Consider the following 109,523-nt stretch of genomic DNA (forward strand, 5'->3'; position numbering starts at 1 on the left):
TAAGCCCGGCCGCATCATGTTTGAGATTGACGGTGTGCCGGATGCGGTTGCGCGCGAAGCGCTGCGCCTTGGCGCCGCGAAGCTGCCGATCAAGACCCGTGTCGTAACCCGTCCGGGCGAGCAGGGAGCTGAGTAGCGCGATGGAAATGCAAGACGTACGCGCCATGACCGATGACCAGCTCCAGGACAACCTCCTGAAGCTGAAGAAAGAACAGTTTAACCTGCGCTTCCAGCAGGCCACGGGCCAGCTGGAAAACACGGCGCGGTTCTCCAAGGTGCGCAAGGATATTGCTCGCCTGAAGACCGACATGCGCCGGCGCCAGATCGAAAAGCAAGGGAGCTAGGCGATGCCGAAGCGCGTATTGCAAGGCGTCGTGGTCAGCGACAAGCAGGCCAAGACCGTTGTTGTGAAGGTGGAGCGCACATTCCTGCACCCGCTTCTTCGCAAGACGGTTCGGCGTTCGAAAAATTATCATGCCCATGACGAGGCCAACGCCAAGAAAGTCGGCGACACAGTCCAGATCCAGGAATGTGCGCCCAAATCGAAGCTGAAGCGGTGGGAGGTCGTCTCCGACCAGGCGTAAGCCGGGTTTGGAGAAGGTCGTTTCCTAGTTCTAACGGAGGATCACGATGATCCAGATGCAATCCAATCTGGACGTGGCCGACAATTCCGGGGCCCGCCGCGTGCAGTGCATCAAGGTGCTGGGCGGAGCCAAGCGCCGTTATGCCGGCGTAGGCGACATCATTGTCGTCTCGGTCAAGGAAGCCACGCCCAAGGGACGGGTGAAAAAAGGTGACGTGCGCAAGGCTGTCGTCGTGCGCACCGCGCGCGACATCAAGCGCCGCGACGGCTCCGTCATCCGTTTCGACACGAATGCCGCTGTGCTCCTGAACAATAACATGGAGCCGCTCGGCACGCGTATCTTCGGCCCGGTTCCGCGCGAGCTGCGGGCGAAGAACCACATGAAGATCATCTCGCTGGCGCCGGAGGTGCTGTAGTCATGGCTGCGAAGATCAAGAAGGGCGACAAGGTCGTCATCCTGGCTGGCCGCGACAAGGGCAAGACCGGGGAAGTGACAAAAGTGGTCCCGTCAGAGAACCGCGTGTTCGTGGGCGGCGTGAATATGGTCAAGCGCCATAACCGCCCGACCCAGACCACGCTTGGCGGTATCGAGGAAAAGGAAGCCCCGATCCACGTTTCCAACGTGGCTCTGGCCGACCCCAAATCCGGCGAAGCGACACGTGTCGGCTTCGAGGTGCGGGACGGCAAGAAGGTCCGGGTCGCGAAAAAATCTGGTGAGGTCATCAATGGCTGAGACCGCGACATATGAGCCGCGCCTGAAGACGCGCTATCGCGAAGAGATTCGCGCGCGTTTGAAGGAGAAGTTCGGCTACACGAACGACATGCAGATACCCCGTATTGACAAGATTGTCATCAATATGGGCGTCGGCGAGGCTGCACAGGACTCCAAGAAGCTCCAGGGAGCTCTGGCTGACCTGGAAGCGATTGCCGGTCAGAAGCCGGTCGCCACGCGTGCCACGAAGTCCATCGCGGGCTTCAAGCTGCGTGAAGGCCAGCTGATCGGCGCGAAGGTGACTTTGCGCCAGGACCGCATGTACGAGTTTCTCGACCGCCTGGTCACCATCGCCCTGCCGCGCGTCCGCGACTTCCGCGGGCTCAATGGCAAGAGCTTTGATGGCAACGGCAATTACGCGATGGGCATGAAAGAGCACATCGTGTTTCCCGAGATCGACTACGACAAGGTCGAAAAAGTGCGTGGCATGGACATCGTCGTGTGCACCACCGCGCGTAACAATGAAGAAGCGAAGGCCCTGCTGGCCGAGTTCGACTTTCCGTTCGCGAACTGACGCAGCAGGAACGCAGGCCCATCCCGGGTCCGCACGCAGGAGATGAATTGAATGGCAAAGAAGAGCGCAACCGAGCGTAATGCCCGTGTCCAGCGTCTGGCCAAGCGGTATCTGGCCAAGCGTCAGGCACTGAAGGCTGTCGCGCGCGACACGTCGCTGCCCGTCGAAGAGCGGTTTGCAGCCCAGCTGAAGCTGGCTGCCCTTCCGCGCAACTCGGCCCCGACCCGCATCCGCAACCGGTGCAAGGTTTCGGGCCGTCCGCGCGGTTACTACCGCAAGCTGAAAATGTCCCGTATCGCGCTTCGCGAGCTGGGTAGCCACGGCCTGATCCCAGGCCTGGTCAAGTCGAGCTGGTAGGGAGGGCAAGCCAATGTCGATGATCGATCCGCTCGGTGACATGCTCACCCGCATCCGTAACGCGCTCATGCGCCGGCGCACCAATGTGGTGACGCCCGCATCGAAGCTGCGCCAGCGTGTGCTCGATGTCCTGCTCGAAGAAGGTTATATCCGCGGCTATTCAGAGTCGCTGGATGCTGACGGCTTCAAGCAGTTTGAAATCGAACTGAAATATTATGAAGGCGCGCCTGTGATCTCCGAGATCAAGCGCGTTTCCAAGCCGGGCCGCCGGGAATACTCCAAGGCCAGGGATCTTCCGCTCGTTCAGAACGGGCTCGGGATTGCCATCGTTTCCACGCCGCGCGGTGTGATGAGCGATGCGTCAGCCCGCGCCCAGAATGTCGGCGGCGAGATTCTCTGCCACGTCAGCTAAGGGAGGCATGATCCATGTCACGTCTGGGCAAATTGCCGGTCGGCCTTCCTAGCGGAGTGAGCGCGACCATTGCCAACGATACGGTGAAGGTAAAGGGTCCCAAGGGCGAGTTGTCGCTCATTGTGTCCAACCTGGTCACCATTACTGAAGCCGAGGACAAGTCGCTGGTTGTGAAGCCGGCTGATGAGTCGACCCGTGCCCGCGCCATGTGGGGCACGACGCGCGCCAACATCGCCAGCATGGTGAAAGGCGTGTCGGAAGGTTTCGAGCAGAATCTCGAACTGGTCGGCGTCGGTTACCGCGCTGCGTCGCAGGGCCGCGATCTCAAGCTGTCGCTTGGCTTCAGCCACGAAGTGATCTACACGCCGCGTCCCGGCATCACGATTACTGCTCCCAAGCCCACCGAGATCAAGATCGAAGGGGCTAACAAGCAGGAAGTCGGCCAGACTGCGGCCGAGATCCGCAAGTATCGTCCGCCGGAGCCCTACAAGGGCAAAGGCATCCGTCTTGCCGGCGAATATGTCCGCCGGAAAGAAGGCAAGAAGAAGTAGGGAACCGTCAGGTCATGAAATCGTCTCGCGAAAAGATGCAACGCCGCGCGCAGCGTACGCGCTCGCGGCTTGCCAAGTTCTCGGGCGGCCGTCCGCGCCTGTCGGTCTTCCGCTCGTCCAAGCATATCTACGCCCAGATCATCGACGATGCGAACGGCGCCACGCTCGCCGCGGCTTCGACCCTCGAAGCCGATGTGCGCGGCGGCAAGCCGGCTGGCGCCAATGTCGAGGCGGCTGCCGCTGTCGGCAAGCTCGTCGCCGAGCGCGCCAAGGCCAAGGGCCTTACCGATGTCGTGTTTGATCGCGGCGGTTACATTTATCATGGGCGCATCAAGGCGCTCGCAGATGCTGCCCGCGAGGGCGGCCTGAACTTCTAGGAGAGCGCCATGGCTCGGGAAGACCAACGCGAAGGCCGGGGCGGGCGCGACCGCCGCCGCCGCGACGAGGAGCCGGAAAGCGAACTCGTCGACAAGCTCGTCCACATCAACCGCGTTGCCAAGACGGTGAAGGGCGGCCGGAACTTCCAGTTCGCCGCTCTCGCAGTTGTTGGCGACCAAAAGGGCCGTGTCGGCTTCGGACAGGGCAAGGCGCGCGAAGTGCCGGAAGCCATCCGCAAGGCGACCGAAGAGGCCAAGAAGACCATGGTGCGCATTCCGCTGCGCGAAGGCCGGACGCTGCATCACGATGCAAACGGCCGCTGGGGCGCTGGCAAGGTCACGCTGCGTGCGGCGCCTCCGGGCACCGGCATCATCGCAGGCGGCCCGATGCGCGCCGTGCTGGAAAGCCTGGGTGTTCAGGACGTGGTGGCCAAGTCGGTCGGCTCGTCCAACCCCTACAACATGATCCGCGCCACGTTCGACGCGCTCAAGGGGCAGAACAGCCCGCGCACGGTTGCGTCCAAGCGCGGCCTGAAAGTGGCCGATATTGTCAATCGCCGGAATGACGGTGCCAGCGCACCTGAAGCCGTCGACAGCCAGAGCTAGGAATACCGGCCATGGCCAAGAAAACAGTCATCGTGCGTCAGACGGGCAGCCATATCCGCCGCCCCAAAGACCAGCTGCAGACGCTGACCGGGCTCGGCCTGGGGCGTATCGGCAAACAGCGCGAGCTTGAGGATACGCCGTCTGTGCGCGGCATGATCGCCAAGGTCGCCCACCTGGTAGAAATCGTCGAGGAGCGCGGCTAGGGCCGCGCCATCCTTGATAAGGAGAATAGTCATGCGTCTGAACGAACTGCGGGATAATCCCGGCGCGGTGAAAGAACGCACCCGCGTGGGTCGCGGCATCGGCTCGGGCAAGGGCAAGACCGGCGGCCGTGGCGTCAAGGGTCAGAAATCGCGCTCTGGCGTTGCCATCAAGGGCTTTGAGGGCGGCCAGATGCCGCTTCACCAGCGCCTGCCCAAGCGCGGCTTCACCAAGCCGAACCGTGCAAAGTTTGCCGAAGTCACGCTCGGCCGCCTGCAAAAGGCGATTGATGCGGGCAAGCTGGACGCGAAAGCGGCTGTCGATGCCGACGCGCTGATCAGGGCCGGCGTTATCCGCCGCGCCAAGGACGGCGTACGCATTATCGGCGGCGGCGAGTTCAAGGCCAAGCTTTCCATCACGGCGGCTGGCGCGTCGAAGCCTGCCATCGCTGCGGTGGAAAAAGCTGGCGGGTCGATCACCCTGCCGGCCCCCAAAGACAGCGAAGCCTGATGCGGTTTACTGGACGGCTCCCCAGATGGGTTGAGCCGTCCAATTCCGTCCTGGCCTAACCGGGACCGCAAGGGAGCGAGACCAGCCCATGGCATCTGCCGCAGAACAACTTGCCGCTAACATGAATTTCGGCGCGTTTGCCCGCGCCAAGGAGCTGCAAAAGCGGCTCCTCTTCACGTTGTTCGTGCTGATCATCTACCGCGTGGGCACCTATATCCCCATGCCGGGCATTGATCCGGACGTGTTTGCCGGTGCCTTCCAGCAGCAGCAGCAAGGCATTCTGGGCGTCTTCAACATGTTTTCCGGCGGCGCCGTTGAGCGTATGGCGATCTTCGCCCTCAACGTGATGCCGTATATCTCTGCCTCGATCATCATGCAGCTCATGGCCGCCACCGTGCCGAGCCTGGAGCGCATGAAGAAGGAAGGCGGCGAGCAGGGCCGCAAGCAGATCAACCAGTATTCGCGTTATCTGACGGTCGTTCTCGCGATGCTGCAGGCCTTTGCCATCGCCGTGTCGATGGAAAACCCCGATCCGACGACGGGTGCCACCATCGCGATCGATCCGGGCTGGTTCTTCCGCATTACGGCTGTTGTCTCGCTGGTTGGCGGCACGATGATGCTGCTCTGGCTGGGTGAGCAGATTACGGCGCGGGGCGTGGGTAACGGCATCTCGCTGATCATCTTCGCCGGCATTATTGCAGAAATGCCGCGTGCGCTCTTCCAGACGCTGGAGCAGGGCCGTACGGGCAACCTTTCTGCAGGGCTCATCATCGCGATGATCCTTGGCATCATTGCCGTGCTGGTGTTTGTCGTCTTCATGGAGCGTTCGCAGCGGCGATTGCTCGTGCAGTATCCCAAGCGCCAGGTCGGCAACCGCATGATGGGCGGTGAGTCCAGCTTCCTGCCGCTCAAGCTGAACACGGCGGGCGTGATCCCGGCGATCTTCGCCTCCTCGCTCCTGCTGCTGCCGGCGACGATTGCGGGCTTCTCCGCCGACACCGGGCCTGACTGGCTGCGCACGGTGACGGCGCTGCTTGGCCCGGGCCAGCCGCTCTTCATCATCTTCTATGCGTCGATGATCATCTTCTTCACCTTCTTCTACACCTCCATCGTCTTCAATCCGGAAGACACGGCGGACAATCTGAAGAAGTATGGCGGCTTCCTGCCCGGCATCCGTCCCGGCAAGCGCACCGCCGAGTATATCGACTTCGTGCTGACGCGCCTGACCGTTATCGGGGCGGCCTATCTGACCTTCGTGTGTGTGCTGCCTGAAGTGCTGCGTGCGGAGCTGGACATCCCCTTCTATATCGGCGGCACGGCCCTGCTCATTGTCGTGTCGGTGACCCTCGACACCGTCTCCCAGATCCAGTCCCACCTGCTGGCACACCAGTATGAGGGCCTGATCAAGAAGACGAAGCTGAGGGGCCGCAAGCGATGAACATCATCCTGTTCGGACCACCCGGCGCGGGCAAGGGAACCCAGTCCAAGCGCCTGGTCCAGTCACGCGGCTGGGTCCAGCTTTCCACCGGCGACATGCTGCGCGATGCGCGCAAGGCCGGTACTGAGCTGGGTAACCGTGTGGCCGGGATCATGGATCGCGGCGAGCTGGTGTCCGACGAGATTGTCATCGCCCTGATCAATGAGCGTCTGCCTGAGGCAGACGCCGCCGGGGGTGCCATATTCGACGGCTTCCCGCGCACGGTTCCCCAGGCTGAAGCGCTCGACAGGCTGCTGGCGGAACGCAGCAGCCCGATCGCAAAAGTTGTCCGCCTTGTGGTTGACCAGGACGAGCTGGTCGCACGGGTGGAAAAGCGCGCTGCCGAGGAAGGCCGCGCGGATGACACGGTTGATGCCTTCAAGGTCCGCCTGAAGGCCTATAACGATCAGACGGCCCCTCTGATTCCTTTCTACACCGGCCAGAACAAGCTGGTGGATGTGGACGGGATGGGCTCGATGGACGAGGTTTCCGCCCGCATCAATGCGGCGTTGGATGCATAAGGCCCGTGCGCACGCTGCAAGGCATGTGTGCGGGGGAGTGAGTTTTGTGGAGTGGCGGCGCTAAAGCCCGGTTGACGGGTATGGCATCGGCACTATAAGAAGCGCCCTTCGCTCTGAGGGGCCGGCCACGAGGCAAGGCGCGCGCAATGTGTGTCGCGCCCTGTACGTGTCGGTTTCTTTTGCGCGCGGCATATTGAACAGGGAGTAGCGTTGTGGCCCGCATAGCTGGCGTCAACATTCCGACGAACAAGCGCGTAACGATCGCGCTTCGCTATATTCACGGTATCGGCCCGGCCATGGCGCGGGAGATCTGTGAGAAGGTAGGCATTCCGTCTGAAAAACGGGTTAACCAGCTTACCGATGCTGAAGTGCTTCAGATCCGCGAAACGATCGATGCTGGCTATATGGTCGAAGGTGACCTGCGCCGCGACACGGCCGTGAACGTCAAGCGTCTCATGGACCTTGGCTGCTATCGCGGCCTGCGCCATCGCCGCGGCCTGCCCGTGCGCGGTCAGCGTACCCACACCAATGCCAGGACCCGTAAAGGTCCGGCCAAGCCGATTGCCGGCAAGAAGAAGTAAGGACCAGGCGCAATGGCCAAGGAACCGACACGCGTACGCCGCCGCGAGCGCAAGAATATCACCTCCGGCGTGGCGCATGTGAATGCCAGCTTCAACAACACGATGATCACCATCGCCGATGCCCAGGGCAACGCGATTTCCTGGTCGTCGGCCGGCACGATGGGCTTTAAAGGGTCGCGCAAATCGACCCCTTATGCCGCCCAGATGGCCGCTGAAGATGCGGGCCGCAAGGCGCAGGAACACGGCGTGAAGACCCTTGAAGTCAAGGTGTCGGGCCCCGGTTCGGGCCGCGAGTCGGCTCTGCGTGCCCTGCAGTCTGTCGGGTTCACGATCACGACGATCCATGACGTGACGCCGATCCCGCACAATGGCTGCCGTCCGCCGAAGCGCCGCCGCGTCTAGTTTATCCCGGAGCCGCGCGTCACTCGCCGCGGCTCCGGTACAGTTTAATGTGTCGCGCGCTGGCATCGGGCAAATCGGCCTGATACCGGGCGCGCCTTTCGCTTGAAGGGACGTTCCGTGATCGAGAAGAACTGGCAGGAACTAATCCGTCCGATGAAGCCCGTCGTTCAGGCTGGCCATGATGCTGCGCGCAACGCCAAGATCGTTGCCGAGCCGCTTGAGCGCGGTTTCGGCATGACGCTCGGCAATGCGCTGCGCCGCGTGCTGCTGTCCTCGCTCCAGGGTGCGGCGGTGACTGCTGTCCAGATCGACGGCGTGCTCCACGAGTTCTCGTCGATCCCCGGTGTGCGTGAAGATGTCACCGACATCGTGCTGAACCTGAAACAGGTTGCCCTGCGCATGCATGGCGAAGGCCCGCGCCGCGTCGTGCTGCGCAAGAGCGGCCCCGGCGAGGTGACGGCTGGTGATATCGAGGAAACGGCAGACATCGAGGTCATCAATCGTGACCACGTCATCTGCACCCTCGACGAAGGCGCGAGCCTGCGCTTCGTGCTGACGGTCAATACCGGCAAGGGCTACGTGCCCGCCGAGCGTAACCGCCCGGAAGACGCGCCCATCGGCTATATCGCCATCGACGCGCTCTACAGCCCGGTCAAGCGCGTGGCCTACCGCGTGGAAAACACCCGCGAAGGCCAGGTGCTGGACTATGACAAGCTCATTCTCGACATCGAGACCAATGGCGCTGTGACGCCGGAAGACGCCGTGGCCTATGCTGCGCGTATCCTGCAGGACCAGTTCCAGATCTTCGTGAACTTCGAGGAGCCTTCCGAGGCCCGTGGTCCGGAAGACGATGCGCCGTCGCTCGACTTCAATCCGGCCCTCCTCAAGAAGGTGGACGAGCTGGAGCTGTCTGTGCGCTCGGCCAACTGCCTGAAGAACGACAATATCGTCTACATTGGCGACCTCATCCAGAAGTCGGAATCGGAAATGCTCCGCACGCCGAACTTCGGCCGCAAGTCGCTCAATGAGATCAAGGAAGTGCTGGCCCAGATGGGGCTGCACCTCGGTATGGAGGCGCCCAACTGGCCGCCGGAAAATATCGAGGACCTGGCAAAGAAATTCGAGGATCAGATCTAGGCAGGCCGCCGCGAGGCGCCTTGCCCGGAGTGAAGGAGACATCCCATGCGTCACGGGAATGGATATCGCAAGCTCAACCGCACCGCGTCCCACCGGCGCGCCATGTTCGCCAATATGGCGGCTTCGCTGATTGAGCACGAGCAGATCGTTACGACCCTGCCGAAAGCCAAAGAGCTGAAGCCCATCATGGACAAGCTCATTACGCTGGCCAAGAAGGGTGATCTGCACGCCCGCCGTCAGGCAATCGCGCAGATCCGCAACAAGGATCAGGTGTCCAAGCTGTTTGCCACGCTCGGCCCGCGCTATGGCGAGCGCAATGGCGGCTATACCCGCGTTCTCAAAGCCGGCTTCCGCCATGGCGACAACGCGCCGATGGCTGTCATCGAGCTGGTTGACCGCGATGTGGACGCCAAGGGCGCTGTCGACCGCGCCCGCGCCGAAGAGTTCGCTGGCGAGGAATAGGCTTCACGCCAGACCAGACCATAAAAGCCCCGGTGGAAACACCGGGGCTTTTTGTTGTTTGCGAGGTTAGCCCTCGTCCTTCGAGACGCTCGGTTCGCTCGCCCTCAGGATGAGGGCTTCCAGCTATCGCGCCCCTCATGCTGGGGAGGCTTCGTAGAAGCCGTCTCGAAGCACGGGGGGCTCCCCCTTACCGCACTTGTAACCTTCAGCCTCTGTTCAGCCGCATTCGCACACCTTAAATCGGTCGGGAGAGAAGTGTGAGGGAGCACGCATCCATGAACTGGAAACTGCCAGCCATTTGTGTGGCGCTGATCGCCGGGTTTGGTCTTGCTGCCATGGCGGTCAATCCGGCCAATGGTCAGGAAGAGACCCTGGCAGGCGCAGGCAGCCCGGAGCGCACGCTGCCACTATCACGCGCCGACCTGCAGCTTTCGTTTGCCCCTGTGGTGCGCAGCGCAGCACCGGCGGTGGTGAATGTGTATTCGCGCCGCGTGGTGGCCGATCAGAACCCGTTCGCTGGCGATCCGATGTTTGAACGCTTTTTTGGTCGTCAGGCGCCGCGTCAGCGCGAGGTGCAATCGCTTGGCTCAGGCGTGATCGTGGACGGGGCAGGCCTTATCGTCACCAATAACCACGTGGTTGCTGGCGCGCAGGAATTGCGCGTGGTTCTTTATGACCGGCGCGAGCTGGAGGCGGAAATCCTGCTGGCCGACGAGCGCACAGACCTGGCTGTGCTGCGTGTTGTCACCGACGAGCCGCTGCCTGTCCTGCCTTTCGATCTGTCCGGTTCGGCGGAAGTGGGTGATCTGGTCCTCGCCATCGGCAATCCGTTCGGCGTCGGTCAGACCGTGACCTCCGGCATCGTGTCGGCGCTGGCCCGTACCGATGTCGGGATCACCGACTATGCCTTTTTCATCCAGACCGATGCGGCCATCAATCCGGGTAATTCCGGCGGGGCGCTGGTCAACATGAATGGCGAGCTGCTGGGCATCAACACGGCGATATTCTCGCGCTCTGGCGGGTCGCAGGGCATCGGTTTTGCCATTCCTGCAGAGATGGTGCGCAGCGTGGTTCAGGCCGCGACGCAAGGCGGAGAGCTGGTGCGCCCCTGGCTGGGCGCGCGCCTGCAGCCGGTGACCAGCGACATCGCGCTTTCCATGGGTTTTGATCGCCCGCGCGGCGCGCTGGTGGCCGATGTCTATCCGGGCGGGCCAGCCGACCGGGCACGGTTGCGTCAGGGTGATGTGATCCTCTCGGTGGACGGCGCAGAAGTGAATAACGAAGCGGCGGTCCGCTTCCGCTTTGCTACGCGGGCCATTGGTGACGAGGCCGTTGTGCGCGTCATGCGCAATGGCGAGGAGCGCAACCTCACCGTCACCGCGGCAGCGCCTCCCGGTGACCGCGAGGGCGAACGCGTGGTGCTGGAGGGGCGCAATCCCTTCCAGGGCGCCGAGGTGGTGGAGCTGTCTCCAGCCTTCAATGAAGCCAACGGGATGGATCCGTTCACCGATGGGCTGATCGTCACGCGCGTCCAGCGGCGCTCTGCGGCCGAGTTTTTCGGCTTCCGGCCCGGTGACCGTGTCCTCAGCGTCAATCAGCGCGCTGTGAGCAGTCTTCGCGAAATCCAGCGCGAGCTGGCGCGCAACGATGATGCACGTGAATGGCCGGTGGAGATCGAACGGCGCGGGGAACGTTTCGCACGTACATTGCGCCTCTAGCGTATCCCAGCAACATGCTTCGGCGGAGCGGTGTCCTCCCCCGTTTACGGGGGAGGTGTCAGCGAAGCTGACGGAGGGGGGAGCTTTTATTGAACAATCCCCCCCTCGGCCCTTCGGGCGTTCGAAGCTTCGCTTCTCACCCCGCCCGTAAACGGGGGGAGACATCGCAGCGACTCTGACCGGCGCGATTGCGCGCGGGCCTGGCGAGCGCCACACTTGCGTCCATGTCAGACCTTTTCCAATCCGCCGGCCTTGAAAGCGACGCCCCGCGTCCGCTGGCCGACCGTCTGCGTCCGCAATCGCTCGATGAGGTGGTGGGGCAGGATCATGTGCTGGGGCCTGACAGCCCGCTGGGGCGCATGCTGGCGCAGGGGCGGCTCTCCTCGATCATTCTCTGGGGCCCGCCGGGCGTCGGCAAGACCACTATTGCCCGCCTGCTGGCCGAGGCATCGGGGCTGGAGTTTCACCCGCTCTCTGCGGTGTTCTCCGGCGTTGCGGATCTGAAAAAGGCCTTCGAGCACGCGCGTGGCCGCCGCGCGGCGGGCAAGGGCACGCTGCTGTTCGTCGATGAGATACACCGCTTCAACCGCGCGCAGCAGGATGGCTTCCTGCCCGTGGTGGAGGAGGGGGTGGTGACGCTTGTCGGCGCGACCACCGAAAATCCCAGCTTTGAGCTGAATGCGGCGCTTCTGTCGCGCTGCCAGGTTCTGGTGCTGAAACGCCTGGATGAGGGCGCGCTGGAGCTGCTCTTGCAGCGGGCGGAAGCGGCAGAGGGTCATGAACTGCCGCTGTTAGCCGACGCCCGCGAGGCGTTGATAGCGATGGCGGACGGGGATGGGCGCTATCTGCTGAACCTCGCCGAGGAAGTGCTGCGGCTGGAGCCTGAAGCCCCGTTGTCCACGCCGGAGCTCGGTAAATTCCTGCAGCGCCGCGCGCCCGTCTATGACAAGGACCGCGAGGAGCACTACAATCTCATCTCCGCCCTGCACAAATCGGTGCGCGGCTCAGACCCCGATGCGGCGCTCTACTGGCTGGCGCGCATGCTGGGGGCTGGCGAGGATCCGCTGTTTCTGGCCCGGCGCATCGTGCGCATGGCCAATGAGGATATCGGCCTTGCCGACCCGACCGCCATTCACGCCGCGCTGGCGGCCAAGGAAACCTATGATTTCCTCGGCAGCCCGGAAGGCGAGCTGGCGCTGGCGCAGGCGGTGGTGCATCTCGCCTGCGCGCCCAAGTCCAATGCCGTCTACGTGGCATGGAAGGCCGCCCAGCGCCTTGCGGGAGAGACCGGCTCGCTGATGCCGCCAGCGCACATCCTCAACGCGCCAACCCGCCTGATGAAGGATCAGGGCTACGGCAAGGGCTATGAATACGATCACGATGCGCCCGGCGGCGTGTCGGGTCAGGACTATTTCCCGGACGCCATGAAAGACCGCCCGCGCCTGTATGAACCGAAGGACACAGGGCGCGAAGCCGCCATTGCCGAGCGGCTGGCGCGCTGGAGGGCGTTGCGGGAGAAGAGGCGGGGCTAGTATTGCGCCCTTGTTCTCTTCATACCGCCCAACCCGGCGCAGTATCGAAGCATTTATGGATGATAGGACGGTGCCTTAAATTACAATAATTCAATATATTTCTGAAACTTAACTTTTTATTGCGTTGGATGTTTGGCAGTAGCGGCCTTCAGTAAAACGGGGGTTTGCCGTGAAAAACATCTTACTTCTCCTGGGTGCCGGATCTGTTCTTCTTGCGAGTGCTGCCGCGACGGCCCGTCCTGCAGAGCAGTCGGAGCTGGATCTGGATTCTGCTGTGGCTCCCTATTCTGATACTGGCGAGTTCAGCGGAGTGGTCATGCTGGGTCGGGGTGGCCGCGAGATATGGAGCGGCGCCTATGGCATGGCGAGTGTTGAGCTCTCTGTGCCGAGCCAGCCGCAGCTGCGCTACAAGCTGCATAGCAGCTCGAAGTCCATTCTCGCGGTGGCGGTGATGCGTGCCGTGGATCAAGGCCGGCTGGATATTGACGCCCCGCTCTGCATCTATCTTGATCCGTGCGCGCAGACTTGGGGGGCGATCACGCTGCGGCATCTGCTGAGCCACACTTCCGGGATCGCAGACATCACCAATGACATGGTCGACGGCTGGAGAGGCGATATCGCCAGCACGATCGCAGCCCTCTATGACGACCTTTCAGCGCGACCGCTGGAGTCTGTGCCGGGTGAGGTGTTCAGCTATTCCAATTTCGGCTTCACGCTCATCTCGCTGGTGCTGGAGCAGCAGTACGACATGCCCATCCATGACGTACTGCGCGTAGAGGTCTTCGAGCCGGCAGGCATGGTATCGGCCAGTCTTGAAAGCCCGCCTGAGACGGGTCTGATGTATGATGGCCACCGCATAGAGCCTTTGGCCGTGCCTGGTTATAACGGACGCCCGGACCACCTGCAGCAAGCCTACTCCAAGATGTATGTCATTCCCGGAGCCGGCGGCGTTGTGGCCAGTGCGCAAGACTGCATCAGCTTCCTGCATGCAGTGTTCGAGGGCGATCTGATAAGCGAGGCTGCCCTGGCGGACATGCTGACGGTTCCTTTCCCGGATGCATCCGATGTCTATGCGCTGGGCTGGGTTGTCGGTGAAGCCCGGGGGGAGCCGGCCTACGGTCACAGTGGCGGCAATAATGGTTTCATTGCCTATCTTCAGTATCGGCAGACCGACGGTCTGGCACTTGTACTGCTGTCCAATCGTGGCTTTACGCCACTACGTGACATGTTGAGCGACATCCGGATTGCATTGGACGAATGATGACCGGCCGCGAAAGCTCTTGCGAACTCCCCTGTTTCTGAAATGAGACCTCCTGCTTTTCATTTCACGGGGAGGGCAGTGGAATGAAAGGCGAAAAGCTCCATATCGTTATTGGTCTTGTCTATGCGCTCGCGGGCATGGCGCTCGGCATGGTGATGGCCGAACCGGCCGTTTAGCCGCATAGGGATACGCAAAAGGGCAAGGCCGCCAGACCCGGCGGCCTTGCCAGCGCGTATTCGCGAGCCTAACCACTAACCCATGCAACACCTCCTTCTCATCGCTGCGGGCGGCGCGCTTGGGGCGCTCGGACGTTACGCGCTGGCGGCCTTTGTCGACGGGCGTCTGGGCGGCAGGTTTCCGTGGGGTACGCTGGCGGTCAATTTCACAGGCGCTGCCCTGATCGGCCTGCTGGCCGGGCTATGGTTGTCAGAAGGCGGTGCGGCGGGCACGGCCTGGATATTTCTCGTGATCGGTGTGCTGGGCAGCTACACGACCGTGTCGTCCTTTTCCTTGCAGGCGCTGGAGCTGTTTCAGGCGGGCCGCATCGTGGCGGCTGGCGCGCTGGCCCTCCTGTCGCTTGCGGGCTGTCTGATGCTGGCAGCAGGCGGGTTTGCTCTTGTGACGGGGCTGGCAGGCGCATGAAGGCGCGCCCTTCCATCCTGCTGGCAGTGGCCGCGGGTGGCGCGCTCGGCGCACTCACCCGCTACGCAGTTGCGCTGGCGCTCGCGGGTGGTGATTTGCCGTGGGGAACGCTGGCAGCCAACGCGTGTGGTTCCCTGCTGATCGGCCTCTATGCCGGCGCGATGGTGTGCGGGCGGATTAAGCCCGGCCTGGTGCAGCGGCATTTCGTGGTGACGGGATTTTGCGGCGGGTTCACCACTTTTTCCATCTTCAGTCTTGAGATTGTTCTGCTTGCCCAGGCGGGTGAGGCGGGTCCGGCCCTTCTCTACCTCGTCCTGTCGATCGTGCTGTGGCTTGCTGGCGTGGCTGCGGGCTGGAAGCTGGCCGGTGCGCGGTTGCGTCCGGTCCGTCCCTGAGCGCCGTCAGCAGAGCGTCCGTCTTGCAGGCGGGCCTGCGCGGCACTATCCCTTCGCGCCATGAGCAAGGTTGAAATCCGCACCGTGGCCCCCGATGAGGCCGACATTCGCCTCGACCGCTGGTTCAGGCGTCATTTCCCCCATGTCACGCATGGCGCGCTGGAAAAGCTGCTGCGCACCGGGCAGGTGCGTGTTGATGGCGGACGGGTGAAGGGTAATCACCGGCTGGAGGCGGGTCAGGAAATCCGCATTCCGCCGCTGCCTGCGCCGGGTGAGGCTGCGCCGCCCAAGACCATCAGCGCCGAGGACAAGGCGTTCGCACGCTCCATGGTGCTCTATGAGGATGATACGCTCATCGCGCTGAACAAGCCGCCGGGCCTGCCCGTGCAGGGGGGCTCTAAAGTGGTGCGCCATTTGGACGGCCTGCTGGACGCGTTCGGCACTGGCGACAGGCGCCCGCGCCTCGTCCACCGGCTCGACAAGGATACGTCCGGCGTGATCGTGGTGGCCAAGGGCGCATCACATGCGGCTACGCTGGCGGCCCTGTTCAAGGGACGTGATCTTGAAAAGACCTATTGGGCGATCGCTCTGGGCATCATGATGCCGCGCGCGGGCGAGATCACCGGCTATATGAAGAAGACGGCTTCCACACAGGGCGACCGCGAGCTGATGGTCGCTGCCCGCCATGGCGAGGAAGGCGCGCAATACGCGCTTACCCGCTATGCCACCGCAGATGAGGCGGGCCGCCGGGCAAGCTGGGTGGTGCTGCGCCCCGAGACGGGCCGGACCCACCAGCTGCGCGTGCATCTGGCCGCTGCCGGTCACGCCATTCAGGGCGACGGGAAATATGTGTGTGACGTGCCGCCGCTCGGCGGGGTGTCGCAAAAGCTGCACCTGCATGCGCGCAAACTGGTTATCCCGCGCGAAGGCAAGAAGCCGCTCGTGCTCGAGGCGCCGCTACCCAAACACATGGCTGACACGTTTGAGGCGCTGGGCTTTGATGCCGGGATGGATATGCGCGCGATAGAGGCCCAGCTGGCATGAGTGTAACGCTGCAAACCATCTTTGCTGCATACACGGCCCGCAACTATGCGGCTGCCCAAGGCATGATGAACAGCTACCGTGCGGCAAACCCTGAGACGGCCCAGTCTGCTCATTTGCAAGGGCTAATCTCCCGCCGTCTCGGAGATATTGACGGTGCTCTGGGGTGGATGCGCCACTCACTGCGTCTCGATCCCGGCAATCATGAGTATCTCAACAATTATGCCGGGTGCCTGCTTGCCGCGGGGCGGTCGGCCGAGGCAGCAGATGCTTGGAAGCAAGCTGCCAAAGCCCGCCCCGCTGAGGCGGTTTATGCTGAGGGGCTGGTGAGTGCCCTAAGTGCCAGCGGAGATCACCAGGCCGCCGAGCGCGCTGCGCGAGCGCTGACGGCCGGATCAGGTGCGTCACGCTCCAATAGCTGGGTAGCGGCAGCAAAAGCGTACTATGCGGCCGGCATGTACCTGGAAGCAATATCGGCTTTTGAAAAGGCGGCCGATCTTGGCGGCGATCCAGCGTCCTGCCTGGCAGGACGGATCGACGCCCTGGCTCTGATGGACAGGACGGACGAACTTGCCGCGATGCTGGACGAACAGCCGGCATCGCTTCGCGGCCATGTCTCTGTGCAGTCGGCTTGCGCCCGTGCGACATTCCTTGCCGGCAAGCCGAGCGACGCTGTCCGGATGTTTCAAGATATCTGGTCGCGCCAGGCAACCATCAGTACTTTCCGCGATCTCGCGCAGGCCTTGTGGACGGCTGGCAAGACAGAAGAGTTTGAAGCCCTCATTGAGTCCGTCGCGAGAACCGGGGATCCCGCTTTCGTAGCGGTAGCTGCTGACTGCCTTTACCAGATCGATCGTCATGCCGACGCGCTTGCGCTGCTGGCGCGATTACCCGAGGCATCGCTGGCGAGTCCCCAGATCGCCGGCCTGAGGGCTATTGTGCTTCAGGGCATGGGTGAGGGCGAACAGTCGCTTGAACTTGCGCGTATCGACTATGCGGCCCGGCCGCACGATAGCGGCTGCGCGACAAATCTTGTTGTTTCACTGCTGATGACCGGGGCCTACGGCGAGGCCGATGAGCTTATATCGAAGTTCCGCTCACGCTACCCGCTGGACCAAGGCTGGCTGGCCTATCAGGCAACGCTATGGCGTCTGACTGACAATCCGCAATATCGCAAGCTCTACGACTATGAGCGGTTTGTGAGAGCTTACCACCTGCCGGGCTGCGACGGTTATCCCGATGGCGAAAGCCTGAACTCGGCATTGAAAAGCGTGCTTGAGGCACGTCACGTCCTGGCCCGCAGCCCATTCAACCAGTCTCTTCGCAACGGGATACAGACACCGCGAAGCCTCTTGTGTGATCCGTCTCCGGCTGTCAGGGCCTACCTCTCCGCTCTTAGAGGGCCCATCTCCCAGTATCTGAACGAGATCGGACGTGACAAAAACCATGAATTGACCTGCCGCAATACCGGCAAGTTCCGCCTGTCAGGGTGCTGGTCTGTCAGGTTGTATGGCGGTGGCCGCCATGTGAACCATTTTCATCCGGCAGGCTGGATCAGCTCGGCCTATTATGTCGATGTCCCAAGCAGCACGGTCAGTGGTGATCGCAAGGAGGGCTGCATCAAGTTTGGAGAACCGTCGTTCAAAACGGCGCGGCCGGCACCCGCTGAACACTGGGTGAGGCCCTCTCCCGGATTGGTGGTGCTGTTCCCGTCGTATATGTGGCACGGCACCGAGCCAATTCTTGCAGGCGAGAGCCGCATGACCGCCCCGTTTGATGTTGTACCCGAATGAATACCCTGAAACTTGCCGTGTTCGATGTCGATGGCACGCTCATAGACAGCCGGGAGATCATCCACCGGGCGATGGACCGTGCCTTCACGCGCGCCGGACTTGGCGAGATGCCCTATGACCGGGTGCGCACCATTGTAGGCCTTGAGCTGTCAGAGGCCATTGGCCGTCTCGCACCGGCGGACATTGGCCATGAGCGCCTCTTGCTCCTGTGCAATTACTACAAGGAAGCCTTTGTCGAGCAGCGCGCTGATCCCGGCTTTGAGGAGCCGCTTTATGCGGGCGCGCTGGAGACGCTGGAGCGTCTGAGCGATGAGGGCTGGCTGCTGGGCGTCGCCACCGGCAAGGCGCGCAGAGGGCTCGACATCGTATTTGGCCATCATGGCCTGCATCGCTATTTCCAGACCCTGCAGACCGTCGATCACGGCGTCGGCAAGCCCAATCCGCGCATGGTGCTCGACGCGATGGCCGAAACTGGCGCGCGCCCGGAAGAAACGGTTGTGATCGGCGATACGAGCTTTGACATGCTCATGGCCCGTTCTGCGGGCACGACTGCCCTTGGGGTAAGCTGGGGCTTTCATACAGCAGATGAAATTGCCTCTGGCGGTGCCCATGAGATTCACGACAGCTACGACACGCTCAATGGCGCATTGAGCCGGTTTGTGCCGGCGGGGGAAGAGGTTTCACGATGAGCATGTCCAAGGCGAAGGCGGAAAACCGCCCTTTGCCCAAGCGTTTCTATTCCGAGGCCAGCGCGGGGCCTTCGGGCGATGGCTGGGCCATACTTCTTGACGGCCGCCCGGTGAAAACGCCTGAGCGCCATGTGCTGGCAGCTCCTTGCGAGACGCTGGCCGTGGAGATGGCGGCTGAGTGGGATGCGCAAGCCAAACATATTGATCCTTTCACCATGCCGCTGACCCGGCTGGCTCATGTGGCTATTGACCGTATGGAAGCGGCGCGCGCGGCCGCGGCAGAGGAAATTGTCCGGTTTGCGGGAACAGACCTCTTGTCCCATCGCAGTGACGATCCTGAGCTTGCTGCCCGCCAGGCCGCTGGCTGGGACCCGCTGCTGGAATGGTCTGCAAAGGCGCTGGAAGCCCCGCTGAAGAGCGCGGCGACACTGTTGGCACTAGAGCAGCCGGAGGCCTCTCTGGCCGCTCTGCGGGCCCGTGCGGGCGCGCTGGACAACTGGCGGCTGACGGCACTGACCAGCGCTGTCCCCCTTCTGGGGTCTGCCGTGCTCGGTTTTGCGCTGCTCGAAGCCGAGATCGATGGCGAGCTGGCTTACATGCTTTCGCGGCTGGATGAGGACTATCAGGCCGAGCGCTGGGGCGAGGACAGCGAAGCCGCCGAGGCCGCCGCCAACCGCAAGCGTGACCTTCTTGCCTGCGAGCGCGTGTTCCGCCTGCTGGATGAAGCAGACGTTTAGACTTCCTTCATCGGCCGCAACGATGCTTGGCGCAGATTTGCACCGGGATAATGGCCATGAAGCCTGTTCAGCTCTTTCTTGCGAGCCTTCTCGCGCTGACCGCCGCTGCCGTGGCGCAGGCCCAGTCGCGCGGGTTTGAGGTGCCAGCCGACCATACCGCGCTGATTCGCCTGCCGGGCGATGCCGCCGCCATTGTAATTGGTAATCCCAATATAGCCGACGCGACGCTCTATGATGCGCGTACCATCTTCGTGACGGGCCGTGTGTTCGGCCGAACCAACATGATCGCGCTCGATGATAATGGCCGGGTGCTCTACACCTCGGACCTGCTGGTCACCCAGTCGGGCCGGGGCAGCGTCCAGGTTTTCCGCAATACCGAACGCCACAGTTATGTGTGTGCGCCGGAATGCCAGGCCGTGCCAGTGATCGGGGATGCATCGGACTGGTTCTCCGGCGTGTCGGGCCAGCAGGCCAACCGTACGGCGGTTGGTGGCGGGCGTTAGGGCCTGTACTCATAAAGGTTTCGGGCCCCGGAGCGAACTTTGGTTCGCTCCGACTCTTTGCTAAGTGAGGCAAGCGGCTTGCAGTCGCTTGCCGGGGCGTAGCGGATTTGGTGCCTGACAAGGAGAGACGGCCGCCGTGGAGCACTCCTCCACAAGGCCGGCTCGACGCCGTCAGGGAGAAAATCCGCCGCGCTCGATAAGAGTATGGCGAAAATCGCCCACTATTACGTCGCAGCCCCTCGAAAGGGGGATGCCCTTCCTTGGGGCCTGCTCCTGATATTGAACGATTTTCGCGCATATCACGCTCCAAACCCTTTGTGAGGACAGGCCCTCGACATCACGCTTTCTTAACCAGGTTTTTTCACCGCGAATTAAGCGCGCTGCGCGATACTGCCGCCAGTGCAGTCTTGCGGGGAGATCGCAGCGTGTTTCTGAAGAGTCCGGTTAAGCGCCTCGCCAGGCGGATGGCAGACGACAAGAAGGGCGCGACGGCCGTCGAGTTCGCAATGGTTGCGCTGCCATTCCTTGTTCTGCTGGGCGCCATTATCGAAACCGCCCTCATCTTTTTTGCCGGCATGATGATGGAGCACGGGCTGTCGCAATCGGCCCGCGAGATACGCACCGGACAGCTCCAGCTGGCAGGCGGCTCGCCAGAGGCGTTCAGAAACTCTGTCTGCAGCCGCTCGGCGGGTTTGCTGCGGTGTGAGCGTTTACGCATTGATGTGCGCACGCTGGAAAGCTTTGGCGGCGCGACCTCCCTGCCAGTCGACGAAAACGGGATGGTCGATGTCGGCGAGATCAGCTTCCTGCCCGGTAATCCGGGCGAGATAGTGCTGGTGCGGGCCTATTATGACTGGCCGCTTATCGTCCCCAATCTGGGGCTGGGGCTTGCGAACATGGCGGGCAATCGCCGGCTTCTGACGGCGACCGCCGCGTTCCGCAACGAGCCGTTCCAGGAGGCGCTGCAATGATGGCCTTCAAGCTGATTTCAACACTTGCTGCGGACCGCCGGGGTGTGTCGGCAGTGGAGTTTGCGTTGATAGCGCCATTGCTGATCACGCTCTATGTGGGGATCGTCCAGCTTACGCTCGGCCTGTCTGCTGACCGCAAGCTGACAGCGGCTGCGAGCACGATTGCGGACCTGGTCGCCCAATCTGACATTGTGAACGATGTGGCGTTCGGCGACATCCTGGCTGCGGGGGAGGCTGTCATGCAGCCTTATTCGACGGCCAACCTGGTTGTGCGCGTCTCATCGCTGAGCGCCGATGCGCAGGGCAACCCGTCACTTGAATGGAGCCAGGGCAGGGGCACCAATCCACGCGCCGCCGGTGATCTGCCGCCTTTGCCAGCTGGCGTGCTGTTGCCCGGTGGCGGCGTTGTCGTCGTGGAAGCCGACTACACCTATCACACACCGCTGTCGGGAAGCGGGCTTGGCCAGTTCAATCTGACCGAAACCGTCTATATGCGGCCCCGCCGCGTCGGGTTCGTCAGTGGCGAGTGGCAACCTGATGAACCGCAGGATCCGGGAAGTGGCGGCGGATCGGGCACTGGAAGTGACTCAGGCGGCGGCAATGATTCCACACCGTCCCCTGAGCCAGACCCTGCTCCTGCTCCAGAGCCAGAGCCAGAGCCGGCCCCCAATCAGTGCCGCTATACCGGCATTCTCGCTATCTTGTTCTGCCGTTAACATAGCGGGCGAGGGCATCGGCCCGGCGCGCCATGCACCCAATCTTAAGCCTGTTATGATGGTCTGGCCGTCTCAGGAACTGAAGATGTGCCGGGCGTGATGCTGATCTATTTTTGCGTGAGTGCTGCAATTCTGCTCACCCTTCTGGCCGCGCTGGAAGACGTGCGGCGCTTCACAATCTCCAACTGGATACCCGGCGCACTGATTGTTCTCTGGCTGGTGTATGTGCCCTTCTCCGGGCTCAGCTGGCAGGGCGCTGGCCTTAACCTGCTCACAGGGGTTGGCGTGCTGGCGCTGATGATGGCGCTGTGGATGCCGGGCTGGCTCGGCGGCGGTGACGCCAAGCTGATTGCCGCGCTCGCCCTCTGGTTTGGCTGGCCGTCCGTTCTCACCTTCCTGCTTCTGGCGATGATCTGCGGCGGCGTTCTGGCGGCGGCATTGCTGGCCGCGCGCCGCTTCGCGCCGGCGCTGCCCATGTCGCCTGAGCGCCTTGCCGCCAGCCCGCTGGCGCATGGGGCGCCTGTACCCTATGGCGTGGCCATAGCGGGCGGGATGCTCTGGGCGTTGCCGCATTCCCCGCTGATGGCGGCGTTTGCCGGTTAACGTCTCAGTGACCGAACTGGCACATTCCCTGCGCGGGACATATCCCATCGCCGATAATTAACGCGGCCTTGAGGTTTTGCCGGTGAAATCAGGCACAACTGCCTTTTCGCGCCGAGGGATCCGCGAGCTGCCATGAACGCCACCCGTATAGCCATTCTCGTCGCTGCCGGTCTGGCCGCAATCGTTGCGGCCTTCTTCGTGCGTAACGCCATGCAGCCGCAGGTGATCGAGCGCACGGTAACAGAAGCCCCTGTGGCGGAAGCACCTGCCGTCAGGGTGCTGGCAGCGCGCTCTGATCTGGCCATGGGCCGGCGCGTGGCGCCCGGCGACCTCTACTGGCAGCCCTGGCCCGAAGAGGCCATCTCGCCCACCTATATCCGCGAATCAGCTGACCGCGAGGCAGTGAACAGGCTCGCAGGTTCGGTTGTGCGCGCTGCCATCGCGCAAGGAGAGCCGATAACAGAGCGCCGGCTGGTGGCGCCCGGCTCCAGTGGCTTCATGGCTGCGGTAATTTCGCCCGGCATGCGCGCGATTGCCGTGCCGACATCGGCTCGCGCCGGCGCTGGCGGCTTCATCCTGCCCAATGACCGGGTTGACCTGATTGTGACGACGCAGGGCGAGCACAACAGCTTTTCCGCGCAAACCCTGCTGGAAAACGTACGTGTTCTGGCGATTGACCAGTCCTTCTCCGAGGATGGTTCGGGCGCGGTGGTTGGCTCCACCGCCACGCTGGAAGTGACACCCGCTCAGGCGCGCGTGGCCGCTCAGGCTATCGCGGGCGGAACGCTCACGCTCTCGCTGCGCAGCCTTTCCGATGCAGACGAACCATCTGCCGAAGCGGGGGAAGTCACCGAAGGCGGGCAGCGCGTGGTGCGCGTTTTCCGTTACGGGCGTGAGGAGCGTGTAGCGCTCAGCGCGCGGGGAGGGGAATGATGGCAGCGAGATTTCTGGCCACGCTGGCGGCGCTTGCGCCGTTATTGCTGTGTGCCCCGGCCTATTCGCAAGGCGCAGGTGTGGAGCGGACCAACACGCTTCAGGTGACGATCCGCCAGCCCGGCGAGGGTCCGGTGTCAGAGCGCATTACACTGCCCCTCGGACAGGCCGCCGTGATCCATCTGCCCGTTGACGCCGCCGACGTGATGGTCGCCAACCCGGCTGTTGCTGACGCCGTGGTGCGCACGCCCACCCGCGCTGTATTGCTGGGTCAGGGTGTCGGGCGCACCAATGTTTTCTTTTTTGATGGTGATGGCGCGCTGATCCTTGATCTGGCGGTGCGTGTCGAGCGCGATATGGACGGGTTGAGCGATGCGCTGCGGCGCTTCGTGCCCGATGGCCGTATCGCCGCTGAATCGATGAACGCCAATATCGTCCTGTCCGGAACGGTGCCCTCTGCCAGTGCCGCAGACACCGCCCTGCAGGTGGCGCGCCGCTGGGCTGATGACCCGGAGCAGGTGATCTCTTTTCTGACCGTTGAGGGGCGCGATCAGGTGCTCTTGCGTGTGCGCATTGTGGAAATGCAGCGTACGCTGGTGCGCCAGCTCGGCATCAATCTGAGCGCCAATCTGAATACGGCCAGCCCGACGGTAAACCGTATCGACACTGAAAACGCTTTCGGCCTGGCAGGCAGTGCGCTTGGCGGGCTGACGGGCCGGGCCGATCTGCTCAATGCTCTCGGAGCAAACACGCGGCTGGGAGCGACCTTCGCGGCATTGGAGCGTGTCGGTCTGGTGCGCACGCTAGCCGAGCCGAATCTCAGCGCGATTTCCGGTGAGTCGGCAAACTTCCTGGCGGGCGGCGAGTTTCCCGTGCCTGTCGGACGTGATCGCGACGGTAATATCACGATTGAATACAAGCCGTTTGGCGTCGGCCTTGGCTTCACGCCCGTGGTTCTGTCGGAGGGGCGTATCTCCTTGCGTATTTCCACCGAGGTCTCCGAGCTGTCCAATCAGGGTTCGATCACGCTGGGGGGCAGCACGCAGACCGATGCGGACGGCAACGTCATTGGCGGCGTCCCGGCGCTGACCATTCCCTCGCTGACCGTGAACCGCGCGGAAACGACCGTGGAGTTGCCCTCCGGCGGCAGTCTGGTCATTGCCGGCCTGATCAAGGAAGAAACCCGGCAGGCCATGGACGGCGTTCCCGGGGTAGAGCGCCTGCCCGTTCTGGGCGCGCTTTTCCGCTCGCGCGATTTTGCCAATAGCGAAACCGAGCTGGTGATTGTCGTCACCCCCTATCTGGTCGATCCGGCAAATCCGAACGAGCTTTCGTCGCCCGGCGACGGGTTTGAGCCTGCCTCGACGGCGGCACACGTCTTTCTTGGCCGCCTGAACCGTGTCTACGCCGCGCCGGGTGCGCAGGTGGAAGGGCAGGGCTGGACCGGCCCTGTCGGCTTCAGCGTGGAGTAGCGCCATGATGATCAGAGCCATCTGCCTGACTTTTGCCGCGGCTTTTGCGATGAGCGCCTGTGCGTCGGCGCCCCGCGAGCTGCCGCGCGCCACCGCCATGGCTGAGACGGTACGCGTGGAGATGCCCGTTGATCCGCGCGATAATGGCCTGACATGGGCCCAGCTGGAACTCATCGAGGCACTGGCCGGTGAGTACAAGGCGCGAGGCCATGGGCCTTTCGTCATCTCCTACCCCCAGAATGCCGGTAATGCCGAAGCGGCGCTGGGCGCAATCGCCGATGTGCGCACTGCGCTCTACGGCCACGGGCTGGACTGGCGCCAGATCGGCGGCGGCGCCTACGAAGCCGGCGGCTATGTTCAGGCGCCTGTCGTCTTTTCCTTCACCCGCTACCGCGCCGTAGCGCCGGAGTGCGAGAACCGCTGGAGCGATGTGCGCAATGCCCGTCCGGGCGGGCGCTGGGGCGGGTTTGGCTGCGCCACCGAGCAGAATATTGCGGCCATGGTCGCTGATCCGCGTGATCTTGTGACCCCGCGCACCTTCGATGATCCCGATGCCGCCCGCCGCCAGACGGTTCTCGACCGCTGGCGTCAGGGCCAGTCCACCACAAGCGAGCGCAGCGCCAGCGAGAGCGGCACTGTCAGCCGCGCCGTTGAATAGTCAGACCGTCCAGCTGGAACCAGACATACGATGACACAGGCCAGACCATACGAAGATGACGGGTTCGATGCCGGGGATGAATTCCTGGGCGACGACTTTTCCACGCCGTCAGACCCGTTTCTGGATGCCGCCACGGTTGAGGCGCGCCTGCGCGGCGAGATCGCCGGTGCCGCTGACCCGTTTGACGAGCCCTTGCAGCCTGTCCCGCAACCGGCTGGAACATCCGGGTTTGGCGCAAAGCTGGCTGCGGCCAACAGGACTGCGCCTGATTTCATCAGCGAGGCAGACCCCGCGCCCAGCCGCCCGCGCGTCGAGGCGCGCGCCTCTGACTTGTCAGCTGTCTCGCCGGGGCTCTACGGCGAGGTTGATGCTGATGCCGGTGATGTGATCCAGCCGGTGCCGCGTATCTCCATCGAGGCGTTCTGCGAGCGTCCGGAAACCGGGGCGCTCATCCATAACGCTGGCGCGGACCGGCGGCTGGCACGCGCTCACGTCAATGTCGAGCTCGGCGGGCTGGCAGGCGCCATTGAGCGCTTTCATGACGAATCCACGCCGAACCTGCTGATTATCGAGACCGGCATGCGCGGGGCGCAGCTTTTTGCCCAGCTGGACGAGCTGGCCTCGGTCTGCGACGGCGATACGCGTATCATCATTATCGGCGCGGCCAACGACATCGCGCTTTACCGCGAGCTGATGCGCCGGGGCGTGAGCGAGTATCTCGTGCCGCCGATGACGCCGCTGCACCTGATCCGCACCATCTCCGGCCTGTTTGTGGATCCCGATGCCCCGTTCGCGGGCCGTTCGATTGCCTTTATCGGTGCCAAGGGCGGGGTTGGCTCGTCCACGATTGCGCACAACATCGCCTGGTGCATGGGCGAGCTGCAGCACATGGACACGGTGCTGGTCGATCTCGATCTCAGCTTTGGCACTGCAGGGCTGGATTTCAACCAGGACCCGGCCCAGACCATCGGCCATGCACTGGCCGATCCGGACCGGCTGGACGACGCGCTTCTCGACCGCCTGCTGGTCAAGTGCGGCGAGCGCCTGAGCCTCTTTTCCGCGCCTGCAACGCTGGAAAGTGACTGGGATTTTGGCTCCGAAGCGTTCGAGACCGTGCTGGAAAAGGTCCGCCGTCAGGCGCCTTATGTGGCGCTGGACCTGCCGCACGCCTGGTCGCCCTGGGTGCGCCGCACGCTTCTCTCGGCAGAGCAGGTGGTGGTCACGGTCACGCCCGATCTGGCATGCCTGCGCAACGCCAAGAATCTGTTCGATCTGGTGCGCCAGAACCGGCCCAATGACGAACCGCCAAAGGTCATCGTCAACATGGCCGGGTGCCCGAAAAAGCCCGATATTCCGCTCAAGGACTTCTCCGATGCACTGGGTACCGCGCCCCTTCTGGTGCTGCCCTTCGAGCCTGCGCTGTTCGGGCGGCAGCCAATAACGGCCAGATGATCGCAGAGGTCGACGCCAAATCGAAGGCGGCTGACGGATTTGCCCATGTGGCCAGCCAGCTTACAGGGCGCAGCTCCGCGCCGGTCCGCCAGCAGCGTTCAGGCCTGAAATCACTGTTCGGGCGCAAAGGTTAGAGGCAGCAGGCAAGGCATGTTCGGCAAGCGCACCACCGCTCCACAGCCCACCCCGGCAGCGCCCCCTGCCAGCGCCGCGCCTGCGCCTGCCGCACGCCCGGCGCCATCTGCCCAGCCACGCCCGCGCCCCGCTGCACCCGCGCCCCAGCCGCGCGCCAGCGCTGCGCCGCAGGCCGCCAGCAAACCCAAGCCCCGCCCTGCCGTACAGGTCGGTCAGGAACGCTCCGCCGAGTACTATGCGATCAAGACGACGATCTTCAACGCGCTGATCGATACGATTGACCTTGGCCAGCTCGCTCGCCTCGACAACGCCACGGCGGCGGAGGAAATCCGCGACATCGTCACCGAGATCATCTCGATCAAGAACGTGGCTATGTCGATCGCGGAGCAGGAAAACCTGCTGCAGGACATCTGCAATGACGTTCTGGGCTACGGGCCGCTGGAGCCGCTTCTGGCACGCGACGATATTGCCGACATCATGGTCAATGGCGCGGGCGATGTGTTCATCGAGGTCAATGGCCGCGTCCAGAAGACAGGTATCCGCTTCCGCGACAATGGCCAGCTGATGAATATCTGCCAGCGCATCGTGTCCCAGGTGGGACGGCGCGTGGATGAAAGCTCGCCGATCTGCGATGCGCGCCTTGCCGATGGCTCGCGCGTCAACGTCATCGCGCCGCCGCTGGCGCTTGATGGCCCCACGCTGACGATCCGGAAGTTCAAGAAAGACAAGCTGACCATGCAGCACCTGGTCGATTTCGGATCGATCACGCCCGAAGGCGCCAAGGTGCTGCAGATCATCGGCGCATCGCGCTGCAACGTGCTCATCTCCGGCGGTACGGGCTCGGGCAAGACGACGCTGCTGAACTGCCTGACCGGCTTCATCGGGGAAGAAGAGCGCGTCATCACCTGTGAAGACGCCGCCGAGCTGCAGCTGCAGCAGCCGCACGTGGTACGTCTTGAAACCCGTCCGCCCAATCTGGAGGGCACGGGCCAGGTCACGATGCGTGATCTGGTCAAGAACTGCCTGCGCATGCGCCCCGAACGCATCATCGTTGGCGAGGTGCGCGGTCCCGAAGCCTTTGACCTGCTGCAGGCGATGAATACCGGCCATGACGGCTCCATGGGCACGCTGCACGCCAACTCCCCGCGTGAAGGGCTGTCGCGCATCGAGTCCATGATCACGATGGGCGGCTACAACCTGCCGACCAAGACCATCCGGGAAATGATCTCCGGCTCGATTGACGTGGTGGTGCAGGCTGCGCGCCTGCGCGATGGGACGCGCAAGATCACCCACATCACCGAGGTGCTCGGCATGGAGGGGGATGTCATCGTCACCCAGGATCTCTTTGTCTACGAGATCACAGGCGAGGACGAACACGGCAATATCACCGGCCGTCACGTCTCGACGGGCATCGCCCGTCCGAAATTCTGGGACCGGGCCCGCTATTTCGGTCTGGAACGCGAACTGGCCGCCGCTCTCGACGCCTCGGAGGCCTGACGCGCCATGGGCGATCTCTCCTTCATCATCGCTGCCATCGCCGCCTTCGTGGCCGTGGCCGGCGTCGGGATTGCCTTTACCAGCGGCGGCAACAAGCGTCAGGCCCAGCGCGTGCAGATTGCCGTCGGCGCGCCCTTGCAGGCCGGCAGGCGCCAGACCAGTGCGCTCGACCAGACGGCGCAGAAAAAACGTCAGGTGCAGGAAACGCTGAAAGAGCTGGAAGAGCGCCAGAAGGCTGCGCGCAAACGGGCTCTCACCTTGCGTGCGAAGCTGGAGCAGGCAGGTGTCAGCTGGACACCGCAACATTTCTGGATTGCGTCAGCCGTAATCGGCGTCCTGGCGGCGTTTGTGGTCTTTGCAGCCGGCATGAACGTACTCATAACACTGTCCGCGGGCTTTGTTGCCGGGCTGGGCCTGCCTCGCTGGATCGTCGGGTTTCTGGTGGCCCGCCGCCAGAAGCAGTTTGTGAACAATTTTGCCGACGCCATCGATATCGTGGTGCGTGGTGTCAAATCCGGCCTGCCACTGAACGAGTGCCTGAAAATCATCGCGCGCGAAAGCCCCGAGCCGGTCCGCACCGAGTTTGAAAAGCTCAATGAAGGTATCGCGGTCGGCGTCGATCTTGACGAGGGTATGCGGCGCATGACCCAGCGCATGCCCGTCTCCGAACTCAATTTCTTTGCCATCGTGCTGGTCATTCAGGCGAAAACCGGCGGCAATCTGGCCGAAGCGCTGGGCAATCTTTCAGCCGTGCTGCGTGCCCGCAAGCTGATGGGCGAGAAGATTCAGGCTCTGTCGTCCGAGGCCAAGGCATCGGCCATGATCATCGGCGCGCTGCCTCCGCTCGTGCTGTGCATCGTGATGATTGTGGCACCGGACTATATGGGCCTGATGTTCACCCATCCGCTCGGGCAGATGATGCTGCTCGGCGGGCTGGTGTGGATGGGCATCGGTATTTTTGTCATGCGCGGCATGATCAACTTCAAGCACTAGGCCGGTACGCGATGGTCACCCAGTTTGCCCAGTGGATCACGACGCCAGCCAATCTGTTTGGCCTGCTGGCCTTCTTTCTGGTGTTTGCCACGGTCATCACCGTGTCGGGCCCGGCCCTGGGCGGCAACAAGCTGGACAAGCGCATCAAGTCGGTTGCCAACCGGCGCGAGGAACTGCGCCGCAAATCACGCGAGGCGCTGGAACTTGAGGCGCGTGGCAGCGCCTTGCGCGGCAAGGATACGCGTTCCTTGTTCCGCAAGGTGGTGGAGAGCCTTAACCTCCAGACCCTTCTGGAAGACCCCAATCTCAAGAACAAGCTGGTTCAGGCAGGTATGCGCGGGCAGGGCCCGGTCTTTGCCTTCTATTTTGCCCGCCTGATCGCGCCGATTGTCCTGTTTGCCCTGTCGCTGGCCTATCTCTTCGCGCTCAACGATTTCGGCCTGCCGACCATCCAGCGTCTTGCCATTGTGATGGGCATGACCCTGCTGGGCTATTATGCGCCCGGCATCTACCTCTCCAATGCGGCGCAGAAGCGGCGCGATTCCATCATGCGCGCCTTTCCCGATGCGCTGGATCTGCTGCTCATCTGTGTGGAAGCGGGTATGTCCATCGAGGCTGCCTTCCAGAAAGTGGCCGCAGAGGTTGGCACCAGCTCGATCGAGCTGGCCGAGGAATTGTCGCTGACGACGGCGGAACTGGCTTATCTGCAGGATCGCCGGCAGGCCTACGAAAACCTTGCCATGCGCACCAACCATCCCGGCGTAAAAGGGGTGTCGACGGCGCTCGTGCAGGCCGAGCGCTACGGCACACCTTTGGGTCAGGCGCTGCGTGTTATGGCCAAGGAAAACCGCGATATGCGCATGGCGTCGGCGGAGAAAAAAGCTGCTGCCCTGCCTGCCAAGCTGACAGTGCCGATGATCGTGTTCTTCCTTCCGGTCCTGTTCATCGTCATTCTTGGCCCGGCCATCATCTCCTTCCAGGAGATGTGAGCGCGCTTGATAGTCGCGCCTGTGCTGCTCGTGTGCTAGACTCTCCGAAAGGAGAGACGATGGACGCCGAACTCAAATCCTTGATACAGGCAATTGCTACCGACGCCTTGGGCCCGGCTGTGGTTGTTGATGTTCATGTGAGGCCGGAAGCCGATGCAGACGATGAACCGATCTTGCGTACACATATTATTGTCAACATGCCCAAGGGTGGCGGCGTTCTCCCCTCGGAGAAGACGATGATGATCCCGCGTGCGGTCCGCAATGCGCTGGTTCATCGCGGGATCGATGCGTTTCCAATCGTAAGCTTTATCTCAAAAGCAGAGGCAGCGGGGCTCAGCTCTGAAGCCGCTTGATCTGATTGCTTCGGGGCGGCGCTTGCTGGCAGGCAAGAGCAAGCCCGCGCAGGCTGATCTCCGGCGCGCAGTAAGCGTGGCGTACTACGCGCTCTTTCACTGTTTGGCGCGATCAAATGCCGATCTGCTGATTGGCACGGCAAAAGTCTCCCGCTCCAATCCGGCATGGTCTCAGACTTATCGGGCGTTGGAACATGGGATTGCGAAGACTGCCTGCAAACGCCCGGAAATGACGAAGTTTCCCGCTGACATTCAAAATTTTGCAAGCCGGTTTGTCACCTTACAAGAGCTGCGTCACGAGGCCGATTATGATCCTGACGCCCGCTTTGCCAAATCGGGTGTGCGGCAGCATCTGGCCGACGCGGAAGCGTCGATTGCAGGATTCATGGCCGCAAGCACCAATGACCGCCGTGCATTTGCAGCTTGGGTGCTGTTCAGGAAGCGCTGAAGTCAGCGCGCTTGACGCATCCGCAACATTGCGGTTACCCCTGTCGCCGGTGGTGCTTTCGCGAGAAAGCTAAGAGGGAACTCCGGTCAGGGGATTTATCTCCAAGTCCGGGACTGTGCCCGCAACTGTAGGCGGCGAGCCTTGATGTCATGAGCCACTGGGAGCGATCCCGGGAAGGCGGCATCAGACAAGGCGTTGACCCGCAAGTCAGGAGACCTGCCACCGCAGTCGCTTGTGCAGGACCGGGTCCAGTCCTTCGGCACACGGATTTACTCCGTCATAGCGGCAAACAGCCGGGCCGTTCGGGCCTGCGCATGGCGTTTCGCGGGTCTTCGCGAGGCGTGTAGCGCAGTTCCGTCAGCCCGAAACGTTTGTAGCGGGCCGGTTCGCCGTCCCGCATGGGCAGGGCGGGGCATTTGCCATGCGCGTGCGTGTATTGCTTGTGGCGATTGCGGGGCTGCTGCTCACCAGCGGCGCTGTGGCCCAGCCGCAGCGCATTGTCTCGCTGGATTACTGCGCTGACCAGTATGTGCTGGGGCTGACTGACCGCAGCCAGATCGCGGCGCTTTCCCCTGATGCGCGTGCAGATTTCTCCTCCCATGCCGCTATTGCCGAAGGCCTCCCGCAGGCGCGCCCGCTGGCCGAGGACATACTCGCTCACCGGCCCGACATGGTAGTGCGCAGCTGGGGCGGCGATCCGCGCATTCTCGCCCTGTTCGAGCGGCTAGGTATCCCGGTTCACCAGATCGGATACATCTCGGACTTCGACGACATCCGCCGCGAGACGCGTGCTGCCGCTGCGGCGTTCGCCCGTCAGGAGCAGGCCGGGATACTGCTCGCTGACATGGACCGGGCATTGGATCGTGTCTCACCCGGTGCAGGCGCAGATGCTCTCTACGTCACGCCCGGCGGCGTCACGGCAGGGCAGGGGACGTTCATTGATGCGCTCTTGAGCGCGGCGGGCCTGAGCAACGCTGCCGGCGCCCAGACGGGCTGGACCAGCCTTCCGCTGGAAGCGGTGGCAACACAGATGCCTGCCATCTTCGTCACCGGCTTTACCAATAGTGCCACCGACCGCGTGGACCGCTGGAGCGCCAGCCGTCACCCCGTCATGCGCCGTGCCCTTAGCGCCCGCCCTGTGCTGGCGCTCGATACCGGCGTTATCGCCTGCACGACATGGCTCGCAGGCGAGGAGGCGGCACGCCTCCACACATTTGCCAGAAGCCAACAACCCATATTGCGCGGGGAACAGCCATGATGCTGATCAGGGTCAATCTTGTGATGGCGGGCATGGCGCTTCTTGCCGTGCTGGCCGCTCTGGCCCCTGCCAATGGCTGGGCCGACATCGCATCGCTTGGCCAGTCCGGTGCAGAGGGTGAGCTGGCCCGCATTCTGGTGCTGGAAATCCGTCTGCCACGCATTCTGGCAGCCTTTGGCGTTGGCGCCGCGCTGGGCCTCGCTGGCGCCGCCCTGCAGGGGCTTTTGCGCAACCCGCTGGCCGATCCCGGCGTGCTGGGCGTGTCGGGTGCCTCCGCGCTGGGCGCGGTGATTGCGGTCTATTTCAACCTTGCGGCCTTGAGCGTCTGGGCGATGCCGGGCCTTGCCATCTTCATGGCGCTGGGCACGACCGTCCTGCTCTATGTGCTCGGTGCCAGCTCTGTCTCGACCACGCGGCTGATCCTGGTCGGTGTGGGCCTGTCGAGCCTTGCAGGCGCACTGATGGCGCTGCTTATGAATCTCGCGCCCAATCCGTTTTCGCTCTCCGACCTCATCAACTGGCTTCTGGGATCAGTTGCCAACCGTTCCTGGGCCGATATCGGCTTTGCCGCACCCTTCTGGGTGATTGGCCTCGTACTGGTCTTCATGGCCGGGCCGGGCCTTCGCGCGCTGAGCCTGGGTGAAGAAGGCGCGTCCGGGCTGGGCGCGAACGTGCCGCGCATACGCCTGCTCGTCATCATTGGCAGCGCGCTGCTGACGGGTGCCAGCGTCGCCATTGCCGGGATTATCGGTTTTGTCGGCATTGTCGCGCCGCATGTGGTGCGGCCCTTCGTGCGCCATGATCCCGGTGATCTGTTGCTGCCATCCGCCCTGCTGGCGGGGACGGTGCTGGTGCTGGCAGACATGGCGGTTCGCGTGCTGCCGTTCGCGATGGAGATGAAGCTTGGCGTCACGGCCGCGCTCATCGGTGCGCCGGCTTTCATCTGGATTGCGGCGCGGGCGCGGGGGATGGGCCAATGAGCACACGTCTTGCCATCATCGCGGCCAGTGCGGGCCACGACGCGCGCACCGTGCTGAGTGACGTGACCTTCTGCGTGCAGCCGGGAGAGCTCATCTGCCTTGTCGGACCCAATGGCGCCGGCAAGTCCACCCTGCTGAAACTTGCCGCCGGGATCCTTCCGGCCCGGACGGGCGAAGTGCGCCTTGGCGGGCGGGATGCGTCCGCGATGAGCGCGCGCGCGCGTGCCGCCCACATGGCCTGGCTGGCCCAGGAGCGCGGTGCGGCCTGGGCCATGCGCGGCGTGGACATTGCCGCGCTGGGCCGGTTTGCCCATGAGGGGCGGCCCTATGAGCGCCTGCCTGATGCCGCCCGCGAAAGCGTCAATGCAGCGATTGAACGGTGCGGCGCCTCCGGCTTTGCACACCGCCCGGTCGATACGCTGTCGGGCGGCGAGAAAGCGCGCATCCATCTGGCCCGTACGCTTGCAGGCGGTGCGCCCTTGCTGCTGCTCGACGAGCCGCTAAACGCGCTCGATCCGCGCCACCAGCTGGATGTCATGGCGCTGCTGCGGGCAGAAGCGGCAAGCGGCACCGCCATCATTCTCGCCTTGCATGATCTGGCGATGGCGCGCCGCCATGCGGCCCGCGTCATTGTGCTGGATGAAGGGCGCATCGTTGCCGATGGCCCGCCCGCAACCGCTCTGAGTTCCACCATTCTTGCCAATGTTTTTGCCGTCCGGGAGGCCCCGGACGGGGGCTTCTCGCCGGTCTGATTTCAACCAGGAGAAAGTCTCATGTTTTCAGTCAGTATTCTTGCGCTATCGGCCGCTCTGGCCAGCGAGACGGGCGATATTTCCGACATCGTCACCGTCACCGGCACGCGCGTGCCGGTGACCGCCGAACGTCTGGCACTGCGCGTTGATACGCTCGACCGTGATACCATCGAGGTGGAGGGCCTGACCGATCTGGTCAGCGCCCTGTCGCGTTATCCGGGCTTTTCCGTCGTTCAGTCGGGCGGGATAGGGGCGACAAGTTCCATCTTCGCGCGCGGCACCAACTCTAAGCACACGCTGGTCCTGTTTGACGGCATTCGCGTGAACGATGCTTCCACCCCTTCGGGCCAGTTTGATGCGGGTCAGGATTCGCTGGGTGATCTGGACCGGGTGGAGATCGCGCGCGGGCCGCTCTCCTCGCTTTACGGGTCGGACGCGATTGGCGGCGTCATCAATCTCGTCCCGCGCCGGGGCGGGGATAGTGAATTCTCGCCGTATCTCGATCTGTCGGCGGGCTCGTTCAATACGATCCGCCTGCTGGCGGGGGCGTCCGGCACCACAGGCGCGCTCGAATACGGCCTCAGCGCAGAGCGCTATCAGAGCGATGGCTTCAACGTGACGCCCGCCCGCATGGCGCTGTCCGGCAATGAACGTGATGGCGGGGAAATCACCACCATCACGGCCAACGCCGCCTACGATTTCGGCAATGGCTTCACCCTGTCCGGGATCGTGCGCCATCGGGAATCCACGAGTGATTTTGACACCTTCTCTGGCGGGCCGGGCTTCTCCCAGCGCGCGGATGATCCCGGTCTTGAACTTTCCCGCAATGACCAGACGCTCTGGCGGGCCGGTCTTGGCTGGCAGAGCACGGACGCCCGCTTCACCAGCGCGTTGCGTCTCGGTGAGGTGCGCAATGATCGCGAGAGCAGTGCTTCAGGCGCTGTCACTGACACCTATGCCGCGCGCCGCAGTTTCGTGGAATGGCTGAATACCTGGCAGCCGCAAGGGTTTGCAGCGCTGGAGCCGGTTGTCGCGTTCGGCGTGCAGGCCGAACGGGACTCCATCAACACGGCTACCGCGTGGGACAATCCGCTCTCGCGCTCGGAAAACAATGTGGGTGCCTATCTCAACATTCAGGCGCTGGCAGCGGACATGCTTGATCTGTCCGGCTCGCTGCGCGTCGATGATTTCGACGGATTTGGCACGCAGACCACCTGGTCGCTCGGTGCTGTGTGGAGTGTTCCGCAAACGCCTTTGCAGCTCTTCGCCCGCTACGCCACCGCTTTCAAGGCGCCGACCTTGTCAGAGCGCTTTGTCAGCTCGGCCTTCACCACGCCTAACCCGGATCTGCAGCCCGAAGAGGCTGAAAGCTGGGAAGTGGGCGCGCGCGCCAGCTTTGTGCTGGAAGGCGGCCGTCAGGCCAGTGTCTCGCTGAGCTATTTCGAGACTGACATCGATAACCTGATCGAGAACGTGTTCGATTTTGTCACCTTTACCGGCTCGAACCAGAATGTGGGCCGGGCAGAGCTTTCAGGCGTCGAAGCCGCAGGCACGCTCGATCTGACGGCCAGCCTGCAGCTTGATGTGGACTATGCCTATGTCGAGGCCACCAATGCCGTGACGGGAACGCCGCTTCTGCGCCGTCCGCGCCATGCCTGGTCGGCGGGTCTCGTCTGGCGGCCGGTCGAGGCGCTGTCCCTGTCGGCGCGCTATCAGCGCACCGGCTCGCGGCGTGATGTGACCTATAATGATGACGGCTTCTATGTCAGCGGCAACGCGCCGGTGGCAGGTTATGAACTGGTCAATGTCTCGGGCCAGTGGCGGTTCAGCGAACAGCTCAGCGCCTATGTCACTGTGACCAACGCGTTTGACACGGTCTACGAGCAACCTGCCGCCTTTGCCGGTGCGCCGCGCATGTTCATGGCGGGGGTTCGCGTCAGCTACTAGGTCTGAAACTACCCGTCATAGGGGCGCACGGACCGCACGGCCATCGCGTAGGCGGCATCCGCAAGGTCTGTTTCCACGCGTTGTATCTCCATGCGCCCCTCCACCCAGACAGGGTCCCACAACTGACTGAACCGGATCGGCTCTGCCGAGCGCAGATAGACGATCTGGTTCGGCGGGGGCGGGGGGTAGTGAATGCAGGCCCCGTGATAGGGCAGGAACAGAAACTCGCGCGCCTGCCCGCGCTCGGCATAGTCCAGCGGCAGGATGTAGCCAGGCATGCGCACGATGAGCCCGTCGAGATCCTCCACCACGTTGAACGTGCCGATCTGTTCGTCCCGGCGGGTCTGGAACTGGCTCATCAGGGTAGGCGGCGCGGTGCCTTCCTCGAGCGCCAGCAGCATTTCCAGCTCTCCGTCAGGCAGGAGGTCGCGCCAGTTGAGAAGCTCGGCCTCGGCGGCGGGATCGACATGCAGGTCGCCTTGAACCTCTGCAACCGGCCGCCCGTCAGTACCGTTTCCGGCAGGCGAACAGGCGGCCAGCAGGGCGGCAGCCATCAGGGTTAGCGGCGTGATCTTGCGCATAAGGTAATGCTCCGGAAGGAAGTCTCGCTGCGAGGTTAACAGGCTGCACACCCCGTTTTAACGGCCTTTGATGCATATTTGGGCCAGAACCGCAGAAAAAAGCGGCTGGAGGGTGTGATATGGGGTTTGCCGAGGCGCGCGCAATTGCGCGCGAGCGAGAGACTGCGCAGCGCGTACGAGAAGCAGCGCGTCTTCTGATAACCAGCAGCGCCAAGCAGGCAGTGCCGATGAATGTCATCGGCGCTGCGGGCATTGGAGTGATGCTCTACACGTCAGTGCCACTGCCCCTGCTGGGTGCGTGGATAGGCGCGATGGTTGTCGCCTCCGTGCTGCGGCTGCTCTCGATAAACCGGGCGCGCAAGTCCGGCTCGGTCCCGACGCCCGGCCAGATGACCAGCTACATGATCTGCACCGGCTTTGTCGGCGCGCTCTGGGGGGCTTCGGGCTTCCTGTTGCCTGCCGATGCGTCCATGGGTGCCGTGCTGGCAGTAGCGGTAATGATTTCGGGCATGTCAGCGGGTGCTGCCATGACATCGGCGGCAGAGCCGCGCGTCGTACTGGCCTATAACGTACCCTGCCTGTCGCTGGCCGCTCTCTGGTATGCTTCATTTGCAAGTGTCACCGGCTTCGTGCTGGCGGGCATGGCCCTGCTGTTCTTCACCGTTACAACGCGTCTGGCCGCGACCTATCGCAAGAGCCTGGTCGAAACGGTTGAGGCCAATGCTGCTCTGGAAGACGCCCGCAACGAGGCCGAGGCGCAGCGCGAGGCGCTGGCCCGTCTTGCGGAACGTCATGAAGCGGCTGCCGGCGCTGCCGAGGACGCCGCGCGTCACAAGGCAGCCATGCTGGCCAATATGAGCCATGAGCTTGGCGCGCCCCTCAATTCCATTCTCGCCCAGACGCAAATGTTGCAGGACGTGTCGTTGACTCCCGATGCCCGCCGTATGGTGGCGCGCATCGCGGAATCCGGCGACACGCTTGCCGAGCTGGTGTCAGAAATTCTGGATGTGGCGCGTATAGAGGCTGGCAGCTTTGAGCTGCGCCTTGATGATTTTCCCGCCGAACGCCTGCGCGACCGACTGGAGCGCTTTGGCGCCCAGCGTGCTGCGCCGAAAGGCCTGGATTTCCGGGTTGATCTGAATATCGATGAAAAGCTGCATCTGCGTGGCGATCAGGACCGGCTGGTGCAGATGGCCGAGATATTCATTGCGAACGCTGTCCGCTTCACCGAGTCCGGCGAGGTGCATGTCAGCTGCAGCACGTCCGAGCCCGGCAATGACGGCACCAGCTGTCTGCGCATTGCGGTCAGTGACACGGGCCGCGGCGTGGGCGAGGCTCACCGCGCCGGTCTGTTTGATGTATTCGCCGAGGAGGCTGCCAAGCCGGGGACTGGTGGCGGTACGGGGCTGTCCCTGCACCTTACCAAGCGGATTGCTGCATTGATGGGCGGCGAGGTGGGCTACACGCCAGGTGATCCCGGTTCAGTATTCTGGTTCGAGGTGCCGGTGCGCACAGCCAGCCGCCCCGGCCGTACCGGCGACGAGCGCCTGGCCTTTGCCAACCGCCGGCTGCGCATGCTGGTGTGTGAGGCCGACCCGGCCCGGCGCGCCGTCCTCTTGGGGTATCTGAAATCCTTCAACTGTGTGGTGAGCTGCGCCAGCAGCGTGAGCGACATGATCGAGGGGCTGGGCGCGTCTGCCTATGATGCGATCATCCTCGGGCTGAACCTTGGCAGTATCGAACCGGAAGACGCTATGCAGGACATTCGCATGCTGGCGTCCACGGCTTCGCTGACGCCAATTGTCCGTCTGGCGCCGGGCCTGCAGATTCCCGTTCAGCGTGCAGGAGGCGAGGTGCTGGTGCGCGCGCCGGTAACGTCCGAGCCCCTTCTGCAGGCGCTTGAAGAGGCGCTGGTCGAGGATCCCTCCGCCATCGCGTATCTGCGCCGGACGGCTTAGCGGGTTTCCGACGCGACCCACTGGACGAAGCCAGCGGCGCTCAGACCGGGCTCGGCCGGCAGAGCGAGGATGCAGGGTTCGTCATAAGGGTGAAGTTCAGTCAGGCGTGTGCGGGCCGCTCCCGCGCGCGCCTTTGACGTTTTGAAGAACGCTACCGTCTCGGCCTCGGCCTGCACGTCGCCATCCCACCGGAAGACAGACCGTCCGGCGGGGAAGATGTTCGCGCACGCGATCAGCCTTTCATCGAGCAGCGTCCGGGCGGCAGCCTCTGCGGCGGCGCCATCCGGCCAGGTGGTGTAAAGCAGAACCACACTATCGGCAGCCTCATCGGTGTGCATCGTCATGGCTGCCTCTCTTGCAGTCGGGGCCGTCTGCCCGGATATAGCAGGTAGCATAGAGGTTAGATCATGGCTGTTCAGGCAAGCAAACCGGCTGCACAAGACGCGAAAGGCGCACTCGTCCTGTTTTCGGGCGGGCAGGATTCGGCTGTCTGTCTGGCACACGCGCTTACCCATTACGACCGCGTGGAAACCATCGGCTTTGACTATGGCCAGCGTCACCGGGTGGAGCTGGAAGCGCGCGTGCGCGTGCGTCAGGCGATGACTGCGCTTGATCCGGCCTGGGCGGAAAAGCTTGGCGGCGATGTGCTGGTGGACATTTCCGGCTATGGCCAGCTGGCCGAGAGCGCACTCACTTATGAACGCGTGATCGAGATGGGCGAAAGCGGCCTTCCGACGAGCTTCGTGCCGGGCCGTAATCTGGTGTTTCTGGTGATGGCGGCGGCCCATGCCTGGCGGCGTGGCCTCGACGTGCTCGTCGGTGGCATGTGCCAGACCGATTATTCCGGCTATCCCGATTGCCGCGAAGACACGCTCAAAGCCCAGGAGCGCGCTTTGTCGCTGGGCCTCGACATGCCGGTGACGATCGATACGCCGCTCATGTTCCTGACCAAGGGCGAGACCTGGGAGCTGGCTGACGGTCTTGGAGGCAAACCGCTTGTCGACCTGATCGTGGAGCATTCCCACACCTGTTACATGGGCGACCGGGAGCATCGCCACGACTGGGGTTATGGCTGTGGCACCTGCCCGGCTTGCGAGCTGCGCGCAGCAGGCTGGAAGGAATGGGCAGGCGCATGAGCTATGCGGTCAAGGAAACCTTCCTCACCGTACAGGGCGAAGGCGGGCAGGCGGGCCGTGTGGCCGTCTTTCTGCGCTTTGCGGGCTGTAATCTGTGGAGCGGTCTGGAGCGCGACCGGGCAAAAGCCGTCTGCCAGTTCTGTGATACCGATTTTGTCGGAACAGATGGTCCGGGCGGGGGCAAGTTCGCCAGTGCCGAAAGCCTTGCCGCCCATGTAAAAAGCTACTGGCCGGGCGGCGGGAAGCCGCTGGTGGTGTGTACCGGCGGTGAGCCGCTCTTGCAGCTGGATGAGGCGGCGATTGCTGCGCTGAAAGCTGCGGGTTTCGAGATCGCGGTGGAGACCAATGGCACTATCGAGGCACCTGAAGGCCTCGACTGGATCTGTGTCAGCCCGAAATCCACCGCGCCGCTAAAACAGCGTTCCGGTCACGAACTCAAACTGGTTTATCCGCAGGCAGACGCCATGCCCGGCCTGTTTGAAAATCTCGATTTCGGCGCCTTCCGCCTGCAGCCCATGGACGGGCCGCACCAGATGGAGAACGCGAAAGCCGCCTTTGAATACTGCCTAACCCATCCCCAATGGAGCCTGTCGCTCCAGACCCATAAATGGATCGGGGTGGATTAGGGGGGATTGAAGCCTAGTCCCGCTCGCGGCGGCGGCGATTGCGCTCTTCTTCCTCATCGCTGGTGGTCACGGCATCGACCGCGCCCCCCGCAACACTGCCTGCAGCGCCAATAGTGGCACCGGCCGCCCCGACGACAGCGCCGGTCGCTGCCGCCGCCAGACATCCCGGCAGCATGAGAAGGCCAAGGCCTGCAACGAGCACCAGCAGGCGGGGCGTGCAGCTTGTGGAGCGGGGCATGGAGCATCCTTTGGACTGGTCAGCCCTGATCCTGCTCCCAAATGGTTAGCGAAGTATGGTGTAATGCACAGGGGGGCTGTGTCAGTGACGCTGCATGCCGGAGGTGCCAATCAGCTCGCGATTTCTCCCCCCGTTTACGGGGGGAGTGCCGCGAAGCGGCGAGGGGGGGAACCCAAAACAAGCTCTCCCCCCCTCCGGTCCTTCGGACCACCTCCCCCGTAAACGGGGGAGGACAGAACCCGCCTCCGCGGGAACGACGCTTGGGTATGCGAACTACAAACTATCCACCATCACGACTTCGGATTCCTCCAGTGCGGTGATGGTGATGACCGGCTCATCCTTGATCGCCGCGCCGTCTCGCGCGTCGAGGGATACGCCATTGACCTCTACCTTCCCGGTAGCAGGGACGAGATAGGCGTGACGGCCTGCTGCCAGCTTGTACTCGATGCTCGTACCGGCTTTCACCGTAGCGCCGAGCACGCGGGCATTGGCCCGGATCGGCAGGGCATCGGTGTCGCCTTCAATGCCGGAGGCGAGAACCACCAGCTCGCCCGAGCGGTTGTCTTTCGGAAACTCGCGCGCATTCCAATACGGCTCACCGCCGCGCTGATCGGGCATGATCCAGATCTGGAAGATGCGGGTGGTCTCGTCCTCGCGGTTATATTCCGCGTGACGGATGCCGGAGCCAGCGCTCATCACCTGCACATCACCGGCGACGGTGCGGCCCTGATTGCCAAGGCTGTCCATATGGGTGACGGCCCCGTCACGCACATAGGTGATGATCTCCATGTCCGAATGGGGATGCGGGTCAAAGCCCGTACCGGCCCGGATGGCATCGTCATTCCAGACCCGCAAGGCACCCCAGCCCATCCGGTTGGGATCATAATACTGGCCGAAGCTGAAATGGTGGCGGGCGTTGAGCCAGGTGTTGGAAAAGCCGCCAAGGCTGGAAAATTCGCGTTTCACGATCATGGCAAGACCTCCTTGTTGAGCCCTTGAACGTTGACCGGAAATGTAGGCAATCGGGTGAGCGGCATAATCATGCCGTATGGCTGCTCAGTATTGCTGCGCTGGAAACGATCAGATCCGCTCTGTCACCTTGATGGCGATACGGCAGCCGGTCTTGATCAGCGCGGACAGCAAGGGATAGCCCGGCGCATCGTGTGCGCCTTCATCCACGGCGAGATTCTTGTGGGCGACTTCTTCTTCCTGGTAGCGGGCAAAGTCCGCAGCCAGTTCTGTCTCGCCCATGGCTTCGAGCTCTTTGACCTGCTCGCCATAATGGCCCTCGATCACGCTTTCGACCGCCTCGGTGCAGGCATGAGCGGCCTTCTCGCCCATCAGGGCGGTGGCCATGCCAAGACCGAAACCCGCGAGCCGCCAGACCGGGCTGAGCGCTGTCGGGCGCACGCCGCGCTCGGCGATATAGCGATCAAAGGCATCGAGATGGGCCTGCTCGTCGGCTTCCATATGTTCCAGCTGGCGCGCAATGCGGGTCTTGGAGGGAAGGCGGCCGAACACGGCGCGCTGGCCGCGATAGATGTGGACGGCGCCATACTCGCCTGCATGGTCGATACGGATCATCCGGGCGATGGTGTCTGCATTACGGGCGGGGCCGGGGCGGCGGATGGCCATTAGCGGGGCCTCCTCATGGCGTTGATCAGGACAAGAAACGAGATTGCGGCAAGGCCAAGCGATAGAAGCGCGTTCCACCCCGCCATGGATACACCGAACAGCGACCACACCACCTCATTGCATTGCGGGATGGTGCGCGCGCTATCGAACAGCGCCTCCATCTGGGCAAGGCTGACCGGCCCGCTGGAGACGCCCGCGCATGAGGGCGGCAGGTCCAGAATTTCGTACTCCACCAGCACGTGGTGGATAGCATGCCACGCGCTGACGAGGCTGAGCACGCCGACCAGCCCGACGCCAAGGCGCGCTGACAAATCTGGTAGAGGCAGGGCGCGAAGCGCGAGAAACACCGTGATGCCTGCGCCCGCGATGGCGGCATGCGCCCAGCGCTGGGTCACGCACATCGGGCAGGGCAGCAGCCCGCCGATATATTCAAACGCAAAGGCACCCGCCAGCAAGGCAAGCGAAACACCCGCCGCGATCAGCGGCCAGTTTCGCGGCTCCAGCGCGATGCGCAGCGGAGCGGGCAGGGGCGCAAACAGGCTCATGGCGTCACCTTATGCGCTTTGACGGGGGCGGGCGAGAGGCAGAACTGACGCAGGGGCGGTCAGGGCTTTGTGCGGGCCTGCCTGCGCCGCCAGATGACGATGGCGGCCAGTGCAACAAGGCCGAGCACACCCAGCAGCACAATCGCCCATACGCCCTCATCAAGCGCCCGGCGGAGCACATCGATCAGCAGCTCGATAAAGGCCGGGCCCAGGATGATCAGACCGCCATAGAGGATGATGATCCAGCCCGTTCCGATAATCACGCCGGCCAGCACCAGCAGCCCGTCGCGATTGATGAGGCCAAGAGCGGCCAGCGCCAGCGCCACGCCGGGCGTGGAATTGGTCAGGGGCAGCGGCACCAGTATCGACAGGCAGAACAGGCAGAACATCGCGCCCGCAATCCGGTGCGCTATCGCGCCGGACAGAAAGGCCAGGCGCGGCGCGGCGAAATGCTCGATCCAGCCGAACCATTTCTTTGCGCCTTGGGCGGTTTTCACCAGATCCGCCTTGGACAGGCGCCGAGCCGCGAAGCGCCCGGGGAGCCACAAGGTTTCGCGCCCCATCGCCAGCTGCGCACAGATGGCCAGCATGGGCAGGGCGACAATCTGGGGGATGCCATAGAGGAAAGGCATGCAGACCGGTACGGCCAGTACGAACAGCACCACCCCGAAGGCCTGCTCGCCCAGCTGCTCTGTCAGCTCGCCCAGCGTCAGACCGTCTTCAGGAGCGTCGGCTGCAATGCTCTCCAGACGGGAGATCATGCCGGTGTCGTGCGCCGTGTTTTCCATCGGTAACGGCCTTCGGGGCGGGAGAAGCTGGAACAAGGAACGAAGCGCTGTTTGGCATGGCGGACGCATTGCGTCCAGCACAGGCCCTGCCTGCCCATTCCCACTCGACGTGAAGCCATGCCTCGCCTATTAGAACCCCGTTACCAGTCAGGCTGCGGGCGTGGCGGAATTGGTAGACGCAGCGGACTCAAAATCCGCCGGCCGCAAGGCCTTGCCGGTTCGATTCCGGCCGCCCGTACCACTCTTGGTTTCCGCAGCCCATCCGGGCTGCGATGTTCCGCGAAAAGTCGCGGGCGCGCGGTCGCCCTATTCGGACGGCGGAATGCCGTCCGCAAGCCCGAACGGGCGTCCGAGCTCATGCGAGGAGCGACGCACGGATGTGCGGAGCATCACTAAAATCTTATGCGCGTTCGCGCTTTTCAGGCCGCTTTGCGGCCTGCAAGGCCAAAGGCCGCCCGCGACTTTTCGCGGAACATCGCAACGCGGAGGCGTTGCGCATCAAGAAAAGCTGGGTCTCCCGTCGGTGCGGGAGACCCCGGTTGTGTAGCCGGTTGCGTCATTTCTCCAGCTTCACCCCTGACCTCTCCTCCGGGGCCCCCCGCCCCGACGGGGGACCCAGATTGCTTTTTCACTGCCTTCCGTCGTCATTCCGGCCGGAGCGAAGCGCAGAGCCGGAACCCAGCCTTTCCAAATACTGGGTTCCAGATAAGCGCTGACGCGCTTTCTGGAATGACGAAGAGAGGGATGTGAACAGCGAGCGCCGGGACCTCTTCGACGCCTCGCGCCTTGCCCCTGCACGGCGCAGCCCTGTATGGGTGAGCGCGATGGCAATGGAGTAGCACCCGCTCATGGTTGAACTGGTCGCAGAGGCCCTTGATGGCGTGAAGCTGGTGCGCAGCCGCCGGTTGGAGGATGAGCGCGGCTATTTCACCGAGAGCTGGAATGCGCGCGCCTTCGCCGCCATCGGTATCCATACCGCCTTCGTACAGGACAATCATTCCCGCTCGGTGAAGGCCGGGACGGTGAGGGGGCTGCACTATCAGGCCCCGCCCTTTGCGCAGGCCAAGCTGGTGCGGGTCTCTCAGGGGCGGGTGTTGGATGTGGCGGTGGATGCGCGCCGTGGCTCGCCCACTTACGGCCAGCACTTCAAGGCGGAGCTGAGCGCGGACAATGGCCTGCAGCTCTTCGTGCCCGCTGGCTTCCTGCACGGCTTCATGACGCTGGAGGATGAGTGCCACGTCCAGTACAAGGTCGATGCCCATTACGACAAGGCGAGCGATGGGGCGGTGCGCTTTAACGATGCTGATCTCGCCATAGACTGGGGCTTGCCAGCGGCGCGCGCGATCCTGTCGGAGAAGGACGCGGCTGCCCCGCTCTGGCGAGATTTTGCCTCGCCCTTCGTGTGGCAGGGCGGGTAGAGGCGGTGGCCCGCCTTCTCATCCTGGGCCTTACCGGCCAGCTTGCCACAGAGCTCATCGCCCAGGCGCCCGCGGAGGGCTGGGAGGTGACTGCGCTGGGCCGCGATGTGGCGGACTTCGCTGATCCTCTGGCCTGCGCCGCGGCGCTGGGAGAGCTCCTGCCTGCTGATGCGGTCATCAACGCCGCGGCCTACACGGCTGTGGACCGCGCCGAGAGCGAGGAGGCGCTGGCCCATACCATCAACGCCGAAACACCGGGCAGGCTGGCCGCCTTGTGTGCCGGGCGGGGCGTGCCTTTCATCCATGTCTCCACCGACTATGTGTTCGATGGACGTAAATCCGGCCCTTACGTGGAAACCGACCTTGCCGCTCCGCAAACTGCCTATGGCCGCTCCAAGCTGGCAGGCGAGCATGCCGTACTTGATGGCGGTGGCCGCAGCCTGATCGCGCGTACCGCATGGGTATATTCCGCGCACGGCCACAACTTCCTGAAGACCATGCTGCGCCTCGGTGCCGAGCGCGACGAGCTGCGCGTGGTGGACGATCAGCACGGATGCCCGACCGCCGCGCCTGAGCTGGCCCGCTGCCTCCTGGTAGCAGCCAGAGCGATGGCAGAGCGGCGCAGCGATGGCGGGGTCTATCATCTCGCGGGAGACGGACAGACGAGCTGGGCCGGGTTTGCCGATGCGATCTTTGACCATGCCGCGCCGCACTGGAAACGCCGCCCGGCGGTAATCCCGATCACCACAGCCGAATATCCCACGCCAGCGCCGCGCCCGGCCAATTCCCGGCTGGATTCCAGCCGGTTCGAGACCGGGTTCGGTACGCGCCCCTTTGGCTGGGAGGCGTGTCTCGGCGAAATAGTGAAAAAAATTCTCACATCAGAGAAATAGCGCAAATATGCGCGAAGACCCTTGTGGCACCAGCATATTTCGCGCTTGCAGCATGCCCTTCGCACCTGCGGTGCATGTAGACAAACCGTCCGCGTGCCGCTAACCCGCCCCCGACGCATGCAAATGCGCGAAAACCCTTATGGTACAAGGCGAAAAGGTACGGACAAAGTTCATGTCAAACGGCCAGTCACGCTTCCATGTGCCCGCCCCGCCCTTCCGGCCCGGCGACGCGCCCGACTTCTCCCATCTCGACCTGCAAAAGGCGGGCGAGGCGAAACGCCCCGATCCGCTGACCGCTTCGGTAAAGATGACCGATCTGGCTTTCGGCCTGATCGGTGTACTCGATCACAACCATCAGGCGGTAGGCGAGTGGGATCCACGCCTGTCACCGGAAGTGCTGCGCGAGGGCCTCTCCCACATGGTGCTGACGCGCATCTATGACGCGCGCATGCTCAAGCTTCAGCGCCAGGGCAAGATGAGCTTCTACATGAAGTCGCTGGGCGAAGAGGCGGTGGCGGTGGCCGGCGCGATGGCGCTGAACAAGTCCGACATGGTGTTCCCGTCCTACCGCCAGCAGGGCATTCTGTTCGCGCGCGGCCGCAATATCGTGGACATGATGTGCCACTGCATCTCCAACAGCCGCGATAATCTCAAAGGCCGCCAGCTACCCGTCCACTACACCTGGGCGGAGGGCAATTTCTTCTCCATCTCGGGCAATCTCGGCACGCAGTTCCCGCAAGCCGTCGGCTATGCGATGGGTTGCGCGTATAAGGGCGAGGACACGATTGCCGCCAGCTGGATCGGTGACGGCACGACAGCCGCGCCGGACTTCCACGCGGCGATGACGCTGGCCTCCACCTATCGCGCGCCGGTGATCCTGAACGTGGTCAATAATCAGTGGGCTATCTCCACCTATGAGGGCATCGCCAAGGGCGATGCGGCGACCTTCGCCTCCAAGGGGCTGGGCTATGGCCTGGCTTCGCTGCGTGTGGATGGCAATGATTTCCTGGCCATCTATGCCGCCACGAAATGGGCTGCTGACCGTGCGCGCAAGGGCGGCGGGGCGACCTTTATCGAGCTGTTCACCTACCGCGCCGACGCCCACTCCACCTCGGACGATCCGGCCCGCTACCGCCCGAAGAACGAGTTCGAGAAATGGCCGCTGGGCGATCCGATTGAGCGGCTGAAAAACCATCTGATCGGCCTTGGCGAGTGGGATGAGGACCGTCACGCGAAGCTGGAAGAGCAGATGACCGCGCTGGTGGTGAAGTCCTACAAGGAAGCGGAAAGCCACGGCACGCTGCACGATGGCCCGCTCTCTCCGACCCACACCATCTTTGAAGATGTCTACGCGACCGAAGACTGGCGCCTGCGCCGTCAGCGGCAGGATTTGGGAGTCTAGCGACATGCCAGCGATGAACATGCTGCAGGCCCTCAACTCGGCCATGGACGTGCTGCTCGACAAGCACCCGGAGACGGTGATTTTCGGCGAGGATTCCGGCTATTTCGGCGGCGTTTTCGGCGCCACGCAAGGGCTGCAGAAGAAATATGGCCTCGACCGCGTTTTTGACGCGCCGATCAACGAGGCGGCGATTGCGGCCATGGCCATCGGCATGGCGGCGAAGGGCCTCAAACCCATCGCGGAGATACAGTTCGCGGACTATATCTTCCCGGCCTTTGACCAGATCGTCTCGGAGATGAGCCGCCTGCGTTATCGCTCCGCCGGGGAGTTCGTGTCGCCGGTCGTGGTACGTTCGCCCTGGGGCGGCGGTATCCGGGGTGGCCAGACGCACTCCATGAGCCCTGAAGCCTTCTTCACCCATGTGCCGGGCGTGAAAGTAGTGGTGCCGTCCAACCCGTACGATGCCAAGGGCATGCTGATCGCGGCCAGCGAGGGCGATGACCCGGTCATCTTCTTTGAGCCCAAGCGCATTTATAATGGCCCGTTTGATGGCGTGCCGGACGCCCCGCTGTCCAGCTGGGCCAGGCACCCCAAGGGCGAGGTTCCCGAAGGCCATTACCGCGTGGAGCTGGGCAAGGCCGAAATCGTGCGCGAGGGCGAAGCCTGCACGGTCCTCACCTATGGCACGCTGGTCCATGTGGCGGTCAATGCGGCTGAAAAGGCGGGCATTGACGCGGAAATCATCGATTTGAAGACACTTGCCCCTTACGACATCGAAACCATCGTGGCCTCGGTGAACAAGACGGGCCGGGTGGTGGTCGCCCATGAAGCGCCGCGTACATCGGGCTTCGGGGCGGAGCTGGCAGCCCAGATTCAGGAAGAATGCTTCTATGCGCTTGAAGCGCCGATCTTCCGCCTGACGGGCTGGGACACACCCTATCCCCATGCCCATGAATGGGCCTATTTCCCCGGTCAGGCGCGCTTCATCCGCGCGCTGCAGACGGTCACGGAGGCACGCTGAGCATGAGCGAATACAAGTACAAGCTCCCCGATGTCGGCGAAGGCGTGGTCGAGGCCGAGATCGTCGAATGGCACATCAAGGAAGGTGACAAGGTCACTGAGGACCAGCACATCCTGGATGTGATGACCGACAAGGCGACGGTGGAAATTCCCTGCGCGGTCAATGGCGTGGTGAAGAAGATTGTCGGGAGCCCTGGCGACGTGCTCCCCGTAGGCACCGAAATCCTCGTCATCGAAATTGATGGCTCGCCTCCCACCGAGGAAGAAGCGCCGGCGCCGGCGCCGGAAGTGAAGGAAGAGAAGAAGCCTGCCGCCGACCCGGAAAAGGGCAAGGCGCTGGCCGAAGGGCCGGACCGGACGGCAGACAAGAGCGAAGACCTGGCAGGCGGCAAGCAGGCGGTGCCTCCGGCAAAGCCCGCTGCTCCGGCACCGAAAGCTGCTGCGGCCCCCGCCCGCGCGTCCGGCGAGCGGCCCATGGCTAGCCCCGCCGTGCGTCAGCGCGCTCTGGATGCTGATATTGATCTGTCTGCCGTGCCGGGCACCGGTCCGGCCGGGCGTATCACCCATGCGGACATGGATGATTTCATCGCCTCTGGCGGGCGTCTGGCGTCGAAGGCTGGCGGTTCGGCCTCCGGCCCGTCACGCGCGCCCCGCACGGGCGTAAAGGAAGAGAAAGTCATCGGCCTGCGCCGCAAAATCGCGCAGAACATGGCCGCCGCCAAACGCACCATCCCCCACATCACCTATGTGGACGAGATCGATCTGACGGCGCTGGAAGATCTGCGCGCGCACCTCAATGCGACCCGCAAGGACGGCCTGCCCAAGCTGACCCTCATTCCCTTCCTCGTCGCCGCGATGACGCGCGCCTTGCCGCAATTTCCGCAGGCGAACGCCCATTTCGACACCGAAGAGTCGGTGCTGACCAAGTATGAGGGCGTCCACTGCGGCATCGCCACGGCCACGCCCAACGGGCTGATGGTGCCGGTGATCCGTCATGCAGAGGCGCTGGACATCTGGCAGATCGCTGATGAGGTGAAGCGCCTTGCCGATGCCTGCCGTGACGGCAAGGCGACCAAGGAGGAGCTTTCGGGCTCCACCATCACCATCACCTCGCTGGGCGCGATTGGCGGGCTGGTCTCCACGCCCGTCATCAACCTGCCGGAGACGGCGATTATCGGCGTCAACAAGATGCAGGTCCTGCCGCGTTATGATGATGGCGGACGGCTGGTGCCGAGGAAGATCATGAACCTCTCCTCCAGCTTCGATCACCGCATCGTTGATGGCTATGAGGCGGCATTGCTGGTGCAGGCGATCAAGGGCTATCTGGAAAACCCGGCAACCTTGTTTATGTGAGGTAGCGCCTCTCCAACATCGTCATTCCGGGGGAGCGTTAGCGACACCCGGAACCCAGGTTCTTTTATTTGATGCTCCGCACATCCGTGCGTCGCTTCGGGCAATCCCCGATCAAGCCGGGGACAGGCAGTGCCGGGCGCGCGTTCGCGCTTCTGGGCGCTGCGCGCCGGCTGGGTTCCGGATAAGCGCTTACGCGCTTTCCGGAATGACGAAAAGGGAGAGGGCAATGCGGGCCATGACAGCGCGATGAGGGCTGAAAAATGGATCCCGGGTCAAGCCCGGGAACCCGGTTGAGAGGTCGGCGTCGAAGCTGTCAGAATTATCGTAACGGTAATACAACCGGGTCCCCGGCCCCCGAGCCGGGGTCCACTCTTATTTCGGGCACCGGCTCATCCCGGTGAAACGCGAGCCCGGAAACTATAGCCCCAGCTCGCCCCACATCGCGTCGACCTTGTCGATGATCTCCTGCTCCATGAAGAGCTTTTCGCCCCATTCGCGGGTCGTCTCGCCTTCCCATTTATTGGTGGCATCGAGCCCGATCTTGGAGCCAAGCCCGGAGACCGGCGAGGCGAAGTCCAGATAATCAATCGGCGTGTGTTCGATGATGGTGCAGTCGCGCGCCGGGTCCATGCGCGTGGACATGGCCCACATCACATCCTTCCAGTCGCGCGCATTGATGTCGTCATCCACCACGATCACCCATTTGGTGTACATGAACTGGCGAAGATAAGACCACGCGCCCAGCATTACGCGCTTGGCGTGGCCGGGATAGGCTTTCTTCATCGAGATGACGGCGATGCGGTAGCTGCAACCTTCCGGCGGCAGCCAGAAATCGACGATCTCGGGGAATTGCTGGCGGATGAGGGGGATGAACACCTCGTTGAGCGCCTCGCCCAGCACGCTCGGTTCATCCGGCGGACGGCCCGTGAAGGTGGTGAGATAGATGGGGTCAGAGCGCATGGTGATGGCGCTGACCTGAAAGACGGGGAAGCGCTCCACCGAGTTGTAATAGCCGGTATGGTCGCCATAGGGGCCTTCCGGTCCGTCCTCATCCAGCAGGACATGGCCCTCGATGACGATCTCGGCCTCGGCAGGCACTTTCAGCGGCACCGTCTTGCACTCGACCAGCTCCGCCTTGCGGCCCCTTAAAAGGCCAGCAAACTGGTATTCGGAGAGCGTGTCCGGCACCGGCGTCACGGCGGCAAGGATGGTCCCCGGATCGGCGCCGATCACGGCCGCGGCGGGCAGGGGATCGGGCCGCGCGCCTTTCCAGCGCTGATAATGCTGCGCCCCGCCGCGATGTTTCAGCCAGCGCATCAGCGTGCGGTTTTTCGACAGCTTCTGCATCCGGTAGATGCCGAGATTATAGTCGTCCTGCTTGTCCTCTGACGGGCCCTTCGTGACGACGAGCGGCCAGGTGATGAGCGGGGCCGGCTCGCCCGGCCAGCAGCCCTGAATGGGCAGGCGGTCAAGATCAATATCATCGCCGGTCAGCACCACTTCCTGACAGGGCGCCTTCTTCACCGTGCCGGGGCGCATCGCCATCACGGTCTTGGCCAGTGGCAGCATGTCGAGCGCATCTTTAAGGCCGCGCGGCGGTTCGGGCTGGCGCAGGAAGGCCAGTAGCTCGCCGACCTCGCGCAAATCGGCCGCCGTACGGCGCGGCTCTCCGCCCATGGTCACGGCGCGCGCGACGCGCTCCACCGTGCCGAAGAGATTGACGAGAGCGGGCATCTCGGCGGCCCGGCCATCTTCGTGAACCGGGTTTTCAAAGAGAACCGCAGGGCCGCCCCTGGCGAGCAGGCGGGTCTGGATTTCTGTCATCTCCAGATGGGTGGAGACAGGGCGCGCGACGCGTTTGAGATCGCCTTCGGCCTCCAGCAGAGCCATGAATTCGCGAAGGGATTTGTACGCCATGTCTGCCGTCCTGCTGATAGCCGATAACGGGTTATAGCGCCGTCATGCGCGGCGGCCAGTGCGGCCATGTGCGCAAGATGTGTAACGGGGCGTAAAGGGGCGGCGCGTTTCACTGTTTCTCGTGCCGATCCCCCCTTTCGGCGCGACTCCTTGACGGAACGGGCCGGCACCCCCCACCGCCGGCCCGTTTTCGTTTCGGGCGGGGACTGGCGCTATTTCGCCTTGCCGCCCAGCACATCTTGCCATTCGGGATGACGCTCGATCTGCGCTTTCGCAAACGGGCAGAGCGGCACGATGCGCACACCCTCTGCGCGGGCATCCAGCACGCCACGCTCCACCAGCGCCTTGCCAACGCCCTTGCCGCGCCATTCATCGGGCACGCCGGTATGGTCGATGATGATGAGTTGCGGGTTGAGAATGGAGTAGGTCATCTCCGCATCGGGCAGGCCGGGCGCGCTGGCCACATAGCGGCCCTTGGAGCCGGAAACCTCTCTGGTGATCGTGTAGTCCGGCTGGTCGGTCATGGCGGGCTCCAGTGCGTGGTGAACGGCTTCAGGCGGCGGACAGCTTGTGCGCCCTGAGTGCCTGGTAGGCGGGCAGGCAGGCCTCTATCACGCCCTTAAGGGTATCGGGCCGTGGATGGCCCGAAGGCGCGGGCGCTTCAAACCCCGTCGATGCCTCAACCCGGCTATACCAGTGCGGCGCCCACGGGCCGTCACTGGCGCGCCGCCCTTCCGGCCAGGTCAGCATGGCTTCGTCGAACGGGATGTTCAGCGCGTCACATAGCGCGGTCAGCATGCCGCGCGGATCGGCCAGCACGTCCGCCCCTTCTATGACGGGCCATTGCTTTCCGGTATTGGCGGCAATCACTTCGTAGAGCGCGTGCTGGCGCACGGCGCCCAGATCTTCGGGGCGCACCTCTCCCATGGTGGCGTTGAAGCTGGCGGCCACATCGGCCGGATCGCGGATCAGGAAGATATGCCGGCAGCGGGCCGTCCAGGTGAGGTCGACGCCGTCCAGCATGTGCTGGCACATATGTTTCTGGAAGAAGAGCGGCGAGCCGTCCGGTGCTGATCCGGCGCAGCGCGCGGCGATTTTCTTCGGATCGGTCGGCCACAGTTCCAGCACGGCCTCGCGGCCGGGATGGTTCAGCCCGGTGCGGTCGAGATAATAGCCGTAAAAGGGCTCGTCCCAGACCTCGCAATCTGCCCGGTTCTCAAAGCTGCGCATCATCGCGGTGGAGATGTTGCGCGGACCCGACCACAGGCAGATGCGGACTGTTTTCATGGGGAGCGGCCTTATGTGCTCTCGCGTTCGATCCGGGCAAGATACAGTTTTTGCAGGCGTTCCACCATCGGTCCGCGCCCGCTGGTTAAAATTCTTCCATCCACGCTCGAAACTGGGGCAATGCCGGCAAAGGTACCGGTCACGAAGGCTTCCTGCGCGCCATAGACGTCCGTCAGGGAGAAGCGCTTTTCAAAGACGGGTATCCCCGCTTCCTGGCACAGCTCTATCACCACGCCGCGCGTGATCCCGCCAATGCAATACTCGCCGGTGGACGTCCACACCTCGCCCTTCCTCACGATGAAGAAATGGGTGGAGTTACAGGTGGCCACAAAGCCGTGCGGATCCAGCATCAGGGCCTCGTCCGCGCCCGCCTTGGCGGCCTGAATGCAGGCCGTGATGCAGTTCAGCTTGGAGTGGGAATTGAGCTTCTGGTCCTGCACGTCCGGGTATCCACGGCGTACATGCACGGTAAAGAGCTTCATCCCCCGCGTGGCCGCTTCCGGCTTGGGGTTCTTGTATTCGGGGATGATGACGATGGTGGCTGGCCCGATATTCACCCGCGGGTCCTGATAGGGCGTGCGCTTCAGCCCGCGCGTGACCATCAGGCGGATATGCACGCCGTCATGCATGGCGTTGGCTTCCAGCGTCTCGTAGAGCCGCTTTTCCAGCGCCTCAGGCGTCAGGCCGATATCCATGTCGATGGCCTTGGCGCCCTCGTAGAGCCGCTCCAGATGGCGGTCCAGGAAGACGATATGGCCATGATGGACGCGCAGGCCCTCCCACACGCCATCACCCAGTATGAAACCGGAATCGAAGACCGAAACGACGGCCTTCTCGCGTGGGAAAAGCTCGCCATTGACCGAGATGAGGATGCCCGCATTGCGCGGATCATCGACGTATTCGTGTGTGCCCTTGCTGGTATTGGTCATGTCTCAACCGAACCGGGAGAAGTCTGGCGGGCGGCGCTCCAGAAACGCCGTGACGGCTTCCTTGAACTCCTCCGAGGCGAGCTGCGCGGCGAACTCTGCGCCTTCCTCGGCCATCAGCGTGTAGACGCTCTCCACGCCCTTGGTCATCAGCGCCTTGGACTTCTTCACTGCGTTAGGGGCTTTTGCCGCCAGCGCTTCGGCGCGCTTCATCACCTCTGCTTCGAGATCGCCTGCCGGGAAGACGCCATTGACGAGGCTTTTCGCCTCTGCGCGGCTCGCATCCCAGGTCTCGCCGAGCAGGAGAAGTTCAGACGCCACTACCCGGCCCACAATGCCGGGCAGGACCGCGCTGGAGCCAAACTCCGGCACCAGGGCCAGATCCACGAACGGCGTCTTGAAGGTCGAACGGTCCGACGCATAGGCAAGGTCACAATGCAGGAGCAGGGTGACGCCAATGCCGATGGCCAGCCCGTCCACGCAAGCAATGACCGGCTTTGTGGCGCCGAGCAGAGCGCGCATGAAGCGCTCCACCGGCGGCATGTCGCCCCCGCCAATGGTGGGCGGGGCCTCCATGAAGTCCATCAGATCATTGCCGGCGGTGAAGACGCCATCGGTTCCGGCAATGACCACCACGCGGATAGCCTTGTCCGTTTCCGCCGTCTCCAGCCCTTGCGCCATGGCGGTGTACATGGCGCGCGTGATGGCGTTCTTCTTGCCCGCCCGGTTGAAGCGGATGATCCGGACCGCACCGCGATCCTCGATCAGTATGTCGGCAAAACCTGCTGGAGCATTCATGGAGTGGTCCTCGCCTTACGCTTCGTTGAGCCAGCGCTTCATCTCTAGGCGGGCAATGGTGCGCTCATGCACCTCGTCCGGCCCGTCGGCGATGCGCAGCGTGCGGATGCCGGCATAGGAGGAGGCGAGCGGGAAGTCGTCTGACACGCCGCCGCCGCCATGGGCCTGAATGGCGTCATCGATGACTTTGAGCGCCATGATGGGCGCGGCCACCTTGATCATGGCGATCTCGCCGCGTGCAGCCTTGTTGCCAACCGTGTCCATCATCCAGGCGGCTTTCAGCGTCAGGAGGCGCGAGGTCTCGATATCGATGCGCGCGCGGGCAATGCGATGCTCCCAGATCGAATGCTTGATGACCGGCTTGCCAAAGGCGGTGCGGCTCATCGCGCGTTTCACCATCAGCTCCAGCGCCCGCTCTGCCGCGCCGATCGTGCGCATGCAGTGGTGGATGCGGCCCGGCCCGAGACGGCCTTGCGCGATTTCAAACCCGCGCCCTTCGCCCAGCAGGATATTGCTGGCAGGCACGCGCACGTCTTTCAGCTCGACTTCCATGTGGCCGTGCGGGGCATCGTCATAGCCAAATACCGGCAGATGGCGCAGCACGGTCACGCCCTTGGCGTCGGCAGGGACCAGGATCATGGATTGCTGCTGGTGCAGCTCGGCATCGGGGTCGGTCTTGCCCATGACGATATAGACCGCGCAGCGCGGATCACCGGCGCCCGAGCTCCACCATTTGCGGCCATTGATAACGTATTCATCGCCATCGCGCTTTATCGAGCATTCGATATTCGTGGCGTCGGAGGAGGCGACGGCAGGCTCGGTCATCAGGAAGGCGGAGCGGATATCGCCAGCCAGAAGCGGTTTGAGCCATTTCTCCTGATGTTCCTTGGTGCCATAGCGCGAAAGCACTTCCATATTGCCGGTATCGGGCGCGGAGCAGTTGAACACCTCGCTCGCCCAGGCCACCCGGCCCATTTCCTCGGCCAGCGGCGCGTAGTCCGCATTGGAAAGCCCGGCGCCGTGCTTGTCGTCCGGGTGGAAGAGATTCCACAAGCCTTGCGCCTTCGCCTTGGCTTTCAGCTCCTCGATGATGGGCAGGACCTGCCAGCGATTGGTGCCGAATCCGGCCAGCTGGTCATGATAGGTCTTCTCGTTCGGATAGACGTGCTCATCCATGAAGGCGCGCACGCGAGCCAGATAGTCCTTGCAGCGGGCCGAGTATTCAAAATTCATCTTGGGTGTCCTCCCTCGCGGTTTTCGCGTGTGCCCGGTCCGGGCCAGTTTCGTTTGTCCGGACTATCATGGCACTTCCTGCCGGTGATTCCATCTGTGACATGACATCCATCATCATACTTTTTGCGGTGCTGGCGACGGCCTTCCTGTCGGCCGTGTTTGGTATGGCGGGCGGATTGATCCTGATGGGCGTCCTGGCAGCCCTGCTGCCGGTGCCTGCTGCCATGGTGATGCATGGCGCGGTGCAGAGCGTGTCCAATGGCTGGCGGGCCGTGCTCCTGCGCCGCTATATCCTGTGGAAATCCATCGGCTGGTACATGGTGGGCTCGGCCGGCGTCGCGCTCATCCTCCTCAGTTTCACGTTCATCCTGCCGCGCCCCTGGCTCTTCATTGTGCTCGGGCTGGTGCCGCTGATTGTCTGGGTGCCGAAATCGGTGTTTGCGCTAGATGCAACAAAGCCGGGGCAGGGCATTGCCTGCGGTGTCAGCGTGACGGGCCTCAACGTGATCGCGGGCGTGTCGGGACCTTTGCTCGATACTTTCTACCAGAATGTCGAGGCTGACCGGCGTTCGATCGTCGCCACCAAGGCCACCACCCAGGTCGCCGCCCACGGCGTAAAGATCGCCTACTATATCGCCCCGGCGCTGGCCGCAGGCGAGGGCGGGTCGTTCTGGCTGATTGCGGTGGCCATACCGCTCTCCGTGATCGGCACGACGCTGGGTGCAAAGATGCTCGACCGGATGAGCGAGGATGTGTTCCGGCGCTGGACCAAACGTCTCGTGACACTCATCGGCGCGTATTACTTCGTGCAAGGGCTGTGGCTGCTGGTGGGATGAACCCTCGAGCTTTCCAGTTGTCATCACCCGCTTCATGCGGGTGACCCATGCCTGCAACGATGTCCTCCCCCGTTCACGGGGGAGGTGTCAGCGAAGCTGACGGAGGGGGGAGCTTGTTTCGATTCCCCCCCTCGGCCCTTCGGGCCACTCCCCCCGTGAACGGGGGGAGACATCGACACCAGCTCGTACGGCTGCCTGCGCGGGCCCAGATAAGCCGGGCCATGACACTATCGGGAAACCTGCCCGCTTCCCTTGACCACCCCGCCCCCAGACCCGACTTTCCCGCCCATGGCCATCATCCGCCGACTCACCCCTGAAACCGTCAATCGCATCGCCGCGGGCGAGGTGGTCGAGCGCCCCGCCTCGGCCCTCAAAGAGCTGGTGGAAAATGCGCTGGATGCTGGTGCCACGCGCATTGATGTGCGCGCAGAGCAGGGCGGGCTGACCCGCCTGATCGTGGAAGATGATGGTCACGGCATGGACCGTGACAGCCTCGCCCTGTCGGTGGAGCGCCATGCCACCTCCAAACTGCCGGTGGGTGCCGATGGGGCGGATGATCTGTTGAACATCGCCTCCATGGGCTTCCGGGGCGAGGCCTTGCCGTCCATCGGTTCGGTCGCGCGGCTGTCCATCACCACGCAGGACGCGTCTGGCGATTGCTGGGCGCTGGAGGTGGAAGGCGGCAAGACCGGCGAGCCACGTCCCGCCCCGCCGCTGGGGCGCACCGGCACGCGCATTGAAGTGCGCGATCTGTTCTACGCTACCCCTGCGCGCCTGAAATTTCTCAAATCCGAGCGCGCGGAGAGCATGGCCATCACCGACGTGATGAAGCGGCTGGCGCTCGCGCGGGCCGATGTCGGCTTTTTCCTCAGTCTTGATGGCCGCTCGCGCCTCGCCCTGCAGGCTCCCGGCATGGTGGATACGCCCGAAGCGCGCCGCACCCGCCTCGCCGCCCTGCTGGACCGGGATTTTGCCGAGAATGCGCTGGCCATCGACACCGTTCGCGAGGGCGTGAGCGTGACCGGCTGGGCCAGTCTTCCCACCTATAACCGGGGCACCAACCAGCACCAGTTCCTGTTCGTGAACGGGCGGCCCGTGCGCGACAAGCTGCTGGTGGGGGCCGTGCGCGGTGCCTATCAGGATTTCCTCGCCCGTGACCGCCATCCGGTGGTGGCGCTCTATGTCGATCTGCCGACCGATGAGGTGGATGTGAACGTCCACCCCGCCAAGGCCGAGGTGCGCTTTCGCGATTCCGGCCTCGTGCGCGGGCTGATTGTCGGCGCGCTGCGCCATGCGCTGGCGGGGGCGGGCCACCGTGCCTCGACCAGTGTCGCCGCCGCCACGCTTGGAAGACTGCAGCCACAGAGCGCGCCCACAGGCTCGCTCTGGGCGCCGTCGCGAGCCGAATACGGCGCGCGGGTATCACCCGCCTATGAAGCGTCTCTGGCCGAGCGCCCCGCCCCCGAATTCGATGCCGGAGTGCCGCGCGCCGAACCCTCCGGCCTTGCTTATGCAGCGAGGGTAGAGGCGGAGCCTGCCCGTGAGCTGGAAGACTTTCCGTTGGGCGCCGCGCGCGCGCAGCTGCATGAGACCTATGTGATCGCGCAGACGGCGGACGGGCTTGTGATCGTCGATCAGCACGCCGCCCATGAGCGCCTCGTCTATGAGCGGATGAAGGCGGCCTTGGCCTCCACCGGCGTTGCCCGCCAGGCACTGCTGGTGCCGGAGATCGTCGAGATGGACGAGGGCGAGGCGCGCCGCGTGCTCGACCGGGCCGAGGAACTCGCCGAGCTTGGCCTTGTCATCGAACCTTTCGGCCCTGGCGCGATTGCGGTGCGCGAAACGCCGGCCCTTCTCAAACGCCTCGACGTGCAGGGCCTGATCCGCGATCTCGCTGACGAGCTGGCTGAATACGACGAGGCGCTGTCGCTCAAAGAGAAGCTTGAAGAGGTTGTCGGCACCATGGCCTGTCATGGCTCGGTGCGGGCGGGCAGGCGTCTCACTGGCGAGGAGATGAACGCGCTCCTGCGTGAGATGGAAGCCACGCCCCATTCCGGCCAGTGCAATCACGGCCGGCCGACTTATGTGGAGCTGAAACTGTCTGACATTGAGCGGCTTTTCGGGCGGAAGTGAGGGTCAGGCGACCGCTCTCACGTCCAGCTTCACGCTGAGCCCCGCAGCGCTCGCGGCGTTGACCAGCGCGTCCAGCGCGAAAACCTGCACCTTGCCGCGCATCAGATCCGATACGCGCGGCTGGGTGACGCCCATCCGCTTGGCGGCTTCGGTCTGCGTCCAGCCCTTTGCCTCGATATGAGCCTTGAGCGCGATCATCAGCTCGGAGCGCAGCTTCATGTTCTCCGCTTCGCCGGGCGTGCTCTCGATGGCGTCCCAGATGCTGTCAAAACGGTGTTCGCTCATGGTCTTTGCTCGTTGATGAGGGGGCCGGAGTATCTCTCTATTGTTTCCCCGGCGGAAGCCGGGGTCCAGCCTATTCTGGATACCGGCTTGCGCCGGTAAAACGAGAAGCTGCTTACCCCCTCTTCAGATACACCACCCTTGCCGCGCCATATTCGCCTTCATCGAGGCGGTCCCAGCCCGGTGTTTCAGGGGTCTCGTCGATACCCACTTCCAGAACGGCGATTGCTCCGGGGCTGAGCCAGCCGCCATCGAGCAGGCGGGAGAGGGCGAGCTCGCCGAGGCCCTTGCCATAGGGCGGGTCGAGGAAAACCAGATCAAACGGCGGCCCAAGATTGGCCGGTTTCGGCCCCATGGCGGTGGCATCGCGCCGGTGCAGGCGGGTCGTTGCCCATAGCTGCAGCGCCTCGACATTGTCGCGGATCGCGCCTCTGGCGCCGGCATCGGTCTCGACAAAGAGGCAGAAGGCCGCGCCCCGGCTCATGGCTTCAAAGCCCAGCGCGCCGGACCCTGCAAAGAGGTCGATCACGCGCTTGTTCTCAAGCCCGTCTGACCAGCTGGCATGGGCCAGCTTGTTGAAAATGCTTTCGCGGGTGCGGTCGGCGGTGGGGCGGGTCTTGCGGCCCTTGGGCGCGCTGAGCGCGCGGCCCTTATGGCTTCCGGCGATGATGCGCATCGGGCTTTCGGGCCTTGTTGTCAGGGCGTTTGCCGGGGCCGGGTTTGCCGCGTGGTGCGCCGGGTGAGGGGCGTGACGGTCCCTTGCCTGCGGGCGCAGGCGGGCGGGGACGTTCGGGCTTGGAAACCGCCCTGCCGGTCATGTCGGCCTCGCGCGCGCCCTCCTTCATCGGATAGCCGTCGCCATCGAGCGGATAGAGCTTGCCCAGCTGTTCGCGCAGGACCGAACGGCGGATTTCTTCCGTCTTGCCCTTTTCCAGCGCGCCAAGCTGGAACGGGCCATAGGCGGTGCGCAGCAGACGGTTCACCGTCAGGCCAACTGCGGAGAGGACTTTCCTCACCTCGCGGTTCTTGCCCTCTTTCAGGCCCACGGTCAGCCAGGTGTTGGAGCCGGTGCGCCGGTCCACCACCACCTCGATGGGGCCGTATTTCACGCCCTCGACGCTGATGCCTTTTTTCAGCTTCTCGATGGCCTCTTCGGTGATGTCGCCATAGGCGCGGACGCGGTAGCGCCGGGTCCACCCCGTTGAGGGCAGTTCCAGTACGCGCGCCAGCTCGCCATCATTGGTCAGCAGCAAAAGGCCTTCCGAGGTGAGGTCCAGCCGGCCAATGGAAATGACGCGGCCGATTTCCTTCGGCAGGGACTGGAAGACAGTCTCGCGCCCTTGCGGGTCGGCATGGGTGGTGACCAGCCCGTCCGGCTTGTGGTGACGCCACAGGCGCGTGGGCGGGCGCTCGGCGATGGGTTTGCCATCCACGCGCACATCATCGCCGGGGCCAACTTTCACCGCAGGCGTGCGCAGAATCTTGCCGTTCAGGCTCACCCGGCCGTCCTCGATCATGCGTTCGGCTTCACGGCGCGAGGCAACGCCCGCATGGGCGAGCACCTTGGCGATGCGTTCGCCGTCTTCAGCGTTTTTGGGGGCAGGGGGCTTGGCCAAGGCTTGCGGGGTCTCCGGTGAAGGCTTAAGCGGCTCCCATGAGCGATAGCCGCGACATACGCTTTATGGAACTAGCCTTGGGTCAGGCGCAAGCCGCTGCCGCCGCAGGCGAGGCGCCGATTGGCGCGGTCATCGTCGATCCGGCGAGTGATGAAGTGGTTGCGCTGGCTCATAACGCGCCGATTGCAGGCCATGATCCGAGCGCCCATGCCGAGATTCTCAGCCTGCGCCTCGCTGGCCAGAAGATTGGCAATTACCGGCTGACGGGGCTGGAAATGTTCGTGACGCTGGAGCCGTGTGCCATGTGCGCAGGCGCGATCAGTCATGCGCGCATTGGCCGTCTCGTCTATGGCGCATCAGACCCCAAGGGCGGGGCGGTGGAGCACGGGCCGCGCTTCTTTGAACAACCCACTTGCCACTGGCGGCCAGATGTGATGGGCGGCGTGCTGACCGAGCAAAGCGCCGCGCTGCTGAAGGGGTTTTTCAAGGCGAGGCGGGGGTAGGGCTCTTTCCTTGTGCTCCGCACATCCGTGCGTCGCTCCTCGCATAGGCTCGGGCGCGCGCCCTGAGGGGCTGCTATACCCGTTCCAGCCAGATCATAGCTGCGGTTCAGTCTCCCGCATGGATGGTCTGTCGCGCTGCTGTTCGAACCAGGCGGCCAAGGCCTTGTTCTTCTTCCAATCCGGGCAGAGCTGATGTGCGTCCATCAGCTGCAGGGCTGAGGCGAGTGCCGCGCTCCTGAACTCACTGACCACTGGCAATGCCCCGGCGGCGGCCAGAGTGTCGAAATGGCTGAGGCATCGCATCATGCGATCGTGTTCAACCTTCAACAGGAAGTCCGACCGGCTTTCCGGTGTGCGGCGGTTCTCGCGTACCCAGAATGCGATGCCTTCGAGGAAGCCGGCAATCTGTCCTTCCTCGGCGACGGTCTTCCAGTCCACCTCCCCGGCATTCTCTCCACCGGCGAAATTCCTGATGTAGGCGAATACGCTGCGGGCTTCTGTGATGACGAGGTCGGCGTGAACCAATGTCGGAACCCGGCCTACAGGGCTGAATGCGAGCACCGGGTTATCGGCCTCGCGGTTGGCGGCAAGCCGCTCCTCTGCGGCCCCCAGAAGGTTCCACTCGCGCAGCGCAATCCGGGCGGTGCGGGCATAGGGCGAGTTGGGTGTGTAGAAGAGGATCATCCGTACAGAAATCCTGTCGCCAGTGCGTCGGGGTGTTGCAGGGCAAGTTGGCACCCATCAAAGGCTGGATGTAAACGGCGACATGCTGGCGGAAGAACACGGCGCTCTTCTGAAAGGGGTTTTCAAGGCGAGGCGGGGGTAGGGGGCTACCGTTTTCTCCCCCCGCCTGCGGGGGGAGTGGCCCAAAGGGCCGAGGGGGGGATTATTGAAAAAGACTTCCCCCCTCCGTCTCGCTTGCGCTCGACACCTCCCCCGTAAACGGGGGAGGACATCTGCGGGCGATGACAAGCTGGAACCTAATAAGGCGCCGGATAATCCCCGTCCGGGTCTTCCCCGCGCGCAAGGCGTTCAAAGGATTCGATCAGCGAGGTATAGGGCGGCACCGGCGTCAGGCGTATCTGTTCACCGATGAGCACGCTCTGGCGGATCTCGAAATGCAAATGGAAGGTTGTCGGCGTGGCCCCGTAATGGTTCCAGATCACGCCGATGCGCTCGCCGCGCGCTACCATGTCGCCGGTTGCCACATCGAGGCGTGCCGGGTCGAGATGCAGGTAGAGATAGCTGGTCCCGTCATCGGCCAGCAGGGTGACGGTGTGACTGGAGATGCCGCTGATGACGCCATTATCTGCCGCCACCGCCCAGAACCGGTCTTCATCGCCATAGGGGCTGCGCGGGCAGCGGGGCGGGCGAATATCCTGGCCCTGATGGCCGGTGCCGCCGGGACACATCGGCGTCGACCAGCCGCGCGTCTCGCAGAAATTGTCAAACCACGGATAGTCGTAATTCTCGGCCGCGCACTGGTTCCAGGGCGGGCTGGCATGAATGCCGCCCGGCCGCCAGAGCTGGGTGTTGGCAAAAGCGCGCGGCACCTCCACCGGAAAGCGCATATCGGTTGAATAGACGGTGGCGGTCTCAACGCCGCTGCCCGACCCTTCGGGCAGTTCGCCAGCCGGCGTGAAGAAGGGCTCATCGCCCAGCCAGTCCTGCAGGGCTGCCGGTTCCGGTTCGGGTTCCGGCTCTGGCTCTGGCTCAGGTTCGGGAATTTCTGGTTCTTCCGGCTCCAGCGTTTCGGTTTCCTCGGGCGGATCAACCGGGTCCGGCGCATCGTCCGGCGCAGACGGCCAGAAAATGGCGGCGATGAGCGCGCCCCCGCCGATAATGGCGGCCAGCGTATAATCGCGCGCGACGCTCATGGCTGCCTCCGCCCGTTATTGCGCGGCGGCAGGCCTTCGGGCGAGCCGCCCGCGACCACCAGCCGTCCGGCAAGCGCGCGGATCGTGTTCTCATCGCGGCATTCGGCATTCTCGTCCGGGTTGGAGCACGCGAGCAGCAGGGTATAGGCCGCGCCATAGCGGTTGAAGCTCAGCTCCTGGCCGAACTCGGTGCGCGTGACCAGCTGGCCCTGCGCGTCGGTCATGGCCATGTATTGGCCCGCTATGGCAGCGCTGGTTTCCACCGCATGGATCACCCGGCTGCCATTGATCTGGTACATGATCCCGCGCCGGTGAAAGCTGGCGCTGTAGAAATAATCCGAGGCGAAGAACATCATCCCTTCGACGCCGCCGCCTTCTTCCTCGCCGCGCGTGTGCGCCGGCTCTGTTTCCAGCGGCAGCAGGACGGGCAGGCGCGGGCGCATCAGTTCTTCAGGCTGTGTATTGCGGAAGGGCGGCACGCGAGGCGGTGGCTGGGTCGGCACGAAGGCGGAGGGTGTGTCCTGGTTCATCTGCGCCATGTCGCGGCGCATGTCGGTAGCGGCACTGTTCCAGTCTATCGAAGCAACGGGCCGCCCTTGCGCGTCGCGCTCAGGCTCCTGCGTCTGGATGTCTGGTGTGGCGGTATCCGGCGTCTGCTGGCCTCCCTGAGCGCGCTGGGCCAGAGCTTCGCGCAGGGCGTCAGTATTGAGCTGCCGGATGGGTTCGCGCTGCGGCTGGGCCTCCATGGCCTGAAGGATGCGCTCGCGTGTCAGCGCCTGCTCGCGCAGTGTCGCCGGCGACTCCGTGTCCTGTTGCTGTGAGGATTGTTGCTGCGCGGCATGGGCAATCGCTGGCATGGCCAGCATGAGGCCTGTGCCAATCGCAATTACGGTATACCAGCGTGATTGTTGCTGTCCCATGCCCCCTCCCGCCGCAGGGTATGAGCGTACAGCCTATCACACCGCGTGGGCTTACGGCAGCGAAAACAGGAAAGCCGGTGCGGGCAGGTCTGTTACTGGGCGTCCTTTTGCATTATATGCGGTGCAACATCAGCCAGCAGGGAAAGCCCCATGCAGCTCACCATGATGAAGGCCAAGCTTCACCGCGCCAGCGTGACGCGCGCTGATTTGCACTATGAAGGTTCGATCTCGATCGATTCCGATCTGCTCGATGCGTCGGGCATTCTGCCAAACGAGCAGGTGGATGTGCTCAACATCAACACGGGTGCGCGCTTCACCACTTACGCGATCCCCGCGCCGCGCGGCTCGAAAACGTTCGGGATCAATGGCGCCGCTGCCCGTCTGGCCCAGGTCGGCGACCGCATCATTGTGGTTGCCTATGCGCAGATGGACGCAGAGATCGCGCGTCAGTTCGTTCCAAGCGTCGTGCTTCTCGATGAAGACAATCAGGTCGTGAGCGCCCCGAAGGCGGCTTAGTGACACGGCCCGTTCCACAATAAAAAATCCCGCCGGTTTGCGCCGGCGGGATTTTTTTTGTCGGTATCAGCGCCGACTAGTCGAACAGCGAGTCGATGGCGTCCTGATCGAGCGCGATCATCTCGTCCACCGCATCCTGTTTCACCTCGGGTCCGCCAATGGCCGGGCCATTGAGGTGCAGCTTCTTTTTGCGCTCGGCCTCGGCGATTTCATCCTCGTCGGCCTCCGCATCATGCACGCCCATGGTTGCGGCAAAGCGGGTGACCCGTTTTTCCACGTGGCGTAGCGATTCCACTACCTTGGAGACGCGCTGGCCGGAGAGATCCTGGAACGAGCAGGCCTCGATAATGCGCATCATCGCGTCATCGACCTGTGCCTTGTAGGCGTCAAGGTCGTCGGGCTTGGTCCCGAGCAGCTCTTCGGCCTCGTGCATGATGGCCTCGGTCGCCCGCTCGGTGTCGGTAACAACGGCTTCCAGCTCCGCGCCTGCGGTCGGGATGCGCTGTTCCTTGATGTCATTCGGGCGCAGTTTGGAAATCTCGCTGCGCGTCCGGGCGATATAGTCGGCGATATAGACAAACTCACTATGGATCGACTTGTCGAGCGATCCAAAGAAGAGCTGCATGGTGTCGGTCAGTTGCTGCGCAAGCGACAGCACTTCCATCACCTGACCGTCTTTCAGGTCCTTGGTCTTCAGATTGGCGAGCGACTCGCGCACGCGCGCGGCAACTTCAGCGGCGGGCATAGTATCCCTCCTTCGTAAAAAGCAGCAATGTTCCGGTCGTAAAAGCGGATCAGAAATCGCCGATGACGGCGACCATCTTCGCTTTCAGCGTGCCGGCATTGAACGGCTTGACGATATAATTGTTCACGCCGGCCTTTTTCGCCGCGATCACGTTTTCCGTCTTGGACTCAGCCGTCACCATGATGAACGGGACACTCTTGGTCGCGTCATCGGCCCGTACGCGCTGCAGCAGCTCGTAGCCGGTCATCGGTTCCATGTTCCAGTCGGAAATCACGAGACCGTATTTCTGCTTTTTCATCTTCTCGAAGGCTTCTGTGCCATCCGAGGCTTCATCGACGTTCTCAAACCCAATCTGGGTAAGAAGATTCCGTATAATACGGATCATCGTCTTGTAATCATCTACCACCAGAATCGGCATCGACATTTCGACAGCCATACCCACACCTCCATCCAGACCTTGTTTGTCATCCCTGTTTCCGGCAGGACAAGGCGGCTTTTCCCCGCTCTTTTCTCCTCCCGCTGTGGCAAAGCTAGACAAGTGCAGTCAAAATTCGGTTAAACACCCGGCAGAAACGCGCGGCAATGCGGATGGACCTTATGCAGGGCTTTGGAATCAACGAGTTGGAAGTCGGCCAGACGGCCTTTATCACGCGCCTGGTGGACGACGAGGCGGTGCGCCGCTTCGCCGAAGTGTCCGGCGACTTCAACCCTTTGCACCTTGATGAGGCATATGCGGCGCGCACGCCATTCCGCGGACGTATCGCCCACGGTGCGCTGATCGCCTCCTATATCTCGTGTGTGCTGGGCAATCATCTGCCCGGTCCCGGCGCGGTGTTCGCCGGCATGACGATGCGGTTTGAACGCCCGGTGCGCATTGGCGACACCGTGATCGCCCGTGCGACGGTAACCGCCATCGACATCAAGCAGCGACGCGTCATGCTCGATTGCACCTGCGAGGTCGAAGGCGAGCTGTGCATGAAGGCGGAAGCCGAAGTGATGGTCCGCAAGCGCCGGGCATCATCCGAATGAGCGGCGTTGCCGCTCTGGGAAATTTCGATGGCGTTCACGCGGGCCACCGAGCGGTGCTGGATCATGCGCGTGATCTCGCCGCCAGCATCGGCTCTGTGCCGGTAGCAGCTGTCTTCAGCCCGCATCCGCGCCGCCTGTTCCGGCCTGATGAACCGCCCTTCCGCCTGATGAGTGATGCGCAGCGTGAGCGCGCCCTGCTGGCGGCCGGGGCCCGCCGCGTCGACACGATCCGCTTTGACGCGGCACTGTCAGCGATGACGCCGGAGGCTTTCGTGCGCGATACGCTGGTGGGTCAGCTGGCGCTGGACGGGGTGGTGACCGGCGCTGATTTCTGCTTCGGCAAGGGCCGGGCGGGCAATGCGGAAACACTCAAGGCCCTCGGTGCGCAATACGGAATTGCCGTGGGCATCGCGTCGACACTGGTCGCCGAGCGCCTGAGCGACCGGGCGAAGTTCTCCTCCAGCGCGGTACGCAACGCCCTGCGTGAGGGCGATGTGGAGACGGCCGCAGAACTGCTGGGCCGCCCGTGGGCGATAGAAGGCGAGGTGGCTCATGGCGACAAGCGCGGGCGCACGCTGGGCTTTCCCACGGCCAATATCGCGCTTGGCGACTATCTGCGCCCGAAGGCGGGCGTCTATGCGGTGCAGGCGTCTCTGCCGGGCCGTACAGAGCCAGTGGGCGGTGTGGCCAATATCGGCAAGCGCCCGACCGTGGAGGGGACGGAAGAGCGCCTGGAGGTGTTCTTCTTCGACTTTCCCGGTGATCTTTATGGAAAAACGCTGGAGGTGGAGCTGATCGGCTTTATCCGCGAGGAGCGCCGCTTTGACGGGCTGGACGCGCTGAAAAACCAGATCGCGCTGGACAGCGATGAGGCGCGCGGCGTTCTGGACCGCCAGCGCGCGTCCTGATAGACCGGCAGCCATGAGCACACAGCGCTTTCACATCATCGCGCGTATCCCGCGAATTACCGGCCCGGCCCGCGCCTGATCCCGTTTTCCAACGGGCCGCGCGTCAGCCGGGATTTGTCCAAGCCACGATGATCTGAAACGACCGATACCAGAAACGGGATACGCCGCCATGAGCGACGCCACTGCCACCGACACCCGCGACTACAAAGACACGCTTTTCCTGCCTGCGACCGATTTTCCGATGCGCGCAGGCCTGCCCCAGAGCGAGCCGAAATGGCTGGAGCGCTGGGAGGCGGCAAAGCTTTACGAACAGATGCGCGAGACGGCCAAAGGCCGGGACCGCTTCGTGCTGCATGACGGCCCGCCTTATGCCAACGGGCACATCCACCTTGGCACCGGTATGAACAAGATCCTGAAGGATTTCGTGGTGCGCACACGGCGTATGGCCGGGTTCGATGCGCCTTACCGTCCGGGCTGGGACTGCCACGGCCTGCCCATCGAATGGAAGGTGGAGCAGAATTATCGCGCCAAGGGCAAGAAGAAGGACGATGTCCCGGTTGCCGAATTCCGCAAGGCTTGCCGCGACTATGCCGCCGAGTGGATTGACGTGCAGCGCGCCGAGTTCAAGCGTCTGGGCGTGGCCGGCGAGTGGAACGATCCCTACACCACCATGGCGTTCGATGCCGAAGCATCCATCGTCAGCGAGTTCCTGAAATTCGTCGACAAGGGCCTCGTCTATCGCGGTTCCTCGCCTGTGATGTGGTCGCCGGTGGAGCAGACGGCTCTGGCCGAAGCCGAGGTCGAGTATCACGACAAGGTTTCCACCACGATCTGGGTGAAATTCCCGGTGCGCGGCGTGAAAATGGATGGCTCAGGTATCCCCCACGCCATGGCGGGCGCCAGCGTGGTCATCTGGACGACGACCCCTTGGACGATCCCGGCCAACCGGGCGATCTGCTACTCGAAGAAAATTGCCTACGGCCTTTATGAGGTCGAAGGCGCGGATACCGGCTCTGACTTCCTCCCCTGGGCGCGCCCGGGCGACAAGCTGATCGTGGCCGATGCGCTCTGGGAAGACGTGGCGAAAGCCGGCTTCATCGTGAAGGCCAAGCGCCTGGGCGATGCCGATGTGGAAGGGCTGATCTGTTCGCACCCGTTTGCCAAGACCGACAAGTACTGGGACTATCGCGTGCCGCTGCTTGATGGCGATCATGTCACCGACGAGCAGGGTACGGGCTTTGTCCACACCGCGCCCGGTCACGGCGCGGAAGACTATGTGGCCTGGATGGCCAACAAGGTCTGGCACGATCCCAAGGAGCCGATCCCGCACACTGTCGGCCCTGACGGAGCCTATCTGCCCCACATCCCGCTCTTTGCGGGAATGGAAATCGTGCGCACGGACGGCAAGAAGGCAGGCCAGGACGGCCCGGCCAACAAGGCTGTGGTCGATACGCTGATCGAGGCGGGCAATCTTCTGGCGCGCGGGCGGCTGGAGCACTCCTACCCGCACTCATGGCGCTCGAAGGCGCCGGTCATCTTCCGCAACACCAATCAATGGTTCATCGCCATCGACAAGGATATGGGCGATGGCGCCACCCTGCGCCAGCGCGCGCTGGAAGCCATCGACGCCACTGAATGGACGCCAAAAACCGCGCGCAACCGCATCCATGCGATGGTGTCGGACAGGCCCGACTGGCTGATCTCGCGCCAGCGCGCCTGGGGCGTGCCGCTGACCATCTTCGTCAACAAGGCGACAGGCGACATCCTCAATGATGAGGCCGTCAATGCCCGCATCGTGAAGGCGGTGGAATCGGCCGGCGCGGATGCGTGGTTCGACACCGATCCGCAGGTCTTCCTCGGCGATGCGTATAGCGCGTCCGAGTACGAGCAGGTCACCGACATTCTCGATGTCTGGTTCGATTCCGGTTCCACCCACGCCTTTGCACTGCGCGAAGGCGAATGGCCGGCGGACGTGTATCTGGAAGGCTCAGACCAGCATCGCGGCTGGTTCCAGTCCAGCCTTCTTGAAAGCTGCGGCACGCGCGGCCGCGCGCCCTACAAGGCGGTCGTGACCCACGGCTTCATCGTCGACGAGAAGGGCATGAAGATGTCCAAATCGCTCGGCAATGTGCTCGCGCCGAACGCTGTCGCGGAGAAGTATGGCGCGGACATTCTGCGCCTGTGGGCGGCCAGCGCGGACTATTCGGGCGATCTACGCATCGGTGAGGCCATCCTGCAATCGGCGGTCGATGCCTATCGCAAGCTGCGCAATACGCTCAAATACCTGCTGGGCGCGCTCGACGGGTTCTCGGACGATGAGCGCGTGGCGCCCGCAGAGATGCCCGCGCTGGAGCGCTTCATGCTGCATCGCATGGCGGAGCTGGATGAAACCGTGCGCGCAGCCTATGCCGCCTATGACTTCAAGCGGGCCTGGTCGGCGCTGTTCAATTTCTGCGTCAATGACCTTTCGGCCTTCTATCTCGATATCCGCAAGGACAGCCTCTACTGCGACCGGCCGGACGCGATCCGCCGCCGCGCGGCGCGCACGGTGATGGCCGAATTGCTGGACCGTCTCGCACTCTGGATGGCGCCCCTGCTACCCTTCACGATGGAGGAGGTCTGGGCCTCCCGCTATGGCGAGGATGCGCCTTCCGTCCACCTTCAGACCTTCAAGGACACGCCAGCGGAATGGCGCGATGAAGTCCGTGCAGAAAACTGGCGCACGATCCGCCGTCTGCGCCGGGGCGTCACGGCCGCGCTGGAAATCATGCGCCGGGACAAGGTGATCGGCTCCAGCCTTGAGGCTGCGCCGGAGGTCTATGTCACCGATCCGGCCTATCGTGCCGCGCTGGACGCTGAAGCGCCCGGCGGCGTGGACGATTTCCTCGCCGAGCTTTGCATCACCTCTCAGGCCACGCTCAAAGACGGCGAGGGGCCTGCAGACGCTTTCCGCACGGAAGACGCGCCGGGCGTAGCCGTGGTGTTCAAACCGGCTCAAGGGAGCAAATGCGCCCGCTCCTGGCGGATCACGACCGATGTCGGCTCCGATACGCGCTACCCGGACCTCTCGGCGCGTGATGCGGACGCCGTGGCCTGGTATGACGCCCGCAAGGGCAATGCCGCATGAGCGCGCTCGCCCGCTATATCCCGTCCACCCGGCTCGCCGCCATCGGGGCGGGCCTGGCCGTACTGGTGATCGTGCTCGATCAGGCCTCCAAACTCTGGGTGCTGCACGGGCTTGGCTTCATGGAGGGCGGTCCGGGCACGCGGATCGAGGTGCTCGATCCGTGGTTCAACCTCACCATGGTGTGGAACAGAGGCGTCAGCTTTGGCCTGTTCGCGGCGGAAAGCCTGTGGACGCGGCTTCTGCTTATCGGGTTCTCGCTGGCTATTGCTGGCGTGATCGCCTTCTGGCTGACTCGTGCCGAGCGCAAGCTGCAGGCGCTGGCCTTCGGCCTGATCATTGGCGGGGCGGTTGGAAACGTGATTGACCGCATCGCCTATGGCGCCGTGGCAGACTTTCTGGACTTCTCCGGCCTGTGGTTTCCCTACGTGTTCAACGTGGCCGATGCCGCCATCTCGGTGGGCGTGGCCGGGCTGGTGCTGGACGTGATCGTGAACGGCAGTGAGCGCAAGGGCGCGGACGCGCCGGGCAAAGTGTCAGATTAAACTCTCCTCATTCCTGCCGCTAAGGGTGGCGTTCCCCGCCAAGCCTCTGTTAGAAGTAAACAAGAGTTTTTCAGTTTCAGGAGCGTCTTCACCCATGCGCATCCAAAATATCCTTGCTGTGGCTGCGATGGCCCTTGTCGGCGCCAGCGCATGCACATCGGGCGTGCGTCAGGCACTGGGCTCGGAACGCACCGCGCCGGACGAGTTCCGCGTCGTCACCATTGCGCCGCTGACCGTGCCGCCGGAATACTCGCTGCGCCCGCCTGCGCCCGGCCAGCTTCGCCCTGAAGACATCTTCCCGGACCAGCAGGCGCGCCGCGCCCTGTTTGGCGATTTCTCCTCGGAGAATGCCAGCCGTGGCGAGATCCTTCTCGCTGCCCGCGCTGGTGGTGCAGACGCCAACCCCAATGTACGCGCGCTTATTGATGGCGAGACGGCAGCCGTCGTCCGCAAGAATGAAAGCTTCGCGGACCGTCTGATCTTCTGGCGCTCCGGGACGGTGACACCCGCTGCTGACGGCGCCACGCCGATCGATGTCGATGAGGAACGCCGCCGCATTCAGGAAATTACCGGCGGAGGCGATGTGACCATCGTGCGTCCGCGCCGGTCAGGCCGGAAGCTGCCGGGGCTTTAGGGCTCACGTCTTCCAGCTAGTGAATTGAAAACCCCGGATGGCAACGTCCGGGGTTTTTTTATTGCCTCTTGCCGGTGTCCTCCCCCGTTTACGGGGGAGGTGTCAGCGCAGCTGACGGAGGGGGGATCTTTTTCCTTAACCCCCCCTCGGCCCTTCGGGCGTTCGAAGCTTCGCTTCTCACCCCGCCCGTAAACGGGGGGAGAAACCATGCAGCAACCTACCCCGCCTCGTCCGTATTCAGGCGGCTGAGAAGATCGTGCAGCCGGTCGGTGTCCTCTTCGCCCAGGCGTTCGGCCAGTTCCGCATTGATCTCACGCAAGGTCTGATCCGCCTTGATGGCCAGCTCGCGCCCTGCTTCGGTCAGGGTGACGATGGCACCCCTCTTATCGCTGCTGTCCTGGCTGCGCGTGACGAGACCGGCAGCCTCCATGCGGGCAACAAGGCCAGTGACGGCCGGTGCGCCCAGCGCCAGCGTCTCGGAAATCGCGCCCATGCGCCGTTCGCCGCGCCGCATGAGCAGGAACAGGACGGCAGACTGCGCCGCCGTTACCCCAGCCTCCCCGCGCAGACGGGCGTCCGCCTGCCGGTGCAGCCGCCGGGCGGTGATTTCCAGCAAGAGATATAGCCGCCGGTCGACGGCGCGCGCGCGTGCCATACTGTCTGATGGCTTGATTCAAGGCCTTTTGAAAAGAACTACCCGGTAAACCGCCATACCCGGGCGAGGCGCACATCGCGGTCTTCGAGATCCCGGCTGACCGGCGTGTCATAGCGCGCCAGCGGCTCCAGCTTCTCCTTTGGCAGGAAATGACGGCCCGGATCGCCTATCAGCACCACGCAGCCGCGCCGGTGCAGGCCTTCCAGCCAGCTGGCTATACGCTGTGCGCCGGGGCCTTCGTAGAACACGTCCCCGGCCAGCACGACATCCCAGCCCTTGTCGACGCCGACAAGATCAGTTTTCTCCGCCTGAATCGTCACGCCGTTCAGCGCGGCGTTGGCCAGAATCGCCTCTACCGCAAACGCGTCAATCTCGCTGGCTTCCACGCGTGCGGCACCGGCCCTGGCGGCGCCAATGCCCGCAATGCCGCAGCCGCTGGCAAAGTCCAGCACGTGCCTGCCGGCTACAAGGGCAGGATTGTCCATCAGATAGCGCGCCAGCGCCTGCCCGCCCGCCCAGGCGAACGCCCAGAAAGGCGGCGGCAGGCCGGCCTCGCCCAAGGCGTCCTCGGTCTGCTGCCAGATGGCTATTGTCTCGTCGGCCAGATGAAAGCGCAGTTCCGGCGTCAGCGGCGCGGACGCGATGCGTGTGTGGGCGGCGATGAAGGATTGCGGATCGGCGATCATGCCTGCCGTCTACCCTCGCGCGGTGCCCTGCGCCAGCGGGCTACGCGTCTCCGGCAGGAATGAAGCGCAGCGCAATGCCGTTATTGCACCAGCGCTGGCCGGTTGGCTGTGGCCCGTCCTCGAATACATGGCCCTGATGCCCGCCGCAGCGCGCGCAGTGATACTCGGTGCGCGGCGTCCAGATGCGGTAGTCCGGCTTTGTGTTTACCGCCCCGTCCAGCGGTTGCCAGAAGCTCGGCCAGCCGGTACCGGACTCATATTTGGTCTCTGACGAGAAGAGGGGCAGGCCGCACCCGGCACAGGCATAGATGCCCTCGCGGGTCTCATCATTGAGCGGGGAGGAGCCGGGCCGCTCTGTGCCTTCGCGGCGCAGCACGTTGAATTCGGCAGGTGTCAGGCGTTCGCGCCACTGCGCTTCGCTCAGATTGGCCCAGTCAATGCCGTCCTCGCTGGCCGGTGGCGTGCTGGCAGAGCCAGTGTTGGACGGTCCGCAGGCGGCCAGCGATATGCCGGAGAGAAGAGCAAGGCGGCGCGTCAGCATGGCAGGCTCCCTTGGGTCACACTCCCAGATGTAGGGTGAGCTGGCGGTCCGGCCAGCTGCACCCCGATCACATCGGCGCGAGTGCGCCCAGCAATAGCGCGGCCAGCAGAATAAGGCCGGCCTCCCGGTTGGACTTGAAATGGGCAAGGCAGGCCGCTCCGTCATCGGGGCGGAAGCGCGAGGCCTGCCAGACCAGATGCACCGCATAGGCGGCAAAGACCGGCGCAAATATCAGCCCGGCACCGGCCTTGATGGCTGCCAGAGCGGTCAGCACCAGCGATGTGCCATAGATGGCGCCGACAGCGGGGCCGATGGCATGGCCCAGCGCGCGGGCGGAGGATTTGACGCCTACCAGCGCGTCATCCTCCATGTCCTGGCAGGCATAGATCGTGTCATAGCCCAGCGTCCACAGCGCGGCGGCGGCATAGAGCAGGCTGGCCGCTATCCAGTCTGCCCCGCCCAGCGCCGCATAGCCCACAAGCACGCCCCAGTTGAAGGTGAGGCCCAGCCAGACCTGCGGCCACCAGGTGATGCGCTTCATGAACGGATAGGCGGCCACCAGCAGCAAGGCCGCCAGAGCTATGGCGATTGCAGTGAGCGGCAGGAACAGGAGCACCAGAGCGCCCACCGCACATTGCGCGGCGAGGAAGATGAGCGCCTGTTTGACGGTGATGGTGCCTGCGGCCAGCGGGCGGTCTGCCGTGCGCGCCACCTTGGCGTCGAGATCGCGGTCGGCGATGTCGTTCCAGGTGCAGCCCGCCCCGCGCATCGCAATCGCGCCGATGGCAAAGAGGGCCGCATACCCGGCCATGGACCAGCTTGCGCCCGTGTCCATGGTTGCCAGCGCCAGCCCCCAGAAGCACGGTATGGCCAGCAGCCAGAAGCCTATTGGCCGGTCATAGCGGGCAAGGCGCAAGTATGGCCGCCAGCCTTCTGGCGCGCGGTCCACAAACGTGCGCGGGATGGAATCGGCTACGCGGCGGTCGCGTGCCTTGCTGTGGGGGCTTTTTGCATTCATGCCCGACTAGTTATCGCGCCGGATGCCCGCCGCATAGCCCTTGACGCTTGGCGTATGGCCGCACCGGCGCTAGAGGGGAGGGCATGGTCACCACACCCCGCCTTTTTGTCGATGCGCCGCTGAGCGAAGGTGCTGAGCTGATCCTGCCGCGCGAGCAGGCGCATTATCTCGTCAATGTCATGCGCCGCGAGGCGGGAGCGCCGGTGCGTGTCTTCAATGGGCGTGACGGCGAATGGCAGACAAAAGTCGCCGAAGCTTCGCGCAAGGGTGCGTCCCTGCAGGTGGAAACCCGCCTACGCGAGCAGACCGGCGTGCCGCCTTTGCGCCTGTGTTTTGCGCCGGTGAAGAAGGCGCGTACCGATTTCATCGTCGAGAAAGCGACGGAGCTGGGCGCGGCGTGCATCCAGCCCGTCATCACACGGCGCACCCAGTCCGAGCGGGTGCGGACCGACCGTCTGCTCGCTCTTGCCACCGAAGCGGCTGAGCAGACCGAGCGGCTGTGCCTGCCGGAAATGTCAGAGCCGGTTTCGCTGGAGCGCCTGCTGGCCTGCTGGCCGGACGGTGAGCGCCTGATCTTCTGCGATGAGGCAGGGGACGGGGAGGGGGCCTGGGGCGGCTCGCAGGGCCGAGCGCGGCCCTTGGCGGACATGCTGCAGGGCGAGACGGACCCGTCAGGCCCGTGGACCATCCTTATCGGCCCCGAAGGCGGGTTTGATGATGCGGAGAGGACGCATTTGCGTTCGCTGCCCTTCGTGCGCGCTGTCACGCTCGGCCCGCGCATCTTGCGGGCCGACACGGCTGCGGTGGCCGCGCTCACGCTATGGCAGGCCGCGCTGGGAGATTGGCGCTGACGCCTTTCGTGAATTCTTTGCCCAAAGCCCTCGTCCTTTCGGACGCAGTGGCGCTCGAAGGACGAGGGAAAAGCTCGGCATTTCCGGTTCCGGGGTTTCAGTGATCCAGCTGAGCGTTGGTCCACAGCGCTTCGAGATGCGCCTTGAAGAAGGCGTCCTTGCGGGCAAACTCGATACCATCGACGCCATCATCCGCCGCCGTTCCGGCGCGCAGGACAATGCCTTCGATCAGCCCGCCTGAAGCCTGCCGGAAGAGCTCCAGCCCCTCTTGCGGTTCGCCGAGATGATCGATCAATGTCCGCGCCAGAAAGGCGCGTCCGCTGGCCAGCGCCGGATTGTCGTTTGACAGGCGCCCCTCGCGCAAGGCCAGCCCCTCGCGATAGGCTGCGGCGGCCTGTCTGTACTGGCCGAGGCGTTCATTGAGATAGCCCCAGCTATTGAGCATGATGCCCAGATGAATGTCAGATCGGCCGGGGGCCTGGCGCATATCCTCGATAGCATCGCGCATGAAGGGTTCGGCACCGCGATAGTCATGCTGGAGCAGCGCGACATGCCCGCGATTATAGTCGGCAATAGCGCGACGATGTGTGCCGCGCGGCCAGACATCAGCGAGGAGGGCATGGCTCCGGCTTGCCGCCTCGCGCGCTTCGTCCTCCCGGCCAAGGAGATTGAGTATGGTTGCCAGCTCCAGCCAGGCCGCACCCACATCACTGCCTGTGGTGACACCGTAGGCCGCGTGCGTTTCCAGAACCCGGCGCACGACCGGCTCTGCCTCGGCGGCCTGTCCCTGCATGCGCAGGGTGGCGGCGATGTTCAGCAGCGGAAATACAGTGGAGCGCCCCTGCGGCCCGTCCTGCGCGATGCGCATGGCAAGAGATTCCCGGTAATGACCCAGCGCCTCGCTCAGGCGCCCCTGACTGCGCAGGATACGCCCTGACAGCTCGTGCCAGTCACGCCTCTGGTCAGGCCGCCCGGCGGGGATAACCGCCTCCGCGGATGCCAGCAGGGCCTCTGCGCCGGCAAGATCGCCTGCTTCCAGCATCAGCTCGGCGCGCTGGTAGAGGATGGTAAACAGCCCGGCTGCTTCGTTCGGCCCTGCGGCCTCGTAGATGGCTTGCGCAGCTGCTAGCGAGCCCAGGGCCGCGTCATTCATCGACAGGCGCCGCTGGACAACTGCCAGCGTGTAGAGCCCGCGCGCGTAGGAGGGCGTGTCTGACCCATACACTTCGCCCCGGAGGTCCATATTGCGCCGGGCAACAGCCAGCGCCTCGTCCCGGTCGCCGTTGAACACGAGGTGGATGGCATAGGCATCCAGCAGGCTCGCCCGGATGTGCTCTCCTCTATCCGTCTGCTCCAGCACTTCAAGCCCGCGCACAAACACCGGCCCGGCCTCGGTGGGGCGGTATTGCTCGTGAATGGAGAGAGCCAGATTCTCATACCCCCGGGCGATCTCGGTGGCGGGATTGTCCGCGCGGGCTTCGAGCGCCTCCAGCCGCTCGCGCGCATTGGCTTCTGCCTCGGCAAAGCGGGCAAGGCGAAACAGCGCCGTCCATACGCGCTCAGACGCTGCCGCCGTCCGCAGCCCCGGCTCGCCATCGTGTACGCGCACCATCCGGTAATGCTGTTCCAGAAGCGGCAGGGCGGCGGCATAGCCCGATACGTCCTGCACGCCCGTCGCATGGTTGAGCAGGTAGGTGGCGAGGAATTCCGGCGGCGTTTGCGGGTCTGCCGCCGCCGCCTCATAGGCACGGGTGTTCAGGTCCGCCGCTACGCCGGTCAGTCCCGCGACGCGTGCGTGGTTGGCGATTTCGGAGAGTATCCGCGCGCGGTGGCGGTCATTGCGGGTATGCGCCTCGACCAGATCAGCCATGCGGCCAAGGCCATCGGTATCTTCCTGTGCGGCCAGCTGACTGGCCAGCGTGCCCGCAAGTGTGACGATGGTCAGATCACCGGCTTCGCGCGTGGACAGCGCAATGCGCAGCGCCTCGCGGCGGGCATCAACAGCCTGTGCGTCATGGCCGTCTGCCAGCACATCTTCGCCAAGTCCCTCCAGTACAACGCCCACATAGGCGTGGTCCGGCCCAAAGACCTGCGTGTACGCGGCGAGCGCGTTGCGACGCCGCTCGCTGGCCTCGTAATACTGCCCGCCGGCATGCAGGGCGTTGGCGAACTGGTTGAGCGTACTGGCCCGCCATTCGAGCGTATCGTCCCCTTGCGGTCCTTGCTCCACCGCACGGCGGAAATACGCGATAGCCAGGTCAGGCTCGCCGGATTCCGCACTGACCATCCCGGCATAGGCAACATATTGCGCGTAGGTCTCTGGCGCCGTGTCCGCCACCTCGTGCAGGGCAAAGCCCCGTTCAAGCCATTCCAGCGCCCTGGCGCGATCCTCCAGCTGATGGGCGAGGATGCCGAGCGAAAAGGCCGTTGCCGCACGCTCCGCCGGATCGGTTTCGGGAATTTGCGCGAACACCCTTTCAAACAGGGTGTAAGCACGTTGCGTCTCACCCGCCTCGTAGGCGGCCATGGCCGGTGCGCGCAGCTCGGCATAAGCGTCGCTTCCGGCATCCTGACCGGACGCGCTGCCAATGCCTGCCGCCAGCAGAACCCCAACTGAAAGCCAGCTGCGCATACCCGCCTCCCACGATTTGGCGTACTCTAGCGCAGCTATCTGCCCGGCCATCTGACAAATATAGACAGGCCGCGCCCTTGCCCGCTGGCGTCCGTCCGCATAAGTGACGGGGACCTTGAAGGTTGGGAGGCCCGGACACGGATGAGCGGTACGTACACGCCCGGCGGCGAAGGCCCCCCCATTGAAAGCAAGGACCAGCTCATCGCCCACCTCGCCTCGGGCGAGAAACCGCGCGAAAGCTGGCGCATCGGTACCGAGCACGAGAAGTTCGGTTTCACGCTCGATGGTCACCGCCCGCTCCCCTATGAGGGTGACGGGCCGACGGTCCGCAAGATGCTCGAAGGCCTTACCCGCTTTGGCTGGGAAGTGATCGAGGAAGACGGCAAGCCGGTGGCGCTCAAACGCAAGGGCGCATCTGTCACGCTGGAGCCGGGCGGGCAGTTCGAGCTATCGGGTGCGCCGCTGGAAACGCTGCACCAGACCTGTGCCGAGGTGAACGGGCATTTGCGTGAAGTGCGCGAAGTGGCCGACGAGATTGGCGCCGGGTTCTTAGGGTTAGGCTTCTCGCCGAAATGGTCTCTGGAAGAGACCCCGATGATGCCGAAAGACCGCTACAACATCATGAAGGCCTACATGCCCAAAGTGGGCGGGCTGGGCCACCAGATGATGTTCCGCTCCTGTACGGTGCAGACCAATCTCGATTTCGCCTCAGAGGCCGATATGCGCGCGAAATTCCGCGCCTCCATGGCCCTGCAGCCCATCGCCACCGCGCTCTTTGCCAACTCCCCCTTCGCCGATGGCCGCCCGAACGGATTTGTCTCCTATCGCGCCCATGTCTGGACCGATGTGGACCCGGACCGTACCGGCATCCTCCAGTTCGTGTTCGATGAAGGCTTTTCCTACGAGCACTACGCGGACTGGGCGCTCGATGCGCCGATGTATTTCGTCAAGCGTGAGGGCCGTTTCCTTGATGCGTCGGGGCAGAGCTTCCGCGATTTCCTCAAAGGCAAGCTGCCTGCCCTGCCGGGCGAGCTTCCCGTCATGGGCGACTGGGAGGATCATCTCTCCACGCTCTTTCCTGAGGTGCGCCTGAAGACCTTCCTGGAACAGCGCGGCGCCGATGGCGGGCCGTGGAATAATCTGTGTGCGCTGCCCGCGCTGTGGGTGGGGCTGCTTTATGATGACACAGCGCTCGCCGCAGCGCTGGACCTGGTGAAGGACTGGACGGCGGAGGAGCGCGTCGCGCTGCGTCTGGGGGCTGCCCATTGCGGGCTGAAAACGCCCTTCCGCAGCGGCACGATGCAGGACCTCGCCAAGGAGGTGCTGGCCATCGCCCGTTCAGGCCTGAAAGCGCGCGCCCGCCTCAACCATCATGGCGAGCACGAGGCGGTCTTCCTCGATGATCTCGATGAGATCGCGGCGAGCGGCATCACCCCCGCCGAGCGCCTGCTGGCGCTCTATGACGGGCCGTGGAACGGCTCTGTGGAGCCGATCTTCAAGCAGGCGGCTTACTAGACAAGGAGCACCCCATGGCCAGTGACGGCGAAGACTATGTCTATGACGAGGCCACCGGCGAGTGGCTGAGCCCTGAAGAGGCCGCTGCAAAAGCGCCAGCGTCCGGCTCTGTCGAAGTGCGCGATTCGGTCGGCAACCTGCTGGCCGATGGTGACAGCGTAACCCTCATCAAGGATCTGACCGTCAAGGGCGCGGGCCAGACGCTGAAGCGTGGCACGGTGATCAAGACCATCCGCCTGACCGGCGATCCGCAGGAAATCGATTGCCGCCATCCCGGCATCAAGGGCCTGGTGCTGCGCGCGGAGTTCGTGAAGAAGGTCTAGCGTGATCTGTCTTCCAAAAAGGGGGCACGGTCCTTAGTGACGTCGTACGTCGGGGTTTGATCCCCCGCCCTTCGAGACGGCCTTCGGCCTCCTCAGGATGAGGGATCAAACGCTGCGGCCCTCATCCTGAGGGCGAGCGCAGCGAGCGTCTCGAAGGATGAGGGCCGCAAAACAAAAACCCCGGATGTTGCCATCCGGGGTTTTCGTAAAACCAGCTGAAATCCCGGAAGCCCGAAGGGCTGTCCGGGACCTCGTGCAGGATAAAGCGGCGAAAGGCCCCGGGTCTCGCTCATGCTCGCCCGGGGTTTCAGCTCCTAATCCTCAAACATATCCGCAAAGCGCCGGCGCGGACGGTTTTTCCACGCGCCGCGATGGAAGACGTCAGAGACGATGACCGGGGCCACGGTGGTGGCTTCGGCAAACACCATCTGCTCCAGCGTGACATCGACCTTGCCCCAGCTGCACGCCTCTTTCAGCGTGGAGGAGGAGCAGGCGCCGTCGCGCACATCGGCAACCGTGATCTGCACGGCGTATTCGTGCATCGGCACTTCGTGGCCGAGGATTTCGGCGCAGACAACAGTATCCTGCGCGAAGTTCTTCGGCACACCGCCGCCGACCATGAACAGGCCGGTTTTGCCAGCCTTGATCTTGATGTCGGTCAGCTCGCGGAAATCGGCTACGGCATCAATCGAGAGGTAGGGCTTCTTCGCCTTCATGCGCTCGACCTGGTGTTTCACGAGGCCAAAGCCCGCCGAGCAGTCGGCAAAGGCAGGCACGAAGATCGGCACGCCGTGACGATAGCATTCCTCGATGAGGGAGCCTTCCTTCTTGGCGTTGCCATCGGCGAGCCATTTGCCCATCGCCTTGATGAAGGCGCGGGACGAAATCGGCTTGGCGTCGAGGCTGTCAGCAATGTCACCGATCGTGTGGTCGGTGGTCTGCAGCTCTTCCTCGTCGATATAGGTGTCGTAGATCCGGTCGATATAGAGATCGCGCAAGACCCGGTCGTCCGGGATTTCGCGTGCCTGATAGTGCTTGAAGCCCAGAGCCTCGAAGAAATCCATGTCCACGATGGATGCGCCGGTGGCAACGATGGCATCGACCATGTTGTTGCGCACCATGTCGCGCCACACGTGCATGCAGCCGCCTGCGCTCGTCGAACCGGCGAGGGTGAGGATCACCGAGCAATCCGGATCGGCCACTGCCGCTTGCAGGATGCGCGCAGCGCGCGCAGCGTCGCGGCTGGAGAAGCTCATCTTCTCCCACGCATCAATGATCACGCGGCCATCAAAGCTCGCAATATCGATATGCTCGACCGGGCTGGCCAGCAGCTCGGCCTTACGATTGGTTTGTTCAGTCATTTACCGTCTCTTGATCAGGCGTTGCCGGCGGCGTCGCAGCCGGGTGAAGGGGACGACCGAGCCTTCGCTCTGCGGCTCGCTTTGGGGCGAGGCCAGCACGGGCTGATCGTACAGCGAAAGCCAAGGGTAGTCGGAAACCGTGACAGTCTCCACATCCCCGAAGCCATTAAAGCGCGTGGCCATTGCGGTGCCATAGGCACCCAGCATGCCAAACTCGATGACATCGCCTTCCTTAAGGTCGGCGGGCAGCTCGTACGGGCCGGGCATGGAATCGATGGAATCGCACGTAGGGCCATACAGCTTGAACGGCGCCGTCTGCGGGCTCAGCTCGCCATTGGCACGATGCACCCGCATCGGATAGCTCCAGCGCGCATGCACGATGTCGAACAGGCAGCCATAGGAGCCGTCATTCATGTAGACGGCATCGCCCTTGATCAGCTCCACGCGCGTCAGCACGGACACCGCCTCGGCGACGAGCGCGCGGCCCGGCTCGCACCACAGATCGGCGTTCTCCAGGACCATCATGTCCTCGAAGGCGTGCTCGATCGCTTTGACATAGTCTTCCAGCGGCGGCGGGGTAAGGCCGGGATAGATGGACGGAAAACCACCACCCACATCCACAATGTCCACCGTGACACCAGCGCGCGCGATCAGGCGCGAGGCTTCCATCATGGCCGCGCGGTAGGCGCTGGGCGCCATGCACTGGCTGCCGACATGGAAGCTGACGCCCAGCTCGTGCGCATGGGCACGGGCGAGCCGGATCAGATCGGGCGCTTCGGCTTCGGTCGCGCCGAACTTGCCCGCCAGCGGCAGCGTTGCGCCGTCATTGGACACGGCAAGGCGCACCACCAGTGTCAGGTCGCGGGCATAGCCGGTCTCCTGCAGGATTTTCTGCAGCTCGGCTTCGCAATCGAGGACGAAGATCTTCACGCCATGGTCGTGATAGGCAGACGCAATGGCCCGCCGGCTCTTCACCGGGTGCATGAACGCCATTGTGGCGCCGGGACACCGGCTGGCAATCAGCTCAACCTCCGGCAGGGAGGCAACGTCGAACCAGCGATGACCCGCCGCGTACAGCGTATCAATCACCCATGGCGAAGGGTTCGCCTTCACGGCGTAGAGAACTTCACCCGGAAAATGTTCCTGGAACCAGCGGGACGCTACGGCCAGACGGTCAGGCCGCGCGCACGCGACCGGGCCATCGACGGGCCGAAGGCGGACCAGGTCCAGGGGCGTATGGTGCTCGGACAACTCACGAGACCCCCTGTTAGCAGTTAACCCAATCCGGCATCGTCACCTCCGCCGGGACTGCGCATTTAGGGCCTCGCTGCCGCGCTGTAAAGAGAAATTGCACAGCGGCACAACGACATGCGGCAACCGGTGCCGGAAAGGGTGGCACACACAGTTTCGTATGGCATAACACGAACGCGCCAACGGCCCAAAAGTGCCGGGTGGAGGGGATAAAAATGACAGCGAAGAGTCTCGCCTTGTCAGTTGACCAGGTTACGAAGACCTACGGCACGGCGGTCGCCCTTTCCGGCGCCAGCCTGACCGTGGAGCCGGGCGAGATGGTGGCGCTGATCGGCGCTTCGGGTTCCGGCAAGTCCACCTTGCTGCGCCTGGCATCCGGTCTGGTGCTGGCCGATTCCGGTTCGGGTGCCATCCGGCTGTTTGGCGAGAAGGTGCAGGAAAACGGCAAGCTGTCGGCGCGTGTGCGCAGGGCGCGGGCCAAGGTCGGCTTCATCTTCCAGCAGTTCAATCTGGTCACACGCGCCAGCCTCTATGCGAACGCGATGCTGGGCTCGCTCGGGCAGATTGCGCCCTGGCGCGGCATAACCGGCTCATTCCCCGATGATGTGCGCAAGCGCGCCATGGAAGCGCTGGAACGCGTGGGCGTCGCTGGCCATGCCGGCAAGCGCGCGGCGAATCTGTCTGGCGGCCAGCAGCAGCGCGGCGCGATTGCGCGCGCTCTGGTGCAGCGTGCCGAGGCGATTTTCGCCGACGAGCCCATTGCCTCGCTCGACCCTGTGTCCGCGCGCCGCGTGATGCGTCTTCTGGCGGAGCTGAACGAGCAGGACGGGCTGACCGTCGTGGTGACGCTCCACCAGGTCGACTATGCGCTGAAATACTGCCGCCGTGCCGTGGCGCTAAAAGCTGGCGAGATCATCTATGACGGCCCCATCTCCGGGCTCACCCGTGAACGCCTGATCGAGATTTATGGCGATGAGTACCGCGATGTGATGGACGAGGAGCCTGTGCGCGCATGATGAGCTTCGTCCGCATTCTGGCCGCCCTCGCGCTTGTTTGTGCCAGCGGTACTGCCCTCGCGCAGGAGCGTGAGCGTATCGTCTTCTCCGTTATCTCCACCGAACAGACCGAGGCCGTGGAGGCCCTGTGGCAGCCCTTCGTGGAAGACATGGAAGAGACAACCGGGCTCGATATCGAGCTGGTCTCGGCCATCGACTATGCCGGCGTCATCGAGGCGATGCGCTTTGGCCAGGTAGATGTGGGCTGGTTCTCCAATCTCTCCGGCCTGCAGGCGATCCGGCTGGCCGATGCCGAGGTGTTCGCCAAGACGCTCTATCCGGGCGGGCAGGAGGGGTATCGCTCCGTCATCCTCGTGCGCGAGGACAGCCCCATCCGCACGCTGGAAGACCTGCTGGTCTGCGACGGCTCCATGTCCTTCGCCCTGGGGGATCCCAACTCCACATCCGGCACGCTGGTGCCGCTGGCTTACATATTCGCGCCGCGCGGGATCGATCCGCAGTCCTGCTTTGCACAGGTGACCAACGCCAACCACGAACAGACCGCGCTCGCCGTCGTGAACGGGTTCGTGGATGCAGGCACGAACAATACCACCAATCTTGACCGGCTGGCCCAGACCCGGCCTGAAGCGCTGGCGGGCCTGCGCATTCTGTGGTCGTCCCCGCTGATCCAGACCGACCCCATCGTCTGGCGGCGTGATCTGTCCGAAGACGTCAAATCGGAGCTGCTGTCCTTTTTCCTGACCTATGGGTTTCGCGGCGATGCAGCACAGCGCGAATATGAGCAGGGTGTTCTCGACAATCTGTTCCTGGGCGGCTTCCTGCCAGCGACCGATGAGCATCTCCTGCCCATCCGCCGTCTGGAGCTGATGCGCGATCTGGCAGAAACACAGGCCAGCGAAGCACTGGAAGAGGGCGAGCGCACGGCGCGCCTGGAGCAGGTCGAGCTCGCCATGCGCGAGCTGGCCGTTGAAGAGCGCCGGGTTGCCGTGCGTGATCTTGCCGACGATCTCATCGCTGCACGCTCACGCATGGATGCCGAACCGGATGCCGCCAGCGCCGACATCAATTCCCTGGTTTCCGCCTTTCTGGCCGCCCAGCCCCGTATCGAGGTGGAGCGCCGGATACGCCGGGTGACGGCTGGTGAGCTGACGCGTGGCCTGATTGGTCTGGGGTCCGGGCTGGCGCTGTTTGCGGTCCTGATGATCCGCTCGCGCCCGCCACGTTTCGGCCCGTCCCGCCTGATGAGCGACCGTCTGATCGATGCAGCCATCTGGTCGGGCCTGTTTGGCCTGCTGATCTGGAGCTTCTGGCCAGCGGAGATGTTCAAGCTTCCGCTTCTGGGGTCCAATGCTCCGCGCATGGGCGAGTACATAGCCGGCTTCTTCCAGCTCGATCTGGACGGCTGGGAAACCTATGCCCGCCAGACCCTCATCACCGTGCAGATCGCGCTGTGGGGTACGGTTGTGGCCGTAATTGCCGCCATTCCGTTCGGCCTGCTGGCTTCACGCAATATCGCGCCGGTCTGGATCGTGCAGCCGGTACGCCGCCTGATGGACGCCTTCCGCGCCATCAATGAGCTGGTGGTGGCCGCAATCTTCGTGGCAGCCGTCGGCCTTGGCCCGTTTGCCGGGGTGATGGCGCTGGCGCTGCACACGACCGGCGTGCTGGCCAAGCTGTTCTCCGAGGCCGTCGAAGCCATTGATGACGGCCCTGTGGAGGGTGTGCGGGCAACCGGCGCCGGGCCCATGAACGAGGTGGTTTGGGGCGTGATCCCGCAGGTCATTCCGCTCTGGGCCTCCTATGCGCTCTACCGTTTTGAGTCCAACACCCGCGCCGCAACCATTCTCGGTCTGATCGGGGCAGGCGGTATCGGTCAGGTGCTGATCCAGAACATCCGCTCGTTCGAGTACGGCAAGACGGCGACCATCCTCCTGATCATCATCGCAGCCGTGACGGCGGTGGACCTGATCTCGCAGATGCTGCGCCGCCGGCTGGTCTAAAGGGAACACGAAGAGCGGCCTTGCAGATGACGCAGACGTGACACGATGTGCCGGCAAGATGTCACACAGCTGACATCTTGCCGTGCGAAGTGCGGTTCAGGTTTGTTCAACCCCGAAGGGTCAAAACATGAAATTTGCTGTTCTGTCTTGTGTCTCCGCCATCGCCATATCGCTGGCCATGGGGGCGCAAAGCGCCGAAGCGCAATCACGCGATTCGATCCGCATTGTCGGCTCGTCCACCGTGTTTCCGTTCACCACGGCGACCTCGGAAAACTTCGGCTCCACCTCCGGATTTCGTACGCCGGTCGTCGAATCGACTGGTACGGGCGGCGGCATGAATTTGTTCTGCGCTGGCGTAGGCCTGCGCCACCCGGACATCACAGGCGCCTCGCGCCGTATGCTGCCCGGTGAGTTCGAGCTTTGCCGGCGCAATGGCGTGACGGCTATCACCGAAGTGCCGATTGGTTATGACGGTATCGTGGTCACCCGCGCATCCGGTACGCCGTCTGTCGATTTCCAGCGCCGCGATCTGTTCCTCGCGCTCGCCTTCACGATCCCCATGCCCGTAGACGACGCGGGTGAGGCGGTGTTCAGCACCAGCGGTCAGATACTCGCGGGCCGCGACTTCAACGATGTCGCCGGGTATTCGTGCGAAGCCTTCATTCCCAATCCGCACCGGCGCTGGTCGGATGTGTCCAATGATCTGCCGTCTGACCGGATCGAAGTGATCGGCCCGCCCCCGACCTCCGGCACGCGTGACAGCTGGATCGAACTTGGCATCCAGCCTGGCGCCCGCCAGATCGAGTGCCTCGACGCGCTGCGCGCCAGCGACCGTGCGCGTTTTGACGAGGTTTCCAGCCGTCTTCGCGAAGACGGGCCCTGGATTGATGGCGGTGAGAACGACAATGTGATCGTCCAGACGATCGCCAATTCCGCTACCGCTTTTGGTGTGTTCGGCTATTCCTATCTTGAACAGAATGCCGACCGTCTGACAGCGGCCACGATCGAGGGCGTCGAGCCGGAATATGATGACATCTCCGAAGGCGTTTATCCGATTGCCCGCTCCATGTTTGTCTATGTGAAGAACCAGCATGTCGCGGCCGTTCCGGGTATCGCCGAATGGGTCGAGGAACTCACCAGCGAAGATGCTTTCGGGCCGTTCGGCTATCTGGCTGATCGCGGCCTGGTCGCACTGCCGGAGGCAGAACGCGACAGGGTTCGCGAGCATGCGCGCGCGCTCACGCCGCTGACCGGCATTGAGGCGCACTAGCATCCGAGTGTTATCAACGCGCCGTTAAGCCCGCCGGGGCTATCCTGATACGCAAAGCCGGGCCCTTTCGGGGTCCGGCAAGGCGGCAAGGGCTCGACGCGCGCAATGATTGGACGCCCCGTAACCTATCACCGGCTCTCGCAGGACGAGGTCGACAATATCTGCCTGCGTCACGCCAACCTTTTGCAGGGGCGGATGAATGGCGCACGCGCGAGTTTCGCCTACAAGGTGATTGAGGGGCTGGACCTGTCTGGCCGCAATCTCACCGACGCCGATTTTTCCGGCGCTGTAATGGCCGGGGCCAATCTGGCGGGAACCAATTTCTCCAGCGCAAACCTGTTTGCTGCGGATCTGCGCCGGGCCAATCTGGCCGGGGCCACCTTGCGCCGTGCGGACATGCGCGGCGCAATTCTGCGCGGCGCCAACCTCACCGGAGCCGATCTCAGCCAGGCCGATCTGCGCGAAGGGGCCATCGCCCAGGTGGATCGCGAAAAAGGCCTTGCCATCATCACCCATGAACAGCGCCCCAATGAGGCGGTGGAAGCCAATTTCAGCGGCGCCAACCTCACCAACTCGAAGATGACCGGCGCCATCGCGCAGCGTGCAGACTTCTCCGACGCCGTGCTGATTGGCGCCCGGATGCAGCGGGCAAATTTGCGCGGTTCGCGCTTTCCCGGCGCCAATCTGGAAGGCGCAGACCTGTCCGGTGCGGACCTCACCGAAGCGGATCTGTCGCACACCGTGCTTATCGGGACGAAGCTCGATGCGGCGCACACGCGCGGCATGTGTACCGATGGCGCCCTGACGGACGCGCCCACCGGGCCCGAACTGGCTGCCGATGCCGATGAGACGGCAAAAGCCCTCGAAGCGCATGCCTTGTGGTGTGAGACCGGCGGCAAGCAGGGCGCGCCATCCACGTTTGATGGCGCGGACATGCGCGGCCTCAAGACCCTTTCAGGGCGCAATCTGACGGCGTTGCAGGCACGCGGCGCAACACTTTACGGGCTTGATCTGGGCGGCGCACAGCTGCAGGGCGCGCGCCTCGAAAAGGCTGATCTGCGCATGGCGTCCCTGCGTGGTGCAGACCTTCGCGGCGCTGACCTGACCGGCGCGCGGCTGAACAATGCTGATCTGCGCGGCGCCAAGATCGGCGCGCTGCTTCTGCCCAATGACCGCAAGCTGGCGGCAAGCCTTGCCGCCGCCGTTCTGCGCTATGCCGATCTCGAAGGGGCGGACATGCGCGACATCAGCGCGACTGGCGCTGATTTTTCCTATGCCAACCTGAAAGATTGCGACGTACGCCGCGCTCGCTTTACGGGTTCATGCTTTACAGGGACAGCTCTGCCGGCTGATTTCCTTGAGCACGCTGACGACATTGCTGGCGCGGTTGATCTCAACGCCGCGTGAGGCGGCTACGCCACTGAAAGCGGCATAAAAGCTCCCCTTGGGGCGCTCTCCGCCTCTCCAGCCGACGGCCCGGACACCCAAATTGGATTCCGGGCATTCAGAATCAGGACGTCTCCGCGCTGATCGCGCCGTGGCAATGCTTGTACTTCTTGCCTGATCCGCACGGGCAGGGGGCGTTGCGCTGCACCCGGCCCCAGGTGGACGGATCGTTCGGATTGATGGCAGGGGCCGCCGCGCGGCTGACCGCAGGCCCGCGCGCTGCGGTGCGCGGTGCGCCGTCGCCCGAGACCGGCTCGCCGGTTGCCGGATCCACGCGTGAAGCCTGAATGTTCTGCGGCGCGCGCGGCATTTGCGGCGGCGGCGCGGCAGGTTCGACCCGGATCGAGGACAGGATGCGTGTGGTTTCAAAGCGCAGATTGTCCAGCAAGTGCTCGAACAGGGCGAAGGCCTCGCTCTTGTACTCGTTCAGCGGATCACGCTGGGCATAACCGCGAAGACCGATCACCGAACGCAGGGCATCGAGCTGTTGCAGGTGCTCCCGCCAGTTCTGGTCGATCGTCTGCAGCAGCATCTGCTTCTCGATCCGGCGCATCAGCTCCGGCCCGGTATTGGCGGCCTTTTCGGCGTATGCTTCATCGGCGGCTTTAAGCACGCGCTCAAGGATTTCCTCGTTCGCGATACCGTCCTCGGCGGCCCATTCCTTGATGGGCAGTTGCAGGTTGAAGTGCTTTTCGACCTCTTCCTGCAGGCCTTCGGTATCCCACTGGTCGGCATAGGCGCGCGGCGGAATATGACGCTCCACAAGATCTTCGGCGCACTGGTGGCGCATGTCCCTCACCACGTCGGAGACATTTTCCGCCTCCATGAACTCGATGCGCTGCTCGAAGATCGCCTTGCGCTGATCGTTCATCACGTCGTCGTATTTCAGGATATTCTTGCGGATGTCGAAATTGCGCTGCTCGACCTTCTTCTGTGAGGTCTCCACCGCCTTGGACATCCACGGGTGCTGGATGGCCTCGCCTTCCTTCATGCCCATGGTGCGCATGATGGTGTCGAGGCGTTCCGGCGCAAAAATGCGCAAGAGATCGTCTTCCACGGAGATGAAGAATTTGGAACGCCCCGGATCGCCCTGGCGGCCGGTACGGCCACGCAGCTGGTTATCGATCCGGCGTGATTCATGGCGCTCGGTGCCGATCACGTAGAGCCCGCCGGCGTCCAGCGCGATCTTCCGGCGTTCGGCGACCTCTGCCTCGACGGATTTGCGTTTTTCCGAAATCGCCGTGTCGTCTGGCTCGCGACCGGCCTTTCGCTCCTCGCTCAGCCAGTCATTGACCAGGAAGTCGACATTGCCGCCCAGCTGGATGTCGGTGCCGCGCCCCGCCATGTTGGTGGCGATGGTCACCGCGCCCGGAACGCCGGCCTGCGCAATGATGGATGCTTCCTGCTCGTGATAGCGCGCATTGAGCACCTGGTGCCTGATCTTGCGCTTCTTCAAAAGCTCGGCCAGCACCTCGGACTTCTCGATGGAGACGGTACCAACCAGAATCGGCTGGCCGCGCCCATGGGCTTCCTCGATGCTGGTAATGATTGCGTCGTACTTTTCCTTGGCCGTGCGGTAGAGCTCGTCTTCCTCGTCAATACGCTGGACGGGGCGGTTTGTCGGGATTTCAGAGACGCCAAGGCTGTAAATGCCAGCAAATTCCTCGGCTTCGGTCGAGGCCGTGCCGGTCATGCCCGAGAGCTTCTTGTAGAGGCGGAAATAGTTCTGGAAGGTGATCGAGGCCAGCGTCTGGTTCTCAGGCTGGATCTCCACGCCTTCCTTCGCCTCGATAGCCTGATGCAGGCCGTCCGACAGGCGGCGGCCCGTCATCATCCGCCCGGTGAACTCGTCGATGAGCATCACCTTGTCGTCGCGGACGATATAGTCCTTGTCCTTCTGGAACAGCTTGTGAGCTTTCAGGCCCTGATTGACGTGGTGAACGGTGGCGATGTTCTCGATGTCGTAGAGATCGCCTTCGTCCAGCAGGCCGTGCTCGCGCAGCAGCTCCTCGATATGCTCATTGCCTTCCTCGGTGAAGGTGACGGAGCGGTTCTTCTCGTCGAGCGCAAAATCCTCGTCCTTCAGGAAGGGGATCAGCTTGTCGATCGTCTTGTAGAAGTCCGAACGGTCATCGGTGCGTCCGGAAATGATGAGCGGCGTGCGCGCTTCGTCGATCAGGATGGAGTCCACCTCGTCGACAATGGCGTAGGCGTGGCCGCGCTGCACCATTTCGCGCAAGCTGTATTTCATGTTGTCGCGCAGATAGTCAAAGCCCAGCTCGTTATTCGTGCCGTAGGTGATGTCGCAGGCATAGGCGCGGCGGCGCTCTTCATCCAGCATCTGGTTGAGGATGACGCCGGTGGTCATGCCAAGGCGCTCAAACACCTTGCCCATCCATTCGGAGTCGCGCTGGGCCAGATAATCGTTGACCGTCACGACATGAACGCCCTTGCCGGGCAGGGCGTTCAGATAGGCCGCGAGCGTGGAAACCAGCGTCTTGCCTTCGCCGGTCTTCATCTCGGCAATGCCGCCCTCATGCAGCACCATCCCGCCAAGCAGCTGCACATCATAGTGGCGCTGGCCCAGCGAGCGTTTGGCCGCTTCGCGTACCGCTGCAAAGGCTTCTGGCAGCAGGCTGTCCAGTGCCTCGCCCTGCTCCAGGCGTGCCCTGAATTCGCCGGTTTTACCCTGCAGGCCTGCATCGTCGAGCAATTCAAATTCCGGCTCCAGCGCGTTGATCTGATGCACTTTCGGCATCATGCGCTTTACGGTGCGGTCATTTGAGGAGCCAAAGAGCTTGCGGGTAAAAGAAAGCATGTTTTATCAGCCGTCGCGGGGCGAAATGGGTGATCAGGCACGCCGGGCCAGTGTACAAGGCAAATCCGTACATGGCCTGGGCGCCTGTGTGGCGCTGGCCCTGAAGCAGCGCGCTCAAGATCAGGGACTTAAGGAGGCAGGCATAGTGTGTCAATCGAACCGGACCGCCAGACGCTGCAGTATCGGGCTTGTGGCCCTTGCCGGACTGTCGCTGGCAGTGGCCTGCGATACGCAGCAGGACAGGGCCGCTGCGCCCGCAGAGCCCGCCGTACAGGCTGAGGGGCGGGTAGACGTGCTGGCCCGCTTTCTGGCGCTGGAGCCTGCCGGGCCGGAGGATTCCGTGGTGGCCGAGGTCGGGACCACCGTGATTTACGCCTCGGACGTCCGCCGCGAGATCGCCGCGCGCAGCCTGCATGACCACCCAGCAAACGTGGCGCCGTCAGACCCTGTTTTCCAGCAGGTTTTGTCAGAACTGACCGAGCAGCGCCTGCTGGCGCTGGAGGCGCTGCGGCGCGGCATGGACCGCGACATCGAGGCGCGCCGGCGCCTCGCCGCGGCCGAGGAGCGCATTCTGGGCAATATCCTGGTCGAGACCGTCGTGGCCAACTCCATCACGGATGAAGCCATCGAGCGGATTTACCAGGAGCAGAACCGGCTAGCTCCGCGCCTGGAGGAGGTACGCGCCAGCCACATCCTCGTCACCACGCGCGAGGAGGCAGAGGAAGTCGCCCGCCTGCTGGCCGAGGGCGAGGACTTTGCCCAGCTCGCCCGTCAGGTCAGTCAGGACCCCGGTACCCGCCTTGATGGCGGGGATCTGGGCTATTTCACGCGGGACGGCATGGTGCAGGCCTTCTCGCGGCAGGCCTTTGCCACGGAGACGGGCGAGACTTCCGAGCCCTTCCAGACCGATTATGGCTGGCATGTGCTGCGGGTCACTGACCGGCGCGTGCAGCCCCGGCCCGGCCTTGAATCGCTGCGCGGCAATATCGTGCGCTTCCTGACACTGGAGGGGATACAGACCCTGCTGGACACGGTGCGCCAGACCTATCCGGTCACCCGCAGCGGCGTGCCCGCCCCCTCCCAGATCCGCGCGCCCGGCCCCGTGCCCCCCGGTGACCCGGAAGATTCCGGCGAGGAAGAGCCCGATGACATGGATGCGGACGAGGCGGATGCGCCCGGAGAGATGCCGCAGCGTTAGGCTCGCGCTAACCGTGTCCACACACTCCGATTTAACGAAGGATCAGCCATGATGCCCGCTGAGAAAGCCCACCTCTTGCTGGTGGCGGCGTGCGCGCTCATTGACCCCGATGGCCGGGTGCTCATCGCGCAGCGCCCTGAAGGCAAGGCATTTGCCGGGCAATGGGAGTTTCCCGGCGGCAAGGTGGAACCGGGCGAGTACCCCGAGGCAGCCGTCGTACGCGAGCTGCGCGAGGAACTGGGAGTGGAGCCATGCGAGCGTTGCCTTCAGCCCTTCGCCTTTGCATCCCATCCGCTGGAGGACGGGCGTCATCTGCTGATGCCGCTTTATGTGTGCCGCAAATGGGACGGCTTCCCGGACCCGAAAGAGGGCCAGCAAATCGCCTGGGTGAAACCGCACGATTTGAGCAGATATGCGCTTCTGCCCGCCGACATTCCCTTGGCCGCCGAGCTGCGCGACCGTCTCTGATCGCCGATACCAGAGGCGCAACCGCCATTGAGTACGCCTTGATGGTAGGCCTGATCGCCCTCGCCATCATCGGCGCGTTGACGTTCGTGGCGGGTGGCAATGGCGGCATGTGGACCCGCGTCCAGACCGAGGTCACCAGCGCAATGTCGGGTGAGGGGGGCTAACCCGCCTTCTCGCCCGCACCGCGCTCCTTAACCCCCAGAGCATCGGCGAGGCGCACTTTCGCCGAGCCGGGGCGCAAGGGTTTGGGCTGGCTCTCATGGGGCGCCCAGCCCGCCGCGTGCAGGATTTCAAACTTCGCCGGAATGCGGCCATCGGCTTCGGCGAAGCGCTCTGAATAGACTTGCGCGGTCTTCACGAAGAATTGCCGGTGGGCGGGTGTGCGCGGGCGGCTGGCGAGCACGCTCGTCTCGCCCATGCGGCGCAAATCGCGCATCAGCACGAAGGCATTGCCATAGCGCACGCTCAGCCGGTCCACGTCCGATACCGGCATGGCAAAGCCTGCGCGCGCCAGCAATCCTGCAAGGTCTACCGTGTCGGCGAAGGGCGAGACGCGCGCCGAGACCTGGCCGTAGATTTCGTCCTCTGCGGCCATGAGGGACTGGCGCAGCTCGGTCAGCGTCGCTCCGCCCAGCATGGCGCAGGCAAAGAAGCCGTCGGGTTTGAGCGCCCGGTTGATCTGGATCAGCGCGCCAACGAGATCATTCGTCCAGTGCAGCGAGAGGCAGGAGATTACCAGATCGACGCCTTCGTCGGCTATCGGCAGGCGCTCCTCGTCCATCACCAGTGCCGCGCCTGGTGCTTTGGCGGCCATGGCGTGCGATATATCCGCCTCGATCAGTGTTCCGATTTTCGAGGCGAGTTCCGGCCTCGCCGCGATGGCCCGGCCCACCGCGCCCGCTCCGCCGATCACTAGCGCGCGGTCAAACGTGCGGTTCACCGCCATCAGCCGGTCGGCCAGATCGTCGGCGGCACGGCTCGCCAGAAAGGCAAATTCCTCATAGCCTCTTGCCGCACGGGTCCGCCGCTGGCGCAATAGCGTGCGGTCAAACAATAGAGGCGGGGTGTCAGAGGATGATGCCATGGGGCGGATATGGACCGGCGCGCCTCGCGAGGGAAGCCTCGCGGGTGATGAGGGGCGTGGCCGACCTCATCTGGCCGCCGGTGTCCCTCCTCTCCTACGAGCCGGTATCGGCCCATGGCCAGCTATCGCCTGCCGACTGGTCGAAGATCGTTTTCCTCGACGATCCGCAATGTGCCGCGTGCGGGTTTCCGTTCGACTGGCCGCCGGGCGAGGGCGCGGTGTGCGGGCCTTGCGCTGCGCGTGCGCCCGCGTTTGATACCGCCCGCTCTGCCTTCGTCTACACGCCGGAAAGCCGCCGTCTCGTCCTGTCGCTGAAACATGGCGGGCGGGTGGACGGGCTTGCCGCCTTTGGCGGCTGGATGCGCCGGGCGGGTAGGGACATGCTGGCAGAGGCCGATTATCTGGTGCCTGTGCCGCTGCACCCGCGCCGCCTGCGCCAGCGCCGCTTCAACCAGTCGCTATTGCTGGCACAATCACTGGCAAAGCTCTCCGGCGTGGCCTGTGACCCGCATATTCTCATGCGCCGCCGCCCGACACCCAGCCAGGGCGGGCAGAGCGCGAAGGGCCGCAGGCGCAATGTGGCGGGGGCCTTTGCGGTGCGTGACGCGGCCAAACCCCGCATCAAGGGCGCAAAGCTGATCCTGATTGATGACGTCTACACCACAGGGGCGACGCTGGAGGCGTGTGCGCGTGCCCTGAAACGGGCAGGCGCGGCGCGCGTTGATGCCCTGACGCTTGCGCGCGTTGTCAGAACCAGCGACGTGCTTACATAAGCGCGAGACCTGATTTTGCTGATTCACGAAAGCTAAGCCCATGACCCCGCCCGCCATCACCATCTACACTCGCCCTTTCTGTGCCTTCTGCTCGCGCGCGCTGTCGCTGCTGGCGGAGAAGGGCGTGGCGTTCAAGGAGATCGAGGCGGGCTTCGACCCGGCCTTGCGCGCCGAAATGCAGCAGCGTTCGGGCCGCAATACCTTCCCGCAGATTTTCATTGGCGAGACTCATGTGGGCGGCTGCGATGATCTGTTCGCGCTGGAAGCCGAAGGCAAGCTTGATCCCATGCTGAAGGCTGGTGCGTGATGGCGAAAACCAAAATCGCCCTTGTCCAGATGCGTTCCGGCACGGATCCGGATCGCAATATGGACGCTGCCGAGGCTGCGATCCGTCAGGCGGCGGGCGAGGGCGCCAAGCTGGTGGCAACGCCGGAAGTGACCAATCTGGTGCAGAAGGATGCCAAGGCTCTGTTCGAGACCTTGCGTGCGCCGGACGAGGATGAGGGCGTGAAGCGCCTCGCGGCGCTGGCCTCCGAACTGAAGATCGACGTGCTGGCGGGTTCAATGGCGTTGAAGGGCATAGATGGCCGGGCGGTGAACCGCTCCATGCTGTTCGGCCCGGACGGGGCGCTCAAGGCCCATTACGACAAGATCCACATGTTCGATGTCGCCATCGGCAACGGTGAAGTCTGGTCGGAGAGCACCAATTACGCGCCCGGCAGCCGCGCCGTAATAGCCGAGGCGGCGGGCATGAAGCTGGGCCTGACCATCTGCTACGATGTGCGCTTTGCCTATCTCTACCGCGCGCTGGCGATAGGCGGGGCGGTCGCGATCACCGTACCGGCCGCTTTCACCCGCCCGACCGGCAAGGCGCACTGGGAGTTGCTCTTGCGCGCCCGCGCCATCGAGACCGGCAGCTTCATCCTCGCGCCTGCGCAGGGCGGCACGCATGAGGACGGCCGCAAGACATGGGGCCGCTCCATGGTGGTGGGGCCGTGGGGCGATGTGATCAGTGTTCTGGACCATGACGAGCCGGGCATTCTCTATGCCGAAATGGACACGGAAGACGCGCTCTCCGCGCGCCAGCGTATCCCGGCGCTCAAAGGCGGGCGGGAGTTTACAGGCCCATGATCCGCTACGCCCTGCAATGTGATGAGGGCCATGGCTTTGAGGGCTGGTTCTCCTCCAGCGAGGATTATGAAAGCCAGGAAGAGCGTGGCCTGGTCGAGTGCCCGCATTGCGGCTCGGTCGCTGTCACGCGCGCCGTGATGGCTCCTGCTGTGCGTACCACCAAGGGCCGGGAAACCAGCACCAATGGCGAGCCGGACATGGAAGCGGTCGCCCGCAAGGTGCGCGCTCATATCCGCAAGAATTACGATTATGTCGGGCCGGACTTCGCATCAGAAGCCCGCGCCATCCATGAGGGCGAAAAGCCTGAACGCCTGATCTATGGCGAAACGACGCCGGAGGAACGCGCAAAGCTCGCCGAAGACGGCGTGCCGTGCGCGCCTCTGCCGGAACCCTTTGCGCCCACCCCGCCCAAGAAGGCGAATTAGGGGTTCTCATTCACTTGTCATCCTCCGGCCGAGCGCAAGCGAGGTCCGGGGGACCCATGCCTGCAACGCGATTTCCTCCCCCGTTTACGGGGGAGGTGTCGAGCGCAAGCGAGACGGAGGGGGGAACATTTCTGAGTTATCCCCCCCCCTCGGCCTTTCAGGCCACTCCCCCCGTAAACGGGGGGAGAAACCCGCTCGTACGTTGTTGCCCTACCGGCTCACCAGCCACTCCAGCAGGAAAGGCGTATCGGCATAACGCTCGCGCAGCTTTGCAGGGGCGTCCGGCCCGAAATCGCGGCCCCGCCATTCGGTACAGTCCGCTACCGTCAGATCAGCGCGACGGAAGGCGGCGAGCCAGTCTGAAAAGCTGTGCGGATGGCTTGGCATGTGGATGTCGTGATCACCGTCCGGGAAATGCGCGCCTTTGCCCGACAGCGTCATGAAGGGGTGGATTTCGAGGATCAGCGCAAACCCGCCGGGCCGGACAATGCGCGCGAGTTCAGCGGCTGGCTCGTCCAGCCTCTCCACATGCTCATAGGCAAGGCTGACCAAAGCGGCGTCGAAACGGCCGGTTTCAACGGGCAGGGGCAGCGTGATGTCGTGCTGGACCAGGCTGGCATCCGGTGCGGCGTCCTTCGCCTTTTCCAGCATGCCAGCCGAAAGGTCGCAGCCCCATAGTTCAGCGGCGCCGGCACGCGCCAACGCGGCCAGATTGCGTCCGGTGCCGCAGCCAAGCTCTGCCGCCGATTTGCCGGCGAACCGCTCCAGATGGCGTTCCAGCGCCGCCGTGGCGGCATAGACCATCGGATTGTCGAACGCGTCATAGCTCGCCGCCCAGCGGTCATAGGCGGCTTCAACATCAAGGAATATACGGTTTGTCATGGGTCGTGCTCCATCGCAGACCGGAGACCGTCCGGCGCGGGGCACTTAGTTTTCGCATGGTCACAGCCAGCGGCTCCACCAGAGCAGCGCCCTGCATATACCTGCGCACTGCGCCTTTCAATACGCTCCCCACCTTGCCGTCAGCGCCGGAGCGTGATCCTGTTGCGCACATCAGGATCAGGGCAGTCCGCGAGACGGACGCCCGCGTCGGGGACAGGACATGGTCATCAATATCGTTGTTGCTATCGGCATTCTCATCACTCTGGTGACGGCGGTGCCGGTCTTCACCCAGATGGCGAAGCACCCCAAGGGGCTGCACATCCTCTTCTTTGCCGAGATGTGGGAGCGCTTCTCCTATTACGGCATGCGGGCCCTGCTCATCTTCTACCTGACCCAGCACTTCCTCTTTGATGACGGGCGGGCCAGCACCCAGTACGGGGCCTACACCTCGCTGGTCTACCTCCTGCCGCTGATTGGCGGCTTCGTGGCAGACCGTTATCTCGGCAACCGCAAGGCCATCGCTTACGGGGCGCTATTGCTGGTCGCCGGACACCTTGCCATGGGCATTGAGGGGCGCCCGTCAGAGGAAGCGCTGCAATATGAGGGCGCATCCTATTCGCTGGTGGCTGAAGGGCGCGGGGGCTTGCGCACGGTCCAACTGGAAGTGGATGGCGCGCTCTATGATTTCTCGGCCAACCGGGAAGGTGATCTGGTGATCGCCGGCCTGCCGATGGGCGCCAGCCTGCCCGCCACACTGCCCGCAGGCAGCTTCGAGACGGAAATCACCTATCAGGACCAGCGCGGCCTCGCCATTCTCTATCTTGCTCTCTCGCTCATCATCATGGGCGTTGGCTTCCTCAAAGCCAGCATCTCCTCCATCGTCGGCCAGCTCTATGACGAGCATGATCCGCGCCGCGATGGCGGGTTCACGCTCTACTATTACGGCATCAATCTGGGGGCGTTCTGGGCGGCGATATTGTGCGGCCTGCTGGGCGAGACGGTCGGCTGGTGGGCCGGTTTCGGCCTTGCAGGCCTTGGCATGCTGCTGGGCTTCATCGTCTTCGTGCGTGGACGGCTGGCCTTCTTCCTGCCGGGCAAAAACCTGCTCGCCAATGTCGGCAATCCGCCGGACATGGCGGCCCTGAAAGCGCGCGTGCTGGGCCCGCTGAACCGCGAGACCGTGATCTACCTTCTGGGCATTCTCGGCGTCGGCGTCGTCTACTGGCTGATACAGGCCCACCAGGTGCGACTGCCGGTTCCAGGCCTTGGCGGGATCGACGCCATGCTGCTTCTGCTGATCGCCGGGGCGGCGGTATTTCTGGGCTATATCAGCTGGTATATGGGCGCGAAATGCACGCGCGAGGAAGGGCAGCGCCTCCTGCTGGCGCTCGTTTTGATCGTTGTGTCGGTGGTGTTCTGGGCGCTGTTCGAGCAGGCCGGTTCCTCGATGAATTTGTTTGCCGCGCGCAACACCAATCTGGAGCTGGCGCCGCAGCGCCTGATCGAGCTTGGGCCGATCACGCTCGACATGGCGCTGACCGCCTCGCAGACGCAATCCTTCAATGCGGGCTTCATCCTGATCTTCGCCCCCTTGTTTGCAGGCCTGTGGGCCTTCCTCGCGAAGATGCAGCGTAATCCCAACACCCCGCTGAAATTCGGCCTGGCTCTGGTGCAGGTGGGGCTCGGCTTCCTCGTGCTGGTCTGGGGCGTGCAGTTCGCGGACGACGCGTATCGCGTGCCGCTCTTCTTCCTCGCTCTGGCCTATCTTCTGCACACCACCGGCGAGCTTTGCCTGTCTCCGGTGGGCTTGTCAGCCATCACCAAGCTCTCCCCGGCGGCGGTGGTCAGCTTCATGATGGCGGGCTGGTTCCTGTCCAGCGCCTTTGCCCAGTATGTCGGCGGCCTTATCGCGGCCCTGACCGCTACCGATACGGTGGCGGGGCAGGTGCTCGATCCGGAACGCGCGCTGGCAGGCTACGCACAGGTCTTCGGGGTGATCGGCCTCATCGGCATTGTGCTGGGCGTGGTGATGGGTGCAGCGAGTTTCTGGCTGAAGGCGCTGGGCCACGGACGGGCCGAAGACCAGATGCCAGCCCCGTCCGAGCCGGGGCCCGAAATGCCGGTGCGGTAAAGAGCCCGGGCCGTTGGAGGGTGACGGGCTTAGCCCGCCCCGCCAACAGTGATCCCGGCGATTTTCAGGGTCGGCTGACCAACGCCAACGGGCACGCCCTGGCCTGCCTTGCCGCAGGTGCCGACGCCGGGATCCATCGCAAAATCATTGCCGATCATGGAGATGCGGGTCAGCGCGCTCGGCCCGTCACCGATCAGGGTTGCGCCCTTGATCGGCCCGGCAATCTTCCCGCCGCGCACGCGGTATGCTTCCGTGCAGCGGAAGACGAACTTGCCAGACGTGATGTCCACCTGCCCGCCGCCGAAATTGGCGGCATAGATGCCATCGTCGAGGCTTTCGAGGATCTCTTTCGGATCGTGCTCCCCGGCGGTCATGATCGTGTTGGTCATGCGCGGCATGGGTGCGTGGGCATAGCTTTCGCGCCGTCCATTGCCGGTCGGCTCCACGCCCATCAGGCGGGCATTCATCCGGTCCTGCATGAAGCCGACCAGAATACCGTCCTCGATCAGCGTGGTGCGGCCCGTCGGCGTGCCTTCATCATCAATGGTCAGCGATCCGCGCCGATTGGGAATGGTGCCGTCATCAATGACGGTCACGCCCGGCGCGGCGACGCGCTTGCCGACGCGGCCGGCAAAGGCGCTGGTGCCCTTGCGGTTGAAATCACCTTCAAGGCCGTGGCCCACCGCCTCGTGCAGCAAAATAGCCGGCCAGCCTGCGCCCAGCACCGCCTCCCATTCGCCTGCAGGGGCGTCCACCGCTTCCAGATTGACCTTGGCGACCCGCAGCGCCTCGTCAGCGAGGCCCTGCCAGCTTTCAGGTGACAGCCATTGGGAGAATTCGGCGCGGCCACCGGCCCCGGCGCTGCCGCTCTCGCGCCGTCCATTGCGCTCCACCGTGACAGAGACATTCAGGCGCACCAGCGGGCGCACATCATGGGCCATATAGCCATCGGCGCGCACAATGCCGATCACCCGGCGCGAGGCCGAGATGGAACAGCCCACCTGCACCACTTCAGGATCGCGCGCGCGCAGCCAGGCGTCGATCTCGCCCAGGAGGGCGGCTTTCGCCTCAAAGCCCGGCTCGCCTATCACATCGACATCATCATAGAGCTTCACATTGGTGCCGTGCGGGGGCGGCGCCATCACCGCATTACGGCCCTGCCGCGCGGCGGCCGCCGTTTCGCCAGCGCGTTTGAGTGAGGCAAGGCTTACATCGTTGGAGTGCGCAAAGCCGGTCGTCTCGCCAAACACGCCGCGCAGGCCAAAGCCGCGCCCGGCATCAAAGCTCGCCGCTTTCAACCGTCCATCGTCAAAAGCCAGCGTCTCGTTGGCTTCGGTTTCCAGAAAGAGCTCGCCATCGTCCGCGCCGGAAAGGCTGTCGCGCAGCACGCTGATCGCATCATCGGCATCGAAGGCAAAGCCGTCGAACGGGTCGGTGGAAGGCGTGCTGGCCATGAGGCTCTCCTGCTGGGTCATTCACACCCAACATAGGCATGCGCGGAAGGCTTATCGACCCCGCTCTCGCAGGTCTTTTCCTGATGCTCAGCCCATCCCCCGCCTCTGCGGGGGCAGGCCGGGCTTCGCGCCATTTACTGCCCCGCTGGTCCAACCGGGGTCCCCCGCCGCGCCTGTCCCCGTGAAAACGGGGAACGGGGGACCCATGGACAAGCCCGGTGGCTGGAAAAATGGACCCCGGCTCTGGGGCCGGGGACCCGGTGGAGAGGCAAGCGGGATGTCAGACAGGCCGCATGGCGGCCTGAAAAGCGCGATCCCCGGCTACGATCGGGGGATGCGTTGCGGAACTAACTTCCTTAAGGCTGATGCCTTGCAAAGCGGCGCGGCTGGGCGGCCAGCAGCGCGTTTTCCGGGGCGAGGCGGGCCGCTTCGCGATAGGCTTCGTAGGCCGCGTCATACTGGCCAAGCCGCTCCAGCGCGATGGCGCGGTTGAAATGGGCCAGATGAGACGGCTCCAGCCCCAGCTCCAGCGCGCGGCGGGCCGACGCTTGCGCGCCGTTGAAATCGCCCGTGCGGATCTGCGCCGCCGACAGTGTCAGGTGCAACTCAGGCAGCTCGTTCAGCAGGCCCTGTGCAGCCATCAGATCACTCATCGCCGCGCGCCCGTCTCCACGGGCTGCTGAGAGCGCCGCGCGATTGATCTGGAGCCGCGCGCGTTCCTCTTCGCCCAGCGACGAATCGCGCAAGGCAAAGTCACACGCACCCAGAGCCCTGGAATTCTCACCGCCGCCGCGTGCGGCATGTTCGCACTCGGAAATGGCCGACCGGACCGCCGGGGAGCGCTCCTGTGCCAAGGCTGCAGGCGCCTGGGCGATGCAGGCGGCAAGGCCTGTAATTGCGGCAAAACGGGCCAGCGTATGTGGAATTCGGGTGTCCATGACGCCTCCGGCGCTTGAGATTTTGTTCGTGTAAGGCTAGCAGACAGCGCAAGCCCGCATCAAACCGATTGTCCGGGCGGCACTGAACATTGTGAATGCCTTGCGACAAAAAGGCGCTCATATCGCACTGACACCGGCGCTGGCTGGTTCTATATTCCGCCGCACGAAGCAGGCAAACCGGCCTGCAGGCTGCCAGATACGACTCTTGGGGGTTCCATGCGTTTGAAGCTCATAGCCGGAGCTGTTCTTGCCGCCGCGATGACCGGCGCGGCATCAGCAACGATTGTCGGCGCGCCGGTAGATCGCGGGCTTGGCCTGCAAGAGGCCGCGACGCCGGTGATGGAGAACATCGTCTCCTTCCATAACCTTTTGCTGTGGATCATCACGGCGATCTGTATTCTGGTGCTCGGCCTGATCATCTGGATCGCCCTGCGTTACCGCGCCAAGGCGAATCCGGAGCCGAAGAAGTTCAGCCACAACACGCTGATCGAGATCATCTGGACGGCTGTGCCGGTTCTCATCCTGATCGTGATCGCGGTGCCCTCCTTCCGCCTGCTCTACTTCCAGGACGTGATCCCGGAGGCCGACTTCACCATCAAGGTGACCGGCAACCAGTGGAACTGGACCTATGAATACCCCGACCATGGCGGATTCGAGTTCGTCTCCAACATGCTTGAGGACGGCGAGATCACCAGCGAAAACTGGGATCAGCTGCGCCTTCTGAGCACGGATGTGCCGATTGTCGTGCCGTCAGGCGCCACCGTGCGCGTGCAGGTTACGGCCTCTGACGTCATTCACTCCTGGGCCGTTCCGGCCTTCGGCGTGAAAATGGACGGCATTCCCGGCCGTCTGAACGAAACCTGGTTCCTTGTGCCGGAAGGCCGCGAGGGCATCTATTTCGGTCAGTGCTCGGAAATCTGCGGTATCCGCCACGCCTTCATGCCCATCGAGGTGCATGTGGTGCCTGAAGAGGTCTTCACCGCCTGGACCGAAGCGGCCAACGCCGATCCGTATGCTGCGTCCAGCGTTCTTGTGTCCTATTACGCCAGCCAGCGCGCCACCCGCGTCGCGGCGGCCCAGTAATCCCCGGAGAGGATCATCATGTCGGCTCAAGCTGCTGAACATCACGACGATCACACCCCCAGCATCTGGGACTGGAAGCGGTGGGTCTATTCCACCAATCACAAGGACATCGGCACGATGTACCTGATCTTCGCGATCTTCGCGGGGGTTGTCGGTGGTGCCATGTCGGGCCTGATCCGCTGGGAACTTGCCGAGCCGGGTCTTCAGGTCTTCAACAACGGCTTCTGGGGCAATGAGCACAACTACAATGTGATCATCACCCTGCACGGCCTCATCATGATCTTCTTCATGGTCATGCCGGCCATGATCGGTGGCTTTGGCAACTGGTTCGTGCCGATCATGATCGGCGCCCCGGACATGGCCTTCCCGCGCCTGAACAATATCTCGTTCTGGCTGCTGCCCTTCTCCTTCGCGCTCATCCTCCTGTCGATGTTCGTGCCGGGCGCTGGCGGTGATGACGGCTTCGGCGGGGGCTGGGTGATGTATCCACCCTTGTCTACCACCGGCCATGGCGGGCCAGCCTTCGACCTGGTGATCCTGTCACTGCACATTGCCGGTATCAGCTCGATTCTGGGTGCCACGAACTTCATCACGACCATTTTCAACATGCGCGCGCCGGGCATGACCCTGCACAAGATGCCGCTGTTTGTCTGGTCGATCCTGGTGACCGTATTCCTGCTGCTGCTGGCCGTTCCGGTACTGGCGGCTGCGCTGACCATGCTCATCACCGACCGTAATTTCGGGACGACCTTCTTCGATCCCGCAGGCGGCGGCGACCCGGTCATGTTCCAGCACCTGTTCTGGTTCTTCGGTCACCCGGAAGTGTACATCCTGATCCTGCCGGGCTTCGGCATGATCTCCCACATCGTGTCGACCTTCTCGAAAAAGCCTGTGTTCGGCTATCTCGGCATGGCCTACGCCATGGTCGCGATCGGCTTTATCGGCTTCATCGTGTGGGCGCACCACATGTACACCGTCGGCATGGACGTGAACCTGAAGGCCTATTTCGTGGCCGCCACGATGATCATCGCGGTGCCCACCGGCATCAAGATCTTCTCCTGGCTGGCAACGATGTGGGGCGGTTCGATTTCCTTCCGCACGCCCATGCTCTGGGCCATCGGCTTCATCTTCCTGTTCACCGTTGGCGGTGTGACGGGTGTGGTGCTGGCCAATGCGGGCGTGACCACCTCGCTGCACGACACCTATTACGTGGTGGCCCACTTCCACTACGTGCTGTCGCTCGGCGCCGTGTTCGCGATCTTCGCCGGCTTCTACTACTGGTACGAGAAGATGTTCGGGGTGAAGTACAACTCCGTCCTCGCCCGGACCCAGTTCTGGCTGTTCTTCATCGGCGCGAACGTGATCTTCTTCCCGCAGCACTTCCTGGGTCTGCAGGGCATGCCGCGCCGTTACCCGGACTATCCCGATGCGTTCGCCTTCTGGAACTACGTGTCCTCGGTCGGCTATCTCATCATGGCTCTGGGCATGCTGGTCTTCTTTGTGCTGCTGATCGAATCCATCGTTCGCCAGCGCAAGGGTGAAGCCAATCCGTGGGGCGAAGGCGCGACCACGCTGGAGTGGACGCTGTCTTCTCCGCCGCCCTTCCACCAGTTCAACGAGCTGCCCCGCATCAAGTAGGCGGATCGCTGAACCAGCTAAGGTCAGGCACGTAACGTGACTGAAAAATCGGCTGATACCATCACGGGCGGGGCTGCAAGCGCAGCCTCGCCCGCTGACTATATCGCGCTGATGAAGCCGCGCGTGATGACGCTTGTCGTCTTCACCGGCTTTGCCGGGCTTGTTGCCGCGCCCGCGTCCATGGACGTGTTCGCGGCCGCCATTGCCATGCTGGCCCTCGCGCTGGGGGCAGGGGCTGCTGGTGCCTTCAACATGGCCTATGACGGCGATATTGACGCTGTGATGCGCCGCACGCGCCTGCGCCCTGTCGCACGCGGCATCGTGCCAAAGGCGGAGGCCTATACGTTTGGCGGCGTGTTCACGCTGGCTTCCGTCACGCTCATGGCGCTGACGGCGAACTATGTTGCCGCCGGGCTGCTGGCCTTTTCGATCTTCTTCTACGCGCTGGTCTACACCGTATGGCTAAAGCGCTCGACACCGCAGAATATCGTCATTGGCGGGGCCGCTGGCGCGTTTCCGCCCATGATTGGCTGGGCCGCGGCAACGGGCAGTGTCAGCCTTGATTCGGTCATTCTCTTTGCCATCATCTTTTTGTGGACGCCGCCCCATTCCTGGGCGCTTGCGCTTTACAAGTCGGGCGATTACGCGGCGGCGAACATTCCGATGATGCCGGTGGCCAGAGGCGCCGCCTCCACGCGCCGCCAGATGATGCTCTATGCCCTTGCCTATGTGGCTGTCAGCGCCGCGCCGCTTGCCACGGGGCTTGGCGGCGTCATCTATGCGGGTGCAGCGCTGCTGGGCGGTGCGCTCTTCCTTTTCCTGTCCTGGCGCGTGCTGAACTCGCGTGCGGGGGAGGCGGGTACCGACGAGGACGGGCTTTACGAGGTGCGTGCCGGAGACCGGGCTGCGCGCGATCTGTTTGCCTTTTCGATTGCCCATCTGGCGCTGTTGTTTGCGGCCCTGATCGCCGAGCACGGCGCGGGACTTCATTTCGCCTTCGCGCGCTTCTGGAGCTAGAGTGAGATGAGTGACGAGACCCCTGAAACGCCCCGCAGGCTGACGCCGGAAGAAGAAAAAGCGCGCAAGCGTCGCAATGTCGCGATTTTCTGGAGCCTGATCGGGTTTATAGTATTGATCTTCCTTGTGACGCTGCAGCGTCTGACCAGCAATATCGCCGCCGGAGGTTAGATCCGACATGAAACTGCCTGTGCTGTCAGGAAACGTGAAAGTCCTCGCCATCTGCCTCGGCCTCGCGCTGGGCATGGTAGGCATGGGCTATGCGGCCGTGCCGCTTTACGACCTGTTCTGCCGGGTAACGGGTTATGGCGGCACCACGCAGACCGCGCAGTATGATCCGGACCAGATCCTCGACCGCACGGTGCGTGTGCGCTTTGACGCCAGCCGTGCGCGCGGCTTCCCCTGGGAGTTCGAGCCGCTGCAGCGCGACATGACCGTGCAGGTGGGCGAAACGGCTCTGGCCTTCTACCGGGTGACCAACCCCACGGACCGGCCTGTGACGGGGATTGCCACCTACAATGTGACACCCTTCAAGATGGGGCCGTATTTTGCCAAGCTGGAATGCTTCTGCTTTACCGAGCAGACGCTGGGGCCGGGCGAGAGCATGGAGATGCCGGTGGTGTTCTTTATCGATCCGCTGATGGATGAAGAACGGCGCATGGATGACGTGCAGACGGTAACCCTGTCATACACATTCTTCGAGGCCAGCGATTCGCGGGCCCGTAACCTTGCCGGACGCGCACCGGGCAATACCGGGCGCTAGATCGGAATAGTTTGCCGTGGCGGGCTGAAAACCAGCGCGCCACCTTATTGATCAGGGGGATGGGGGCCGCTATAGCTGCGGTTCAAATTGCCCGAATGAAGAGCAGGAGAGGCCGATGGCTGGCGGCGCTGTCAAACATGACTACCACCTCGTTGATCCGAGCCCGTGGCCGTTCGTCGGCTCGCTGGCCGCGTTCATCCTGGCCATAGGCCTTGTCATCTTCATGGCCGGGCTTTCCACCAATGAGGAAAGCTGGGCCTACTTCCTCCTGCGCGAAGGCTCCCCCTGGGTGCTCGTGCTTGGCAGCCTTGGCATCATCTACACGATGATCGGCTGGTGGGGTGATGTGATCAAGGAATCGCTTCGTGGCGACCACACGCCGGTTGTGGACCTTGGCCTGCGCTACGGCATGATCCTGTTCATCGTCTCTGAGGTGATGTTCTTTGCCGGCTGGTTCTGGATATTCTTCGAGGCTGCCATCTTCCACGATGTGCGCGCAGGCCTGAGCTGGGATGGCGCCCCCATAGGCGCGGACTATTCGGGCTGGGAAACCTGGCCGCCGCCGGGTGTGGAGACATTCGATCCCTTCCACCTGCCGCTGATCAACACGCTGATCCTGCTCCTGTCGGGCACCACGGTCACCTGGGCGCACCACGCGATGCAGCATGGCGACCGCAAAGGCGCCAAATGGGGCCTGATCTGCACCGTGGCGCTGGGCGCGCTGTTCACCGTCGTGCAGGCCTATGAGTACACCCACGCCCATTTCGAATTTGGCGGCAATCTCTATGGTGCCACCTTCTTCATGGCGACGGGTTTCCACGGCGCGCACGTCATCATCGGGACGATCTTCCTGGCGGTGTGCCTGCTCAGGCTGCTGGCCGGGCACTTCACCCCGCAGAAGCATTTCGGCCTCGAGGCGGCTGCCTGGTACTGGCACTTCGTCGACGTGGTCTGGCTGTTCCTGTTCGCCTTCGTCTACGTCGTCTTCCAGTAGACGCATCATGAACGCTCCCCACCCCGTCATCGCAGGGATCAGCGGCCGCTGCCCACGATGCGGGGAGGGGAGATTGTTCTCCGGCTTCCTGAAATTCGCCGATAGATGCGAATCCTGCGGGCTGGATATATCTGGCGAAGATGCCGGTGATGGCCCGGCAGTTTTCATCATCCTGATTGTCGGCTTTATCGTGGTGCCGCTCGCCCTGGCTCTGGAGCTCGCCCTGGAGCCGCCGCTATGGCTGCATGCCGTAATGTGGCTGCCGCTTTCGGTGGCGCTGTGTGTCGCATTGCTGCGCCCCTTCCGCGGTGTGATGTTCAGCTTGCAATGGCACCATTCGGCGCGCGAAGCGCGTCTGGACGAGGACAATAGCTGACGCTGCCCCGGAAGGACCGCTTCCCATGCACTTCCGCCCCATGCCCATCCTGACTGTGCTGACGCTCGCCGCGCTCGCCTTCCTGCTTGTGCTGGGCACGTGGCAGAGCCAGCGCATGGCGTGGAAAGAGGCCGAGCTGGAGCGCTGGCAGGAGGCGAGCGCCAACCCGGCGCGTGACCTTCACGAGGCGCTGTGCGTGGACGTTCCCTTTGAGGGGCGCAGCGTCGGCTTCCTGCCCGAGGAACGCACCGGCAATGTACGCGTCTATGGCCGTTCGCTTGACGATAACCGGGCTGGCTGGCGGATATTTGTACCGGTCGATGCGCCTGCCTGTCTGGATGTGCCCTACGTGCTCGCGGAAGCCGCCTTCCAGCCCCTGGTAGAGGCGGCTGCGCCGGTGAGGATGATGTCACGCTGGCGTATCGAGACACCGCTGCAGGCGGGCGCCTTCACGCCCCCGGCTGACCCGGCCGAGCGCACATTCTACGCCTTTGACGGGCCCGGCATGGCGCAGGCGCTGGGGCTTGAGGACGGGGCGATTGCGCCGGACTGGTGGCTGGCCGAGGATACGGGCGAGCCTCCCGCCTATCTCACGGCGACGCCGCCGGAGCGGCATTTCGCCTATGCTGTGACGTGGTTTGGCATGGCGATCGCGCTTCTGGGCGTTTATCTGGTGTTTCATGCTGCGCGCGGGCGGCTGTCATTCACCGGGCGGAAAGAGTGAGTGTGCCAGTGTGTACGGCCCTGTGATGTGGAGGCTCTTCCTTGGCGTTGTGGCGTGATGAAATCCCTGAGACAACGCTGGCAGGCGAAGGCATCCGCCTGCGCCATCCCGGTCCGGACGACTATGAGGCGTGGGCGAAGCTGAGAAGCGCCAGCCGCGCCCTTACCGAGCCTTGGGAACCTGCCTGGAGCGAGGACGAACTCACGCGCACGGCCTACAAGCGCCGCCTGCGCCGCTACCAGCAGGATGTCGAGACAGGCCAGGGCTATCCCTTCTTCATTTTCCGGGCTTCGGACAATGTTCTGGTCGGCGCCTGCAATCTCAACAATGTACGCCGGGGTGTGCTGCAGGCTGCCGATATTGGCTACTGGGTGGGCTCGCCCTATGTGCGCCGGGGCCACGCGCGTGCGGCAGTACGCCGTGTAGTCACCTTTGCCTTCGCCCAGCTCAACCTGAACCGGATCGAGGCGGCGACACGTCCCGAAAACGAGGCCTCGCGCTCGCTGCTGATGAGTGTCGGCTTCAGCCCGGAGGGCTATGCCCGCAAATACCTGAAGATCAATGGTGAATGGCGTGACCATCTCAAGTTCGCCATCGTGCGCGGAGACCTGCTGCGTTGAGTGAAGGCGGCGAAGACATGCTGGCCAAAGCCGCCGAGGCGGCTGGCGCGCTTGCAATCGAGCTGGATCTGGAAAGCGGCAAGGCCCGCATTTCCGGCGCCCCGAAGGCCTTTGGCCTGACCTGCAATGGTGTGGGCGACTTTCTCGACTGTGTGGCGCCCTCTGACCGCAAGGCACTGGCGGAACAGAAGGAGGGGCCTGTCGATCTGCGCCTGCGTCTGGCTCCGCCGGGCGGGGAGGTGCGCTATGTGCGCCTCCTGGGCCAACGCAAGCGGGACGGTGTAACCGCACTCCTGCTGCCGGCCGGCACTGGCCCCGGCACCACGCTTTCCACACTCGATGCCGAAGCGGCGCTCACCGCTGGACTGGAGGCCCATGAGATCATCGCCCATTACCAGCCCATTATCGCGCTGGATGGCGAGTATCTGGCCGGGTTCGAGGCATTGGCGCGCTGGCACAGGCCGGGTCTCGGTGTCATGGGCCCGGATGATTTTCTCTTCCTCGCTGACCGGATGGGCCTGATGGGACAGGTCGGCGATCAGGTGCGTGGCAGTGCGGCGCACAATCTTGCACGCTGGTTCAGTGACGCCCCGGCGGCGCCGGACATCTATGTCTCGGCCAATGCCAGCGTGGGCGAACTCTTCTCTGCCGGCTTTGTTGAAACCCTTGCAGCAACGCTGGAAAGCGCAAGGGTGCCGCGCGGGCGCTACCGGCTGGAGATCACCGAAACAGAAATCATGCGCGATCCGGACCGCGCAGCGGAGCTTCTCCATGCCGTAAAGGCCTCAGGCGTGAAGCTGGTGCTCGACGATTTCGGCACGGGCTATTCCTCGCTCTCCCGGCTCGACCGTTTCCCCTTCGATGTGATCAAGATTGACCAGTATTTCGTCCGCTCGATGCTCGCGGATGCGTCGGCGCGTGCCATCACTGCTTCCGTAGTGAAGCTCGCGCGCAATCTGGGCATGACCATCATAGCCGAGGGCGTGGAAACTGCCGAAATGGCCGATCTGGTTGCCGAGATGGGGTGCGATTTCGCGCAAGGCTTCCACTATGCGGGCGCTCTGGACCCGCAGGCTGCCGGCCTGGCA

Annotated in this window: 121 protein-coding genes, 1 tRNA gene and 1 riboswitch (2 of these 123 running past the window's edge); of the genes, 89 read left to right on the forward strand and 33 right to left on the reverse strand. The window is 63.7% G+C overall.

The window, feature by feature from the left end; translation table 11 throughout:
* From rplP to X907_RS04525, 46 genes are all read left to right on the forward strand, one after another.
* Window positions 1–136, forward strand: the 3' end of a protein-coding gene (rplP, locus tag X907_RS04305) for a 50S ribosomal protein L16 (RefSeq protein ID WP_127565803.1). It extends 290 nt beyond the left edge of the window; the window shows 136 of its 426 coding nt (coding positions 291–426); its start codon lies beyond the left edge, outside the window; its stop codon occupies window positions 134–136.
* 4 nt (window positions 137–140) lie between these two features.
* Window positions 141–344, forward strand: a complete 204-nt coding sequence (gene rpmC / locus X907_RS04310) for a 50S ribosomal protein L29 (RefSeq protein WP_127565804.1) — start codon at window positions 141–143, stop codon at window positions 342–344.
* Window positions 345–347: 3 nt separating this feature from the next.
* Window positions 348–584, forward strand: a complete 237-nt coding sequence (rpsQ, locus tag X907_RS04315; protein WP_127565805.1) for a 30S ribosomal protein S17 — start codon at window positions 348–350, stop codon at window positions 582–584.
* A 46-nt stretch (window positions 585–630) separates the two neighbouring features.
* Window positions 631–999, forward strand: a complete 369-nt coding sequence (gene rplN / locus X907_RS04320; protein WP_036512044.1) for a 50S ribosomal protein L14 — start codon at window positions 631–633, stop codon at window positions 997–999.
* 2 nt (window positions 1,000–1,001) lie between these two features.
* A complete protein-coding gene (rplX, locus tag X907_RS04325; RefSeq protein ID WP_127565806.1) occupies window positions 1,002–1,316 on the forward strand; it encodes a 50S ribosomal protein L24 in 315 nt (104 codons plus the stop codon).
* A complete protein-coding gene (rplE, locus tag X907_RS04330) occupies window positions 1,309–1,869 on the forward strand; it encodes a 50S ribosomal protein L5 (protein WP_127565807.1) in 561 nt (186 codons plus the stop codon). Before rplX ends, rplE begins: the two co-directional genes overlap by 8 nt.
* 51 nt (window positions 1,870–1,920) lie before the next feature.
* Entirely contained in the window at window positions 1,921–2,226 is a 306-nt protein-coding gene (gene rpsN / locus X907_RS04335) for a 30S ribosomal protein S14 (protein ID WP_127565808.1), read from the forward strand.
* A 13-nt stretch (window positions 2,227–2,239) separates the two neighbouring features.
* A complete protein-coding gene (rpsH, locus tag X907_RS04340) occupies window positions 2,240–2,638 on the forward strand; it encodes a 30S ribosomal protein S8 (RefSeq protein ID WP_127565809.1) in 399 nt (132 codons plus the stop codon).
* A gap of 14 nt (window positions 2,639–2,652) precedes the next feature.
* A complete protein-coding gene (rplF, locus tag X907_RS04345; RefSeq protein WP_127565810.1) occupies window positions 2,653–3,189 on the forward strand; it encodes a 50S ribosomal protein L6 in 537 nt (178 codons plus the stop codon).
* Between the two features lie 14 nt (window positions 3,190–3,203).
* The gene (rplR, locus tag X907_RS04350; RefSeq protein ID WP_127565811.1) at window positions 3,204–3,566 is read left to right on the forward strand and encodes a 50S ribosomal protein L18; all 363 of its coding nucleotides are present in this window, start codon (window positions 3,204–3,206) and stop codon (window positions 3,564–3,566) included.
* Between the two features lie 9 nt (window positions 3,567–3,575).
* On the forward strand, window positions 3,576–4,172 hold the full coding sequence (gene rpsE / locus X907_RS04355; protein WP_127565812.1) for a 30S ribosomal protein S5: 597 nt from the start codon (window positions 3,576–3,578) through the stop codon (window positions 4,170–4,172).
* Between the two features lie 11 nt (window positions 4,173–4,183).
* Entirely contained in the window at window positions 4,184–4,375 is a 192-nt protein-coding gene (gene rpmD, locus X907_RS04360; RefSeq protein WP_036512062.1) for a 50S ribosomal protein L30, read from the forward strand.
* A 31-nt stretch (window positions 4,376–4,406) separates the two neighbouring features.
* Window positions 4,407–4,883: a 50S ribosomal protein L15 gene (gene rplO / locus X907_RS04365; protein ID WP_127565813.1), complete on the forward strand. Its 477-nt coding sequence runs from the start codon at window positions 4,407–4,409 to the stop codon at window positions 4,881–4,883.
* Between the two features lie 88 nt (window positions 4,884–4,971).
* Window positions 4,972–6,321: a preprotein translocase subunit SecY gene (gene secY / locus X907_RS04370; RefSeq protein ID WP_127565814.1), complete on the forward strand. Its 1,350-nt coding sequence runs from the start codon at window positions 4,972–4,974 to the stop codon at window positions 6,319–6,321.
* Window positions 6,318–6,881 (forward strand): adenylate kinase, encoded by a 564-nt coding sequence (locus X907_RS04375; protein ID WP_127565815.1) that lies wholly within the window; start codon window positions 6,318–6,320, stop codon window positions 6,879–6,881. Before secY ends, X907_RS04375 begins: the two co-directional genes overlap by 4 nt.
* A gap of 212 nt (window positions 6,882–7,093) precedes the next feature.
* Window positions 7,094–7,462: a 30S ribosomal protein S13 gene (rpsM, locus tag X907_RS04380; protein WP_127565816.1), complete on the forward strand. Its 369-nt coding sequence runs from the start codon at window positions 7,094–7,096 to the stop codon at window positions 7,460–7,462.
* A gap of 12 nt (window positions 7,463–7,474) precedes the next feature.
* Complete coding sequence (gene rpsK, locus X907_RS04385; protein WP_127565817.1) at window positions 7,475–7,864, forward strand: 30S ribosomal protein S11; 390 nt, start codon at window positions 7,475–7,477, stop codon at window positions 7,862–7,864.
* Window positions 7,865–7,981: 117 nt separating this feature from the next.
* On the forward strand, window positions 7,982–9,001 hold the full coding sequence (locus tag X907_RS04390) for a DNA-directed RNA polymerase subunit alpha (RefSeq protein ID WP_127569311.1): 1,020 nt from the start codon (window positions 7,982–7,984) through the stop codon (window positions 8,999–9,001).
* Between the two features lie 45 nt (window positions 9,002–9,046).
* Complete coding sequence (gene rplQ / locus X907_RS04395; protein ID WP_127565818.1) at window positions 9,047–9,463, forward strand: 50S ribosomal protein L17; 417 nt, start codon at window positions 9,047–9,049, stop codon at window positions 9,461–9,463.
* 275 nt (window positions 9,464–9,738) lie between these two features.
* On the forward strand, window positions 9,739–11,181 hold the full coding sequence (locus X907_RS04400) for a DegQ family serine endoprotease (protein WP_233352518.1): 1,443 nt from the start codon (window positions 9,739–9,741) through the stop codon (window positions 11,179–11,181).
* 224 nt (window positions 11,182–11,405) lie between these two features.
* On the forward strand, window positions 11,406–12,713 hold the full coding sequence (locus X907_RS04405) for a replication-associated recombination protein A (RefSeq protein ID WP_127565819.1): 1,308 nt from the start codon (window positions 11,406–11,408) through the stop codon (window positions 12,711–12,713).
* A 169-nt stretch (window positions 12,714–12,882) separates the two neighbouring features.
* Entirely contained in the window at window positions 12,883–13,974 is a 1,092-nt protein-coding gene (locus X907_RS04410) for a serine hydrolase domain-containing protein (RefSeq protein ID WP_127565820.1), read from the forward strand.
* Window positions 13,975–14,232: 258 nt separating this feature from the next.
* Window positions 14,233–14,616 (forward strand): CrcB family protein, encoded by a 384-nt coding sequence (locus tag X907_RS04415; RefSeq protein WP_127565821.1) that lies wholly within the window; start codon window positions 14,233–14,235, stop codon window positions 14,614–14,616.
* On the forward strand, window positions 14,613–15,011 hold the full coding sequence (gene crcB, locus X907_RS04420; protein WP_127565822.1) for a fluoride efflux transporter CrcB: 399 nt from the start codon (window positions 14,613–14,615) through the stop codon (window positions 15,009–15,011). Before X907_RS04415 ends, crcB begins: the two co-directional genes overlap by 4 nt.
* A gap of 60 nt (window positions 15,012–15,071) precedes the next feature.
* The gene (locus tag X907_RS04425; protein ID WP_127565823.1) at window positions 15,072–16,055 is read left to right on the forward strand and encodes an RluA family pseudouridine synthase; all 984 of its coding nucleotides are present in this window, start codon (window positions 15,072–15,074) and stop codon (window positions 16,053–16,055) included.
* On the forward strand, window positions 16,052–17,845 hold the full coding sequence (locus tag X907_RS04430) for a putative 2OG-Fe(II) oxygenase (protein ID WP_127565824.1): 1,794 nt from the start codon (window positions 16,052–16,054) through the stop codon (window positions 17,843–17,845). The genes X907_RS04425 and X907_RS04430 overlap by 4 nt, the downstream gene beginning before the upstream one ends.
* Window positions 17,842–18,534 (forward strand): HAD-IA family hydrolase, encoded by a 693-nt coding sequence (locus tag X907_RS04435; protein WP_127565825.1) that lies wholly within the window; start codon window positions 17,842–17,844, stop codon window positions 18,532–18,534. Before X907_RS04430 ends, X907_RS04435 begins: the two co-directional genes overlap by 4 nt.
* Window positions 18,531–19,271: an ATP12 family chaperone protein gene (locus X907_RS04440; protein WP_127565826.1), complete on the forward strand. Its 741-nt coding sequence runs from the start codon at window positions 18,531–18,533 to the stop codon at window positions 19,269–19,271. The genes X907_RS04435 and X907_RS04440 overlap by 4 nt, the downstream gene beginning before the upstream one ends.
* A 56-nt stretch (window positions 19,272–19,327) precedes the next feature.
* On the forward strand, window positions 19,328–19,774 hold the full coding sequence (locus X907_RS04445; protein ID WP_170175455.1) for a pilus assembly protein N-terminal domain-containing protein: 447 nt from the start codon (window positions 19,328–19,330) through the stop codon (window positions 19,772–19,774).
* A gap of 425 nt (window positions 19,775–20,199) precedes the next feature.
* Entirely contained in the window at window positions 20,200–20,745 is a 546-nt protein-coding gene (locus tag X907_RS04450; protein WP_127565828.1) for a TadE/TadG family type IV pilus assembly protein, read from the forward strand.
* A complete protein-coding gene (locus tag X907_RS04455; protein WP_127565829.1) occupies window positions 20,742–21,461 on the forward strand; it encodes a TadE/TadG family type IV pilus assembly protein in 720 nt (239 codons plus the stop codon). Before X907_RS04450 ends, X907_RS04455 begins: the two co-directional genes overlap by 4 nt.
* A 117-nt stretch (window positions 21,462–21,578) precedes the next feature.
* Entirely contained in the window at window positions 21,579–22,064 is a 486-nt protein-coding gene (locus X907_RS04460; protein WP_170175456.1) for an A24 family peptidase, read from the forward strand.
* Between the two features lie 132 nt (window positions 22,065–22,196).
* Entirely contained in the window at window positions 22,197–22,997 is an 801-nt protein-coding gene (cpaB, locus tag X907_RS04465) for a Flp pilus assembly protein CpaB (RefSeq protein ID WP_127565831.1), read from the forward strand.
* Window positions 22,997–24,469 carry a type II and III secretion system protein family protein gene (locus X907_RS04470; RefSeq protein ID WP_233352519.1) on the forward strand — a complete coding sequence of 491 codons (1,473 nt, stop codon included), beginning with the start codon at window positions 22,997–22,999 and terminating at the stop codon, window positions 24,467–24,469. Before cpaB ends, X907_RS04470 begins: the two co-directional genes overlap by 1 nt.
* Before the next feature lie 4 nt (window positions 24,470–24,473).
* Entirely contained in the window at window positions 24,474–25,127 is a 654-nt protein-coding gene (locus tag X907_RS04475) for a CpaD family pilus assembly protein (RefSeq protein ID WP_127565833.1), read from the forward strand.
* A gap of 30 nt (window positions 25,128–25,157) precedes the next feature.
* Window positions 25,158–26,579: an AAA family ATPase gene (locus tag X907_RS04480; RefSeq protein WP_233352520.1), complete on the forward strand. Its 1,422-nt coding sequence runs from the start codon at window positions 25,158–25,160 to the stop codon at window positions 26,577–26,579.
* Window positions 26,576–26,713 carry a hypothetical protein gene (locus X907_RS14545; RefSeq protein WP_233352521.1) on the forward strand — a complete coding sequence of 46 codons (138 nt, stop codon included), beginning with the start codon at window positions 26,576–26,578 and terminating at the stop codon, window positions 26,711–26,713. The genes X907_RS04480 and X907_RS14545 overlap by 4 nt, the downstream gene beginning before the upstream one ends.
* A gap of 16 nt (window positions 26,714–26,729) precedes the next feature.
* Complete coding sequence (locus X907_RS04485) at window positions 26,730–28,211, forward strand: CpaF family protein (RefSeq protein WP_127565834.1); 1,482 nt, start codon at window positions 26,730–26,732, stop codon at window positions 28,209–28,211.
* A gap of 6 nt (window positions 28,212–28,217) precedes the next feature.
* A complete protein-coding gene (locus tag X907_RS04490) occupies window positions 28,218–29,204 on the forward strand; it encodes a type II secretion system F family protein (RefSeq protein ID WP_127565835.1) in 987 nt (328 codons plus the stop codon).
* A gap of 11 nt (window positions 29,205–29,215) precedes the next feature.
* Window positions 29,216–30,193: a type II secretion system F family protein gene (locus X907_RS04495; protein WP_127565836.1), complete on the forward strand. Its 978-nt coding sequence runs from the start codon at window positions 29,216–29,218 to the stop codon at window positions 30,191–30,193.
* A 59-nt stretch (window positions 30,194–30,252) separates the two neighbouring features.
* On the forward strand, window positions 30,253–30,546 hold the full coding sequence (locus X907_RS04500) for a hypothetical protein (protein WP_127565837.1): 294 nt from the start codon (window positions 30,253–30,255) through the stop codon (window positions 30,544–30,546).
* 22 nt (window positions 30,547–30,568) lie between these two features.
* Window positions 30,569–30,994, forward strand: a complete 426-nt coding sequence (locus X907_RS04505; RefSeq protein ID WP_127565838.1) for a hypothetical protein — start codon at window positions 30,569–30,571, stop codon at window positions 30,992–30,994.
* Window positions 30,995–31,027: 33 nt separating this feature from the next.
* Window positions 31,028–31,232: riboswitch (cobalamin riboswitch) on the forward strand.
* A gap of 183 nt (window positions 31,233–31,415) precedes the next feature.
* Window positions 31,416–32,252: an ABC transporter substrate-binding protein gene (locus X907_RS04510; protein ID WP_127565839.1), complete on the forward strand. Its 837-nt coding sequence runs from the start codon at window positions 31,416–31,418 to the stop codon at window positions 32,250–32,252.
* Window positions 32,249–33,232 (forward strand): FecCD family ABC transporter permease, encoded by a 984-nt coding sequence (locus X907_RS04515; RefSeq protein ID WP_233352522.1) that lies wholly within the window; start codon window positions 32,249–32,251, stop codon window positions 33,230–33,232. The genes X907_RS04510 and X907_RS04515 overlap by 4 nt, the downstream gene beginning before the upstream one ends.
* Window positions 33,229–33,984 (forward strand): ABC transporter ATP-binding protein, encoded by a 756-nt coding sequence (locus tag X907_RS04520; protein WP_127565840.1) that lies wholly within the window; start codon window positions 33,229–33,231, stop codon window positions 33,982–33,984. Before X907_RS04515 ends, X907_RS04520 begins: the two co-directional genes overlap by 4 nt.
* A gap of 21 nt (window positions 33,985–34,005) precedes the next feature.
* Window positions 34,006–35,931, forward strand: a complete 1,926-nt coding sequence (locus X907_RS04525; protein ID WP_127565841.1) for a TonB-dependent receptor domain-containing protein — start codon at window positions 34,006–34,008, stop codon at window positions 35,929–35,931.
* A gap of 8 nt (window positions 35,932–35,939) precedes the next feature.
* Here the strand turns inward: X907_RS04525 and X907_RS04530 are convergent, their stop codons facing one another.
* Entirely contained in the window at window positions 35,940–36,512 is a 573-nt protein-coding gene (locus tag X907_RS04530) for a DUF3299 domain-containing protein (protein WP_127565842.1), read from the reverse strand.
* Window positions 36,513–36,631: 119 nt separating this feature from the next.
* Here X907_RS04530 and X907_RS04535 point away from each other — a divergent pair, with 119 nt between their 5' ends.
* Window positions 36,632–38,470 (forward strand): ATP-binding response regulator, encoded by a 1,839-nt coding sequence (locus tag X907_RS04535; protein ID WP_127565843.1) that lies wholly within the window; start codon window positions 36,632–36,634, stop codon window positions 38,468–38,470.
* Here X907_RS04535 and cutA read toward each other — a convergent pair.
* Window positions 38,467–38,814, reverse strand: coding sequence for a divalent-cation tolerance protein CutA (gene cutA / locus X907_RS04540; protein ID WP_233352523.1), 348 nt, complete (start codon window positions 38,812–38,814; stop codon window positions 38,467–38,469). The genes X907_RS04535 and cutA overlap by 4 nt on opposite strands.
* A 63-nt stretch (window positions 38,815–38,877) precedes the next feature.
* Here cutA and queC point away from each other — a divergent pair, with 63 nt between their 5' ends.
* Window positions 38,878–39,606, forward strand: a complete 729-nt coding sequence (gene queC / locus X907_RS04545) for a 7-cyano-7-deazaguanine synthase QueC (protein ID WP_127565844.1) — start codon at window positions 38,878–38,880, stop codon at window positions 39,604–39,606.
* On the forward strand, window positions 39,603–40,232 hold the full coding sequence (gene queE, locus X907_RS04550; protein ID WP_127565845.1) for a 7-carboxy-7-deazaguanine synthase: 630 nt from the start codon (window positions 39,603–39,605) through the stop codon (window positions 40,230–40,232). The genes queC and queE overlap by 4 nt, the downstream gene beginning before the upstream one ends.
* A 13-nt stretch (window positions 40,233–40,245) precedes the next feature.
* On the opposite strand, the gene X907_RS04555 is transcribed toward queE, so the two are convergent.
* From X907_RS04555 to X907_RS04575, 5 genes are all read right to left on the reverse strand, one after another.
* On the reverse strand, window positions 40,246–40,470 hold the full coding sequence (locus X907_RS04555) for a hypothetical protein (protein ID WP_127565846.1): 225 nt from the start codon (window positions 40,468–40,470) through the stop codon (window positions 40,246–40,248).
* Window positions 40,471–40,743: 273 nt separating this feature from the next.
* Entirely contained in the window at window positions 40,744–41,442 is a 699-nt protein-coding gene (locus tag X907_RS04560; RefSeq protein ID WP_127565847.1) for a pirin family protein, read from the reverse strand.
* 108 nt (window positions 41,443–41,550) lie between these two features.
* Window positions 41,551–42,105: a demethoxyubiquinone hydroxylase family protein gene (locus X907_RS04565; protein WP_127565848.1), complete on the reverse strand. Its 555-nt coding sequence runs from the start codon at window positions 42,103–42,105 to the stop codon at window positions 41,551–41,553.
* Complete coding sequence (locus X907_RS04570; RefSeq protein WP_127565849.1) at window positions 42,105–42,650, reverse strand: disulfide bond formation protein B; 546 nt, start codon at window positions 42,648–42,650, stop codon at window positions 42,105–42,107. The genes X907_RS04565 and X907_RS04570 overlap by 1 nt, the downstream gene beginning before the upstream one ends.
* A gap of 59 nt (window positions 42,651–42,709) precedes the next feature.
* Complete coding sequence (locus X907_RS04575; RefSeq protein WP_127565850.1) at window positions 42,710–43,438, reverse strand: exopolysaccharide biosynthesis protein; 729 nt, start codon at window positions 43,436–43,438, stop codon at window positions 42,710–42,712.
* Between the two features lie 154 nt (window positions 43,439–43,592).
* Between X907_RS04575 and X907_RS04580 the strand changes: the two genes are divergently transcribed.
* The 6 genes from X907_RS04580 to X907_RS04605 all read left to right on the forward strand — a co-directional run bounded on the left by X907_RS04580 (window position 43,593) and on the right by X907_RS04605 (window position 49,524).
* Window positions 43,593–43,679: transfer RNA gene (locus tag X907_RS04580), tRNA-Leu, on the forward strand.
* Between the two features lie 607 nt (window positions 43,680–44,286).
* On the forward strand, window positions 44,287–44,856 hold the full coding sequence (gene rfbC / locus X907_RS04585) for a dTDP-4-dehydrorhamnose 3,5-epimerase (protein WP_127565851.1): 570 nt from the start codon (window positions 44,287–44,289) through the stop codon (window positions 44,854–44,856).
* Window positions 44,857–44,861: 5 nt separating this feature from the next.
* Window positions 44,862–45,749: a dTDP-4-dehydrorhamnose reductase gene (gene rfbD / locus X907_RS04590; RefSeq protein WP_127565852.1), complete on the forward strand. Its 888-nt coding sequence runs from the start codon at window positions 44,862–44,864 to the stop codon at window positions 45,747–45,749.
* Between the two features lie 172 nt (window positions 45,750–45,921).
* A complete protein-coding gene (locus X907_RS04595) occupies window positions 45,922–47,151 on the forward strand; it encodes a thiamine pyrophosphate-dependent enzyme (RefSeq protein ID WP_127565853.1) in 1,230 nt (409 codons plus the stop codon).
* A gap of 4 nt (window positions 47,152–47,155) precedes the next feature.
* Window positions 47,156–48,172 (forward strand): alpha-ketoacid dehydrogenase subunit beta, encoded by a 1,017-nt coding sequence (locus tag X907_RS04600; RefSeq protein WP_179951440.1) that lies wholly within the window; start codon window positions 47,156–47,158, stop codon window positions 48,170–48,172.
* Window positions 48,173–48,174: 2 nt separating this feature from the next.
* Window positions 48,175–49,524, forward strand: a complete 1,350-nt coding sequence (locus X907_RS04605) for a dihydrolipoamide acetyltransferase family protein (protein ID WP_127565854.1) — start codon at window positions 48,175–48,177, stop codon at window positions 49,522–49,524.
* Window positions 49,525–49,941: 417 nt separating this feature from the next.
* Here X907_RS04605 and X907_RS04610 read toward each other — a convergent pair whose 3' ends face one another.
* The 6 genes from X907_RS04610 to X907_RS04635 form a co-directional block, all read right to left on the reverse strand.
* On the reverse strand, window positions 49,942–51,441 hold the full coding sequence (locus X907_RS04610) for a UbiD family decarboxylase (protein ID WP_127565855.1): 1,500 nt from the start codon (window positions 51,439–51,441) through the stop codon (window positions 49,942–49,944).
* A 212-nt stretch (window positions 51,442–51,653) separates the two neighbouring features.
* A complete protein-coding gene (locus tag X907_RS04615) occupies window positions 51,654–51,965 on the reverse strand; it encodes a GNAT family N-acetyltransferase (protein WP_127565856.1) in 312 nt (103 codons plus the stop codon).
* 28 nt (window positions 51,966–51,993) lie between these two features.
* Entirely contained in the window at window positions 51,994–52,728 is a 735-nt protein-coding gene (locus tag X907_RS04620; RefSeq protein WP_127565857.1) for a sulfotransferase-like domain-containing protein, read from the reverse strand.
* Between the two features lie 11 nt (window positions 52,729–52,739).
* A complete protein-coding gene (locus tag X907_RS04625) occupies window positions 52,740–53,657 on the reverse strand; it encodes an aminotransferase class IV (protein WP_127565858.1) in 918 nt (305 codons plus the stop codon).
* Between the two features lie 3 nt (window positions 53,658–53,660).
* On the reverse strand, window positions 53,661–54,452 hold the full coding sequence (locus X907_RS04630) for an enoyl-CoA hydratase (RefSeq protein WP_127565859.1): 792 nt from the start codon (window positions 54,450–54,452) through the stop codon (window positions 53,661–53,663).
* 15 nt (window positions 54,453–54,467) lie between these two features.
* Complete coding sequence (locus tag X907_RS04635) at window positions 54,468–55,685, reverse strand: acyl-CoA dehydrogenase family protein (RefSeq protein ID WP_127565860.1); 1,218 nt, start codon at window positions 55,683–55,685, stop codon at window positions 54,468–54,470.
* A 68-nt stretch (window positions 55,686–55,753) separates the two neighbouring features.
* Between X907_RS04635 and X907_RS04640 the strand changes: the two genes are divergently transcribed.
* Both X907_RS04640 and mutL read left to right on the forward strand, forming a co-directional pair.
* A complete protein-coding gene (locus X907_RS04640; RefSeq protein WP_233352524.1) occupies window positions 55,754–56,521 on the forward strand; it encodes a TSUP family transporter in 768 nt (255 codons plus the stop codon).
* A 288-nt stretch (window positions 56,522–56,809) separates the two neighbouring features.
* Entirely contained in the window at window positions 56,810–58,654 is a 1,845-nt protein-coding gene (gene mutL / locus X907_RS04645; protein WP_127569323.1) for a DNA mismatch repair endonuclease MutL, read from the forward strand.
* Between the two features lie 3 nt (window positions 58,655–58,657).
* On the opposite strand, the gene X907_RS04650 is transcribed toward mutL, so the two are convergent.
* The 3 genes from X907_RS04650 to X907_RS04660 form a co-directional block, all read right to left on the reverse strand.
* Window positions 58,658–58,939, reverse strand: a complete 282-nt coding sequence (locus X907_RS04650; RefSeq protein WP_127565861.1) for a helix-turn-helix domain-containing protein — start codon at window positions 58,937–58,939, stop codon at window positions 58,658–58,660.
* A 112-nt stretch (window positions 58,940–59,051) separates the two neighbouring features.
* On the reverse strand, window positions 59,052–59,612 hold the full coding sequence (gene rsmD / locus X907_RS04655) for a 16S rRNA (guanine(966)-N(2))-methyltransferase RsmD (protein WP_127565862.1): 561 nt from the start codon (window positions 59,610–59,612) through the stop codon (window positions 59,052–59,054).
* A complete protein-coding gene (locus tag X907_RS04660) occupies window positions 59,587–60,552 on the reverse strand; it encodes a pseudouridine synthase (RefSeq protein WP_127565863.1) in 966 nt (321 codons plus the stop codon). The genes rsmD and X907_RS04660 overlap by 26 nt, the downstream gene beginning before the upstream one ends.
* A 38-nt stretch (window positions 60,553–60,590) precedes the next feature.
* Here X907_RS04660 and X907_RS04665 point away from each other — a divergent pair, with 38 nt between their 5' ends.
* Window positions 60,591–61,055, forward strand: coding sequence for a nucleoside deaminase (locus X907_RS04665; RefSeq protein WP_233352526.1), 465 nt, complete (start codon window positions 60,591–60,593; stop codon window positions 61,053–61,055).
* A gap of 93 nt (window positions 61,056–61,148) precedes the next feature.
* Here the strand turns inward: X907_RS04665 and X907_RS04670 are convergent, their stop codons facing one another.
* From X907_RS04670 to X907_RS04680, 3 genes are all read right to left on the reverse strand, one after another.
* Complete coding sequence (locus X907_RS04670; protein WP_127565864.1) at window positions 61,149–61,739, reverse strand: glutathione S-transferase family protein; 591 nt, start codon at window positions 61,737–61,739, stop codon at window positions 61,149–61,151.
* 296 nt (window positions 61,740–62,035) lie between these two features.
* Entirely contained in the window at window positions 62,036–62,932 is an 897-nt protein-coding gene (locus X907_RS04675; RefSeq protein ID WP_127565865.1) for a M23 family metallopeptidase, read from the reverse strand.
* Window positions 62,929–63,852 (reverse strand): hypothetical protein, encoded by a 924-nt coding sequence (locus X907_RS04680; RefSeq protein WP_127565866.1) that lies wholly within the window; start codon window positions 63,850–63,852, stop codon window positions 62,929–62,931. The genes X907_RS04675 and X907_RS04680 overlap by 4 nt, the downstream gene beginning before the upstream one ends.
* A gap of 150 nt (window positions 63,853–64,002) precedes the next feature.
* Here X907_RS04680 and panD point away from each other — a divergent pair, with 150 nt between their 5' ends.
* Window positions 64,003–64,368: an aspartate 1-decarboxylase gene (gene panD, locus X907_RS04685; protein WP_127565867.1), complete on the forward strand. Its 366-nt coding sequence runs from the start codon at window positions 64,003–64,005 to the stop codon at window positions 64,366–64,368.
* A 76-nt stretch (window positions 64,369–64,444) separates the two neighbouring features.
* Here the strand turns inward: panD and X907_RS04690 are convergent, their stop codons facing one another.
* Window positions 64,445–65,113, reverse strand: coding sequence for a protein phosphatase CheZ (locus X907_RS04690; protein WP_127565868.1), 669 nt, complete (start codon window positions 65,111–65,113; stop codon window positions 64,445–64,447).
* A 49-nt stretch (window positions 65,114–65,162) separates the two neighbouring features.
* Window positions 65,163–65,549 (reverse strand): response regulator, encoded by a 387-nt coding sequence (locus X907_RS04695; RefSeq protein ID WP_127565869.1) that lies wholly within the window; start codon window positions 65,547–65,549, stop codon window positions 65,163–65,165.
* A gap of 161 nt (window positions 65,550–65,710) precedes the next feature.
* On the opposite strand from X907_RS04695, the gene X907_RS04700 reads away from it, so the two are divergent.
* From X907_RS04700 to X907_RS04720, 5 genes are all read left to right on the forward strand, one after another.
* On the forward strand, window positions 65,711–66,142 hold the full coding sequence (locus X907_RS04700; RefSeq protein WP_233352527.1) for a MaoC family dehydratase: 432 nt from the start codon (window positions 65,711–65,713) through the stop codon (window positions 66,140–66,142).
* Complete coding sequence (locus X907_RS04705; RefSeq protein WP_127565871.1) at window positions 66,139–67,050, forward strand: bifunctional riboflavin kinase/FAD synthetase; 912 nt, start codon at window positions 66,139–66,141, stop codon at window positions 67,048–67,050. The genes X907_RS04700 and X907_RS04705 overlap by 4 nt, the downstream gene beginning before the upstream one ends.
* A gap of 169 nt (window positions 67,051–67,219) precedes the next feature.
* Entirely contained in the window at window positions 67,220–70,177 is a 2,958-nt protein-coding gene (gene ileS / locus X907_RS04710) for an isoleucine--tRNA ligase (protein WP_127565872.1), read from the forward strand.
* Window positions 70,174–70,719, forward strand: a complete 546-nt coding sequence (gene lspA / locus X907_RS04715; RefSeq protein ID WP_127565873.1) for a signal peptidase II — start codon at window positions 70,174–70,176, stop codon at window positions 70,717–70,719. The genes ileS and lspA overlap by 4 nt, the downstream gene beginning before the upstream one ends.
* Window positions 70,720–70,813: 94 nt before the next feature.
* The gene (locus X907_RS04720) at window positions 70,814–71,353 is read left to right on the forward strand and encodes a DUF3035 domain-containing protein (RefSeq protein WP_127565874.1); all 540 of its coding nucleotides are present in this window, start codon (window positions 70,814–70,816) and stop codon (window positions 71,351–71,353) included.
* Between the two features lie 217 nt (window positions 71,354–71,570).
* Here X907_RS04720 and X907_RS04725 read toward each other — a convergent pair whose 3' ends face one another.
* The 4 genes from X907_RS04725 to ubiA form a co-directional block, all read right to left on the reverse strand.
* Complete coding sequence (locus X907_RS04725; RefSeq protein ID WP_127565875.1) at window positions 71,571–72,008, reverse strand: MarR family winged helix-turn-helix transcriptional regulator; 438 nt, start codon at window positions 72,006–72,008, stop codon at window positions 71,571–71,573.
* Window positions 72,009–72,046: 38 nt separating this feature from the next.
* A complete protein-coding gene (locus tag X907_RS04730; protein WP_127565876.1) occupies window positions 72,047–72,694 on the reverse strand; it encodes a class I SAM-dependent methyltransferase in 648 nt (215 codons plus the stop codon).
* 40 nt (window positions 72,695–72,734) lie between these two features.
* On the reverse strand, window positions 72,735–73,235 hold the full coding sequence (gene msrB / locus X907_RS04735) for a peptide-methionine (R)-S-oxide reductase MsrB (protein WP_127565877.1): 501 nt from the start codon (window positions 73,233–73,235) through the stop codon (window positions 72,735–72,737).
* Window positions 73,236–73,302: 67 nt separating this feature from the next.
* Window positions 73,303–74,253, reverse strand: a complete 951-nt coding sequence (gene ubiA / locus X907_RS04740; protein WP_127565878.1) for a 4-hydroxybenzoate octaprenyltransferase — start codon at window positions 74,251–74,253, stop codon at window positions 73,303–73,305.
* 83 nt (window positions 74,254–74,336) lie between these two features.
* On the opposite strand from ubiA, the gene X907_RS04745 reads away from it, so the two are divergent.
* Complete coding sequence (locus X907_RS04745; protein ID WP_127565879.1) at window positions 74,337–75,104, forward strand: 16S rRNA (uracil(1498)-N(3))-methyltransferase; 768 nt, start codon at window positions 74,337–74,339, stop codon at window positions 75,102–75,104.
* 97 nt (window positions 75,105–75,201) lie between these two features.
* On the opposite strand, the gene X907_RS04750 is transcribed toward X907_RS04745, so the two are convergent.
* Entirely contained in the window at window positions 75,202–77,736 is a 2,535-nt protein-coding gene (locus X907_RS04750) for a tetratricopeptide repeat protein (RefSeq protein WP_170175457.1), read from the reverse strand.
* Between the two features lie 141 nt (window positions 77,737–77,877).
* On the opposite strand from X907_RS04750, the gene X907_RS04755 reads away from it, so the two are divergent.
* Window positions 77,878–79,251: a glutamate--cysteine ligase gene (locus X907_RS04755; protein WP_127565881.1), complete on the forward strand. Its 1,374-nt coding sequence runs from the start codon at window positions 77,878–77,880 to the stop codon at window positions 79,249–79,251.
* A 14-nt stretch (window positions 79,252–79,265) separates the two neighbouring features.
* Window positions 79,266–79,574 carry an alkylphosphonate utilization protein gene (locus X907_RS04760; protein WP_127565882.1) on the forward strand — a complete coding sequence of 103 codons (309 nt, stop codon included), beginning with the start codon at window positions 79,266–79,268 and terminating at the stop codon, window positions 79,572–79,574.
* Window positions 79,575–79,888: 314 nt separating this feature from the next.
* Here X907_RS04760 and X907_RS04765 read toward each other — a convergent pair whose 3' ends face one another.
* Complete coding sequence (locus X907_RS04765; protein WP_127565883.1) at window positions 79,889–80,935, reverse strand: 1,9-bis(guanidino)-5-aza-nonane synthase; 1,047 nt, start codon at window positions 80,933–80,935, stop codon at window positions 79,889–79,891.
* Window positions 80,936–82,186: a type III PLP-dependent enzyme gene (locus tag X907_RS04770; protein WP_127565884.1), complete on the reverse strand. Its 1,251-nt coding sequence runs from the start codon at window positions 82,184–82,186 to the stop codon at window positions 80,936–80,938.
* Window positions 82,187–82,401: 215 nt separating this feature from the next.
* On the opposite strand from X907_RS04770, the gene X907_RS04775 reads away from it, so the two are divergent.
* The 4 genes from X907_RS04775 to X907_RS04790 all read left to right on the forward strand — a co-directional run bounded on the left by X907_RS04775 (window position 82,402) and on the right by X907_RS04790 (window position 87,879).
* Window positions 82,402–83,202, forward strand: coding sequence for a phosphonate ABC transporter ATP-binding protein (locus tag X907_RS04775; protein WP_127565885.1), 801 nt, complete (start codon window positions 82,402–82,404; stop codon window positions 83,200–83,202).
* Complete coding sequence (gene phnE, locus X907_RS04780; RefSeq protein WP_127565886.1) at window positions 83,199–85,202, forward strand: phosphonate ABC transporter, permease protein PhnE; 2,004 nt, start codon at window positions 83,199–83,201, stop codon at window positions 85,200–85,202. Before X907_RS04775 ends, phnE begins: the two co-directional genes overlap by 4 nt.
* Before the next feature lie 127 nt (window positions 85,203–85,329).
* Window positions 85,330–86,472 carry a substrate-binding domain-containing protein gene (locus tag X907_RS04785; protein WP_127565887.1) on the forward strand — a complete coding sequence of 381 codons (1,143 nt, stop codon included), beginning with the start codon at window positions 85,330–85,332 and terminating at the stop codon, window positions 86,470–86,472.
* 105 nt (window positions 86,473–86,577) lie between these two features.
* Window positions 86,578–87,879 carry a pentapeptide repeat-containing protein gene (locus X907_RS04790; protein WP_127565888.1) on the forward strand — a complete coding sequence of 434 codons (1,302 nt, stop codon included), beginning with the start codon at window positions 86,578–86,580 and terminating at the stop codon, window positions 87,877–87,879.
* A 103-nt stretch (window positions 87,880–87,982) separates the two neighbouring features.
* Here X907_RS04790 and secA read toward each other — a convergent pair whose 3' ends face one another.
* Window positions 87,983–90,736 carry a preprotein translocase subunit SecA gene (gene secA, locus X907_RS04795; RefSeq protein ID WP_127565889.1) on the reverse strand — a complete coding sequence of 918 codons (2,754 nt, stop codon included), beginning with the start codon at window positions 90,734–90,736 and terminating at the stop codon, window positions 87,983–87,985.
* On the opposite strand from secA, the gene X907_RS04800 reads away from it, so the two are divergent.
* The 3 genes from X907_RS04800 to X907_RS04810 are packed head-to-tail and all read left to right on the forward strand — an operon-like array spanning window position 90,735 to window position 92,566.
* Window positions 90,735–91,934, forward strand: coding sequence for a peptidylprolyl isomerase (locus X907_RS04800; RefSeq protein WP_233352528.1), 1,200 nt, complete (start codon window positions 90,735–90,737; stop codon window positions 91,932–91,934). The genes secA and X907_RS04800 overlap by 2 nt on opposite strands.
* 48 nt (window positions 91,935–91,982) lie before the next feature.
* Window positions 91,983–92,402, forward strand: coding sequence for a (deoxy)nucleoside triphosphate pyrophosphohydrolase (locus X907_RS04805; RefSeq protein ID WP_127565890.1), 420 nt, complete (start codon window positions 91,983–91,985; stop codon window positions 92,400–92,402).
* A complete protein-coding gene (locus tag X907_RS04810; protein ID WP_257791279.1) occupies window positions 92,402–92,566 on the forward strand; it encodes a Flp family type IVb pilin in 165 nt (54 codons plus the stop codon). Before X907_RS04805 ends, X907_RS04810 begins: the two co-directional genes overlap by 1 nt.
* On the opposite strand, the gene X907_RS04815 is transcribed toward X907_RS04810, so the two are convergent.
* On the reverse strand, window positions 92,563–93,486 hold the full coding sequence (locus X907_RS04815) for a methyltransferase domain-containing protein (protein WP_127565892.1): 924 nt from the start codon (window positions 93,484–93,486) through the stop codon (window positions 92,563–92,565). The genes X907_RS04810 and X907_RS04815 overlap by 4 nt on opposite strands.
* A 47-nt stretch (window positions 93,487–93,533) precedes the next feature.
* Between X907_RS04815 and X907_RS04820 the strand changes: the two genes are divergently transcribed.
* Genes X907_RS04820 through X907_RS04835 form a run of 4 tightly spaced genes read left to right on the forward strand, consistent with a single transcriptional unit; the run spans window position 93,534 to window position 95,815 of the window.
* Window positions 93,534–94,259, forward strand: a complete 726-nt coding sequence (locus tag X907_RS04820; protein ID WP_127565893.1) for a ComF family protein — start codon at window positions 93,534–93,536, stop codon at window positions 94,257–94,259.
* A gap of 40 nt (window positions 94,260–94,299) precedes the next feature.
* Window positions 94,300–94,566, forward strand: coding sequence for a glutaredoxin 3 (gene grxC, locus X907_RS04825; RefSeq protein WP_127565894.1), 267 nt, complete (start codon window positions 94,300–94,302; stop codon window positions 94,564–94,566).
* Complete coding sequence (locus X907_RS04830; RefSeq protein ID WP_127565895.1) at window positions 94,566–95,390, forward strand: carbon-nitrogen hydrolase family protein; 825 nt, start codon at window positions 94,566–94,568, stop codon at window positions 95,388–95,390. Before grxC ends, X907_RS04830 begins: the two co-directional genes overlap by 1 nt.
* A complete protein-coding gene (locus X907_RS04835) occupies window positions 95,387–95,815 on the forward strand; it encodes a DUF1178 family protein (RefSeq protein WP_127565896.1) in 429 nt (142 codons plus the stop codon). The genes X907_RS04830 and X907_RS04835 overlap by 4 nt, the downstream gene beginning before the upstream one ends.
* A gap of 210 nt (window positions 95,816–96,025) precedes the next feature.
* On the opposite strand, the gene X907_RS04840 is transcribed toward X907_RS04835, so the two are convergent.
* Complete coding sequence (locus tag X907_RS04840) at window positions 96,026–96,697, reverse strand: class I SAM-dependent methyltransferase (RefSeq protein WP_127565897.1); 672 nt, start codon at window positions 96,695–96,697, stop codon at window positions 96,026–96,028.
* Between the two features lie 226 nt (window positions 96,698–96,923).
* Between X907_RS04840 and X907_RS04845 the strand changes: the two genes are divergently transcribed.
* On the forward strand, window positions 96,924–98,828 hold the full coding sequence (locus X907_RS04845) for a peptide MFS transporter (protein ID WP_127569329.1): 1,905 nt from the start codon (window positions 96,924–96,926) through the stop codon (window positions 98,826–98,828).
* Between the two features lie 29 nt (window positions 98,829–98,857).
* Here X907_RS04845 and tldD read toward each other — a convergent pair whose 3' ends face one another.
* Together tldD and X907_RS04855 are read right to left on the reverse strand one after the other, a co-directional pair.
* Window positions 98,858–100,282 (reverse strand): metalloprotease TldD, encoded by a 1,425-nt coding sequence (gene tldD, locus X907_RS04850; RefSeq protein ID WP_127565898.1) that lies wholly within the window; start codon window positions 100,280–100,282, stop codon window positions 98,858–98,860.
* 356 nt (window positions 100,283–100,638) lie between these two features.
* Window positions 100,639–101,220 carry a tetratricopeptide repeat protein gene (locus X907_RS04855; RefSeq protein WP_127565899.1) on the reverse strand — a complete coding sequence of 194 codons (582 nt, stop codon included), beginning with the start codon at window positions 101,218–101,220 and terminating at the stop codon, window positions 100,639–100,641.
* 216 nt (window positions 101,221–101,436) lie between these two features.
* Between X907_RS04855 and coxB the strand changes: the two genes are divergently transcribed.
* The 10 genes from coxB to X907_RS04900 all read left to right on the forward strand — a co-directional run.
* Window positions 101,437–102,303 (forward strand): cytochrome c oxidase subunit II, encoded by an 867-nt coding sequence (gene coxB, locus X907_RS04860; protein ID WP_233352530.1) that lies wholly within the window; start codon window positions 101,437–101,439, stop codon window positions 102,301–102,303.
* An 18-nt stretch (window positions 102,304–102,321) separates the two neighbouring features.
* On the forward strand, window positions 102,322–103,941 hold the full coding sequence (gene ctaD, locus X907_RS04865; protein WP_127565900.1) for a cytochrome c oxidase subunit I: 1,620 nt from the start codon (window positions 102,322–102,324) through the stop codon (window positions 103,939–103,941).
* Window positions 103,942–103,977: 36 nt separating this feature from the next.
* Window positions 103,978–104,958 (forward strand): heme o synthase, encoded by a 981-nt coding sequence (gene cyoE, locus X907_RS04870; RefSeq protein ID WP_233352531.1) that lies wholly within the window; start codon window positions 103,978–103,980, stop codon window positions 104,956–104,958.
* 6 nt (window positions 104,959–104,964) lie between these two features.
* On the forward strand, window positions 104,965–105,129 hold the full coding sequence (locus X907_RS14405; protein ID WP_170175458.1) for a hypothetical protein: 165 nt from the start codon (window positions 104,965–104,967) through the stop codon (window positions 105,127–105,129).
* A gap of 7 nt (window positions 105,130–105,136) precedes the next feature.
* Entirely contained in the window at window positions 105,137–105,721 is a 585-nt protein-coding gene (locus tag X907_RS04875) for a cytochrome c oxidase assembly protein (protein ID WP_127565901.1), read from the forward strand.
* 115 nt (window positions 105,722–105,836) lie between these two features.
* Window positions 105,837–106,715, forward strand: coding sequence for a cytochrome c oxidase subunit 3 (locus X907_RS04880; protein ID WP_127565902.1), 879 nt, complete (start codon window positions 105,837–105,839; stop codon window positions 106,713–106,715).
* A gap of 73 nt (window positions 106,716–106,788) precedes the next feature.
* The gene (locus X907_RS04885) at window positions 106,789–107,091 is read left to right on the forward strand and encodes a DUF983 domain-containing protein (RefSeq protein ID WP_233352532.1); all 303 of its coding nucleotides are present in this window, start codon (window positions 106,789–106,791) and stop codon (window positions 107,089–107,091) included.
* Window positions 107,092–107,116: 25 nt separating this feature from the next.
* Window positions 107,117–107,815 carry an SURF1 family protein gene (locus tag X907_RS04890; RefSeq protein WP_127565904.1) on the forward strand — a complete coding sequence of 233 codons (699 nt, stop codon included), beginning with the start codon at window positions 107,117–107,119 and terminating at the stop codon, window positions 107,813–107,815.
* Window positions 107,816–107,856: 41 nt separating this feature from the next.
* Window positions 107,857–108,435, forward strand: coding sequence for a GNAT family N-acetyltransferase (locus tag X907_RS04895; protein ID WP_127565905.1), 579 nt, complete (start codon window positions 107,857–107,859; stop codon window positions 108,433–108,435).
* Window positions 108,436–108,452: 17 nt separating this feature from the next.
* Window positions 108,453–109,523: the 5' portion of an EAL domain-containing protein gene (locus X907_RS04900; protein WP_170175459.1), read on the forward strand. The gene runs 66 nt beyond the window's last position; only the first 1,071 of its 1,137 coding nucleotides appear in the window; it begins with the start codon at window positions 108,453–108,455; its stop codon lies off the right edge, out of view.

The organism is Glycocaulis alkaliphilus (assembly GCF_004000605.1).
GTDB classification, from domain to species: domain Bacteria; phylum Pseudomonadota; class Alphaproteobacteria; order Caulobacterales; family Maricaulaceae; genus Glycocaulis; species Glycocaulis alkaliphilus.

What these genes read in the sequence shown, in the direction of transcription:
- tldD (WP_127565898.1), bottom strand. Translation starts at nt 100,282, where the DNA reads ATGGCCAGCACGCCTTCCACCGACCCGTTCGACGGCTTTGCCTTCGAT.
- rpsK (WP_127565817.1), top strand. Translation starts at nt 7,475, where the DNA reads ATGGCCAAGGAACCGACACGCGTACGCCGCCGCGAGCGCAAGAATATC.
- rplX (WP_127565806.1), top strand. Translation starts at nt 1,002, where the DNA reads ATGGCTGCGAAGATCAAGAAGGGCGACAAGGTCGTCATCCTGGCTGGC.
- X907_RS04635 (WP_127565860.1), bottom strand. Translation starts at nt 55,685, where the DNA reads ATGAATTTTGAATACTCGGCCCGCTGCAAGGACTATCTGGCTCGCGTG.
- rplN (WP_036512044.1), top strand. Translation starts at nt 631, where the DNA reads ATGATCCAGATGCAATCCAATCTGGACGTGGCCGACAATTCCGGGGCC.
- rplR (WP_127565811.1), top strand. Translation starts at nt 3,204, where the DNA reads ATGAAATCGTCTCGCGAAAAGATGCAACGCCGCGCGCAGCGTACGCGC.
- X907_RS04670 (WP_127565864.1), bottom strand. Translation starts at nt 61,739, where the DNA reads ATGATCCTCTTCTACACACCCAACTCGCCCTATGCCCGCACCGCCCGG.
- X907_RS04750 (WP_170175457.1), bottom strand. Translation starts at nt 77,736, where the DNA reads ATGCGCAGCTGGCTTTCAGTTGGGGTTCTGCTGGCGGCAGGCATTGGC.
- crcB (WP_127565822.1), top strand. Translation starts at nt 14,613, where the DNA reads ATGAAGGCGCGCCCTTCCATCCTGCTGGCAGTGGCCGCGGGTGGCGCG.
- ctaD (WP_127565900.1), top strand. Translation starts at nt 102,322, where the DNA reads ATGTCGGCTCAAGCTGCTGAACATCACGACGATCACACCCCCAGCATC.
- X907_RS04790 (WP_127565888.1), top strand. Translation starts at nt 86,578, where the DNA reads ATGATTGGACGCCCCGTAACCTATCACCGGCTCTCGCAGGACGAGGTC.
- rpmD (WP_036512062.1), top strand. Translation starts at nt 4,184, where the DNA reads ATGGCCAAGAAAACAGTCATCGTGCGTCAGACGGGCAGCCATATCCGC.
- X907_RS04725 (WP_127565875.1), bottom strand. Translation starts at nt 72,008, where the DNA reads ATGGCACGCGCGCGCGCCGTCGACCGGCGGCTATATCTCTTGCTGGAA.
- X907_RS04625 (WP_127565858.1), bottom strand. Translation starts at nt 53,657, where the DNA reads ATGACCAATACCAGCAAGGGCACACACGAATACGTCGATGATCCGCGC.
- X907_RS04415 (WP_127565821.1), top strand. Translation starts at nt 14,233, where the DNA reads ATGCAACACCTCCTTCTCATCGCTGCGGGCGGCGCGCTTGGGGCGCTC.
- X907_RS04705 (WP_127565871.1), top strand. Translation starts at nt 66,139, where the DNA reads ATGAGCGGCGTTGCCGCTCTGGGAAATTTCGATGGCGTTCACGCGGGC.
- X907_RS04425 (WP_127565823.1), top strand. Translation starts at nt 15,072, where the DNA reads ATGAGCAAGGTTGAAATCCGCACCGTGGCCCCCGATGAGGCCGACATT.
- X907_RS04480 (WP_233352520.1), top strand. Translation starts at nt 25,158, where the DNA reads ATGACACAGGCCAGACCATACGAAGATGACGGGTTCGATGCCGGGGAT.
- msrB (WP_127565877.1), bottom strand. Translation starts at nt 73,235, where the DNA reads ATGCTGACGCGCCGCCTTGCTCTTCTCTCCGGCATATCGCTGGCCGCC.
- X907_RS04880 (WP_127565902.1), top strand. Translation starts at nt 105,837, where the DNA reads ATGGCTGGCGGCGCTGTCAAACATGACTACCACCTCGTTGATCCGAGC.
- X907_RS04745 (WP_127565879.1), top strand. Translation starts at nt 74,337, where the DNA reads ATGGTCACCACACCCCGCCTTTTTGTCGATGCGCCGCTGAGCGAAGGT.
- rpsE (WP_127565812.1), top strand. Translation starts at nt 3,576, where the DNA reads ATGGCTCGGGAAGACCAACGCGAAGGCCGGGGCGGGCGCGACCGCCGC.
- grxC (WP_127565894.1), top strand. Translation starts at nt 94,300, where the DNA reads ATGACCCCGCCCGCCATCACCATCTACACTCGCCCTTTCTGTGCCTTC.
- X907_RS04800 (WP_233352528.1), top strand. Translation starts at nt 90,735, where the DNA reads ATGTTTTATCAGCCGTCGCGGGGCGAAATGGGTGATCAGGCACGCCGG.
- X907_RS04560 (WP_127565847.1), bottom strand. Translation starts at nt 41,442, where the DNA reads ATGATCGTGAAACGCGAATTTTCCAGCCTTGGCGGCTTTTCCAACACC.
- X907_RS04675 (WP_127565865.1), bottom strand. Translation starts at nt 62,932, where the DNA reads ATGAGCGTCGCGCGCGATTATACGCTGGCCGCCATTATCGGCGGGGGC.
- X907_RS04785 (WP_127565887.1), top strand. Translation starts at nt 85,330, where the DNA reads ATGAAATTTGCTGTTCTGTCTTGTGTCTCCGCCATCGCCATATCGCTG.
- X907_RS04640 (WP_233352524.1), top strand. Translation starts at nt 55,754, where the DNA reads ATGGCACTTCCTGCCGGTGATTCCATCTGTGACATGACATCCATCATC.
- lspA (WP_127565873.1), top strand. Translation starts at nt 70,174, where the DNA reads ATGAGCGCGCTCGCCCGCTATATCCCGTCCACCCGGCTCGCCGCCATC.
- mutL (WP_127569323.1), top strand. Translation starts at nt 56,810, where the DNA reads ATGGCCATCATCCGCCGACTCACCCCTGAAACCGTCAATCGCATCGCC.
- ileS (WP_127565872.1), top strand. Translation starts at nt 67,220, where the DNA reads ATGAGCGACGCCACTGCCACCGACACCCGCGACTACAAAGACACGCTT.
- X907_RS04630 (WP_127565859.1), bottom strand. Translation starts at nt 54,452, where the DNA reads ATGAATGCTCCAGCAGGTTTTGCCGACATACTGATCGAGGATCGCGGT.
- X907_RS04510 (WP_127565839.1), top strand. Translation starts at nt 31,416, where the DNA reads ATGCGCGTGCGTGTATTGCTTGTGGCGATTGCGGGGCTGCTGCTCACC.
- rplE (WP_127565807.1), top strand. Translation starts at nt 1,309, where the DNA reads ATGGCTGAGACCGCGACATATGAGCCGCGCCTGAAGACGCGCTATCGC.
- X907_RS04665 (WP_233352526.1), top strand. Translation starts at nt 60,591, where the DNA reads ATGAGCGATAGCCGCGACATACGCTTTATGGAACTAGCCTTGGGTCAG.
- phnE (WP_127565886.1), top strand. Translation starts at nt 83,199, where the DNA reads ATGATGAGCTTCGTCCGCATTCTGGCCGCCCTCGCGCTTGTTTGTGCC.
- X907_RS04565 (WP_127565848.1), bottom strand. Translation starts at nt 42,105, where the DNA reads ATGGCCATCCGCCGCCCCGGCCCCGCCCGTAATGCAGACACCATCGCC.
- X907_RS14405 (WP_170175458.1), top strand. Translation starts at nt 104,965, where the DNA reads ATGAGTGACGAGACCCCTGAAACGCCCCGCAGGCTGACGCCGGAAGAA.
- X907_RS04525 (WP_127565841.1), top strand. Translation starts at nt 34,006, where the DNA reads ATGTTTTCAGTCAGTATTCTTGCGCTATCGGCCGCTCTGGCCAGCGAG.
- X907_RS04530 (WP_127565842.1), bottom strand. Translation starts at nt 36,512, where the DNA reads ATGCGCAAGATCACGCCGCTAACCCTGATGGCTGCCGCCCTGCTGGCC.
- X907_RS04650 (WP_127565861.1), bottom strand. Translation starts at nt 58,939, where the DNA reads ATGAGCGAACACCGTTTTGACAGCATCTGGGACGCCATCGAGAGCACG.
- rplO (WP_127565813.1), top strand. Translation starts at nt 4,407, where the DNA reads ATGCGTCTGAACGAACTGCGGGATAATCCCGGCGCGGTGAAAGAACGC.
- X907_RS04400 (WP_233352518.1), top strand. Translation starts at nt 9,739, where the DNA reads ATGAACTGGAAACTGCCAGCCATTTGTGTGGCGCTGATCGCCGGGTTT.
- X907_RS04595 (WP_127565853.1), top strand. Translation starts at nt 45,922, where the DNA reads ATGTCAAACGGCCAGTCACGCTTCCATGTGCCCGCCCCGCCCTTCCGG.
- cutA (WP_233352523.1), bottom strand. Translation starts at nt 38,814, where the DNA reads ATGACGATGCACACCGATGAGGCTGCCGATAGTGTGGTTCTGCTTTAC.
- X907_RS04890 (WP_127565904.1), top strand. Translation starts at nt 107,117, where the DNA reads ATGCACTTCCGCCCCATGCCCATCCTGACTGTGCTGACGCTCGCCGCG.
- rplQ (WP_127565818.1), top strand. Translation starts at nt 9,047, where the DNA reads ATGCGTCACGGGAATGGATATCGCAAGCTCAACCGCACCGCGTCCCAC.
- X907_RS04840 (WP_127565897.1), bottom strand. Translation starts at nt 96,697, where the DNA reads ATGACAAACCGTATATTCCTTGATGTTGAAGCCGCCTATGACCGCTGG.
- rpmC (WP_127565804.1), top strand. Translation starts at nt 141, where the DNA reads ATGGAAATGCAAGACGTACGCGCCATGACCGATGACCAGCTCCAGGAC.
- X907_RS04430 (WP_127565824.1), top strand. Translation starts at nt 16,052, where the DNA reads ATGAGTGTAACGCTGCAAACCATCTTTGCTGCATACACGGCCCGCAAC.
- X907_RS04440 (WP_127565826.1), top strand. Translation starts at nt 18,531, where the DNA reads ATGAGCATGTCCAAGGCGAAGGCGGAAAACCGCCCTTTGCCCAAGCGT.
- X907_RS04755 (WP_127565881.1), top strand. Translation starts at nt 77,878, where the DNA reads ATGAGCGGTACGTACACGCCCGGCGGCGAAGGCCCCCCCATTGAAAGC.
- coxB (WP_233352530.1), top strand. Translation starts at nt 101,437, where the DNA reads ATGCGTTTGAAGCTCATAGCCGGAGCTGTTCTTGCCGCCGCGATGACC.
- queE (WP_127565845.1), top strand. Translation starts at nt 39,603, where the DNA reads ATGAGCTATGCGGTCAAGGAAACCTTCCTCACCGTACAGGGCGAAGGC.
- X907_RS04730 (WP_127565876.1), bottom strand. Translation starts at nt 72,694, where the DNA reads ATGATCGCCGATCCGCAATCCTTCATCGCCGCCCACACACGCATCGCG.
- X907_RS04445 (WP_170175455.1), top strand. Translation starts at nt 19,328, where the DNA reads ATGAAGCCTGTTCAGCTCTTTCTTGCGAGCCTTCTCGCGCTGACCGCC.
- X907_RS04605 (WP_127565854.1), top strand. Translation starts at nt 48,175, where the DNA reads ATGAGCGAATACAAGTACAAGCTCCCCGATGTCGGCGAAGGCGTGGTC.
- X907_RS04535 (WP_127565843.1), top strand. Translation starts at nt 36,632, where the DNA reads ATGGGGTTTGCCGAGGCGCGCGCAATTGCGCGCGAGCGAGAGACTGCG.
- X907_RS04570 (WP_127565849.1), bottom strand. Translation starts at nt 42,650, where the DNA reads ATGAGCCTGTTTGCGCCCCTGCCCGCTCCGCTGCGCATCGCGCTGGAG.
- X907_RS04815 (WP_127565892.1), bottom strand. Translation starts at nt 93,486, where the DNA reads ATGGCATCATCCTCTGACACCCCGCCTCTATTGTTTGACCGCACGCTA.
- X907_RS04820 (WP_127565893.1), top strand. Translation starts at nt 93,534, where the DNA reads ATGAGGGGCGTGGCCGACCTCATCTGGCCGCCGGTGTCCCTCCTCTCC.
- X907_RS04375 (WP_127565815.1), top strand. Translation starts at nt 6,318, where the DNA reads ATGAACATCATCCTGTTCGGACCACCCGGCGCGGGCAAGGGAACCCAG.
- X907_RS04620 (WP_127565857.1), bottom strand. Translation starts at nt 52,728, where the DNA reads ATGAAAACAGTCCGCATCTGCCTGTGGTCGGGTCCGCGCAACATCTCC.
- X907_RS04405 (WP_127565819.1), top strand. Translation starts at nt 11,406, where the DNA reads ATGTCAGACCTTTTCCAATCCGCCGGCCTTGAAAGCGACGCCCCGCGT.
- X907_RS04575 (WP_127565850.1), bottom strand. Translation starts at nt 43,438, where the DNA reads ATGGAAAACACGGCGCACGACACCGGCATGATCTCCCGTCTGGAGAGC.
- X907_RS04720 (WP_127565874.1), top strand. Translation starts at nt 70,814, where the DNA reads ATGCGCATCCAAAATATCCTTGCTGTGGCTGCGATGGCCCTTGTCGGC.
- rfbC (WP_127565851.1), top strand. Translation starts at nt 44,287, where the DNA reads ATGGTTGAACTGGTCGCAGAGGCCCTTGATGGCGTGAAGCTGGTGCGC.
- X907_RS04470 (WP_233352519.1), top strand. Translation starts at nt 22,997, where the DNA reads ATGGCAGCGAGATTTCTGGCCACGCTGGCGGCGCTTGCGCCGTTATTG.
- secA (WP_127565889.1), bottom strand. Translation starts at nt 90,736, where the DNA reads ATGCTTTCTTTTACCCGCAAGCTCTTTGGCTCCTCAAATGACCGCACC.
- X907_RS04515 (WP_233352522.1), top strand. Translation starts at nt 32,249, where the DNA reads ATGATGCTGATCAGGGTCAATCTTGTGATGGCGGGCATGGCGCTTCTT.
- X907_RS04855 (WP_127565899.1), bottom strand. Translation starts at nt 101,220, where the DNA reads ATGGACACCCGAATTCCACATACGCTGGCCCGTTTTGCCGCAATTACA.
- cpaB (WP_127565831.1), top strand. Translation starts at nt 22,197, where the DNA reads ATGAACGCCACCCGTATAGCCATTCTCGTCGCTGCCGGTCTGGCCGCA.
- X907_RS04690 (WP_127565868.1), bottom strand. Translation starts at nt 65,113, where the DNA reads ATGCCCGCCGCTGAAGTTGCCGCGCGCGTGCGCGAGTCGCTCGCCAAT.
- X907_RS04485 (WP_127565834.1), top strand. Translation starts at nt 26,730, where the DNA reads ATGTTCGGCAAGCGCACCACCGCTCCACAGCCCACCCCGGCAGCGCCC.
- X907_RS04805 (WP_127565890.1), top strand. Translation starts at nt 91,983, where the DNA reads ATGATGCCCGCTGAGAAAGCCCACCTCTTGCTGGTGGCGGCGTGCGCG.
- rpsH (WP_127565809.1), top strand. Translation starts at nt 2,240, where the DNA reads ATGTCGATGATCGATCCGCTCGGTGACATGCTCACCCGCATCCGTAAC.
- X907_RS04600 (WP_179951440.1), top strand. Translation starts at nt 47,156, where the DNA reads ATGCCAGCGATGAACATGCTGCAGGCCCTCAACTCGGCCATGGACGTG.
- X907_RS04455 (WP_127565829.1), top strand. Translation starts at nt 20,742, where the DNA reads ATGATGGCCTTCAAGCTGATTTCAACACTTGCTGCGGACCGCCGGGGT.
- X907_RS04775 (WP_127565885.1), top strand. Translation starts at nt 82,402, where the DNA reads ATGACAGCGAAGAGTCTCGCCTTGTCAGTTGACCAGGTTACGAAGACC.
- X907_RS04875 (WP_127565901.1), top strand. Translation starts at nt 105,137, where the DNA reads ATGAAACTGCCTGTGCTGTCAGGAAACGTGAAAGTCCTCGCCATCTGC.
- X907_RS04765 (WP_127565883.1), bottom strand. Translation starts at nt 80,935, where the DNA reads ATGACTGAACAAACCAATCGTAAGGCCGAGCTGCTGGCCAGCCCGGTC.
- rplF (WP_127565810.1), top strand. Translation starts at nt 2,653, where the DNA reads ATGTCACGTCTGGGCAAATTGCCGGTCGGCCTTCCTAGCGGAGTGAGC.
- rpsN (WP_127565808.1), top strand. Translation starts at nt 1,921, where the DNA reads ATGGCAAAGAAGAGCGCAACCGAGCGTAATGCCCGTGTCCAGCGTCTG.
- secY (WP_127565814.1), top strand. Translation starts at nt 4,972, where the DNA reads ATGGCATCTGCCGCAGAACAACTTGCCGCTAACATGAATTTCGGCGCG.
- queC (WP_127565844.1), top strand. Translation starts at nt 38,878, where the DNA reads ATGGCTGTTCAGGCAAGCAAACCGGCTGCACAAGACGCGAAAGGCGCA.
- ubiA (WP_127565878.1), bottom strand. Translation starts at nt 74,253, where the DNA reads ATGAATGCAAAAAGCCCCCACAGCAAGGCACGCGACCGCCGCGTAGCC.
- rsmD (WP_127565862.1), bottom strand. Translation starts at nt 59,612, where the DNA reads ATGCGCATCATCGCCGGAAGCCATAAGGGCCGCGCGCTCAGCGCGCCC.
- X907_RS04695 (WP_127565869.1), bottom strand. Translation starts at nt 65,549, where the DNA reads ATGGCTGTCGAAATGTCGATGCCGATTCTGGTGGTAGATGATTACAAG.
- X907_RS04495 (WP_127565836.1), top strand. Translation starts at nt 29,216, where the DNA reads ATGGTCACCCAGTTTGCCCAGTGGATCACGACGCCAGCCAATCTGTTT.
- X907_RS04610 (WP_127565855.1), bottom strand. Translation starts at nt 51,441, where the DNA reads ATGGCGTACAAATCCCTTCGCGAATTCATGGCTCTGCTGGAGGCCGAA.
- X907_RS14545 (WP_233352521.1), top strand. Translation starts at nt 26,576, where the DNA reads ATGATCGCAGAGGTCGACGCCAAATCGAAGGCGGCTGACGGATTTGCC.
- X907_RS04520 (WP_127565840.1), top strand. Translation starts at nt 33,229, where the DNA reads ATGAGCACACGTCTTGCCATCATCGCGGCCAGTGCGGGCCACGACGCG.
- rpsQ (WP_127565805.1), top strand. Translation starts at nt 348, where the DNA reads ATGCCGAAGCGCGTATTGCAAGGCGTCGTGGTCAGCGACAAGCAGGCC.
- X907_RS04435 (WP_127565825.1), top strand. Translation starts at nt 17,842, where the DNA reads ATGAATACCCTGAAACTTGCCGTGTTCGATGTCGATGGCACGCTCATA.
- panD (WP_127565867.1), top strand. Translation starts at nt 64,003, where the DNA reads ATGCAGCTCACCATGATGAAGGCCAAGCTTCACCGCGCCAGCGTGACG.
- X907_RS04615 (WP_127565856.1), bottom strand. Translation starts at nt 51,965, where the DNA reads ATGACCGACCAGCCGGACTACACGATCACCAGAGAGGTTTCCGGCTCC.
- X907_RS04835 (WP_127565896.1), top strand. Translation starts at nt 95,387, where the DNA reads ATGATCCGCTACGCCCTGCAATGTGATGAGGGCCATGGCTTTGAGGGC.
- X907_RS04680 (WP_127565866.1), bottom strand. Translation starts at nt 63,852, where the DNA reads ATGGGACAGCAACAATCACGCTGGTATACCGTAATTGCGATTGGCACA.
- X907_RS04490 (WP_127565835.1), top strand. Translation starts at nt 28,218, where the DNA reads ATGGGCGATCTCTCCTTCATCATCGCTGCCATCGCCGCCTTCGTGGCC.
- X907_RS04500 (WP_127565837.1), top strand. Translation starts at nt 30,253, where the DNA reads ATGGACGCCGAACTCAAATCCTTGATACAGGCAATTGCTACCGACGCC.
- X907_RS04700 (WP_233352527.1), top strand. Translation starts at nt 65,711, where the DNA reads ATGCAGGGCTTTGGAATCAACGAGTTGGAAGTCGGCCAGACGGCCTTT.
- X907_RS04760 (WP_127565882.1), top strand. Translation starts at nt 79,266, where the DNA reads ATGGCCAGTGACGGCGAAGACTATGTCTATGACGAGGCCACCGGCGAG.
- X907_RS04555 (WP_127565846.1), bottom strand. Translation starts at nt 40,470, where the DNA reads ATGCCCCGCTCCACAAGCTGCACGCCCCGCCTGCTGGTGCTCGTTGCA.
- X907_RS04830 (WP_127565895.1), top strand. Translation starts at nt 94,566, where the DNA reads ATGGCGAAAACCAAAATCGCCCTTGTCCAGATGCGTTCCGGCACGGAT.
- X907_RS04475 (WP_127565833.1), top strand. Translation starts at nt 24,474, where the DNA reads ATGATGATCAGAGCCATCTGCCTGACTTTTGCCGCGGCTTTTGCGATG.